The 115,343-nt window shown below is 60.8% G+C and carries 100 protein-coding genes, 1 tRNA gene, 3 pseudogenes and 1 other annotated feature (2 of these 105 only partly in view); of the genes and pseudogenes, 43 read left to right on the forward strand and 61 right to left on the reverse strand.

The window, feature by feature from the left end:
* On the forward strand, positions 1–981 hold the 3' end of the coding sequence (locus tag QWZ03_RS06335) for an acetyl/propionyl/methylcrotonyl-CoA carboxylase subunit alpha (protein ID WP_290331942.1). Its footprint begins 1,017 nt before the window's first position; the window shows 981 of its 1,998 coding nt (coding positions 1,018–1,998); the start codon falls outside the window, past its left edge; the stop codon is at positions 979–981.
* A 94-nt stretch (positions 982–1,075) separates the two neighbouring features.
* On the opposite strand, the gene fliD is transcribed toward QWZ03_RS06335, so the two are convergent.
* Positions 1,076–2,476, reverse strand: coding sequence for a flagellar filament capping protein FliD (fliD, locus tag QWZ03_RS06340; RefSeq protein WP_290331943.1), 1,401 nt, complete (start codon positions 2,474–2,476; stop codon positions 1,076–1,078).
* A 116-nt stretch (positions 2,477–2,592) separates the two neighbouring features.
* On the opposite strand from fliD, the gene QWZ03_RS06345 reads away from it, so the two are divergent.
* The gene (locus tag QWZ03_RS06345; RefSeq protein WP_290331944.1) at positions 2,593–3,357 is read left to right on the forward strand and encodes a class II glutamine amidotransferase; all 765 of its coding nucleotides are present in this window, start codon (positions 2,593–2,595) and stop codon (positions 3,355–3,357) included.
* A 486-nt stretch (positions 3,358–3,843) separates the two neighbouring features.
* Here QWZ03_RS06345 and QWZ03_RS06350 read toward each other — a convergent pair whose 3' ends face one another.
* From QWZ03_RS06350 to QWZ03_RS06375, 6 genes are all read right to left on the reverse strand, one after another.
* Positions 3,844–4,569 carry a FecR family protein gene (locus tag QWZ03_RS06350; RefSeq protein WP_290331945.1) on the reverse strand — a complete coding sequence of 242 codons (726 nt, stop codon included), beginning with the start codon at positions 4,567–4,569 and terminating at the stop codon, positions 3,844–3,846.
* Between the two features lie 4 nt (positions 4,570–4,573).
* Positions 4,574–11,119: a two-partner secretion domain-containing protein gene (locus QWZ03_RS06355; protein ID WP_290331946.1), complete on the reverse strand. Its 6,546-nt coding sequence runs from the start codon at positions 11,117–11,119 to the stop codon at positions 4,574–4,576.
* Between the two features lie 78 nt (positions 11,120–11,197).
* Entirely contained in the window at positions 11,198–12,778 is a 1,581-nt protein-coding gene (locus QWZ03_RS06360; protein WP_290331947.1) for a ShlB/FhaC/HecB family hemolysin secretion/activation protein, read from the reverse strand.
* Between the two features lie 390 nt (positions 12,779–13,168).
* Entirely contained in the window at positions 13,169–14,266 is a 1,098-nt protein-coding gene (locus tag QWZ03_RS06365; RefSeq protein WP_290331948.1) for a hypothetical protein, read from the reverse strand.
* A 31-nt stretch (positions 14,267–14,297) separates the two neighbouring features.
* On the reverse strand, positions 14,298–14,888 hold the full coding sequence (locus tag QWZ03_RS06370) for a malonic semialdehyde reductase (protein WP_290331949.1): 591 nt from the start codon (positions 14,886–14,888) through the stop codon (positions 14,298–14,300).
* A gap of 190 nt (positions 14,889–15,078) precedes the next feature.
* On the reverse strand, positions 15,079–15,768 hold the full coding sequence (locus QWZ03_RS06375) for a Bax inhibitor-1/YccA family protein (RefSeq protein ID WP_290331950.1): 690 nt from the start codon (positions 15,766–15,768) through the stop codon (positions 15,079–15,081).
* 219 nt (positions 15,769–15,987) lie between these two features.
* Between QWZ03_RS06375 and QWZ03_RS06380 the strand changes: the two genes are divergently transcribed.
* Together QWZ03_RS06380 and QWZ03_RS20975 are read left to right on the forward strand one after the other, a co-directional pair.
* Positions 15,988–16,077, forward strand: a tRNA-Ser gene (locus tag QWZ03_RS06380).
* 421 nt (positions 16,078–16,498) lie between these two features.
* Positions 16,499–16,828, forward strand: coding sequence for a barstar family protein (locus QWZ03_RS20975; protein WP_290331951.1), 330 nt, complete (start codon positions 16,499–16,501; stop codon positions 16,826–16,828).
* 113 nt (positions 16,829–16,941) lie between these two features.
* On the opposite strand, the gene QWZ03_RS06390 is transcribed toward QWZ03_RS20975, so the two are convergent.
* The 4 genes from QWZ03_RS06390 to QWZ03_RS06405 all read right to left on the reverse strand — a co-directional run bounded on the left by QWZ03_RS06390 (position 16,942) and on the right by QWZ03_RS06405 (position 22,785).
* Positions 16,942–18,261, reverse strand: a complete 1,320-nt coding sequence (locus QWZ03_RS06390; RefSeq protein ID WP_290331952.1) for a TniQ family protein — start codon at positions 18,259–18,261, stop codon at positions 16,942–16,944.
* Between the two features lie 2 nt (positions 18,262–18,263).
* Positions 18,264–19,436 (reverse strand): AAA family ATPase, encoded by a 1,173-nt coding sequence (locus QWZ03_RS06395; RefSeq protein ID WP_290331953.1) that lies wholly within the window; start codon positions 19,434–19,436, stop codon positions 18,264–18,266.
* Between the two features lie 2 nt (positions 19,437–19,438).
* On the reverse strand, positions 19,439–22,054 hold the full coding sequence (locus tag QWZ03_RS06400) for a TnsB C-terminal domain-containing protein (protein WP_290331954.1): 2,616 nt from the start codon (positions 22,052–22,054) through the stop codon (positions 19,439–19,441).
* 509 nt (positions 22,055–22,563) lie between these two features.
* Positions 22,564–22,785: a helix-turn-helix transcriptional regulator gene (locus QWZ03_RS06405; protein WP_290331955.1), complete on the reverse strand. Its 222-nt coding sequence runs from the start codon at positions 22,783–22,785 to the stop codon at positions 22,564–22,566.
* A gap of 175 nt (positions 22,786–22,960) precedes the next feature.
* Here QWZ03_RS06405 and QWZ03_RS06410 point away from each other — a divergent pair, with 175 nt between their 5' ends.
* Complete coding sequence (locus QWZ03_RS06410; protein WP_290331956.1) at positions 22,961–24,223, forward strand: helix-turn-helix domain-containing protein; 1,263 nt, start codon at positions 22,961–22,963, stop codon at positions 24,221–24,223.
* Positions 24,224–24,350: 127 nt separating this feature from the next.
* Here QWZ03_RS06410 and QWZ03_RS21060 read toward each other — a convergent pair.
* Positions 24,351–24,734 (reverse strand): annotated as a pseudogene (locus tag QWZ03_RS21060) (DUF7281 domain-containing protein); the annotation flags it as partial.
* A 20-nt stretch (positions 24,735–24,754) separates the two neighbouring features.
* Positions 24,755–24,978 (reverse strand): annotated as a pseudogene (locus tag QWZ03_RS06415) (IS3 family transposase); the annotation flags it as partial.
* Positions 24,782–24,898 (reverse strand) — a sequence feature (AL1L pseudoknot). Its footprint overlaps the pseudogene before it by 117 nt.
* 117 nt (positions 24,979–25,095) lie before the next feature.
* Between QWZ03_RS06415 and QWZ03_RS06420 the strand changes: the two are divergent.
* From QWZ03_RS06420 to QWZ03_RS06460, 9 genes and pseudogenes are all read left to right on the forward strand, one after another.
* Positions 25,096–25,614, forward strand: a complete 519-nt coding sequence (locus QWZ03_RS06420; protein ID WP_290331957.1) for a hemerythrin domain-containing protein — start codon at positions 25,096–25,098, stop codon at positions 25,612–25,614.
* The gene (locus QWZ03_RS06425; protein ID WP_290331958.1) at positions 25,611–26,807 is read left to right on the forward strand and encodes an NnrS family protein; all 1,197 of its coding nucleotides are present in this window, start codon (positions 25,611–25,613) and stop codon (positions 26,805–26,807) included. Before QWZ03_RS06420 ends, QWZ03_RS06425 begins: the two co-directional genes overlap by 4 nt.
* Positions 26,808–27,029: 222 nt before the next feature.
* Positions 27,030–29,195 (forward strand): annotated as a pseudogene (locus tag QWZ03_RS06430) (ribonucleoside triphosphate reductase).
* Positions 29,158–29,910: an anaerobic ribonucleoside-triphosphate reductase activating protein gene (locus tag QWZ03_RS06435; RefSeq protein WP_290331959.1), complete on the forward strand. Its 753-nt coding sequence runs from the start codon at positions 29,158–29,160 to the stop codon at positions 29,908–29,910. Before QWZ03_RS06430 ends, QWZ03_RS06435 begins: the two are co-directional and overlap by 38 nt.
* Before the next feature lie 104 nt (positions 29,911–30,014).
* Positions 30,015–30,692: a Crp/Fnr family transcriptional regulator gene (locus QWZ03_RS06440; RefSeq protein WP_290331960.1), complete on the forward strand. Its 678-nt coding sequence runs from the start codon at positions 30,015–30,017 to the stop codon at positions 30,690–30,692.
* Positions 30,693–30,853: 161 nt separating this feature from the next.
* Entirely contained in the window at positions 30,854–32,020 is a 1,167-nt protein-coding gene (locus QWZ03_RS06445; protein WP_308447529.1) for an NAD(P)H-dependent flavin oxidoreductase, read from the forward strand.
* Positions 32,021–32,105: 85 nt separating this feature from the next.
* Entirely contained in the window at positions 32,106–32,420 is a 315-nt protein-coding gene (locus tag QWZ03_RS06450; RefSeq protein ID WP_308447524.1) for a DUF2249 domain-containing protein, read from the forward strand.
* A 12-nt stretch (positions 32,421–32,432) separates the two neighbouring features.
* Positions 32,433–33,767 (forward strand): aldehyde dehydrogenase family protein, encoded by a 1,335-nt coding sequence (locus QWZ03_RS06455; protein ID WP_290331963.1) that lies wholly within the window; start codon positions 32,433–32,435, stop codon positions 33,765–33,767.
* Positions 33,768–33,967: 200 nt separating this feature from the next.
* A complete protein-coding gene (locus tag QWZ03_RS06460; RefSeq protein WP_290331964.1) occupies positions 33,968–35,353 on the forward strand; it encodes an FAD-binding oxidoreductase in 1,386 nt (461 codons plus the stop codon).
* Between the two features lie 28 nt (positions 35,354–35,381).
* Here QWZ03_RS06460 and QWZ03_RS06465 read toward each other — a convergent pair whose 3' ends face one another.
* From QWZ03_RS06465 to QWZ03_RS06510, 10 genes are all read right to left on the reverse strand, one after another.
* Entirely contained in the window at positions 35,382–36,746 is a 1,365-nt protein-coding gene (locus tag QWZ03_RS06465; RefSeq protein WP_290331965.1) for a 4Fe-4S binding protein, read from the reverse strand.
* Positions 36,736–37,533 carry an FTR1 family iron permease gene (locus QWZ03_RS06470; RefSeq protein WP_290331966.1) on the reverse strand — a complete coding sequence of 266 codons (798 nt, stop codon included), beginning with the start codon at positions 37,531–37,533 and terminating at the stop codon, positions 36,736–36,738. The genes QWZ03_RS06465 and QWZ03_RS06470 overlap by 11 nt, the downstream gene beginning before the upstream one ends.
* Before the next feature lie 6 nt (positions 37,534–37,539).
* On the reverse strand, positions 37,540–37,881 hold the full coding sequence (locus tag QWZ03_RS06475; protein WP_290332057.1) for a cupredoxin domain-containing protein: 342 nt from the start codon (positions 37,879–37,881) through the stop codon (positions 37,540–37,542).
* A 5-nt stretch (positions 37,882–37,886) separates the two neighbouring features.
* Positions 37,887–38,429, reverse strand: a complete 543-nt coding sequence (locus QWZ03_RS06480; RefSeq protein ID WP_290331967.1) for an iron transporter — start codon at positions 38,427–38,429, stop codon at positions 37,887–37,889.
* Positions 38,430–38,555: 126 nt separating this feature from the next.
* On the reverse strand, positions 38,556–38,990 hold the full coding sequence (locus QWZ03_RS06485; RefSeq protein ID WP_290331968.1) for a putative zinc-binding protein: 435 nt from the start codon (positions 38,988–38,990) through the stop codon (positions 38,556–38,558).
* 11 nt (positions 38,991–39,001) lie between these two features.
* On the reverse strand, positions 39,002–39,427 hold the full coding sequence (gene ubiT / locus QWZ03_RS06490; protein WP_290331969.1) for a ubiquinone anaerobic biosynthesis accessory factor UbiT: 426 nt from the start codon (positions 39,425–39,427) through the stop codon (positions 39,002–39,004).
* A complete protein-coding gene (locus QWZ03_RS06495) occupies positions 39,427–40,320 on the reverse strand; it encodes a U32 family peptidase (protein ID WP_308447076.1) in 894 nt (297 codons plus the stop codon). The genes ubiT and QWZ03_RS06495 overlap by 1 nt, the downstream gene beginning before the upstream one ends.
* Positions 40,311–41,327, reverse strand: coding sequence for a ubiquinone anaerobic biosynthesis protein UbiU (gene ubiU, locus QWZ03_RS06500; RefSeq protein ID WP_284198005.1), 1,017 nt, complete (start codon positions 41,325–41,327; stop codon positions 40,311–40,313). Before ubiU ends, QWZ03_RS06495 begins: the two co-directional genes overlap by 10 nt.
* A 45-nt stretch (positions 41,328–41,372) precedes the next feature.
* A complete protein-coding gene (locus QWZ03_RS06505) occupies positions 41,373–42,629 on the reverse strand; it encodes a hypothetical protein (RefSeq protein ID WP_290331970.1) in 1,257 nt (418 codons plus the stop codon).
* Positions 42,626–43,066: a hemerythrin domain-containing protein gene (locus tag QWZ03_RS06510; RefSeq protein WP_290331971.1), complete on the reverse strand. Its 441-nt coding sequence runs from the start codon at positions 43,064–43,066 to the stop codon at positions 42,626–42,628. Before QWZ03_RS06510 ends, QWZ03_RS06505 begins: the two co-directional genes overlap by 4 nt.
* 227 nt (positions 43,067–43,293) lie before the next feature.
* Here QWZ03_RS06510 and QWZ03_RS06515 point away from each other — a divergent pair, with 227 nt between their 5' ends.
* Positions 43,294–43,899: a YitT family protein gene (locus tag QWZ03_RS06515; RefSeq protein ID WP_290331972.1), complete on the forward strand. Its 606-nt coding sequence runs from the start codon at positions 43,294–43,296 to the stop codon at positions 43,897–43,899.
* Between the two features lie 67 nt (positions 43,900–43,966).
* Here the strand turns inward: QWZ03_RS06515 and QWZ03_RS06520 are convergent, their stop codons facing one another.
* Both QWZ03_RS06520 and QWZ03_RS06525 read right to left on the reverse strand, forming a co-directional pair.
* Positions 43,967–44,632 (reverse strand): response regulator, encoded by a 666-nt coding sequence (locus QWZ03_RS06520; protein ID WP_290331973.1) that lies wholly within the window; start codon positions 44,630–44,632, stop codon positions 43,967–43,969.
* A 21-nt stretch (positions 44,633–44,653) separates the two neighbouring features.
* Entirely contained in the window at positions 44,654–46,591 is a 1,938-nt protein-coding gene (locus QWZ03_RS06525) for a type IV pili methyl-accepting chemotaxis transducer N-terminal domain-containing protein (protein WP_290331974.1), read from the reverse strand.
* Positions 46,592–46,695: 104 nt separating this feature from the next.
* Here QWZ03_RS06525 and QWZ03_RS06530 point away from each other — a divergent pair, with 104 nt between their 5' ends.
* Positions 46,696–47,079: a SirB2 family protein gene (locus tag QWZ03_RS06530; protein WP_290331975.1), complete on the forward strand. Its 384-nt coding sequence runs from the start codon at positions 46,696–46,698 to the stop codon at positions 47,077–47,079.
* Positions 47,080–47,107: 28 nt separating this feature from the next.
* Here the strand turns inward: QWZ03_RS06530 and QWZ03_RS06535 are convergent, their stop codons facing one another.
* The 13 genes from QWZ03_RS06535 to QWZ03_RS06595 all read right to left on the reverse strand — a co-directional run bounded on the left by QWZ03_RS06535 (position 47,108) and on the right by QWZ03_RS06595 (position 62,102).
* Positions 47,108–47,365, reverse strand: coding sequence for a MoaD/ThiS family protein (locus QWZ03_RS06535; RefSeq protein ID WP_290331976.1), 258 nt, complete (start codon positions 47,363–47,365; stop codon positions 47,108–47,110).
* A 285-nt stretch (positions 47,366–47,650) separates the two neighbouring features.
* On the reverse strand, positions 47,651–48,850 hold the full coding sequence (locus tag QWZ03_RS06540) for a molybdopterin molybdotransferase MoeA (protein WP_290331977.1): 1,200 nt from the start codon (positions 48,848–48,850) through the stop codon (positions 47,651–47,653).
* Positions 48,843–49,343, reverse strand: a complete 501-nt coding sequence (gene mobB, locus QWZ03_RS06545; RefSeq protein ID WP_290331978.1) for a molybdopterin-guanine dinucleotide biosynthesis protein B — start codon at positions 49,341–49,343, stop codon at positions 48,843–48,845. The genes QWZ03_RS06540 and mobB overlap by 8 nt, the downstream gene beginning before the upstream one ends.
* Entirely contained in the window at positions 49,340–49,999 is a 660-nt protein-coding gene (locus QWZ03_RS06550) for a carbonic anhydrase (protein ID WP_284197995.1), read from the reverse strand. Before QWZ03_RS06550 ends, mobB begins: the two co-directional genes overlap by 4 nt.
* 1 nt (position 50,000) lies before the next feature.
* Complete coding sequence (gene moaA / locus QWZ03_RS06555) at positions 50,001–50,999, reverse strand: GTP 3',8-cyclase MoaA (protein ID WP_290331979.1); 999 nt, start codon at positions 50,997–50,999, stop codon at positions 50,001–50,003.
* Positions 51,000–51,203: 204 nt separating this feature from the next.
* Entirely contained in the window at positions 51,204–51,614 is a 411-nt protein-coding gene (locus QWZ03_RS06560) for a ribonucleotide reductase subunit alpha (RefSeq protein WP_290331980.1), read from the reverse strand.
* A 34-nt stretch (positions 51,615–51,648) separates the two neighbouring features.
* On the reverse strand, positions 51,649–52,395 hold the full coding sequence (locus QWZ03_RS06565; RefSeq protein WP_290331981.1) for a peptidylprolyl isomerase: 747 nt from the start codon (positions 52,393–52,395) through the stop codon (positions 51,649–51,651).
* A 68-nt stretch (positions 52,396–52,463) separates the two neighbouring features.
* Positions 52,464–53,147: a respiratory nitrate reductase subunit gamma gene (gene narI / locus QWZ03_RS06570; protein WP_290331983.1), complete on the reverse strand. Its 684-nt coding sequence runs from the start codon at positions 53,145–53,147 to the stop codon at positions 52,464–52,466.
* 19 nt (positions 53,148–53,166) lie between these two features.
* Complete coding sequence (gene narJ, locus QWZ03_RS06575) at positions 53,167–53,811, reverse strand: nitrate reductase molybdenum cofactor assembly chaperone (RefSeq protein ID WP_284197990.1); 645 nt, start codon at positions 53,809–53,811, stop codon at positions 53,167–53,169.
* Between the two features lie 73 nt (positions 53,812–53,884).
* Complete coding sequence (gene narH, locus QWZ03_RS06580; RefSeq protein WP_284197989.1) at positions 53,885–55,453, reverse strand: nitrate reductase subunit beta; 1,569 nt, start codon at positions 55,451–55,453, stop codon at positions 53,885–53,887.
* Positions 55,450–59,187 (reverse strand): nitrate reductase subunit alpha, encoded by a 3,738-nt coding sequence (locus QWZ03_RS06585; protein ID WP_290331984.1) that lies wholly within the window; start codon positions 59,185–59,187, stop codon positions 55,450–55,452. Before QWZ03_RS06585 ends, narH begins: the two co-directional genes overlap by 4 nt.
* A gap of 197 nt (positions 59,188–59,384) precedes the next feature.
* Positions 59,385–60,770, reverse strand: coding sequence for a NarK family nitrate/nitrite MFS transporter (locus QWZ03_RS06590; protein ID WP_290331985.1), 1,386 nt, complete (start codon positions 60,768–60,770; stop codon positions 59,385–59,387).
* A gap of 57 nt (positions 60,771–60,827) precedes the next feature.
* On the reverse strand, positions 60,828–62,102 hold the full coding sequence (locus QWZ03_RS06595; protein ID WP_290331986.1) for an MFS transporter: 1,275 nt from the start codon (positions 62,100–62,102) through the stop codon (positions 60,828–60,830).
* Positions 62,103–62,881: 779 nt separating this feature from the next.
* Here QWZ03_RS06595 and QWZ03_RS06600 point away from each other — a divergent pair.
* Positions 62,882–63,385: a hypothetical protein gene (locus QWZ03_RS06600; RefSeq protein WP_290331987.1), complete on the forward strand. Its 504-nt coding sequence runs from the start codon at positions 62,882–62,884 to the stop codon at positions 63,383–63,385.
* Between the two features lie 470 nt (positions 63,386–63,855).
* A complete protein-coding gene (locus QWZ03_RS06605) occupies positions 63,856–64,254 on the forward strand; it encodes a hypothetical protein (protein ID WP_290331988.1) in 399 nt (132 codons plus the stop codon).
* A 14-nt stretch (positions 64,255–64,268) separates the two neighbouring features.
* Here QWZ03_RS06605 and QWZ03_RS06610 read toward each other — a convergent pair whose 3' ends face one another.
* From QWZ03_RS06610 to QWZ03_RS06630, 5 genes are all read right to left on the reverse strand, one after another.
* Positions 64,269–64,814: a suppressor of fused domain protein gene (locus QWZ03_RS06610; protein ID WP_290331989.1), complete on the reverse strand. Its 546-nt coding sequence runs from the start codon at positions 64,812–64,814 to the stop codon at positions 64,269–64,271.
* A 534-nt stretch (positions 64,815–65,348) separates the two neighbouring features.
* A complete protein-coding gene (locus QWZ03_RS06615) occupies positions 65,349–65,705 on the reverse strand; it encodes an immunity protein Imm33 domain-containing protein (RefSeq protein ID WP_290331990.1) in 357 nt (118 codons plus the stop codon).
* 283 nt (positions 65,706–65,988) lie between these two features.
* Positions 65,989–66,192, reverse strand: coding sequence for a DUF3460 family protein (locus QWZ03_RS06620; RefSeq protein ID WP_308447075.1), 204 nt, complete (start codon positions 66,190–66,192; stop codon positions 65,989–65,991).
* Positions 66,193–66,342: 150 nt separating this feature from the next.
* On the reverse strand, positions 66,343–67,524 hold the full coding sequence (locus tag QWZ03_RS06625; protein ID WP_284197978.1) for an acetyl-CoA C-acetyltransferase: 1,182 nt from the start codon (positions 67,522–67,524) through the stop codon (positions 66,343–66,345).
* Between the two features lie 206 nt (positions 67,525–67,730).
* Positions 67,731–69,491, reverse strand: a complete 1,761-nt coding sequence (locus QWZ03_RS06630) for a PHA/PHB synthase family protein (RefSeq protein ID WP_290331991.1) — start codon at positions 69,489–69,491, stop codon at positions 67,731–67,733.
* Positions 69,492–69,837: 346 nt separating this feature from the next.
* Between QWZ03_RS06630 and QWZ03_RS06635 the strand changes: the two genes are divergently transcribed.
* The 3 genes from QWZ03_RS06635 (at position 69,838) to bfr (ending at position 71,828) form a co-directional block, all read left to right on the forward strand.
* Positions 69,838–70,884: a serine hydrolase gene (locus QWZ03_RS06635; RefSeq protein WP_284197976.1), complete on the forward strand. Its 1,047-nt coding sequence runs from the start codon at positions 69,838–69,840 to the stop codon at positions 70,882–70,884.
* A 147-nt stretch (positions 70,885–71,031) separates the two neighbouring features.
* Positions 71,032–71,244, forward strand: a complete 213-nt coding sequence (locus QWZ03_RS06640) for a bacterioferritin-associated ferredoxin (protein WP_284197975.1) — start codon at positions 71,032–71,034, stop codon at positions 71,242–71,244.
* A 104-nt stretch (positions 71,245–71,348) separates the two neighbouring features.
* A complete protein-coding gene (bfr, locus tag QWZ03_RS06645; RefSeq protein WP_290331992.1) occupies positions 71,349–71,828 on the forward strand; it encodes a bacterioferritin in 480 nt (159 codons plus the stop codon).
* Positions 71,829–71,969: 141 nt separating this feature from the next.
* Here the strand turns inward: bfr and QWZ03_RS06650 are convergent, their stop codons facing one another.
* The 3 genes from QWZ03_RS06650 to QWZ03_RS06660 form a co-directional block, all read right to left on the reverse strand.
* A complete protein-coding gene (locus QWZ03_RS06650; RefSeq protein ID WP_290331993.1) occupies positions 71,970–73,013 on the reverse strand; it encodes an ABC transporter ATP-binding protein in 1,044 nt (347 codons plus the stop codon).
* Positions 73,010–74,671 (reverse strand): ABC transporter permease, encoded by a 1,662-nt coding sequence (locus QWZ03_RS06655; RefSeq protein WP_290331994.1) that lies wholly within the window; start codon positions 74,669–74,671, stop codon positions 73,010–73,012. The genes QWZ03_RS06650 and QWZ03_RS06655 overlap by 4 nt, the downstream gene beginning before the upstream one ends.
* A 222-nt stretch (positions 74,672–74,893) precedes the next feature.
* Complete coding sequence (locus tag QWZ03_RS06660; protein ID WP_290331995.1) at positions 74,894–75,886, reverse strand: Fe(3+) ABC transporter substrate-binding protein; 993 nt, start codon at positions 75,884–75,886, stop codon at positions 74,894–74,896.
* Positions 75,887–76,192: 306 nt separating this feature from the next.
* On the opposite strand from QWZ03_RS06660, the gene QWZ03_RS06665 reads away from it, so the two are divergent.
* From QWZ03_RS06665 to ggt, 3 genes are all read left to right on the forward strand, one after another.
* The gene (locus QWZ03_RS06665; RefSeq protein ID WP_290331996.1) at positions 76,193–77,188 is read left to right on the forward strand and encodes a recombination-associated protein RdgC; all 996 of its coding nucleotides are present in this window, start codon (positions 76,193–76,195) and stop codon (positions 77,186–77,188) included.
* A 249-nt stretch (positions 77,189–77,437) separates the two neighbouring features.
* Positions 77,438–78,586 carry an adenylate/guanylate cyclase domain-containing protein gene (locus QWZ03_RS06670; RefSeq protein WP_290331997.1) on the forward strand — a complete coding sequence of 383 codons (1,149 nt, stop codon included), beginning with the start codon at positions 77,438–77,440 and terminating at the stop codon, positions 78,584–78,586.
* Between the two features lie 96 nt (positions 78,587–78,682).
* Positions 78,683–80,380 carry a gamma-glutamyltransferase gene (gene ggt / locus QWZ03_RS06675; protein WP_290331998.1) on the forward strand — a complete coding sequence of 566 codons (1,698 nt, stop codon included), beginning with the start codon at positions 78,683–78,685 and terminating at the stop codon, positions 80,378–80,380.
* Positions 80,381–80,408: 28 nt separating this feature from the next.
* On the opposite strand, the gene QWZ03_RS06680 is transcribed toward ggt, so the two are convergent.
* The gene (locus tag QWZ03_RS06680) at positions 80,409–80,588 is read right to left on the reverse strand and encodes a hypothetical protein (protein ID WP_284197967.1); all 180 of its coding nucleotides are present in this window, start codon (positions 80,586–80,588) and stop codon (positions 80,409–80,411) included.
* Positions 80,589–80,776: 188 nt separating this feature from the next.
* On the opposite strand from QWZ03_RS06680, the gene queF reads away from it, so the two are divergent.
* Together queF and QWZ03_RS06690 are read left to right on the forward strand one after the other, a co-directional pair.
* On the forward strand, positions 80,777–81,604 hold the full coding sequence (gene queF, locus QWZ03_RS06685) for an NADPH-dependent 7-cyano-7-deazaguanine reductase QueF (RefSeq protein WP_290332000.1): 828 nt from the start codon (positions 80,777–80,779) through the stop codon (positions 81,602–81,604).
* A 75-nt stretch (positions 81,605–81,679) separates the two neighbouring features.
* Entirely contained in the window at positions 81,680–82,510 is an 831-nt protein-coding gene (locus QWZ03_RS06690) for an HDOD domain-containing protein (RefSeq protein ID WP_290332001.1), read from the forward strand.
* Positions 82,511–82,525: 15 nt separating this feature from the next.
* Here QWZ03_RS06690 and QWZ03_RS06695 read toward each other — a convergent pair whose 3' ends face one another.
* The 3 genes from QWZ03_RS06695 to QWZ03_RS06705 form a co-directional block, all read right to left on the reverse strand.
* Positions 82,526–84,109, reverse strand: a complete 1,584-nt coding sequence (locus tag QWZ03_RS06695) for an ABC transporter substrate-binding protein (protein ID WP_290332002.1) — start codon at positions 84,107–84,109, stop codon at positions 82,526–82,528.
* A gap of 127 nt (positions 84,110–84,236) precedes the next feature.
* Positions 84,237–85,007, reverse strand: a complete 771-nt coding sequence (hisN, locus tag QWZ03_RS06700) for a histidinol-phosphatase (RefSeq protein WP_290332003.1) — start codon at positions 85,005–85,007, stop codon at positions 84,237–84,239.
* A 106-nt stretch (positions 85,008–85,113) separates the two neighbouring features.
* Complete coding sequence (locus QWZ03_RS06705; protein WP_290332004.1) at positions 85,114–86,034, reverse strand: hypothetical protein; 921 nt, start codon at positions 86,032–86,034, stop codon at positions 85,114–85,116.
* A gap of 150 nt (positions 86,035–86,184) precedes the next feature.
* Here QWZ03_RS06705 and QWZ03_RS06710 point away from each other — a divergent pair, with 150 nt between their 5' ends.
* Positions 86,185–87,384 (forward strand): PA0049 C-terminal domain-containing protein, encoded by a 1,200-nt coding sequence (locus QWZ03_RS06710; RefSeq protein ID WP_290332005.1) that lies wholly within the window; start codon positions 86,185–86,187, stop codon positions 87,382–87,384.
* A 13-nt stretch (positions 87,385–87,397) separates the two neighbouring features.
* On the opposite strand, the gene QWZ03_RS06715 is transcribed toward QWZ03_RS06710, so the two are convergent.
* Positions 87,398–87,826, reverse strand: a complete 429-nt coding sequence (locus tag QWZ03_RS06715; protein ID WP_290332006.1) for a hypothetical protein — start codon at positions 87,824–87,826, stop codon at positions 87,398–87,400.
* A 156-nt stretch (positions 87,827–87,982) separates the two neighbouring features.
* Positions 87,983–89,065: a M35 family metalloendopeptidase gene (locus QWZ03_RS06720; RefSeq protein ID WP_290332007.1), complete on the reverse strand. Its 1,083-nt coding sequence runs from the start codon at positions 89,063–89,065 to the stop codon at positions 87,983–87,985.
* A gap of 447 nt (positions 89,066–89,512) precedes the next feature.
* On the opposite strand from QWZ03_RS06720, the gene QWZ03_RS06725 reads away from it, so the two are divergent.
* On the forward strand, positions 89,513–91,009 hold the full coding sequence (locus QWZ03_RS06725; RefSeq protein ID WP_290332008.1) for a CoA-acylating methylmalonate-semialdehyde dehydrogenase: 1,497 nt from the start codon (positions 89,513–89,515) through the stop codon (positions 91,007–91,009).
* A 16-nt stretch (positions 91,010–91,025) separates the two neighbouring features.
* Positions 91,026–91,922, forward strand: a complete 897-nt coding sequence (gene mmsB, locus QWZ03_RS06730) for a 3-hydroxyisobutyrate dehydrogenase (protein ID WP_290332009.1) — start codon at positions 91,026–91,028, stop codon at positions 91,920–91,922.
* 126 nt (positions 91,923–92,048) lie between these two features.
* Here the strand turns inward: mmsB and QWZ03_RS06735 are convergent, their stop codons facing one another.
* Both QWZ03_RS06735 and QWZ03_RS06740 read right to left on the reverse strand, forming a co-directional pair.
* A complete protein-coding gene (locus QWZ03_RS06735) occupies positions 92,049–93,440 on the reverse strand; it encodes an RtcB family protein (protein WP_290332010.1) in 1,392 nt (463 codons plus the stop codon).
* Between the two features lie 222 nt (positions 93,441–93,662).
* The gene (locus QWZ03_RS06740) at positions 93,663–94,154 is read right to left on the reverse strand and encodes a porin (protein ID WP_290332011.1); all 492 of its coding nucleotides are present in this window, start codon (positions 94,152–94,154) and stop codon (positions 93,663–93,665) included.
* Between the two features lie 164 nt (positions 94,155–94,318).
* Here QWZ03_RS06740 and QWZ03_RS06745 point away from each other — a divergent pair, with 164 nt between their 5' ends.
* Positions 94,319–95,254: a LysR family transcriptional regulator gene (locus QWZ03_RS06745; protein ID WP_290332012.1), complete on the forward strand. Its 936-nt coding sequence runs from the start codon at positions 94,319–94,321 to the stop codon at positions 95,252–95,254.
* A 91-nt stretch (positions 95,255–95,345) separates the two neighbouring features.
* Here the strand turns inward: QWZ03_RS06745 and QWZ03_RS06750 are convergent, their stop codons facing one another.
* Entirely contained in the window at positions 95,346–96,215 is an 870-nt protein-coding gene (locus QWZ03_RS06750; protein ID WP_290332014.1) for a DUF4394 domain-containing protein, read from the reverse strand.
* Between the two features lie 321 nt (positions 96,216–96,536).
* On the opposite strand from QWZ03_RS06750, the gene QWZ03_RS06755 reads away from it, so the two are divergent.
* On the forward strand, positions 96,537–96,908 hold the full coding sequence (locus QWZ03_RS06755) for a nuclear transport factor 2 family protein (protein WP_284197951.1): 372 nt from the start codon (positions 96,537–96,539) through the stop codon (positions 96,906–96,908).
* 28 nt (positions 96,909–96,936) lie between these two features.
* On the forward strand, positions 96,937–97,320 hold the full coding sequence (locus tag QWZ03_RS06760) for a VOC family protein (RefSeq protein WP_290332015.1): 384 nt from the start codon (positions 96,937–96,939) through the stop codon (positions 97,318–97,320).
* 201 nt (positions 97,321–97,521) lie between these two features.
* Here QWZ03_RS06760 and QWZ03_RS06765 read toward each other — a convergent pair whose 3' ends face one another.
* The 6 genes from QWZ03_RS06765 to gcvA form a co-directional block, all read right to left on the reverse strand.
* Positions 97,522–98,190, reverse strand: coding sequence for a class I SAM-dependent methyltransferase (locus QWZ03_RS06765; RefSeq protein ID WP_290332016.1), 669 nt, complete (start codon positions 98,188–98,190; stop codon positions 97,522–97,524).
* A gap of 154 nt (positions 98,191–98,344) precedes the next feature.
* Positions 98,345–98,962, reverse strand: a complete 618-nt coding sequence (locus QWZ03_RS06770) for a YdeI/OmpD-associated family protein (RefSeq protein ID WP_290332017.1) — start codon at positions 98,960–98,962, stop codon at positions 98,345–98,347.
* A 14-nt stretch (positions 98,963–98,976) separates the two neighbouring features.
* On the reverse strand, positions 98,977–99,564 hold the full coding sequence (locus QWZ03_RS06775; RefSeq protein ID WP_290332018.1) for a DUF4166 domain-containing protein: 588 nt from the start codon (positions 99,562–99,564) through the stop codon (positions 98,977–98,979).
* 154 nt (positions 99,565–99,718) lie between these two features.
* The gene (locus QWZ03_RS06780) at positions 99,719–100,786 is read right to left on the reverse strand and encodes a type II asparaginase (protein ID WP_290332019.1); all 1,068 of its coding nucleotides are present in this window, start codon (positions 100,784–100,786) and stop codon (positions 99,719–99,721) included.
* Positions 100,787–100,929: 143 nt separating this feature from the next.
* The gene (locus tag QWZ03_RS06785) at positions 100,930–103,116 is read right to left on the reverse strand and encodes a patatin-like phospholipase family protein (RefSeq protein WP_290332020.1); all 2,187 of its coding nucleotides are present in this window, start codon (positions 103,114–103,116) and stop codon (positions 100,930–100,932) included.
* Positions 103,104–104,045: a transcriptional regulator GcvA gene (gene gcvA / locus QWZ03_RS06790; RefSeq protein WP_290332022.1), complete on the reverse strand. Its 942-nt coding sequence runs from the start codon at positions 104,043–104,045 to the stop codon at positions 103,104–103,106. The genes QWZ03_RS06785 and gcvA overlap by 13 nt, the downstream gene beginning before the upstream one ends.
* 113 nt (positions 104,046–104,158) lie before the next feature.
* Here gcvA and QWZ03_RS06795 point away from each other — a divergent pair, with 113 nt between their 5' ends.
* From QWZ03_RS06795 to QWZ03_RS06845, 11 genes are all read left to right on the forward strand, one after another.
* A complete protein-coding gene (locus tag QWZ03_RS06795) occupies positions 104,159–104,551 on the forward strand; it encodes a DUF2917 domain-containing protein (RefSeq protein WP_284197944.1) in 393 nt (130 codons plus the stop codon).
* A gap of 40 nt (positions 104,552–104,591) precedes the next feature.
* Positions 104,592–104,783: a hypothetical protein gene (locus tag QWZ03_RS06800; protein ID WP_284197943.1), complete on the forward strand. Its 192-nt coding sequence runs from the start codon at positions 104,592–104,594 to the stop codon at positions 104,781–104,783.
* Between the two features lie 100 nt (positions 104,784–104,883).
* Positions 104,884–105,267: a rhodanese-like domain-containing protein gene (locus QWZ03_RS06805; RefSeq protein WP_290332024.1), complete on the forward strand. Its 384-nt coding sequence runs from the start codon at positions 104,884–104,886 to the stop codon at positions 105,265–105,267.
* Between the two features lie 191 nt (positions 105,268–105,458).
* Positions 105,459–106,103: a glutathione S-transferase family protein gene (locus tag QWZ03_RS06810; RefSeq protein ID WP_290332025.1), complete on the forward strand. Its 645-nt coding sequence runs from the start codon at positions 105,459–105,461 to the stop codon at positions 106,101–106,103.
* Positions 106,104–106,274: 171 nt separating this feature from the next.
* Complete coding sequence (locus QWZ03_RS06815; protein ID WP_284197940.1) at positions 106,275–106,934, forward strand: glycerophosphodiester phosphodiesterase; 660 nt, start codon at positions 106,275–106,277, stop codon at positions 106,932–106,934.
* Positions 106,935–107,243: 309 nt separating this feature from the next.
* Positions 107,244–108,122, forward strand: coding sequence for a 4-hydroxy-tetrahydrodipicolinate synthase (dapA, locus tag QWZ03_RS06820; protein WP_290332026.1), 879 nt, complete (start codon positions 107,244–107,246; stop codon positions 108,120–108,122).
* 14 nt (positions 108,123–108,136) lie between these two features.
* Positions 108,137–109,312 (forward strand): NlpB/DapX family lipoprotein, encoded by a 1,176-nt coding sequence (gene bamC / locus QWZ03_RS06825; RefSeq protein WP_290332027.1) that lies wholly within the window; start codon positions 108,137–108,139, stop codon positions 109,310–109,312.
* Positions 109,313–109,783: 471 nt separating this feature from the next.
* On the forward strand, positions 109,784–111,829 hold the full coding sequence (locus tag QWZ03_RS06830) for a pectate lyase-like domain-containing protein (protein WP_290332028.1): 2,046 nt from the start codon (positions 109,784–109,786) through the stop codon (positions 111,827–111,829).
* A 99-nt stretch (positions 111,830–111,928) separates the two neighbouring features.
* Positions 111,929–113,398 (forward strand): glycoside hydrolase family 64 protein, encoded by a 1,470-nt coding sequence (locus tag QWZ03_RS06835; RefSeq protein ID WP_290332030.1) that lies wholly within the window; start codon positions 111,929–111,931, stop codon positions 113,396–113,398.
* A gap of 203 nt (positions 113,399–113,601) precedes the next feature.
* A complete protein-coding gene (locus tag QWZ03_RS06840; protein WP_290332031.1) occupies positions 113,602–114,372 on the forward strand; it encodes a M48 family metallopeptidase in 771 nt (256 codons plus the stop codon).
* A gap of 122 nt (positions 114,373–114,494) precedes the next feature.
* Positions 114,495–115,343: the 5' end (the start) of an ABC transporter ATP-binding protein gene (locus QWZ03_RS06845; RefSeq protein WP_290332032.1), read on the forward strand. It continues 933 nt past the right edge of the window; only the first 849 of its 1,782 coding nucleotides appear in the window; its start codon is at positions 114,495–114,497; its stop codon lies beyond the right edge, outside the window.

The following is a 115,343-nucleotide window of genomic DNA, read 5'->3' on the forward strand; positions in this document are numbered from 1 at the left end:
GTCTATGCCGAGGACCCTGCACGGGACTTCCTGCCGCAGATAGGCCGCCTGGCCCATATGCGCCAGCCACAGGAATCGGCCCATGTACGGGTCGATACCGGCGTCACCAGCGGCGATGAAATTTCGCCCTGGTACGACCCCATGATTGCCAAGCTGATTGTCTGGGATGAGAACCGCGACCGCGCACTGGATCGCCTGTCCAGCGCCTTGGCCGAGTATGAAGTCGTCGGGCTGGATACTAACCTCGACTTCCTGGGCCAATTGGCCAGCCACCCCGCCTTCCGCGCCGCCGAACTCGATACCGGCTTTATTGTCCGCTACCGCGACACCCTGATCCCGCCACCTGCCGCCGTCAGCAACGAGACCCTGGCCCTGGCCGCCCTGGCAGAGCTTGCCCTGCTGGAAGGCAAGAGCGAGGCTGCCCGCCAGCGTGTCAAGGATGCCGACTCACCCTGGTGGCAGGTAGACGGCTGGCGCCTGAACCAGGACAACCGCCACGCCCTGCATTTCCGTCACGGCGAAACAGAACATGCGGTGATGGCGCACTACCGCGATACCGGCTATCTGCTGGAGATTGGCGAGGCACAGATTGCTGCACACGGTACGCTGACCGAGGGCCAGCTCCACGCCACACTGGATGGCTATCGCCTGAGTGCCAGCGTGGTACGCGATGGCAACACGCTGACCCTGGTACGCAATGGCCACAACATCGCCCTGACCCCGTTCAACCCCCTGCTGGCTGGGCTGGAAGCCGTCGAAGCCGGCGGTGGCCTGACCGCCCCCATGCCCGGTACGGTGGTGGCCGTTCACGTCAAGGCTGGCGATCAGGTGGAGAAAGGCACGCCCTTGGTCATACTGGAAGCCATGAAGATGGAGCACACCATACTGGCCCCCCAGGCCGGCAGAGTGGCCGAGGTGTTCTTCCAGAAAGGCGAGCAGGTCAAGGAAGGCGCCGCATTGCTGGAAATTACCAGCGACTAGGCTCCTGTCGGGCTGGGTGGCCCTTATGACGAAAGCCCTGCTCTGGGTGCATCAGAGCAGGGCTTTATGGGCACCCTATGTCAGGCGGCTTGCATCAGAAGCTGGCGACAGACAGATACTGCGCCAAGCCATATAGATTACGGGTCGTCGGCGAATAGTTGAGCAAGGTCGCCTGATTGCCCAGCAGGTTCTGCAGCTGGGTCTGGCGTGCTCGCGCGACGAAAGGATTGCTATCTGTCGTATTCGCTGCGCGTAGCCCTTCTGTGCTGCGGCGCAACTGGCTGGTCACCGTGCTGTTCTCGGTCACCCCCTTCACCTCGCTGGCCACTTGCGACAGCAGGCTGGTCACACCATCGGCGTTGGCTTCAAAGGCGCGGTTGAACTTCTCCTCGTCCAGCTTGAATCGCCCTTCACCCGTACGTTCAACCCCTAGCTGCGACAGATTCAGCCGCTTCAGACCGCTACCGGATTCAGCGCTCCCCAGCGCCGTATCCAAGTCGTCAGCGATGCGGCGGGTCAAACCATCTGCCTGCAGATTGCCCGCCTGGCTATAAAAGCCATTCAGTGCGGCCACCAGCTTGCCGGCACTACGGCTGGCTTCGCTGGCATCACGGCTCAAGCTTATGCGCGCCGTTCCCGTGCCCTCTATATTCAAGGTCGCCCCACTCAGCGCCCGGCTAACCTGGTTGCTGGGACTGCTGATAGCCCGTCCATCCACCTTCAGTTCCGCATCCTGCGCCGCGCGAAGCTGGGTGAGATTGCGCCCCGCCCCTGCCTGCTCGACCGGATCAAACGCCAGCCGCGACAGCCCTTGGGTGCTATCCGTGCCATTCGCATCATTGTCGCGTACCCGGATACGGAAAGCCTGGTCCGTACCCGTATTCTGGCCGGTCAGCTCCAGCCTGGCGCTACTGTCTTCCTGCACCACCCTGGCGCTGATGCCCACACCGGCGCGATTGATGGCATTGGCTATACCATTGAGCGAACTGTCGAGCACGCCTATGGAGACCTGCGCCGTGGCCTGGTCGCCTTGGGTAAAGGTATTGGTGCTGCTGTTGAAGCGGCCAAAGTCAATATTGAGCGTACCCGTGCCCACCAGGGTGGAAGGATCAAACGCCTGGCTTTGCAGGCGCTGCGATTCAGCGGCCTGTGTCACCTCCACGGTCGCGGCACGCAAAGGGCCCGCTTTCTTATCCACATTGGCGCTGATCTGCCTGTTGTCGGAGCGCAGGCTTACACCAGCGACTTCATCATCGCTATCCAGCCCGCCTACGGCAGTCTTGAGGTTGGTCAGTGCCGATTGCAGGCGGCCATAGTCCGACAGTTTGACCTGGGTGGAACCGGGCAGGCGCAAGCCACCCACGCTGCTGCCAGCCCCATTGCCTGCAGCCGCGTTCAACCCCGTTGCTCGCCCAAGGCTTTGCAGACGCAGTGGATCGTTGGATACTAGGCCGTAAGCCCGGCTCAGGTTGCTGGCGATGTTGGTGAGATTCACGATAACCTCCACGCAGGCGCTATGGAAGCAGCACCTGCCCTCTTACTATACGCTTGATTTTACTAGTCTTAGGCACCGTTCTGCCAAGCGGTGCGGTATTACCCAAGGAGTCTCTGATGTGCCAGCTGATGGGCATGAACTGCAATGTGCCTACTGATATCTGCTTTTCATTTGAGGGTTTCCGCCGCCGTGGCGGTGAAACCGACCACCATGCCGACGGCTGGGGCATAGGCTTCTTCGAGGGTCGTGGCTGCCGCCTGTTCATAGACTGGCAGGCCTCCACCACCTCGCCCATTGCCGAGCTGGTGCGCAGCTACCCCATCAAGTCCACCAACGTGATATCGCATATCCGCAAGGCCACCGTGGGCAAGGTATCGCTGGCCAATACCCATCCCTTCCTGCGTGAATTGTGGGGGCAATACTGGCTATTCGCCCACAACGGCGACCTCAAGACCTTGCCCGCGCTCAGCGCCGAGCGCTTTCAGCCGGTGGGCGACACCGATAGCGAACATGCCTTCTGCTGGCTGCTCGAGCAGCTGTCTGCCCGATTCCCGGCCAAACCAGACGCAGCCACCTTGCAGGCCGCCCTGAGCCAGCTGGCCGCCGAGCTATCCCGCCACGGCACGCTCAATTTCCTGCTATCGAATGGCGAATGGCTGGCTGCCCACTGCGCCACCAATCTGCACTACATCGTCCGCAAGGCGCCATTCGGCCAGGCCCACCTGATAGACCAGGACATCAGCGTCGATTTCGATGCCCTGACCACCCCCAACGACCGCGTCGCCCTGATCGCCACCCAGCCGCTGACCGACAACGAGGCATGGACAAAAATGCAGACGGGTGAACTGGTCGTCTTTGTGGACGGCCAACCCACCCGCTAGGATGCTTCACGCTGCTTCATAAGCCGGGCCGAATGGCGCTTTACGACCTCTCCAATCATCCGGCCACACATTCTGGAGCAGATATGCAGATGAGGCTGCGTTGAACCCTTACGCCATCACCTCTAGCTTCTCAATATCCTTCCAATCCGCCGCACGGCCAAGCGCGTGCATGTACTTATCAAATGTGGTTACCACCTGATCAGAATTGGGTTGATCCAAGAGCCATACTGAATCACATTCGAAACACAGCGAAAAACGAAGCTCTGGCTTAGCTTTGAGTCGAACCCACCAAATGGCATCTTGCAGACAATAAGGACAGAGCTTCATGTTTAGATGGTTCTTAGCCTTCAAGAGCTTGAAACAACACGTTCCGCGCCATGTTATTTGGCATAGCCAAAATGGCAAGCACCCGGTTTTACCGGGTGCCAGCATCTCACTTATCCAAACGATACCGCTCGCCAGTTCCTCACTGGCACCCTACCAGACTCAGTCTATGGTGCACTCGAAGTCCTTTTGATCAGCCTGCTTCTCCAACACGGCCTCAGGCGGCTTGTTGGTGCCCTTGTCGGTGGCGATGGGCACGCCACTGCGCGGCGGCACGGTGATCGGTGGCGTGGTTAAGGTTCCCACATAACCGAACTCGCCGGTGCCGAACTCCTGTGATCCCCCCTGGTTCTGCACCACGATGCGGCCATCTGCCACGTCAACATACAGGCCATCCAACGGGATCTGCCCTTCGTTGCTGCGATACTCGTCGCACTGGCTTTCCTCCTTACGGCAGAACAGCACGCCATAGTTGGTGCCGCGTATGCCTATGGTCGCTGTCGGCGTTGCCATGCGGTAGTTCTCCAGACCATTACGCTTGCCTACCAACCCAGTCACCGCTCGCAAGCCCCCTTTGACCAGCCGGAAGAAGGCGTTGTCTTCCTGCGGCTTGGCCTGATCGAACTTGTAGTCATCGATCTTGAGCTGGGTATTGGGCCGCAGGGTCAACTCCCCGCCATCGCTGAACTTCAGCCTGGCATAGGTATTGGCCCCGGTGGAGAGCAGGTCACCCTTGTCCACGCTGGACTGCAAGCCCAGTATCTTGACGATACCATCCGCCTTGCGTGCACTCAGCACACCGGCCAGCTGCGTTACGGTACCCGCCTGGGCTGCGTAAGCAGGCACGGCGAGGGTGAACGAGACCAGAAGCGTCGCCAGCTTCAACATGGGGCTAGCACTTCTTGGTTTTCTTGTTCTTGTCATCGCCTTGTTCCTCATCAGTTTGCGTCTGGTCACCGCTCTGCTGCTCGTCTATCTTCTTCTGGGCATCGTCCTTGACGTCGCCCGCATTGTTCACCGTGGTATTGACCGAATTGATGGCATTGACCGTGTCATTCTGGGCGCTGTCATCCGTTGTTGGTGCCGAACTGCCCGGCACCAGGCCACCCGATGCATCGCGTACCACGGCATAGCCTACGCCGCTGTTGAACTTCAGCTGATCGGCAGGCACATCCACACCCATATCGATACGCCCACCCGCGTTGACTGTCAGCTGACCACCACGCACATTGATACGGCCTGGCGTGACCGAGCTGACTGCGCCAGTCGTCGCATTCACTGCCACCGCACCGGTCGGGCCGGCATCCAGCAGGCTCAGCGCGATATTGCCTTGTGCCGTGTACCCTATGCTGCCGCCGTTGGTGGAGGTGGTGGTGCCTGCTGCCATCAGCACATTGCCGGTCTGGGAATTCACCGTCACTGCCCCGTTGCCGCCCAGTACGATATTGGCGTTCTGGGCCACGCTGCCACCGGCATCCACCAGGCAACCGCCCGTGGTGCTCTGCAGGATGCCGTTGATGGTGATGTCATCGTTGCCCGTACCGGAGCCCGATTTGAGGGTAATTCCCGAACCGGCCGACACGCCACCAGCACCAATGGTGAGTGGGCTATGGGTAATCAGATCCACCGAGGTACCGGCCACGACCGGACCGGTGGTTGTCAGGCCGCCGTTCGATTCGATACGCACGCTGCCCGAACCTGCGGTAGCGCTCTGCACTTCCAGCGCAGTTGCATTCAGTACATCGATGGAGCTGCCAGCCTTGGCTTGCAGCACCTGCAGGCTGGTTTTAAGCGGCCCTATCATGCCACCCGCCGAGAAACTGGCAAGGCGGGCGCTGACGCTGTTGCCGCTGCCCGACCCCACGATATTGCCCGATGCCGTGGCAGTCAGGTCGCCGCTGGTCAACAGCCCCGCCAGGTCTATCACGCCCAGGCTGGCCAGCTTGATGCCCTTGCCTCCACCCGCTGTGCCTGCTGCCGTCAGGTTGCCGCCCGCCGTCAGTTCGATGGCGCCATCGGTGGTCGTCACCACGGCATTCAGGGCGTCTTTCTCGTTGATGAATACGCCGCCAGCACTGGTTACCTTCAGGTTGTTGGCTGCCACCCGCAGCGCCTCCGCGCTGGTTCCCACTCCGCCGGATGCCACTGACAGCTCGATATCGCCGCCTTTGACTTCGCCACTCAAGCCGCCAGCCAGGTTCAGTAGTACCGAACCGGAGCCCGCGTCGATCGAGGCCAGCAATCCGGTTGCATCAGCGGTCTTGAGCTGGATAGCGCCGCTACTGCTGCCCAGATTCGCACTCGCCAAACTGCCCAGACTATTGATGAAGACGCCGCCACTACCAGACTTGGCCGTGAGGTTACTGGTATTGACCGAGGCTGCGGCACCCGAACTACCTATGCCAGTAGCTGCGATCAACGTCAGCGTCGGCGCAGTGATGCTGACGCCGCTGGCGGTGGTAATGCTGCCGCCGCTGTCCAGTGTCAATGCGCCGCTGGAACTCAGATTGCCACCCAGATTGAAACTGCTGGCCGACTTGAGCGCCAGTTCCGCCGCCTCCAGGCTCACGCCAGCCGGCGTGTTCAGGTTGCCGCCACTGGCCAGCGAGAGCTTGGCCAGCGAACCGCTCAGGGCGCTGACAGTGAGGTCGCCGCTGGCCGTGGCCAGCGACAGGCTGCGATTGCTGCCCCCCACCGTCGCGCCAACGGTACTAGCACCGCCACTGGCAAAATCGATATCGCCATTGGTGGTGGTCAGTTGTGCCGTGGTGCCATCTGCTTCATTGGCAAAGATGCTGCCGCCACTGAGCAGGGTCAGGTTGTTGGATGCCAGTTGCAGGCGCTGCCCGGCATTGCCTATCGAACCCGCCGATTGGACATGCACATCGCTGCCCGCCAAGCTGCCGGTCATATCACCGGCCACGCTCAGGCGCACATTGCCCGAACCGGCATTCACCGCCGCATTCAGCGGCGAAGTACCCACGCTATTGATATAGATACCGGCGCCACTACCGCTGGTAGAGGCCAGCAGGTTGCTGGTGTTGACGTTGGCACTGCCGCCTTCGGTGCCTATGCCGCCTACGGCGCGCAAGGTCAGTGTCGGGGCCGAAATGGTGGCGCCCGCCGCGGTCGTGATCACGCCACCGCTATCGAGCGAGAGCGCCGTATTGGCAGTCAGGTTGCCGCCCAAGTTGAAGCTGTCTACCGATTTCAGGCTCAAATCCGCCGCAGACAGATTGACACCTGAACTGGTGATCAGGCTACCCGCCGATGCCAGCGTCAGCTTGTTGGCCACATCGCTGAGGCCCGCTACTGTCAGGTTGCCGCTGGTGGTTGTCAGCGACACATTACGGCCGGCACCGCCGGTCGATGCTGTCACACTGGCCGCCCCCCCGCTGGTGAAGCTGATATCGCCATTGTTGGTGGTCAGTACGGCCGAATCTACGCCATCGGCCTCGGCAATGTAGATGCCCGAGCCGCTACCCGTGGTGGTGGCCTTCAGCAGGCTGCTGGCATTCACCCTGACAGGCCCGCCGTCAGCGCCTATGCTGCCTGCCGCCATCAGCGTAATGCTGCCACCGCTGGCACTGGCCAGGTTCAGGGCGCCTGCGCTGTTGACCAGCACGTCTCCGGTGCCGGTCAGGCTGCTGAAGGACAAGTCGCCCGCACCGGTGATATTGATGCCGCCACCCGAGCTGGTTGCGCTTAGCGAGGCCGGCCCTTGCGCGTTGTAGACGATATCGCCAGCCGCATTCAGGGTTGCCTGGCCCGCATTGGAGGCCGCATAGATACCGGCACCCGCACCGGTGGTCACCAAGGTCAGATTGTTGGCTGTAATACCCAAGGGTGCACTGGACGACCCCAGGCTGCTGGCCGATGTCAGGGAGATCAGACCGCCGGTTATGGCAGACAGGCCGGTAATGCCGCCACCACTGTTCACAATGATATCGGTGGCCGTAAGGCCATTGAGGCTCACACCGGCGCCCGCCTTGATGTCGACCACATTGGCGCTGACCATCGCACCTGCGTTGAAGCTACCTGTTATATCCGTACCCAGGCGGCCTGACAGGGAGATACCTGTCGGCAGATTGACGTTATTACCGGTCAGCAGCAGGTTGTTGGTAAACAGACTGGCTGCCAGGCCAGTGCTGAGGGTGAGATCGCCAGTGGGCTGGAAGGGCGACAGCGTCAACGACGACAGTGGCGAGGCCGATGTACCCAGCGACTGGCCGCCAAAGACGATATTGTCCGCCGCCACGGTGGCACTGCCTATGCTCAGTGCCGGCGCCGAGCTCATATTGAAGGTGCCGGCCTTGACGTTCAGATTATTGACAAACACCGACGAGCCATTAAAGGCAACCGAGCCAGCAGACCCCGCTTCCAGCGTCAACCCGCTCAGGTTGTAACTGTAGTTGCTCAGCGACACACTACCGCCGCTGGACTTGAGAGCAAGCTCATTCCCAGTGATGCCGGCACTGGCGTTGATGTTGTTCAGTGCCGAAACAAACAGGTTGCCGATATTGAAGGACGAGGTTTCGCCACCTGCGAACAGGCTCAGGTTGCCGGAGCCTTGCATATCCAAGGCTATGGTACTGATGGTGTCCGATCCCGAGCCGATATAAACCGACATGCCACCGCCGCTGGTCAGCTTCAGCGGGGCGCTCTTGGAGCCCACTGCTCCCGTACCACCCATGCTTTGCAGATAGAGGTTGCTGGCGGACACCATGCCCGAGGCGCCAGCCTGCACTGCCGCGTTGCCGGACTTCAGGTTCACGCTCGTGGTGCCTGCTACCAAGGCATTAATGTCGATGCCGCCGCCACCATCCAGGCTCAAGCCACTGGCCGCAGTGACGTTGCTGTTAACTGTCAGCTTGCCATCACTAACCAGATCGACAAACCCGCCCCCATTCACTACACCATTGACTGTCAGCGGGCCTACGCTCTTAATAGTGATGTTGTTGGGGCCGGTAACGGCATTGGCGCCGAAGTTGGTCAGCGCCATCGCAGTATTGTTGTTTACATTCAACGAACTGGCGCCACTGCAGCTGCCTTGGCAAACCGCCGCGCTCAACTCGGCAATCTCGTTGACCGAGCCACTGCCATTGAGCAGGATATTGCCTGTCCCCGAGGCATTCTCCGAGGTCACGATCAGGTGCTTGGCTTTGACATGCGAGCCAGCCACCTGCGTAATGTCGCCGAACTTGGAGTTGAGCTTGACCGTGCCCCCCGCCCAGCCTATGCCGACACTACCCACCTTTAAACCCTGATTGATACCGGCAGTCTCGGTAACATCGAGGGTCAGGCCGTTATAGCTACCATCGTGGGCAGCATTGATCTCGGTCTGGGTGGTCTTGCCATCCAGGCCGCCTATGGTGACATTGCCCTTGGCAGCAATAATGAAAAGGGCATCGGTATCCACCCGCGTGTTGGCGCCGGAATTGAATCCTCCCGTACCCACATGCAGATTCACGGTCGGCGCCATTACGGTCGCCGTACCGGTCATGCTGGCCGTGCCATTCAGTGACTTGAGTTCTACCGTGCTATCGCTATCAAGCGAGCCATCCAGAGTGATATGACGGCTGGCGTCAATTTTCAGCAGGCCCACAGCGTCCACCAAGCCGCCAGAGCCCAGGTACACATCCCGCCCCATCAGGGTTACCGCGCCGCTGCTGGCAGTGATATTAGCGCCCGAAGCAATCGAGATGTCATTGGTCGCCTGCAACAGTACCGAGGTGGAACTATTGATGGTGCCGAGGTGGAAAATTCCGTTGCCCGCAATCAGGTCTACCGGGCCACCGTTGGTCGTGATGGTGGCACCCGAACCCACCAAGATATCGTGATCGGCATCCAGCACCACACTGCCCAGATCGCTGAGTATGCTAACGCCGCTTAACACCTCGATATCGTTGTTAGCTTGCAGCGTCAGGCCGAAATCACTCTCGACATCCTCGGCAACCGTGATGTTGTTGTTCGATTGCAGTGTAACCATCGCCGACGCACCCTGGATATTGATCAGGGAGGCGGAGATATAGGAGTGATCGGCGTGCTCGGCGTAGCTAAAGGTGTTGTCCAGCAAGGTACCGCCGCTGCTACCATCCACGCACACCGTCGGCAGACACACGCCAGGTGCGGAGCCTATCCACAGGTCGGTTGGATCCAGCAGCAGCTGCCCCACCTTGCCATGGGTCGATGAGAGATCCACCACCGAGCGCAGGTCGAGGTGGCCCTTGCTCGAAATCTCGGTAAAGCCACCGTCACCACCCAACTGCCCACCACGGGCGCTCAGGTTGCCTTGCACACGGGTCGCCAGGTCAGACCAGACTATCAGCCGGCCACCCATGCCATTGCCAGTGGCGTTGGCACTCACCGTCGCCCCTTCGGCGATAGCGGTAACCTGCGCATTCTGTACGTCGGGGTTCTTGCCCTGGAAGTCACCACCAATACGTATCTGGCCACCGCCGTCACGCCCATCGGCCACCAAGGTCGCACCGTTGAACACGCCCACGCGCTTGCCCAGCAAGGTCGCCTGCCCGCCCACACCCGCCGTGTTGGAGACATCCACCACACCACTTACCAGGGTATCGCCCGCACTGGTCTGTGCCAGCACTTGCCCCCCCTTGGCCTCGGTGCGGCTACCGGCAGCCAGGTTCAATGCGTCGGTGGCCTTGAAGACGATCTTGCCGCCCTCGCCCACTTCGGCACGGTTGGCGCTGACCACGCCCTGCTGCATGATGGCCGCAGCAAAGATGCCTATACGGCCTTGCTCGGCAATCAGTTGCCCCACATTGACCACTTGGCCGGCAGGTGCATGCACCTTCACGCGCAGGCTGGTATCAACACCATCGACCAACTCCACACTGCGGCCAGCCGAAAGCAATATCTCGCCCTTGGGCGAGACGATGACACCGCTGTTTTCGACATTGGGTGCAATCAGGTAGACAAAGCCGCCCGACGGCGTGGTGATATTGGCGGCATTGCTGATATTGCCTGTGGCCGCACCTTCAAACTTGAGCTTGCCGGCCCTGAAATCGTCGTCGCTAATATTGAGCGTCGAGGCCACCAGGCCCGCCGTATCAATCTGCGCCCCCTGGCCGAACACAATCCCGTTCGGGTTAATCAGGAACACCCGCCCATTCGATTGCAGCTGCCCCAGTATCTGCGAAGGATCCTGCCCGGTGATCCGGTTCAGCACCGCGCTATTGGCGTTCTGCTGCACGAAGCGGGTCAGTTCGTCCTGATTGATGGAGAACGACTGCCAGTTGATCACCGTACCCGGCGTATTGGTCACGATCAGGCTGTTGCCTTGCTGGTTGAACGTGGCACCACCGGACACCACCGTACCACCGGTAGGGTTGGCAGCGACCAGCGGCGCATAGCAGGCCAGCGTGGCAACAAACAGGGATTTCATGGCAAAACCGGGCTGCTGCGAGATACTCATGGTGACTCCTTCCGCTCGACGCGGAGGCGGTTTAACCGCCATATTTATCCAGTTACTGCGACACGCAAACGTGCCGGCTCAATATGAAACAATCGCCGAGACATGGGCCTTGGTATCGCCCTTCTTTTTAGGCTGTCCATCCTGCTGCCCTTCCTTCAGGGTCTGCGCGATATCCAGCTTGATTGATGCACGCTTCCCCCAGCCCAACCGTAAGCCTATACCCGCCCCCGCCAGCTCGGTGCTGTCGATCTCGCCCAGCGCCACGTCATTCCGGGTAATCCGCCCCCAGTCCAAAAACACCAGGCCACGCAAGGTCATGCTTTCCCAGCCCCAGCGCTTGGCAAAATCCGGTGTATAGGCCTCCAGGGTCAGGTTCACCCCCTCATCATTGGCGAATTCCCGCTCGTCATAGCCACGCACGCTATTGGCACCGCCCAGGCCAAACTGCTCGCCTGGCGCAAGCGCATCGGGCGTCAGCTGTGCATTCATGCCCACATGGGCCGTCCATTCGGCAGGCAGGCTGATATAGGCATTCCCGCCCAGGCGCGCAATCGTGTATTCGGTGGTAGCCGTCAGCCGGCCCGACTTGGATAGTCCGGCACCTGTCTGGCCCAATTCATCGCCACCCGGCAAGTTGCGTGACAGGCCAGCGCTCCAGTCATAGCTGGACTTGGCATTTTGCCATTGCCCCTGATAGGCAAGGCTAACCGGTTGCACCGTATAGCGGTTGGAACCCACGGTATTACCGCCACCGAAGGTAGAGCGGGTATTGAAGCGGCGCCAATCCAGGCCCCACTGCAGCTTGTGCTGCAACGCCCCTTCGGCCGGCAGGCCCTGGGTATAGCGGGCGCCAAACACGGTGCCCTTACCGGTGACATTGAACAACCCGGCCAAGGCCGCCGATTCCACATTGGAATAACCACCAAACAGGCTCAGGCTATCGCCCCAGCCATAGAACGGCACGCGGTAGCCTATGCCGAATATCTTGACCTTGTCCGCCTCGCTGGGCGAGGTGGTGAACTGCGTGGTCAGGACATGATCGAGATCGAACAGATTGGAGTGCTGGTAGCCCAGCGACAACCGCGCCTCCCCGGTCTCCTTGGAGCCGGTGTTGTCCGCCTGGGCAAACACCCGCCATGGCCGCTCATCGGCCACCTTGACGCTGGCATCCACCGTTTGCGGCGTCTCCCCCGCCTGCAGGGTTACGGTAAGGCGGCGGGCGGGGCTCTCGTTGGCAAGACGCAAGCTATCGGTCACTGAACCGGTATTGGGTACGTCGCCCTCGCGCAGTGCTGGCAGCGCCCGGCGGATATTGCCCTCGCCGTAGTACTGATTGCCCTCGATACGAACCTTGCCCAGCTTGGGCTCGACCACCTTGAACACAATGGTGCCCTGGTTCATTTCCTGTTCTGGCAGATAAACCTGCAAGGCCCCATACCCGGCCTTGCGGTACAAGGTCTCCAGCGCCTCCAGTGCGCGTTGCACATCGGCAAAATCGCGCCCCTGCCCGGCAAAGGGCGCCAGAGTGGCCTGGATACGCGCATCCGGCAGCACGGTATTCCCCTCCACCTTGTACTGGTTGATCGAGAACCTGAGCGTTTCTTCTGCGGCGGCTACCGTAGTGCATGCCAGCAGTAAAGCGGCTAAGTGCGATTTCATTCTGACCCCGGGCAAGATTGATGCGGTCTTACTTTAGACGGCATGAACCGCAAGCGCCAGCGCGATTCAGCGCTGGCGGCCTACCCGGCGGATAGCTGCAACACTATCGCGGCCGGTAATCGGTTCACGAGTAATTATTACGGCAAGTATGCTGGCATTACTGCACAGTTGCTGGATTGTGCCCTCGCCACCTGTCATCCCCCTCATACCAACAGGAAGCCCGCAACGGTACTACCGTCACCCCGCCACTACCTCATCATAGGAGGCGCTGAGAAAATCACAGCCTATCAAATACCGGCCGCATGTCGGCATGAAGGGTATCAGGCACCCTCCGCCGTATCGCAGCCACGGCCACAAACAGGCAAGTGATAGCTATAGTGGCCTGGCCTGCTAGAAACCGCCCACCATGGACATGGACTGCAGCAACTGCATGCCTTGCTCCGAGACATAGTGGCGGAAATTGAACTGCTTGAGCTGCCTGAGCACCGTGCTCGGATCAAACTTGCCCGACGATATCTGGTCGCGGATGCGCTTGAAGCGCCCGCACTCCAGCAGCAAAGCCTGCCGCCGTTTGATTACCAGCTGTGCGTGGTGCTTCTCGATGATGACCGAGAGCTGCAGCCAGATCAGCAAGCCGCCCGCCGCCCACCACCACTCGGCAAACAGGGCAATGATGCAAAGCAGGACCAGCAGCAGATACCACACCAGATCTGCATGGGGAAAATCCGGCGCCCAGTTCCCCAGCTTGGGCCAGTTGAGCTTGAGCTGGCTGATGATGCGCTCGCGGTCGTTGGCATCACGCTTGAGCCGCGCCCAAATGGCATCGAACTCCAGCGCGATATACCACTTGTCGAACAGCTTGGATTGCAACCAGCCCGCCGCGCGGTAGTTCTCAATCTTGCTATTGAGCAGTTGCCGATACGCATCACTGGCCAGCGGCGGCAGCAGCTCCCACTCCGGGTGGGCCAGTTGGCGGCGCACGATCAACGGAAAACCCAACACTTCCGTCAACTGCGCCCGCCGTACGCCGATTGCATTCCGATCAAGCCTATCATCCATCTTGTCAAGGTTGGCGTACTCCTCGACCAAGGTATCCAGCTTCTCCAGCGGCGGGGATACCAGCGGATTCTTGGCCAGGGTGCGGCGCTGATTCTCCACTTCCTCCAAAATACCCGGCACAAGGTACTGCGCCTCAATCGGCCAAGGCATGCGCAGGCAGTTCTCTACCTTGAAGAACACCTCTTCATAGTGAGACGCAAACGCCCGCTTGTACTCCTCTTGCGCTTGCGCATCCTTGTCGCGCTCGCCGGTATTCAGGGGGGGCGATGGTGGCCGCCGCTGCAAGTCCAGCCGCAGGTTGTTCACCATCTGGGCAAACTCCGGCGCCACGCCTACCCGTGCAAACATGGGCGCCAGTTCCTTATAGCGCTGGCGTAGCTCTTCCAGCTCTTTCCAGATATCCCACTGCGGTTTCTTGTTCTCGGCCATCTCGACGCGGCGTCCCTAGGCTGGCAGGCGGTTATGCAATGCGGCAGGCTTCCTCAAAGGCCAGGCGTGGGTTGCGCGGAAACAAGCCTTCCGGCACGCCATAACCCAGATTGATAAGGAAATTGGACTTTACCGTGGTACCCGCAAAGAACGCCTCATCCACCTTGGCATTATCAAAGCCAGACATAGGGCCGCAATCCAACCCCAGCGCCCGCGCCGCCAGCATCAAATAAGCGCCCTGCAATGTGCCGTTGCGAAAGGCCGTGGTCTGGATGACCGCATCATTGCCGGCAAACCAGCTACGGGCATCGGTATGCGGGAACAGCTTGGGCAATTGTTCGTAGAAGGCCAGATCGTGCCCCACAATCACACAGACTGGCGCCTTCAGCGTCTTTTCCAGATTGCCTTCGGACAAAGCAGGCCGCAGCTTCTGTTTAGCCTCGGCAGACTTCACAAAGACAAAGCGGGCCGGCGATGCATTGGCGCTGGTCGCCCCCCACTTGAGCAAGTCATACAACGCCATCAGCGTCGCATCGTCAACTTCGCGCTCGGCAAAAGCATTGTAGGTACGCGCTTCTCGGAACAGTTGGTCGAGAGCTTGAGGGTCGAGCGTGGCTTTCATGTAGGGCAATTCAAAAAGTGATACAGACCGGGCCTAGCATAGCCGTCCGGCAGGTGGAATGCCAGTTCCAGCCCTGGCCCGACACAAAAACAAACGCCCCGGCTAAGCCAGGGCGTTCTTGTTTGCACTGCTACGCATCAGGGATGCGGACAAGCCAAGCCCCGCCTCAGCAGGGCCTCGCCAGCACGACTTAGTCGCGCTCACCACCCAGTGCAGTCAGCAAGCTGAGCAAGTTCACAAAGATGTTGTACACATTCAGGTACAGCGACAGCGTGGCCGTGATGTAGTTGGTCTCGCCACCGTTCACGATGCGGCTCACATCAAACAGAATATAAGCCGAGAAGATCAGGATCACCGCAGCCGAAATCGCCAGCGACAGCGCCGGCAGCTGGAAATAGATATTGGCCAGCGAAGCCACTATCGCCAGTATCAGGCCCACGAACAGGAACTTGCCCATGAACGAGAAATCACGCTTGGTCACGGTCGCCAGTGTGGCCAACGAGAAGAAGATCACCCCCGTGCCACCCGCCGCCATGGCGATCAACTGGGCGCCATTGCTGAACTGCATGGCAAACTGCAGGTACTGCGACATCCACAGGCCCATGAAGCCGGTGTAGGCCAGCAGCAGCACTACGCCCATGGCGCTGTGCTTGGTCTTTTCGATAGCGAAGAAGGCGCCAAAGCTCACGCCCAGAAACAGTATCAAGCCCATCCAGCCGCGCAACATGAACTGCATCTCCATGCCCAACCAAGCGCCCAGCGCAGTCGGAATCATGGACAAGGCCAGTAAGGAATAAGTATTGCGCAGTACCTTGTTCTGGGCGGCGCTGTCTACGCCCTGCCCCAGACCACCGGCTGTCGTTTGCCATTGCGATTGCATGATGCTGACTCCTCAAACGGGATTGAAACCAAGATGTGACTCAGATTGCGCCGCAGCAGCAAAGTTTCAAGTCACGCAAACGCTACTGTAGCCAAAATCCCCCGCTTGCGGTAGCATCTGCGCCCGCTTTGTACAAAGATTGCAGGCCCGCCCTCAGCGGCCTTACCCGCGCTGCCGATAAGCTTGGCAGGCAACAGTCGAATCCAACAGCAAAGCAAAGGAAGCGTGGCCGAGTGGTTTAAGGCAGCGGTCTTGAAAACCGCCGTAGGTGTGAGCCTACCGTGAGTTCGAATCTCACCGCTTCCGCCAGAATTTCGCAAGCCCTTGATCTAGTTTGTGACGGGAACCATAAAGTTGCCGCTGCGGTAAGTATATGCTTCCACTTTGCCGTATTTTCTTACAAGTCCCGTAAGAAATGGCACTCCAGTCGCTCTTCCCTTCCGGCCCACGTCAGCTTGTAAGCTAGGCCACTCAATGGTTTCAGCGACTCTCCCCCTGAGCATCGCCCTTGCGGGTGTATGCCATTGAACTGGCAACTTTATGCTTCGTTTTTCGCATAACGGCAACTTTATGGTTCCCGCTTTTCGCGTGTGGAACCATAAAGTTGCCGCTTTTCGTGCGAAGTGGAAGCATATGGGAAGCATAAAGTTGCCATTCCACTAATAACTCAGCAGCCCGTCCGAAAGCCGCACCCAAGTTCCGTCACCTCGTGACTAAATCATCGCTAAACATGACTCGCGCTACGCTCATCGAAATTGACCTTCACTCAGTCGCCACCGCCAACGAGCTGCACCAGTTGCTCATGGAGTCCTTGGATTTCCCAGGTTGGTACGGCTGCAACTGGGATGCCTTGTGGGATGCAATAACTGGATTAGTAGAGATGCCTGAGGCCTTGCGCCTAGTCGGATGGGCCGCCTTTGAGACGCGAATGCCAGATGAGGCTAAGTTGATGCGCGAGTGCTTGGACGAAATGGCTGCGCAATTTCCATCATTAGCCCCAAAGGTTGATTATCTTTCTGCCGGTGACTGGCACTCAATCTATCCAAGCTCGTGCAGCTGAGCTAAGGAGGGCATCATGATGGCTTGGGGCCTTGAAGGCTAGATCACCGACACTGGAGCGTACATCCTCGACAAACGACTGCCAAATCCGGCAGCCCTCTCACCTATCGAAGATCACTGGTCGGCAATTTCGCTACGTACACGCCTATATGCGGCCCGCAACCGAGGGTTCTGCAGCGACAGCCGAAGGTGGCGTAGCCGCTCCGTCACACGGCGAATACTTGGCCGCTGACCGTCAGCTGCTATCCCCAGCGCAACCACTTGGACCGTCCGAACACGCTCCGACCACCGGCGATTCGATTGTGCATGCCGATGAGCCCGATGCTTCTCGCTTAACTTGGCCATGGTGGCACGATGCCGATAACGCAGTTGGGAAACGGTAACGCCGACCTTCGCAGCAGCAGCCGCTGCGGAAGGAGGCGAGTCGGTGCCAGCCATGAGCAGACCTAGTTCAGCCTCAGTATTGTGCTGCGCGATGGCCGACGCTGCTTCCCGGCGCTTGATAGCCACACTCGCGAGAACCGGCATGATCGGCGGCTGCTTGCCACCGCATTCGCCCAGCAACTCGCGAACGCTCAGGCCGGTGGCGTCACACAACTGCAGCAGCTGCGGAAACACCGGGCGCTGCTTCTTCGCCACCCAGGTGCTCACGCTGGTCTTCGTGAAACCCAGCCTCAGCGACAACGCTCGTTTCCCGCCTTCCGTCCAGGCATCGGCAAGCGCGGAAAGCCGACGGCACAAGTTTGCATGTGTCGCCCATGTCTCGGCATCGGTGGCATAGTCCAGCATGTTCTCGATCAGCATTGCGCGTAGCAATTGCCGCTCCGTTGGCACCTCGTCTGCGCCTTGGTGGACAAGCTCGCTGCCGAGGTAGCCGCGGCATTGCGTGCAGCGATGCTGGTCAGGGTAGTCCGGTACCGCATGCTGGGCACGTCCGCACCACGGACATGCGCTCGCCAGCCGCCTTCTGTGCCGAGGGCATGCTTGGTAACAGTCCAGTGACCAGGCCAGCAGGAAATGGCTGTCCTCACGTGCCTGCCGCTGCGACACCAGGCATTCTGGGCACCATTGCGCTCGCTCTGCCACCAGCCCGAAACCAACTGCAGGTACGACGCCCGCCCACGGCAGCATGGTCAAATGCGCTAGACCATCGCGCCCTGTTAAAGCCTGCAGGGCATGAACAAAGGCGCAGGCATATTTGCCCACGCCTGCCATCGTCCGCGCCTGGTCGGCGTAGAACCTGCCGCATGCAGGCCCGCCGCCGAGATCTGCCAGCGGCAAAATCTCGGTGCGGATCAACTGGCGCGGACTCATCGAATGCGCTCGCGCCAAGCGCACCAAGTAAGACAGCAGGCTTTCACCTGCGGCCGTACCCACAGCAATGGGCGCCAGCGAAAACAACCTGGTTGGTAAATCACCACTGGCGCCGCTCACGACTAGCCCTCGCCCGAGGCAGCATCTTTCCGGCCTACCGGATCGCGACGCGCGCTGCGTTCGCCGACACGCCGCTTCTGGCGGGGTTTGCAAAAGTGTCGACCGATATCAGACTTGCCGGCCTGCCCGAGGCCAGCCTTGTGCGCCAGAACCAGGTTCTTCAAGGCATCGAGCGATACTGCGGCTAGCTTGCGCTCACCGACCAGTGCCTCCTCAATGATGGTCTGCAGGCAGCGGTTCTCCATGGCGTAGTGCTCCATGTCCTCGATCGAGAGCTGGTCTTGACCAGCGTTTAGTGCCGCCTCGACCACGGCATCCAACCACACCTTGAGGATGCCAACGCAGCCGGCCGATTTGAGGTAGAAATATTCGAACTGCTCCGTCAGATCCGGAACCTGCGCGAATGGCATATGCGCGCCGAAGGTCTGCAACGCACTGCCGAACGCGGTGCAATCGTCTGCATCATCCAGCCGATAGCGCGGCAGATGGATGATCCGCGAGCGGCGTACCAGTTGCGCCGACTGGTCGCGAATCTCCAGCAGGTCGTAGGTACCGACCAGGATGATCGTCACCCCCGTCTCGATCGCGAGCGACTTGATGACCTCAAACCGCCGGCGTAGCTCCTTGGGGTTGCAGCCGACGACTATTTGGTTTGCCTCGTCAATGATGAGCACGTGGGCACTACGATGCTGCAGTGCGACTTCGATAGTGCGCTCATAGCCGCCGGTCGTCAGGCGGTTCTTTGCCATATGGAACGGCGCTTCGCTGAGGCGGCCAGGATCGCCGCCAAAGTCGAGCTTCAGCTGTGGATTCGTCTGGTCCAGCCGGCATAGCAAGCGGATATAGAAGTCGCGCCAGTCGAACCCTTGCGACCCCGTCGTCACCGCCGACAGTCGCACGACGGGAATCATGCCCGGCGAGTATCGGCGATTCGGCTCGAAGTGATTTGCCACCTCGCGTTCCAGTCGCGCAGCGAGCGTGGTTTTGCCGACACCCGTCGGGCCGGTGACGATGACAATGTCCGGTCCCGTTTCGCTGAGAATGGCGTCGAGCGTATCCTGCAGCGCCATATCCAGGCGTGCGTGCAGGATTGTCTTGTCGAGGAAGTAGGTGAGTTTTTGGCTGGGAGTGCCCGCCATCACAGAGGCGGGAACTTGGGTGTGGGTGTACGCCATGATTAGAAGTCTTCGCATTGATGGTAGGTTTCGCGGGGTGCGGGAGGCAGTGCGGAAAGGTCGGCAACGGGCATCTCAGATTCGAGCTCGTGCGCCAGATTCGCATCGCGTTCTTCGCGGAGCCGCCGTTCGTCGTCGTACAGGTTGCGGAAGAATGCCGCCCGTTGGTCAGCACGGATTTCCCGGTGCTTCCCGTCCTTCAGCATGAGCCCACGCAAAGCCGCGGAAGCAAGTCGCACTTCGCGTTCAGTACGATAGGCATAGAGCGGCGCATCATGAGCTCTACACTGCTGCCACTCGCCATCGACATAGGCATAGAGCACCGCCATGTTCAGCGGGTCATACCGGACGGCGACCTCGGTGTTCTCATGCCTCGGCGCGCGGAATGCCTCGCACCAGTAGTACTCGCCGTAGTGCTTCACTCCCTTGCCGGGATACACGTTGCGTTGTGGCCGGGACTTTGGCGCCGGCAGGCAACTGAGAATGAATGCGGCGTCATAGGGGATGCGAACATGCTCGCGAGCACCGAACTCCGCAACGCCGGCGTCGAACACCTCATTCGGCGTCGCCTGCAAGCCGCCATGCGGTGAGATGTGATAAACGTTCTCGAACCAATCATCCAGCGTGCGTTCGATCGCATCGAGCGTCCAGATAGCGAGCCGCCGCGGATCGTGCGTACGACTGCACTTGCGCACGCACTGCAGGATAAGCGTGTTGCCCTGCAAGACATGGATCAAACCTTTATTGGTCGCACCGAACAGACGCTCCATCACTGAGCCAAAATGCCCTTCAGCAGGCGGGCGCGTCTTCTTCTGCATCTCGAAAAAGGCCAGCAGGATCTCGAAATAGCTCCCCGAAAACTCCTTGCCGCCATCCGTGATGATTTTCGAGGGCAACCTGCCGTGACGGCGCACACACTCCCGTATGACCATCATGCAGCTTACGGCGCTAGGCGAGTCGAAGCTGAGGTAATAGGCAAGCACCTTGCGTGAATAGCCGTCAATCAATGCTGTCAGCCACACGCGCCCAATGACGGTGCCCAATGTCTCGTCGACCAGCTGGAGATCCAACGGCGTGTGGTCGATATGTGCAACGTCAAATGGGTAGGCACCATGAGGCAAGAACCCACGCTGCTCAGTCCACACCCAAGGCTTAGAGTCGTACGCCATACGGTGTCCGTCAAACCGAAGCGCATCCTCATGGACACCTACGTGATGCTTGCGCCATACGGCGACCGTCTTTGCACTAGGGACCGGTAACCCTTTGGCAAGGCATCGCCCCCGGATATCGCCGTAAATATCTACCTTGGTTCTGCGCGTACCCCGATCGCGCTCTTCGCGCTCAACGTCGGCGATGACTTCAAAAACCTGCTCAGGGAATCGCGGCGTGCGGTTGCCTCGCGACATGAAGTCCGGGATCAGGCCCAGCGCGCCAACACCAACTGCCACCTCCGCCTGGCGGAACTTCGCCGCGTAGCTGCGCATTGTGCGGGCACAACGTGATACCGCCACACCACGACGATATTCGTTGAACTGCCGGATCCAAATGTGGGCTTCAGCAGTGGCGCGAACACATGCGCGCCGTACGATGTTTTCCCGTATGTGGGCGGCAACGTTGTTCGTGAGAGCGGCTCCAACAAGCTTCCCATCGTGGGCAAGCTGTTCGATGCTTTCCACGTCGAGGCGCACGGGCTTGCCGCTTGCAGATACCAGCGTCACCTGCGCTCCCGCCACCACGGCCACCGTGTAGGCAGTACCCTCCCAAGACAAGGGTTCGCCGGCCTCAAGAGTAAAAGGCGATGTGCATGGCACAGTCAGCTTCGCTTGATTGCCATCGCTCTCCGCAAAAGTGGCCGCCAATTGATCGCGATAGACCCGGGCAAATTCGTCCATCAGCGGCCGAGCCGACAGATCGACGTAAACCTCGCCTGCGACGATCACCTTGTAGACCGCGTCCGCGGTCAAACCAGCATCCGCCGCGATCAATTCATGCAAGGGCATCCAAGCAGAGCTTTCAAACAGTCGCTGGACGATACTGCGCTCATCATCACTTGGCGGCGGACAATCCGCCCGCATGTAGTCGGCCAAGAAATCGAGATTCCGAAGCAAATTCCAGTCGAAGCAACCCGACGGACAAATCATGTAACCCAGACCGAACTGTGAGGCGAACGCCTCGCCGGGCGGGCTGATCCACTTGCCGTCGCGCTTCGCGTAGCGCTCTGGCTTCTCTATGTGCAGCTTTGCAAGCTCTTCATCGGTTTTACATTCAACCCAACCGACGAAGGCGTCAGAGACCAGAAAAAAGTCGGGCGTATGCGCATATGCGACTGAGCGGACGCCGTTGTGGTAGGCCAGCTTCAGTGGTTCGGGCTGATCGTAGAACTCGTGGACAGCCGCGTCGTACTCCCAGGTGTAGATGGCTGCTAGCTCGTTCGTATGACTCTCGGCCTGGATGATGCGGCCCATTTTCCGCGAGGGATATCGGCAGGTCATGCTGCCCCTCCCTGGCCTTACTCGCCGACTCGGCTCGCTGCCTCGAATACGCATGACGATTGCGCGCGCTTCCAAGGACAGCTGGTGGCGCTCCAGAAAGGCTGCCAGTTCCTGTTCATTCAGCATGGCGGCATCCTCTTTGCGAAGGACGCGGGCGGCGACTGGGCCGCCACGCTGGCACGCTGGGCGCGGTATGTTGCGGTATCGGCAACCGCCACTGGATAGTACGCCGACGCAGCACGCTGCTGGCATCGACTGAGGGGGTATCGTTTTTCATGGACGATCTCCTGCTTCGCCGGCATACCTTGGATGGGTAGCCGACGCTGGTTTGAGAAATCGCGGGACGAACGATGCCACACCGACGACAAAAAACTGCCGGCCGGAGTTGACATAGCATGCTGGGGAGACGAAACTGGAAGTGAGCAAAGGTCAGTCACCAATGCGTCGTACCAGAAAGCCCATGAGCCGCTAACTCTTGGGCTTTCGTCTTTTCAGCGTCACGCGTTTTGCATATTGGATGATCAAAAATTGCCTAGTGTGTCTGCGCCTCACCTCCCGTGATCAGTGTTGCCTTTAACATTGAATCCGGCTGGTCTTACCGCTTGATAGCCGGCTCACCTGCCCACCTATCTTCATTATTTCCCGCCTATGTCGGCACCCAATAGCTTTTCGGTTCTTGCAGCAGTACGCTCGGCAACCCAAGCCTGAACTACGACCGGGTCCCAACGTCTTGTTCTCCCTATCAGGTAGTGGGCCGGTGCCTGGCCATCGGCAATCAGCGTTTCGAGGGTTCGCTTCGAAACGTTGAGCAGCTCGGCCAGTTGCCGCGCCGTCAGGTGTGTGTGTGATTGCATCATGAGCCCAAGTTGTTGCAGGTCAGTGCAGTTTGACGGCGCGCCGTTGGCAACTCAATGCCAACTAAAAACATATATTGTTAAACTAGAGATAATTTTCTCTCTTATTTTCAATGCAATACGCTTAACATGGCCTTATACAGACCACCCCATTTGTAGAAAAATTACCGCCTGAGTCGTGCCAGAACCTCTTAAGTCACCCCTGCAAGATGCTCCCCTGCTGCGGGAAGCGAAGGCCATGGTGGTGGCAAGGCGGCCATGGCTCACCAAAGACCTGCTTTCCCTAGAAGCCGGCAAAGTGGTCATCACAGGGCTCTACCACCTCATGTGGTCGTCGACGCACGCCAATAGCGCGAAAAAACGGCTCGATAAAGCTGCAACGTATGACCCTAGGCAGGTCTGCCACCTTCCACACCGTCTTGGGAGTTCCGATTTTTCAACCGAAGTTGAGGTACTTGGCAGGGCGCTGCTCAGCCTCCCGGAAAGCCGCCGAAACTTAGGCATGTCAGCGAAGCAATTCCTGTCGCAGCATGAAAGAAACGACGTACACGGCAGTTGTTTCGTTCCTCTGCCTGGCATGGCACCACCCGACTTGGCCAAGTCGGCGTATGCGTACCTATTTGATAAAGCAGCTCCCGCAGCGCCGGTAGATGGTGATACGGTAGCCGCTCTTGCATGGCTGGGTTTATCGTTCTTGGGACTTGCCCGAATGACGCTGTGCCGGTTTTGCCCACGATGGGCATTTCCTGGAACTGGCGTCTGCCCCGCGCATAGTCAGGCTGTTGTTACCGACGGCACCGCTTCCGAGAAAGCCGCCCGCTTCCGATTTGCCCGCCAAGTTGGTGAGCATTACAACTACTATCAGCGCGATATCCCGAAATTTGTACCTATCAGCAACGAGAATGTATGCGCGTACATATCGCGCCTGCTGTGGTCCACCGTGCTACCAGACGAGGAAAGAACCGCTCGGGCAATCAAAGCGCAAATCCGGCGAAGTGTCCTTCTACAGGACTGGGTTGGTGGAGATTTCAGCAACTTGAAAAGCCAGCATTTATACATCCGCCTGCGTCAAACCATTGATCCTTTCGAGTACCGCCCGCGGGTCTGGCGTTGGAAGCTTCAACGGTTGAGATTATGGCTGACGTATGCCGATATGGTGCAGTGCCAACCGCGAAAGAAGTCTAGACGTACGCGCGACCGCATTCGGACTGCGAGTGAACTTGAGTCACTAGGCTATACCCAATCCGAGATTGCCAAGGAGCTTGGTATTACGCCGGCCGCAGTTTCACTCTGGCTAAAGAGATCGGGCCACAGCACCTTTGAGGCATTGCTTCGTTCGGTAAATGAGGAGCAGCTTCAGTACACCTTGCGTAGTGTCCAAGCGTTTGAAGCAAAGCTTCTGGCTGGCTACAGGCCAAACTTTTCTGGAGTACGTCGCTAATCGTTGCTCCTGCACAGCGCTTCCTGGGGGAGCGCATTTTTGCTACCCAGAACAAGCTACCAAAGCCGTTGGATATCAGGGTTGGTGAGCACTCGATGGTTGTAACGGAGCTTGCCAATTGGCTACTGAAGCGGTCATGCAACCTGAACTTCCCTAGCAACGCTCTCAGGATCTCATCACTTGGCGCCAACACCCCGGACAAGTTGGGCAATCTCGCGGCGATCGCCAGTCCGGCGGAATCGTAATCGGGCGCGGACCAAACAGGACGACCATAACCTTCAAGAAAGCGATGAGCAGCACTAGTCGTTGAATTTGAGGAACCGCCGCGCCACATGATCAGCGGGTTACTGGAGACACGACTGATATCAACCTGAAGGTCATCGATGCGCTCAAAGGTCTCCCAATTCTCAACGAGAACCACTTCGTCATGCTGAAGGTTATCGATAGCCTGCTGATATCCCCATTCCAGATTGGCGCCCAGAGGAAGGAGCAGGGAACCTCCACACACCATCAATGGCTTTTCTTGGATAGACGGGCTGCGTGACGACGATAGCCCGACCGTGCGACCTGCAAGACCTTGCAGATCGGCTCGACCCCAAAGGTCTCCCGGTGTACGTCGACAAAGTTCCTAAGGATTTGAGTCAGCAGTCGAGCCCCACCTAAACAAAAAACGCGCTGGCCAGCTTAAGAATCTCGTAGGCACGGCACAACTCCTTTACTTCGCGTTCCGACTCCTTGAGCAGCCGTAGCTCGGCTGGGTACCCTGCCCTGGCGGGCTGTTTGGCAATCTGCCGTTTCCTTGATCGCTATCAGCTCGCTCCTTCGTGATGACTGCCACAATGCAAGCATTCCATCTCACCAGCAGGCTTGCCATGCTAAATCTCGGAAACAGCGCCGCGCCTGGGTTTGACGACCCCATTGCTTTGCTGATTGCCTGCCACGACAAGGTGCGGCGGTTTGCAGCGCTCAGCCTGCGGCTGGATCAGCATTTGCAGCAAAAGGGGCAGGATAGCGAGGCGGCCAGTGCCGCCAGCAATATCCTGCGCTACTTCGACATAGCTGCGCCGTTGCACCATGCCGATGAAGAGGAGGACTTGTTCCCTGCCCTACGGCAACTGGACGATGCCGGGCTGAACACCGCCATGGCCAAGCTGGAGGCAGAACATGATGAACTGGCTGCATTATGGCGTGCGGTGCGCCCCTGGCTGGAGACTGTTGCCCAGCAAGGTCTGCCGGTTCGGCCGGTAGAGCTGGATGCTTTTGCGCAGCGCTACCCTGCGCATGCGCAGAGAGAAGAAGACGAGATTTACCCTGCCGCGCACCAGTTAAGCGCCCAGGTGCTGGCGCAAATGGGTGAACGGATGCGGGCACGCCGGGAGTATGCGGCATGAGCCTGACTGTATTTACTGTCTCGCCACAGCCGTCGTCCTGGCGCCGTCTGTTGCAGGTGCCGCATCGGCTCTATTTCAGCGCTGGCGTGCTGGCCATGCTGGGCCTGGCCGCCTGGTGGATGCTGCGCCTGCTCGTGCCTGGCAATGGGGGCTACCCTGCCATGCTGGTGCATGCACTGCTGATGCCCTTGGGTATTTTTCCGTTATTCATGCTGGGTTTTATCTTTACGGCCGGGCCGCGCTGGCTGAATGTCGAGCCGGTGGGCGGCCATGCGCCTGTTGCGATGGCTTATCTGCTTGGCCTGCTATTGGCGCTGCTGGGCTTCGCCCGAGGCGGGAGCTGGCCCGCCGTTGGCTTGCTGTTGATGCAACTGAGCTGGAGCATTGCCACCTTGCGCTGGTTGCAATGCATCAACAAGAGCACCGCACAGGACAAGCGCCATGCGGTACGGTTGTTTTGGGCCATGGCAGCCGGGGCAATGGCCTTGATGCTGGCATTGCTGTGGGTGCGCTCAGGCGAGGGGGTATTGTGGTGGTGGTGCCGGCAGCTGAGTCTCTGGGGCTTTCTGCTGCCGGTATTCTTGATTGTTTCGCACCGGATGATTCCCTTCTTCACCCAGTCGGTGCTGCCTGAGCGTACGCCGTGGCGCCCCAATTACCTATTGGATGGGTGGCTGCTGCTGTGCCTGGCGCTGGTGCCGGCCGGCCTGTTGGGCTGGCCACTGCTTGAGGCTGCACTGGCCCTGTGCCTGTCGGCCAGCCTGGCCTATACCAGTTGGCGCTGGGGTTTGTGGGCAAGCCTGGGCAATCGCCTGCTGGCCATGCTGCACCTTTCGTTTGCCTGGCTGGCGCCGGCCTTGCTGTTACAGGGCCTGGCCGCCTTAGGCGTGCCTGTGGGGGCGGCCCCCGCCCATGCGCTCGGCATGGGCTTTTGCTGCACCATGCTGGTGGGGTTTGTCACGCGTGTCAGCCTGGGTCATGGCGGCCAGCAGTTGCAGGCAGACAATCTCTATTGGGCCATCTACCTGGGTCTGCATGCAGTGGCTTTGCTGAGGGTGCTGGTGGCGGTGCTTGCCTGGCCTTCGGCCTGGTTGCACCTGGCCTCGGCAAGCTGGCTATTGCTGATGCTGGCATGGGCTTGTCGGGTATTGCCGATCTACTGGCGCGCCAGGGCTGACGGCAAGCCAGGCTGAGCGCTAAGAGCCTGTTCAAAGGATTGTTCCGTAGTTGCGCTGCGTCCACGGCGCTACTCGTTGCCGGCCCTATGGGGCCGGTTTTTTTGGCTGACGAGCCGGGGTCTTGATCCTGGTCAAGTGTTTCAAATAAGCCCGGCAACACCCTGCAAAAACACAATATCTAGTGCCAAACTGGCTGCATGACTACTAGATGGAGTGTTTATGTCGATCCTGCAGGTAATGAAGCGTGATGGCCGGCTTGTTGAGTTCGATGAGCGCAAGATTGCCGCTGCCATTGCGGCGGCGGGGCAGGCAACCGGCGAGTTCGACAAGTCGGTGGCAGATCTGCTTTGCCGGCATGTCTGTCAGAATCTGGCTGGGCAGCCCTGCCCTTCCATCGAGACCATACAGAATACGGTAGAAGAGGCGCTGGTGGCGTCTGGCTGCTGGCGCACTGCCCGTGCCTATATAGTCTACCGCGAACAGCATGCCCGCCTGCGCTCCTTGCAACATACCCTGGTGGATGTTGAAAGCGCCATGGAGGAGTATCTGGATCAGCGCGACTGGCGGGTCAATGCCAATGCCAACCAGGGCTATAGCCTGGGTGGGCTGATACTCAATGTTGCCGGCAAGGTGACGGCCAACTACTGGCTTAACCATGTCTATAGCCCCGAGGCGGGCCGCGCCCACCGCGAAGGGGATTTGCACATACACGATCTCGATATGCTGAGCGGCTACTGCGCAGGCTGGTCTTTGCGGCAGCTGCTTACCGAGGGTTTCAATGGTGTACCCGGCAAGGTAGAGGCCACACCCCCCAAGCATATGTCGGCCGCCATAGGCCAGATTGTCAATTTTCTGGGTACGCTGCAAAACGAATGGGCGGGGGCGCAGGCCTTCTCCAGTTTCGATACCTATATGGCGCCCTTTATCCGCCGCGACGCTATGCGCTACTGCGAGGTGAAACAGGCCATGCAGGAGCTGGTCTACAACCTCAATGTACCGAGTCGCTGGGGCACCCAGACACCATTTACCAACCTGACTTTCGACTGGACCTGCCCGGCCGACCTGCGCGAGCAGATACCGTATGTAGGCGGTGAGGAAATGCCGTTCAGCTACGGCGATCTGCAGGCTGAAATGGACATGATCAATCGGGCCTACATCGAGGTGATGATGGCCGGGGATGCCAAGGGACGTGCGTTTACCTTCCCCATACCCACCTACAACATCACTCCGGATTTCGATTGGGATCACCCCAATACCGCCTTGTTGTTCGAGATGACGGCCAAGTACGGCCTGCCCTACTTCCAGAACTTCCTGAACTCGGATCTGGAGCCGCACATGGTGCGATCCATGTGCTGCCGCCTGCAGCTGGATCTGCGGGAGCTATTGAAGCGCGGCAACGGCCTGTTCGGCTCGGCCGAGCAGACGGGATCGGTCGGCGTGGTCACCGTCAACTGCGCTCGATTGGGTTATCTGCATGCTGGCGACGAACGTGGCCTGCTGCTGGCGCTGGACAGGCTACTGGAACTGGGCCGCGATGTGCTGGAGGTAAAGCGCAAGGTGGTGCAGCGCTATATAGACCAGGGTCTGTATCCCTACACCAAGCGTTATCTGGGCACCCTGCGCAATCATTTCAGCACACTGGGGGTGAATGGCATCAATGAGATGATCCGTAACTTCAGCCGGGATGCTTACGACATCACTTCGCCGCAGGGCCATGGCATGGCGCTGCAATTGCTGGACCATGTACGCAGCCGCATGACAGAGTTTCAGGAAGAAACGGGCCATCTGTACAACCTGGAGGCCACGCCGGCCGAGGGCACCACCTACCGCTTTGCACGAGAGGATAGGAAGCGCTGGCCGCAGATACTGCAGGCGGGTACGGCGGAGCAGCCGTACTACACCAACTCAAGCCAACTTCCGGTCGGCTATACCGACGATCCGTTTACCGCACTGGCCATGCAGGAGGCCCTGCAAAGCCGCTACACCGGCGGCACGGTCCTGCATCTCTACATGAACGAGGCGGTATCGAGCGCAGAGGCTTGCAAGCGCCTGGTGCAGCGATCTCTGGGGCAGTTCCGCCTGCCCTATGTGACGATCACCCCAACCTTTTCCATCTGCCCCAAGCATGGCTACCTCAGCGGCCATCATGAGTTTTGCCCCAAGTGCGATGCAGCCCTGCTGGCACGCACAGAAGCCTGTTGTACCTGATCCATCACCCAAGGAGAACACATGAACAACGCAGTCGCAGAACGTACTCAAACCACCCTGGACGAACAACAGCGTACCCGCTGCGAAGTCTGGACCCGTGTAATGGGCTATCACCGTCCAGTCAGCTCGTTCAATACCGGCAAGCAAGGGGAGTTCCATGAACGCCGCTTCTTCACCGAACAACAGCCTGGATAGGGCCATCGGCCTGTTTCATCAGGTGGCTCCCGGGCCGGCTCTGGTCGGCCCGGAGGAGCCCGCCGTGGCGGGGCTGGTGCCCTTCTCCAGTGTGGATTGGCCGGGGCATCTCAGTGCCGTGGTATTTATCGGCGGCTGTCCCTGGCGATGTGGCTATTGCCATAACCCGCACCTGCAGAGCCGTCGTGCCCAATATCACTGGCCGGCACTCTGCAGCTGGCTGGAAACCCGCCGCGGCTTGCTGGATGCCGTGGTGTTTTCGGGGGGCGAGCCGCTATCGGAACGTATGCTGCCGCAGATGATCGCGGCAGTCAGAACCATGGGTTTCAAGGTGGCGTTGCATACGGCAGGTATTTACCCGAACCGGCTGGCGGAAATACTGCCTGATCTGAACTGGGTGGGGCTGGATATCAAGACCCACGCCAAGGGCCATGATGCGCTGACCGGGCGTGAGCGCAGCCACGCGCCGGCGGCCGCCAGCCTTGAGTTGATGCTGGAGTCGGGCGTCCCCTTCGAGTGCCGCACCACCTGGAGCCCGGCTTGGCTGAGTGAGGCCGAGCTGCTGGCCCTGGCGCAGGATCTGGCAGCGCGTGGCGTGGTGCAGTATGCCGTGCAGAACTACCGCGTCAAACCCGATATTGCGCCGACTGCCTGGCTGAGTACGGCTGCCAGGCAGCAACTGCAGAGCTGGTTCCGCTGCTTCGAATACCGCTGACGGGTGGCGACCCTGCCCAATCAGACTAGCTCTTCTGGCGGATTCCGACGGATACCCGGCGGGCTTAGCATGAGGGCATTCTCACCGGCTTGAACAGGTACATCATGGCCATCAAACTCGACATCGAAGCCCTGCTGGCGCATCTGCCCCTGTTTCGTAGCCTGGACAAGACCCAACTGGTGCTGATGGCCCAGGCCAGCCAGGAAGTACGGGTCGCCAAGCATGGCTTCGTGTTTCATCGCGGCGATGCAGCCAGCGGGCTGTATGTGGTTGCCGTGGGCGGGATCAAGCTGGCCATACCGTCAGCCAATGGTCAGGAGAAGGTCATTGAATTCTTCAGCCCTGGCCAAGCCTTTGGCGAGGCGGTCATGTTTCTGGACAAGCCCTATATGGTGCAGGCGCAGGCGCTGGAGGACACGCTGCTGCTGTGGATAGACAAGCAGGACATCTATGCTGCCATAGACCGAGACCCCTCCTTTGCCCGGCGCATGCTGGCCGGCCTGTCGCTACGCCTGCATGCGCTGGTGCAGGATATAGAAACCGTCAACCTGCAGAACGCCTCGCAGCGGGTCATCAGCTACTTGCTCAAGCAGCCGCGCGAGGCAGAGCATGTGCAGTTCCCATTCAACAAGAATGTGATTGCCTCCAAGCTGGGGCTCACCCCCGAGACCCTGTCACGCCTGCTGCACCAACTCAACAGCAAGGGCTATATCGCCGTCGATGGGCGGGATGTGCATATCCTGGATGTGCCGGGGATGGAAGCGCAGCTCTACGGGCGTTGATGGTCCGCCCAAGCGGGCCATTATTGCGCCACATTAAAAAGCAAGCGATTGATTGGTAACGATTTATTCGATTACACCACCCTATCCACTTGATCAAGCTCAAGGCGGCAGGTGCGCGCGCAGCTTAGGCTGGCGCCACTACTCAACCGGGGCAATCAATGATGTGGTTCAACTCATTCAAGCTGGCAGGCCGCGAACTGCTACCCATAGTGCAAGGCGGCATGGGCGTGGGCATCTCAGCTCATCGGCTGGCTGGTGCCGTGGCGGCGCAGAATGCGCTGGGCACCATAGCCAGCGTGGATCTACGTCATCACCATCCCGATCTCTTGGCGGCTACGCATCGCTGCCGCGATCACGCGCTTATTGATCAGGCCAACCTGACTGCACTGGACAGGGAGATACAAGCGGCACGCAGGCTGGCCCAAGGCAAGGGCGCCATTGCAGTCAATGTCATGAAGGCTGTACGCGAGCATCCGGCTTTGGTCAGGCAGGCTTGTGAAAGCGGCGCCGATGCAATCGTGATGGGCGCCGGCTTGCCGCTGGACCTACCCGAAATGACTGCCGACTATCCCAAGGTAGCCTTGATCCCCATCCTGTCGGACGCCCGTGGCGTGGGTATCGTGCTGAAAAAATGGCTGAAGAAAGGCCGGCGGGCTGATGCGGTGGTGATAGAACACCCTGGATACGCCGGTGGCCACCTGGGTGCGGCAAAGCTGGCCGAGCTGCGCGACGAGCGCTTTGATTTCGAGCGGGTGCTGGCTGAATGCCATGCCCTGTTTCAATCCCTGGCACTGGGCAAGGATGCCCCCAGGCTGATTGTGGCAGGTGGCGTGGATAGCCACGAGAAGGTACGGCGCTGGCTGTCGAGTGGTGCCGATGCGGTACAGCTGGGCACGGCCTTTGCCGTGAGCGAGGAAGGCGATGCCCATCTGAACTTCAAGCAGACACTGGCGGATGCCGATCCAGCTGAGCTGGTTGAATTTGTCAGCGTTGCCGGCCTGCCCGCCAGGGCCGTGGCCACACCCTGGCTCAAGCAGTATCTGCGCCGCGAAGCCAGCCTGCAGGCCAGCGCCCGCGCCGATGCACGTCGCTGTACCCAGCGCATGGATTGCCTGAGCCAATGTGGCTTGCGTGACGGCATCAGCCGCATAGGCCAGTTCTGCATCGACCTCAAGCTGGCGGCTGCGGTGCGTGGCGAGGTCGACAAGGGCCTGTTTTTCCGGGGAGCCAGCAAGCTGCCCTTTGGGCAGGCCATCCGGCCGGTCAGCGAGTTGATCGACTACCTGCTGCATGGGCGCTATCCGGCTGCCATCGGCCAGCCGGCCTGAATACGGTTTGCTTGTCCTTGCTCAAGGCGGCGGCCAGCGCCGCTCATTACCATCAGCGCATCCCAACCACTCGATGGAGACCATCATGTCCGGCATCGTCTGCGAGCAGACTTTTCTATTCGACGCACGTGGCGTCGCCAAGCGCTTCCGCCACGCCGCCATCTTTGGTGCACTGGAAGCCTTGCGCGAAGGCGAGACCATGCGCTTCGTCAACGACCACGATCCCCTGCCCTTGCTACAGCAAATAGGCCAACGCTACCGGGATCAGGTACGTGTGCATTATGTCGATCACGATGCAGCTCATGTCGTCATCGACTTTTCGGTTCATCCGGCCGAGCAGCAACGCTCGGAAGGTGGCTGTGGCAGTAATGGTGGCGGTTGCGGCTGCAGTGGGTCGTAGTGGAATGTGCCCATGACAGCACACCACTTTGTCTCGTGCGACCCGCGCACTGGCGAGATTTTTGGCGAGCGCCCGCATTGGTCCATGGGCCAGTTGCAGGACGCACTTGCGCTCGCCACGGCAGCCAGCCAGCGCTGGATGCATACCGACGCCACACAGCGCAGTGAGCGATTGCTGGCCTTGGCTGAGGCATTGGAACGCGCCCGGCCCTCGCTGGCGTGCAGTATCAGCCGGGAGATGGGCAAAGGTCTGCTGGAGGCCGAGGATGAAGTCCTGCGCGCTGCCAAGTGGTGCCGCTTTATGGCACAACAGGCAGCAGTGTGGCTGGCAAACGAGCACAACGACACCGGCCAGATACTGCGCAGACCACTGGGTGTGGTACTGGCAGTGACACCCTGGAACTACCCGGTGTGGCAGATGCTGCGCCCGTTGGCCGCTGCCCTGGCTGCTGGCAATGCTGTGCTGATCAAGCCGGCCTGCAATGTCGCACAGACCAGCGCGCTGGTTGAGACACTATGCCGTGACGTGCTACCGGTCGGCCTGATGCAATGTCTGTGGGTGGATGAACTGGGTACCCATGCGGCACTGGCCAGCCCAGCCGTGGCCATGCTGGTGTGTACCGGAAGCGAAAACACCGGGCGGCAGCTTGGCGCCCTGGCGGGCCACCATCTCAAGCCCGCCGTGCTGGAGCTGGGCGGCAACAATGCCTTTATCGTGCTGGATGATGCCGATATAGACGCCGCAGCCTGCGCCGCAGCCGAAAGCCGCTGTGTGAATGCCGGGCAAGCCTGCACGGCAGCCAAGCGCTTCATCGTCCAGCAAGCCGTGGCTGCAGCCTTTACGTCCGCCCTGGTCGAGGCCATGGCGTCGTATCGCTGCGGCGCCGCACTGGCCCCCTTGGCGCGTGCTGACTTACGCCACAAGCTGGGCCTGCAGGTCGATGCCAGCCTGGCAAACGGCGCTTGCTGCCTGTTAGGCGGGCAGGCAGCGAGTGGGCGTGGTTATTATTATCCTGCCACCGTGCTTGCCGATACCAGGCCCGGCATGCCGGCGTTTGACGAGGAGCTGTTTGGCCCGGTTGCCGCGATCAGCGTAGTGGAATCGGCTGCCGTAGCGGTGCAGCTGGCCAATGCCGCACGACAGCAACTGGCGGCCAGCATCTGGAGTGCCGATGCGCCTCGCGCACAATATCTGGCAGGCCAGCTTAAGGCTGGCATGGTTTGCTTCAACCGCCGTCCCAGCAGCCGGTTTGAGCTACCATTTAGCGGCAGCGAGGCATCGGGCTACGGCAGTACGCTGGGTCGCGATGGTCTGCTGACATTTACCCGTCCTGTAGGCTGGATGTGAGCCTGCTATGGACTTGCAGCATGCAGGGGAGAGACGAGGCAGGCGCCAGTGACACGCTGGCGCCGGACGTCTGTGCAACCTGAAACAGCAAACACGCCCCAGATTTATTCGCCCCCAACTCTCGCCGCCACGATGGAAATCCATCTTGCACGGTGCGTGGGGGCGCCTCGCTGACATGACCATTCTATTGAGATATCGCCATGAACCATCCCTTGCTGGTCGAGCTGGCAAGCCTGCTGCCACCGGCCAACCTGATACTGAATGCGGACCGGTTGGCGCCTCGCCTGCTTGATGCGCGCAAGCGCCTGCGCGGGCAGACATTGGGCATGGCCTTGCCCAGCAGTGTCGAAGAAGCCGCCATGATCATCACCCGATGCCGGGCGCACGGGGTATCCATCGTTCCACAAGGTGGGAATACCAGCTTGGTCGGTGGCGCCACACCCATGAGCGAAACCAGTCTGCTGTTGGGGTGCGATCGTCTGAAACGGATACGCCAGATAGACCCATGCGGTTACACCCTGACGGCAGAGGCCGGCTGTGTGCTGGACGATATCCGCGATGCAGCCCAGACCGAAGCGCGGCTCTTCCCGCTCTGGCTGGGCTCGTCGGGTAGCGCCTGCCTGGGCGGGCTGATCGGCACCAATGCCGGCGGCTTGCAGGTACAGCGCTATGGCAATACCCGCGAGTTGGTACTCGGCATAGAGGCCGTGTTGCCGGACGGACAGATTTTCCGTGGTCTGCATCCATTGCGTAAGCGGAATGCCGGTTACGATCTGAAACAGCTGTTTATCGGCGCCGAAGGCACACTGGGCTTTGTGACGGCGGCAACGCTCAGGCTATTTCCGCAAGAGCGTGGCCAGGCGGTCGCCATGGTGGCGCTGGACCATGCCGAGCAGGTTCTGGCCCTGTTCGATCAGACCAAAGCGGCCGTTGGTGAGGTGCTGACGGCCTTTGAGATGATGGACAGCGAGGCCATGATACTGATGGCCAGGCATTTCCCAACCCTGCAACAGCCGTTTGCCGCCCCACCACCCTACTCCGTGCTGATTGCGCTGAGTGGCAGCGAGAGCGATGGCGTACTGGCCGAGCGCCTGATGGAGCTGCTGCTTGCCAGCGGAGGCGAGAATGCCGTATTGGCCCAAGACGGCAGCCAGGCCAAGGCGCTCTGGGCGCTGCGTGAGCATATACCGGCGGCGCAGACCCGCCAGGGGCCGTCGATCAAGCACGATCTAGCATTGCCCATCAGCGCGATACCCGCCTTTATTGCCGAGGCCGCCAGCCTGCTGAAGCAGTGGCTGCCACAGGTGCGCCCGGTGGTGTTTGGCCATGTGGGCGATGGCAACCTGCACTACAACCTGGGCCTGCTGCCAGAGGCAGAGACAGGCCAGATCGAGGCGGAAGCCAATGGCCTGCTATTTGACCTAGTGGCGCACTATGGTGGTGATATCAGCGCCGAACACGGCATAGGCCGGCTGCGTATTGCTGCCGCCGATGCGCACCACGACCCGGTGGAACGGGCACTGATGCGCCAGGTCAAGGCCATGCTGGACCCGACTGGTCTGTTCAATCCCGGCGTATTGTTCTAGCGCCTGGCGGCAGGCCCTGCCTCACCTATCAGGATTGCAGGAACTGCCACCAGCACAGCACGATGGCTGCCCATGCAGGCATAACCAGCAGCATGGCCTGCCCACGGCGCACTTGCCCTGCGCCAGCAGCTTGCAACCAGAACAAGCGCATGCTCCACAGCAAGCCCAGACCCAGCAATGCCAGTTGTGCCACGCCCTTCCATGGCAGCATCAGCCCCATGCCACGCAGCAGTGACAAGCTGGTGGCTGATAGCCCCAGGATTAAGCCCGTGCCTGCCAGCGGCGTGAGGCAATAGGCCAGTTGCAGGCGTCTGCTGCGCCACTCTGGTTGCAGCGCCCGGGCTGACACACCCAGCCAGAACCAGAGCCAGCTCCCCAGCAGGCTGCCGACCAGTGCGATATAGCCAACTATCATGGCGCCATCCAGCCAGCAAAAACTGTCGTTTAGGCTGGGGTAATGCGTCAGCAGCCACCAGGGCACATCGTCATCCAGCAGGAACAGGCCGGCTTCATGCTCAATCAGCCAGCCCGCCACGGCCTGTTTGGCCGTGACAAAGGTGCTGCTGGCGCTCCACTGAAAGGCACCGATGGCTACCCCTATCATGCCGTACAGCAGCAGTAGCACCTCCCAGGGCTGCGCCTGATCGGGTCGCAAGCGGGATATCTCGCGGTTAAATGGCCGACAGGCCAGTTGTACGGCATCACGCTGGCCGGCGCAGCGGCCGCATTGGTGGCACAGGCTAGCCCCCTCCATGCGGCGTATGTCGATCAAGGGGGCGCAATTGATGGGAATGGTCTTGCGTGTAGTGCTGGACTCCCAGGCCTGCCTATCTACCGCGTAATGCAAGGGCGCCAATCGCGCCAGCAGGCCGAACACGCCGCTGACAGGGCACAGATAACGACACCATACCCGCTTGTTGCGGCCATAGAGATAACCGACCAGCATGGCGGCAAGGGTGGACCCGCCCAAAATCAGCAGCGCAGGCTGCGGGTATTGATACACGCTGATCAACTGGCCATAGACGGTAGTGGCGACAAAGCCGACCAGCGGCCAGCCCGGCCATTTCAGCCAGGCGGGAATACGCCGGCCTCGACCATGGCCACTGGCCCATTCAGTCAGCATGCCCTCGGGGCAGAACAAGCCACACCAGCTGCGACCCAGCAGCAGGACGGAGACAATAACCCCAGGCCACCAGACACCCCAGAAAACGAACTGGGCGATCCCTGCCATGCTGCTGAACAACTGCGACTCGGCCGCTGGTAGTGGCAGCATGGCCGGCACGATCAGCAGCACCGCGTAGACAAGCACGATGCCCCACTGGCCCGCCTGTATGAAACGGCGATGGGCGCGCAACCAGAGACCCAGGCGAGACAGGGTGGCATCAGCGGGCATGCCTGCCTCGCCCCAGCCAGGCCCATACCAGACCCCAATAACCCAGCAGGGCCAGCAACGGACTCAATGCCGGGTGCGCCCGGTAGCCGGTGAAACTGGCCAGCAGATTGCCGGCACGGCTGGCGTCATCCAGTAGCCAACTGCTGTCCCAGAGCTCGTCCACCAAGGTAGGTAGCCAGCCCAGCATGGTCATTTTCTCGGCAGCCGCCAGCAAGAGCGCGCCGCCCAGCAGTAGCAACAAGGTTTCGCTCAAGCGGAAGAAATGCCGCCAATGCAGCCAGCGGCCGCCCTGTTGCAGCAGCCAGTAGGTCAGCATGGCCAACATCACAGCCAGCAAGGCGGTCAGGCCTAGCTGGCCGGCGCTTTGTTGTCCCAGCCCCAGGCCGTACAGGAACACCACCGTCTCGGTACCCTCCCGGGCGATGGCCAATGCCGCCAGCAAGGCAATGCCTGGGCCGGCACGCTGTGCCACATCCTGTTGCAAAGCATGCTTCATCTGCCCGCCCTGCTGCCGCATCCACCCCACCATATGCACGATCAAGCCGCTGGCCAGCAGCATCATGGCCAATTGCATCTGCTCTATGGCGCCTTCTGGCAGGGCGCTGAACAAACCCAGCAATGCTGCCGCAAAGGCCAGCGCCATGAGCGTGCCGGCAGCAACGCCGGCCCAAAGCCAGCGCAATTTGTGCGTGGAATCCACCCCCTGGCGCAGCCAGGCGTGCAGTATGCCGATGACCAGCAGGGCTTCGGCGGATTCACGCCAGAGTATGAACAGGGCTTGCGTCATGGAGCATCAGTGGGCGGTGAGGACAAGGCGTCCGGTGTCAGGGTGAAATTCATCGATGAACTGATACTCGCCGGGCCTGAGCGGGTTGAGCACTACAAAGGAGCTTGCACCCGGCGCCAGCACCTTCTCCACCCGCAGTCGCAGATTCTCGAACTCGATCGGGCTTTGCCCGCCATTGCGCAGTACCAGCTTGATGCGCTGGCCTGCCGGCACTGTGAGCACCGCCGGGCTAAGCCGGCCATGTTCAGCTGTAATGGTGTGGGTGATCAGCTCACCTGCGATACTGGTGCTGGCGGTCAATAGCAGTACCAGCGCCGTGGCGAGATGGGTTGCTGCCTTGCCTGTCATAGCGCTCAATAGCCCCCCTTCTTGCCTATGCCTGCATACACAAATGGGTACTTCAGTGTGATGGGGGCAAACCAGGCAGCCACACCGGTTTCCTTATCCACATGGCGCCCAAAATGGGCGTGGCCGCTGCCGCCGGGTGGCAATATGCGCAGGGTGAGCATGTATTTACCCGGCCCCGCCAATTTGACATTGTCGCCATAATGCGGCCCGTCGCTAGCCACCATGGGGTGCATGTTGCCTTGGGCTACCGGCTTGCCGTCCGCCTTGCTCAGTTGGTACTGCACCTGCAGCCCAGGCACCCAGCTCCCCTCAGGAAAGCCATTGGCGTTATTGGCCAAGGCGCGTATATCGGCCTCCAGGTGAATATCAGACGCCGCTGCCGCCCGCATCATGCCGGCAGGCTCCATCTGCACAGGCTGCAGGTACACAGCGGCCACTTCGAGACCGCTATGCATCTGCGGTTTGCCTATAGGGTATTCCAGCGCCATGGCGCTGCCTTGCGCCAGTAGCAGGGAGAGTGCGAGCAAGGAGGTGGTGCGTAAGGACATTGGTTTCCCTTTAATGTTATTAATAATCGTTATCAACATTGTGCGTGGACAAAACGGTGCCGGCCTTGTCCTGCATCAAGGAAACAGCAGGCGGCGCCAGGGTGGGCCGCCTGCCAGGCAGACGATTCAGCCTACCTGGCCCGCCTGCATGGGGGCCTCGCTGGGCGCATCCAGCCCCATGGCCTCGGCCGCCTGCTCCCGCAGCGTACGCGCTGCGCCGCTCACCGCCAGCCACACCACCTGCCGCTCTTCCTCCTGGCAGTCGGTATGCAAACGCTTCTTCGCCCCCATCTGATTGAGTACCAGATGGGTATCAGGCGTGACGCCGACATTGCTCAGGCAGGCACTGACACAGGCGAGCGCACAACCATCGAGCGCCAGGACAGGGCGACCGCTGCGCGCCAGCTTGACCAGCACCGGCACCCCTCCCCCTACTCCGCTGATGCAGGACATCTCAGCCTCACCTTGCCTATCCAGCGCGATGGCCAGATCATTGGCAAGCTGGGCCACGCTGGAACAACCCGAACAGGCATATACCAAGGGGCGGGTACGTGGATTCATGGCAGACTCCTTCAATCAGAGAGGTAACGGTGGCGCAGCCAGGCAGGTCGCTCAGTCGCATCCAGCCAGTTCTTGACCATCAGGCCCAGCTCGGTATCGCCGCTGATCTTCAGGCGGCGCTGAAAGAACAAGGTGTCGGCATCCATCTCGCCCTGCAGCAGGCTGAAGAAATCGGCCGCGCTTGCGCTGAGTTCCAGATCCGCCTGGGCATCCCAACTCGGCCTGAAACTGCCATGACGGCAGCAGAACAGGCAGCGCAGGCCCAGATCTGTCACATCGATGGCGAAACGCTTGCCTTCCAGTTCGGCGGGGGGAAGCAGCCAGTTGAGATGGCGTGCCACCAGCAGGCCTGCAGTAAAGTGCAGTGACAAAAATGCGGGGGGTAAGCGCCGGCCTAGCGAGACCAACAGGGCCGGTGGTTTGGGTAGCTTGAGCATCAGGCCTCCTGCCCCAGCCAATCGATGCCGGCCTTGCCATGCCAGTAACCGTTGCAACGGCGCATGCCGGCGGGTAGCGGTATGGGCAGTGCTGCCCTGCCTTGCCGCCACTGATGCAGGGCAGCGACAGCATCCAGGGTGCCCCTGGATTGTGGGCTGACACGCAACACCTCGACCCCCATACCGTGCAGCTCACCAGCTTGCTCCAGCAGATCCAGACACTGTGCCGACTGGGTCTGGATACCGTTGATTGCCAGGAAGTCACCCGCTTCCTGGGTGCGTAGTGCCAGGCCATCGGGATAGTCGATGCAGCGAAAGCCACATTCGTCCTTGCGCAGATGAAAATGCCGGGCAGTAAAACAACGTGCAGAAAAAGCCAGCGGCATCCTGCCCCAGACCATGACCTCGGCCTGCAACCCTGCAGGGCGTTCTGTAAGCAGGGTTCGCAGATCGGCCTGGCTCAGTTCCAGCGGGGCGACGAAGCGCTTGGCGCCTTGCCCAGCCAGCCAAGCCAGGGTGGCACCATGGTAAGCATTGAGGTGCGGGCCAGCCACGAAAGGGCGGCCGGCAAGGCTGCGTATGGCGCCGACCTCGCCGACCTCGATCATGAATTCCGCCTGGTTGACCAGGCGCTTGATCTGAGCGACCTCGGTGCTGGTTTCCACCAGGGTGGGAGAGGAGAGGATGACAGCCTTGCCGGCAGCCCGCAGTTCGCCTGCCAGCGCCAACCAGTCGGCTGCGCGCAATTCGTGCCGCCGGCTGCAGACAGTTTCACCGAGGTAGACAATATCTACCGGGCTACGCCCAACCTGTTCATAGAAGTCGAGCGTGGTCTGCCTGGGCCAGTAATAGAGCAAGGGGCCCAACGAAATCTGGCTGGATATCATTTCCATGGTCGGTCGAATGCCCCTTGGGTAGTTTGCGATCCTTCTGCATGCCGCGACAGGCTGGCCTGCCAGTCTGGCCTGACCACATAGCGGGCGGGTGCCAGGTTGGCGGCATTGATGGCGGCCCGCAGCGTGGCGATGACCTGGGCCACATAAGCCGGACTGCGTTGGCGCCCCTCTACCTTGATGGCCTTGACCCCCATGGCTGCCAGGCGCGGCAGCAGGCCGAGCGCATTGAGACTGGTGGGCTCTTCCAGCGCATGGTCAAACCGGCCTTCAACCTCAAAACGGCCCTTGCACAGGGTCGGATAGGCAGCCGGTTCGCCAGGGGCGTAGCGATCAATCAGGATGCCATTCAGGCGGGCATCGAGCTGGCCGCCGATTTCGCTCCAGCGCACGGCATGGGCCGGCGAGCAAACGCCCTTGTTGTTGGGTGAATCGCCGGTGGCAAAACTCGACAGCAAGCAACGGCCCTCGGCCATCACGCATAGGCTGCCAAAGCCGAATACCTCGATTTCCACCTGGGTCTGGCGTGTCACCCGCTCGATTTCCTGCAGCGTGAGTACCCTAGGCAGTACCACCCGCTGGATATTGAACTGCTCGCGCATCAGCTCAATCGCATCTGCGTGGGTAGCCGAACCCTGTACCGACAGATGCAAGCGCATGCGCGGGTAACGCTCGTGGGCATACACCATCAGCCCTGGGTCGGCCAATATCACGGCATCGGCACCCAGATCGTGCGCTGCGTCCACGGCGTTGCGCCATTCCTGCGTCCGGCCAGGCTGGGGGAAAGTATTGATGGCAAACAGCACCTTGCGCCCTAGCGCATGGGCATGCTCGACACCCGTGCAGATATCTGTTTCGCTGAAGTTCAGGCCGGCAAAATTGCGGGCATTGGTGGCATTCTTGAGGCCGAGGTAGACCGCGTCTGCACCAGCCTCCAGTGCTGCTTTCAGCGCAGCCAGGCTACCGGCCGGCGCCACCAGTTCCATGGGGGGAGGTAGATTGTTCATGCGGCCAAGTCTAGGCAGCGCAGGCAAGCTGCGCCTTAACGCATATCAAGTCTTTGCCAGTTGCACATAGCGGGACAATACATAGAGCAGTAGCCCCCCAAGGCTGGCCTGTGATGCGGCAAACAACAGGCCGGCTGGCAGGGCAAGCCTGGCTGGGGCGATGGGCAGCATCAGCAGGCATAGCCAGGCAAACAGAACCAGCATCACCTGTATCCACTGCAAGGCAGGTGGCAGCAGCGTCTGCATGGCGGGTACCCGCACATGGGCAGGCAGTTGCCGACGCAGATGCAGCCACACAAGAAAGGGAATGATCTTGCCCAGCATGGCATTGATGGGTAGCACAGCCCCGCCCACCAGTATCAATACCCCTAGCCACCATGCTATCGGCCAATCCGCTGGCAACACCCCCTCCAGCAAGCCCAAAACGGCGGCCAGCCACCAGGATAAAGCGGCGACACACCATAGTGGCCAGGCAACATCGTGCTTGCGCTTGGCTTCAAGGGCCGCATAAAGCAGCAGGCAGGCCAGTAGGCATAAGGCCAGCCAGCACAGCGGGCGCCAGGGAGACGGCAGGCCTGCCAGCTCCAGCAAGCCCAGCGCCAGCGGTAGCCAGATCAGCCCAGGTAGCAAGCGGGACAGGCGCGCGTCCAGCTTGGGGGCTTGCCAGAACATGGGCAGCACGGTAGCAGCGACACCTGCCAGCAAAACCGCCAGCCAACCGCCCGCTCCCCAAGCCACATGCAGGTCCAGCACTGACCGCAGGGGCAGGCCCCAGCCATAGGCCAGCACCCCAGCCAGTGCCGCACCCAGCAGCACGGTTACCAGCAAGGCCCAGGCTATCCAGCGCAACACGCGTGTGCTGGCATTGGTAGGGATGACTTGCCAGCCAGCCACAACAAGTGCGATTACCACACTGCCCACACCGATGGTTGCAATAGTGCCACCAAGGATAAAACCCGTTGGATTGCTACCCAGAAACCCCCAGACCAAGCCGCCCGCCGTGCCCACGCAGCAAGGTGCTACCCAGGGTGCCAGCCAGCGGGTGGCTGGCACCGGCACGCCGGCCAGCACAGGGAAAAGCTGGAACAAGGCCCCCAGCATCACCGGCAATAGCATACCCAGGGCCAGCACATGCACCAGGCTCAAGCTAAGTGGCGCAAAACGGTGCGGCAAACCCTCGGCCGGCCCCAGCGCCAACAGCAGCCCCGCCACCATGCCAAGCCAGGGTGCCGGCAGCAAGCAGCCAAAAATCACGCCGGGTGATGGCGCCAGATGGAAGGCAAGGTTCCTGGGGGCATTCATGTCGTACAACTGGCGTGGGTATGCGCCAGCAGCGCGCCCAGATCCCCTATATGTGCGCGACACATGGGGTAGAGCACCCCTTCTTCCTTGGCATTGTGCTGCTGGATAAAGATGAACAAGGTGTCGAGTTCAGCCTGCAGGGCCGCATAGTCCTCTGCCAGCAGCAGGCTGCGGCAGTTCTCCAGTAGATCCCGCATGGCGTAGTGCTCGTCGCGCATGACCTCGGTGGGCCCATGCAGCAGGCCGGTGGCTGATTCAAAGGCCGGAAACAGTATGGTTTCCTCCAGCTCGAAATGCGCCAGCATGGCCTGCTCGGCCTCGTGAAAATAGCGCTGCCCGGTACATAGGTCGCGCTGCTGCACGGCAGCCTCCAGCCTGGCAAGCAGGTCGTCGCATTCGTGATGTTGATAGATCAGGCGGGTAATGGCATCAGACATGGCGGCAGCACCGATAGGAGAGTGTTGCCCATGCTAGGCGGCCACGGCACCTGCCGCCTTGACCTTGGGCAAGCAAGTGGGCATCGGGGCGGGCCAGCTTGATCTCCATCAAGGGTCTGCGTACTCCCCACGAGCGTGCCGGACGAGAGGGCCATAATGCAGTTCTCAACAGGCGCCAAGAGCCAGTTCAACGTCTTTGCACCGCACAACCCAAGCACCACTAAAACATGACTGACCCAGTAGAACGCCACTCCCTGCTTGAGGACGCACAAGCCCTGCTGATAGGCACCCTGTTGGTGGCCTTGTCGGTATTGCTGCTGCGCCAATCCGGCCTGTTGACGGGCGGTACGGCGGGGCTGGCATTCCTGGGCTACTACTTGAGCGGCCAGCCCTTCGGCCTGGTGTTCTTTGCGCTCAATCTGCCTTTTTACCTGTTTGCCTGGCGAGCCCTGGGCTGGGTATTTACCCTCAAGACCTTTGCCGCAGTCAGCCTGCTTTCGTTCTACAGCGAATGGCTGCCCAGCCTGATACATCTCGATCACTTGAACACCGCCTTTTCGGCGGTGCTGGCTGGTTTGTTGGCAGGTACGGGACTATTGATGCTGATACGGCACCGGGCCAGCCTTGGGGGACTGGGGGTGCTGGCACTTTACCTGCAGGAGCGACATGGCTGGCGTGCCGGCAAGCTACAGATGGCTGCCGACTGCCTGATATTGCTGGGCGCCCTGCTGGCATTGCCGGCGGCCGGGGTATTGCTGTCGATTCTGGGCGCCATGGCCATGAATATGGTGATTGCGATTAATCACCGTCCTGGGCGCTACATCGGCATGTAGGTGCTAGCTAAAGGTCTGCCGGCCGGGCACGCAAGGGGACAGAAATCGAGATTATTGCCAACGCCCCTCAAGGCGCCGCCATGTCGCTGATTCCATGCTCCACCGCATATACCGCCACCTGCACCCGGCTGGTCAGGTTGAGCTTCTTCAGTATGTTCTGCACATGGATCTTGACCGTACTTTCGGCCACATCAAGGTGGCGGGCGATCTGCTTGTTGCTTTCGCCACGCGCCAGGCACTGGACTATCTCACGCTCCCGGGTTGTCAGCTTATCCCGCTCGGCCGGCTGACTGCTTGCCACCGGCGCAGACTGTGCCCGAAATTGCGCCACCAGCTTGGCGGTCATGCTGTCGGCGATGACCGGCTCGCCACGATGGGCCTTGCGTATGGCTGTCGTCAGTGCTTCTGCCTCGATATTCTTGATCAGATACCCTCGCGCACCATCGCGCAAAGCCTGACCCAACTCATCGGCCTCTTCCGACACGGTCAGAATGATGATGGCTGCCGTCGGCACATCCTGCAACAGCAACTGCAGTGTCTCCAGCCCGGACAGCCCCGGCATGTTCAGGTCAAGCAAGATCACATCGGGGTGGAATTCCTTGGCACGCTTGATGCCTTCTATGCCGTCCGCGGCTTCGGCAACCACGTCCAGATCGGCTTCGCGCTGCAAGAGCTGGCGTACGCCGGAACGAAACAAGCTGTGGTCATCTACCAGTAAAATACGAATGGTCATGGTCTATCCAAGTGTATGAAATCAGGCTGCCTGGCGGGCAGTCTGCGGCAGAACCAGTTTGATGCTGACCCCTGCCCCAGGGCGAGCATCCAATACCAAGGAGGCATTCAGCCGCTTGGCGCGCTCTTGCATGATATGCAGACCCACATGGCGCTCGCCACGTTCCGCCACCTCGGCGGGCTCGTAGCCGCGCCCATTGTCGCGTATCACCATCTCGAAATCCCGCCGATTGTTGATTTCGACCGTCGCTTGGCTGGCCTGCGCGTGCTTGCGTATATTCGACAGCGCCTCCTGCAGGATGAACAGTACCTGCAACTGCTGTTCTGGCGGCAAGGGGGCGCCCTCCAACTCGTCCACCTGCAACAGCACCGCCATGCCGGTCTGCCTGCGGAAGCGGGCAATGGTGTCTTCCACGGCCGCCAGCAAGGCCCCCTGGCCCAGCTTGCTGCGAAAGTTCAGCAGCAGCTCGCGCACATCCTGATAGCTCTCATCAACGCCCGTCCTTAACAAAGGCACAATTTCACGTACTTCCTTGAGGTCTTCCCGGCCTAGCGCCGAGTCCAGCATCTGCAACTGCAGATTCAGGAAGTTCAGGCCCTGCGCAATACTGTCGTGCAGGCCCTGGGCGACCAGATTGCGCTCCTCCGCCACCGCCAGCTGGCGGGCCTTGGCGCTGAGACGGCGATTATCCAGCGCCACCCCCAGATGCTGCCCCAAGGTCTCCAGCAACTGCGCCTCGGCAGCCGGCACCTCATGGGTGCTGCGAAAATGCAGCGAGAAGGAGCCCAGCACCTCGTCACGGGTCACCACCCTGAACACGGCCAGACCCTGAAAACCCTCCTTGGCGCAATGAAAGGCCTCCGGCTGGGGCAGCTTGCGGAAGTCGCGTATCACGACCACTCCCTGCTTGGTGGCTTCGCCACAAAAGCAGGCATCCACCTTCATGCAGTGCTCGGTTTCTTCTAGCGACTCAGACAGGCCTTCGGAGACCACCAGATGCAGCTTCTCACCCAGGGGGTCGATCACGCGGATGCTGCCGCCATCGGCATTGAACTGCTGCATTACCCGCTGCAGAAAGCCATGGCACAGCGTGTCGATGTCTGTAGGCTGGTTCAGGAAGGCGGCCATATCATAGAGCGCGCCAAGTTCGCGATTCTGGTTGGCCAACTGCGCCGTCTTTTGCTGCACCCGGTCTTCCAGTTCGCGGTACAGGCCTTCTAGCTCATCTGCCATGCGGTTGAAGCCATAGGCCAGCACGCCAAACTCGTCTCGGCTTTCCACCGGCAGCCTTACCCCAAACTCCCGCGCCGTCATGCGGCGCAGGCCCTCTTGCAGATGCAGCACCGGCGAGATGATCCAAAGGTAGAGCAGATAAATCAGTGTCAGCGTGCCCACGCAGGCAATACCCAGCAAGACGGCCTGCGACATGCGCAGCAGTGTGGTCTTGCCGGCATTGTCGGTTTCTATCATCTGCACTAGGTGGTCGGCCTCTTGCACGAATACGGGCAAGGCGCGCAAATAGGCCGTGTGGTCGCGACCTTGCAGTGTGGACTCGGCAGCAGGCTGCAACTGAGTCATCCAGGTACGCTCCACCAGTTGCATTTGCGCGCGGATTGCCGCGTCATTCGGCAGAAATAGCGGACGGGACGGCACCCCCCGCTGCAGGCGGGAGAGCGTATCGCGCTGGGCCTGCAATTCGGCATGCCATTGTGCCGGCCTGGCTGCGCTGGCCTGCAACAGCTCGATACCTACCCGGTTGGCACGCATGCGCAAACTGCCGGCATCATTGATCGCAGCCCCCGCCCCCTCAAGCTGCCAGGAAAGCCACAAGGTCCAGCCTATCATGCTCAGTACCACCAGCAGCGCCAACAGGGCACTGGCCACGATACGCGTCGACAACCTGTCCCGCAGAGCGGGCTGATCTACCGAGTCGGCTATCTGTGCATCCGGTCTGTTCATCAACTTGATCCCGTTCAAGGCACGCTGAGCTGCCCTGCGCTATTCTGTTTCCCAGTCTGCCCCGGGCAGACTGACTATCCCAAGACACTGTATATCAGGGCACCATGAGCTACCTTACCCTGCGCCATCTCCATATTACGGCGGCCCTCCTTAGTGTGGGTCTGTTCATGCTGCGCGGCGGCCTGGCCCTGGCCGGGCACAATTGGCGCCAAGTGCCTACGTTGCGCTGGCTGCCCCATGTCAATGATACCGTGTTGCTGTCGGCCGCCATCAGCCTTGCCTGGCTGAGCGGCCAGTACCCGTTCCAGCAACACTGGCTGACGGCCAAAGTGATCGCCCTGCTGGCTTACATCGCCACCGGCAAGCTGGCGCTGCAGCCTGAGTTGAATACAAACCGCAGGGCGTGCTGGCTGCTGGCAGCGCTGGCCTGTGTGGCGTATATCCTGGCCGTTGCCCGCACACGCAGCCCGTGGCTGGGACTGGCCTGAGAACCCGTCATCTGAATATTTTGGCCGCTTATCCACCCGTCACCGGCGGAAAAATCGCCACTTCGGCTCCAGACGGTATGGGTGTGCCCTGGTTGGCAAGCTCCTGATTGACTGCCACCCGGAACACTTTATCGACCGCCAGCTCGACCGCCCAGGCGCCGCCACGGCTGCGCAGGTGTGCCAGCAGGCCAGCCACATCCCATGGCGTAGCCGACGCGTCCAGATACTCGCTCTCGCAGCCCAATACCTCGCGCAAACGGGCAAAGTACAGTAGTTGTATGGTCATGATGGGGTCATCAGGCGTAAGAGCCTGTTCAAAGTCTTTTCACCGCGTCGTTCGCAACCTTGCCGGATGAAGGGCAAGGCGCAAGCCGCGCAGCGGTACGGGTACCGTAAGCGGCTTGCAACGCTGCCATTCGCCGGCAAGGCTGCGAACCCGAAGGGCTGATCTGGAAAACGGCCATTCACTGCGTTGTGGCGCTTGGCAATAACTTGTTATTGCCTGCGCACCACGCCTTGTGCCTGGCCGTTTTCCAGACCAGCGACGCGGCGAAAAGACTTTGAACAGGCTCTAAGCCAATTCAAACAGGTGGTGACAACGCACGCGCATGCCCGCAGCCAGCCGGGTACGCTCAGGGATTTCCAGCAATACATCCGCCTCTGCCAGCGAAGCCAGCGCCGCCGACCCTTGTTGCTCATAGGCCTGCACACAACGCTGTCCTTCCTGCTCCAGCAGCCTGGCACGCAGGAATTGCCGGCGTAACGCCATGTTTTCCACTGACTCCGCCAGGGGCAGGTAGCAGGGCAAACGGCTACGCATGTTCTCGCCGCAGGCCCGCTGTATAAAAGGGCGGGCCAGCAGCAGAAAGGTGATGGCCGCCGCCACCGGGTTGCCTGGCAGCCCCAGAAACGGCTTACCCTGGACATGCCCGAAGGCAAATGGCTTGCCGGGCTTGATGGCGACCTGCCAATGACTGATGGCGCCCAATGCCTCCACTGCCGTACGCACATGGTCTGCCTCACCGACAGACGCACCGCCCGAACTGACTAGGATGTCGCACTGGCCGGCTGCAGCCTGCAGCCGCTCCCTGGTTACTTCCAGGTCATCAGGCACCCAGCCGAGATCAAGCACCTCGGCACCGGCTCTGGCGGCAAGCGCTAGCAGCTGCGGGCGGTTAGCATCGTATATCTGGCCTGGCGCCAAGGGCTGGCCCAGCGCCTGCAACTCGCTACCCGTAGACAGTACGCCGATCACCGGTCGGCGATACACCTCCAGCGCCGCATGTCCCTGCGTGGCCAGCAGCCCCACCTGCAATGGACGTAGGCGTTCGCCGCGATACAGCAGCACGCTACCGGCGCTCAGCTCACTGCCCCGCAGGCGCATGTGTGCGCCATAGCACAGCGGCGAGGCCAGGTGCACTTGGTCTCCTTCCACCTTCACCTGCTCCTGGGGCACCACCCCCTGGCAGCCCAAGGGCAATGGCGCCCCCGTAAGCACCCGCACCGACTCGCCGGCGGCGATCTGCAGCCGTTCGCCAGCTCCCGCCGCTGCATACCCCACCAGGCGGAACGGCCCCAGAGGTTGCTCGGGGCGCATGGCAATGGCGTAGCCATCCATGGCGCTATTGTCAAAGTCCGGCAATTCATGCGTGGCCTTGATGGTCTGAGTGCTGACGCGACCAGCCGCCAGATGCAGGGGCACCTGCTCCGTACCTGGGGTCGCTACCGGATGGCTGGCCAGGAAGTGTTGTATGTCCTCTAGGCTATGCATGTGATTGCAGGCTTTCCAGAATGAACGCCGCGATGAAGGCGGGCTGATTGAGATCGAGCACGGGCAAGGTAGTGTCTATGGCCTGATCACTGGCAACTGCCAATAGCTCAGGCAGCTCCGGGTAAAGGGGCGCCAGTCCCAGTGCCGGCCGGTACACTTCCAACCGCGGTATGGCAAACCGCTTGTATCCCTCGACCAGGGTCAGGTCAGCAGGGGCCAGCCGCGCCAGTTGCGCATCCAGGCCCGGCTCCGGCGCATCATGCAGCTCATGGAAAATGGCGAAGCGATAGGGCGTAGCCAGTAGCACCTCGGCAGCGCCGGCTGAACGGAATCGTGCGCTGTCCTTGCTGGGCGGCTCCAGTTGCACATCGTGGTGGCTGTGCTTGATGACATTGACGCGCAAGCCCTGTGCCGCGAAGCACGGCAGCAGGGCTTCGATCAGGCTGGTCTTGCCGCTGCCAGAGCGGCCTATCAGGCCAAATACCCGACTCATGCATCCTCCGGAACCAGTGGGCACACCAGCGGCAGAAAGGCATCGGCACGCGGTGAGTAGGCCAGCAACGCGCCTGCATCCAGATCGAAGTACCAGCCATGCAAGGTGATGTCGCCCTGGGCCAGCCGTTGCTGCACCCAAGGGAAGGATTCAAGATTCCGTAGCGAAACCAGGATGGCCGCCAATTCGCACGCCCGCTGCCGTTCGGCCGCTGTGGCCATGGGTAGCTGCTGCGCCACCCTGGCCCTGGCCGGCTCGGCAATACGCACCCAGCGGCCGATGAAGTCGGTCTCGCCATCAACCGGGAAACGCTGCTCCACCAGGGCGCGGATGCCGCCGCATTGGGCGTGGCCCAGGATGATGATGCGTGCCACCCGCAGTTGATCTACAGCGAACTGAATGGCGGCTGCCACCCCCTGGTGGCTCAGGCCATGGTTGCAGGGCGGCACCAGATTGGCGACATTGCGTACGGTAAAGATATCGCCGGGATCGCACCCTAGCAGCAAGGCAGGATCGACCCGGGAGTCGCAGCAGCCTATCAGCAGTGTATTGGGGTGCTGACCCTCGCGCAGATCGCGGTACAGGGCTGGCGTCTGTTCGAAGTAGTGCAGCTGAAAGCGCTGAAAACCATCAATGAAGCGTTCAAGGTCATGCATCTCAGCCCCCAGTCTGGGACATGAAACGAACAATTTTGGTGGGCTGGGTAGTGAACTCATGCCGCTCTGGCTTGGCCGCGATGGCTGCCACGATGGCGGCACTCAGCTCCGCATCACTGGCACCTGCACGCAACTGCTGCCCCAGCGCCACCTTGTCTTCCTGGCCCAGGCAAAGATACAGGGTGCCATCCACCCCAAGCCGGACGCGGTTACATGCGGCGCAAAAATGCTGCGACATGGGCGTGATGACACCCAGGCTCATCTCACCATCGGCAGTCGTCCAGTAACGCGCAGGCCCAGCCCCCTGGCCTTTTACCTCGGGTATCAAGCCAAAGCGCTCAGCCAGCCGCAGCCCCAACGCCGTCAGATCGACCACGCCAGTCTGCCTGCCGGTGTCGCCTATGGGCATGGCTTCGATCAGGCGCAGGATAAAACCGTGCTCAATGGAGAAATCCACCATGCGCTCCACTTCGGCTTCATTCACCCCCGCCTGCACCACCATATTGAGCTTGATCGGTGCAAAGCCGGCCGCCTTGGCCACAGACAGGCCCTGCAGCACATCAACCAGGCAGTCGCGCCCGGTTATCCTGGCAAAACAGCTTTCATCCAGGGTATCGAGGCTGATATTCAGGCGCCGCACACCTGCCGCACGCAAGGCGGTTGCATGCTGGGCCAGCTGGGTACCGTTGCTGGACAGTGATAGATCCTGCAGACCGGGCAGGCCGGCTATCTGCCCCGCCAGGGTGGCAATCCCGCGACGCAGCAAGGGCTCGCCACCGGTCAATCTCACCTTGCGTACGCCCAGTTGCACGAACAGGCCAACCAGTCGGCTCATTTCCTGGTGAGTCAGCCAGTTGGCAGGCTCCTCAAAGCCTTTAAAGCCCTTGGGCAGGCAGTAGGTACAGCGCAGATCGCACCGATCGGTCACCGATACACGCAGGTAGTCGATGCGGCGATGGTAGGGGTCGATCAATACGGGTGCGGCAGTGGGAGTAATCATGGCAACAGCCCGAGGGAGTCTGGCCACCATTGTGCGCAGCCTGCGGCGGCATCGCTATTCGCTGTAGGGACTAGTCATTCTGGCGAAGCGCTCCTGCACGGAAAAAACCCGGCAGCGCGGCCGGGTAGAGGTAGCCGCAGGCAGAACCGACCGGTGGCGCGCACACCAGCCGGCTGGCAAGCCAGCCTAGCCTTGAGGCGCCCATCAATACAGGCGTTGAGGTTCGCCTTGGCGGTCAAATGCCAGCAGCTGCTGCACCCTGCCTTGTTTGATCGCTTCTATCATGCGATTCAGATGGGGTTCGGCCTCAGCGCTGCCCGGCGCCTTGCCGCCACGACCAGCCAGGCTGGCAGCAAACAGCAGCTGCCACGATGGCCCCATCTGTTCAGACTCGGTACGCAACTGGACAAAGTCGCCGATTTCCTCAGGCAGCTTGTCGACACACATCAAGGGCGCCAGCGTACCGCCCTGCCCCGCGTCAAAGCGGGCGCGCTCCTCCAGACTGGCCTGCTCTGGCAACTCGGCCCTGGCAAAGACAAACAGCAAGCGTTGCGGTTGATCTTGCTGCTTGGCAGCAAGGAGAAAATCCGAAAACGAGTTGATGGGCAAGGACATATCGATTTCCTGGGTGGCGTGATCTTCACGGCGTTCATTGCACCAGCGGGCTGTCGGCGCCTTCCAGCGCAATGCCTTCTATCCGGGCGCGGCCGACCAGCAGTTGCAGGTATTGGCGCCAGGCGGCGTCCTGGCTGGCAGTATGCAGGGCGGCGGCAATCTGCTCGGCAACCTGCTCATAGGGCAGCAGACGGCCTTCTACCCGTCGCGCCACCCGCACGATATGCAAGCCAAAGCGGGTTTCCAGCAGGCGCGGCAGGATGCTGCCCGGCGACATGGCAAACACGACACGCTCGAATTCCGGCACCGTATCGCCACGGCTCAGTTGCCCGAGGTTGCCGCCTACCTCGCCTGAGGGGCAGTTGGACAAGGTACGGGCACGCTCGGCAAACAAAGCCGGTTCAGCCAGCAACTCAGCCAGTGTCTGCTCCCCCAGGCCGCGCAATGCCTCCAGCGGCACCCTGGGTGTGACTTGAAAGAGGATATGGTCGACCTCGACCAGCTCACCCACGGTAAAGCGCTGGGGGTATTGCTGGTAGTGACGGCGACAACTGGCCTCGTCCGGCGTAGGCACTTGCACCTCACTTGCCAACAGTGCATCGATGGCAGCCTCCTCATCGGCAGATGGCAAACCCAGCCGCCTGGCTTCATCCAGCAGCACCCGCCGCAGCACCAGTGCCGTCATGGCGCGCTGCATGGGGTTGGGGGCATCGCCGTGCAGCGGCAGTTCCTGTTCCATATCGGCGTCACTCAGTTCTACGCCATTCACCACAACAGCCATATTGGCCTCCTGGTACGGTAAGGCGCCCGGCCGGGCCGAGCGCAAGCTAAGAACCTGTTCTAAGGCGATCAGCGTGGGCGAACCAGCTGCCAAGCACGGCCCAGGTAGGTCACCGAGGCAAAGCCACTCCAGACATGCACCAGCCGGGTGAAGGGGAAGATGACAAACAAGGTCATGCCCATGAACAGATGCAGCTTGAACAAGAGATGGGCACCGACGATAAAGGCAGCGGCGTCGCCCTTGAAGGTCACAATGTGCTGCGCCCAGGCCATCAGCAAGACCATCTCATGGCCATCCATATGCTGGGCCGAGACGAAGATGGTGGACAAACCCAGCAGCAAGGTGACCAGTATCCAGAGCAGCAACACCTTGTCGCCAGGCTTGGTGACGGCACGGATGCGCGGATCGCTCAGGCGGCGATGCAACAGTATGAGCAGGCCCAACAGGCACAGGCCACCCATGACACCCCCGGCCGCCATGGCGAATGCCTGCTTGAAGCCATGCGTTACCCCCAGTGCGTCCCACACCGCTACCGGTGTCAGCAGGCCGACCAGATGGCCAAAGAACAGCCCAATGATGCCCAGGTGAAACAGGATATTGCCCAGTCGCAGATTGCCACGATGCAGCACTTGTGAGCTGTCGCTCTTCCAGGTGTATTGCTCTCGCTCGAAGCGGGCCAGGCTACCCAGGATAAAGATGGCGAAAGCAATGTAAGGGTAGATGCCGAATACGAATTGGTGCAGGTAGCTCATGATGGTGCTCCCGGTGGATTCAATGTGCGCTTGCCGCGCGCGGGTAGAACTGCACGGTGTGGGTGCCGCTCAACGTGGGCTTGAGTAGTGGCTCGACACCATCTACGCCCGGACCAAAGGTTTCCATGGCCTCGTCCATGTCCCGCACCGGCGGGTCGGTCTGCTCCAGCGGCACCACGGCCGTCAGGGTGCACAGCACCGCAAAGACAGCGGCATAGGGGCTTTCGTTGCGACCCAGGCGGCGGCCTATGGCGGCCAGCACATGTATCGCATCACCCAGCAGGGCTTCTGCCTGCGCTGGGCTCACCAGGCTCAGATACTCAAGAAACAGCGGCACATGGTCGGGCAGTTCAGCCGCATCGGGCTCAAAGCCGTGCTGCTGATACTCGTGCAGCAGATCGACCATGGCCTGACCACGATCGCGGCTTTCGCCATGCACATGCTCAAACAGGTGCAGTGAGTGAGCAGGGTTGCGGTCAAAGGTGGCGACATAGTTCTCCTGCAACGCGATCAGATCATGCTGCTTGAGGAAATCCGTCAGCTCGGCAAGTGCTTCCTGGGCATCGGGATACGCATCCAGTGCGTCGTCGATTTCCATCAGGGCGTCGATAAGGTCCGGCTCAGGGTAAGTAAGCAGGGCGGAAAGAATGCGGTATAGGCTCATGGTGTACTCCTGAAACGCGGGGGATGGTGTCGCAGCACAACGTCCCGGAAGGCTGCGACGCCTCCCCTGTCGTTTACTCCTCCGTTGTCACAGGCTTCTTGCGCGACTTGGGCATCTCGACAAAGATCACGCTACCCTGCGGCTTCTTGCCAAACAGCGAGCCTTCCGAGGTACCACCAGAGCAGCCATTGCCGAAAGTAAAGCCACAGCTACCTTTGTCGTTGAAGCTATCCTCGACCATTTCCTTGTGGCTGGTCGGAATCACGAAGCGATCCTCGTAGTTGGCGATGGCCATGATCTGATACATATCCTCCACCGTGGCCGCATCCAGCCCCACTTGCTGCAACAGGCTGACCTCCTGCTTGCCATGCACCACCTCGCCACGCTTGTAGGCACGCATGGCGATCATGCGGTCAAGCGCCGTCACAATGGGTTTTTCCTTGCCCGCCGTCAGCAGATTGGCCAGGTAACGCACCGGTATGCGCAAGCTCTTCACGTCAGGAATGATGCTGTCGCCCAGGGTCTTGTGCGGCATCCGGCCGGCCTCTGCCGCGCTTTGTATGGGCGACAGCGGTGGGATGTACCAGACCATGGGCAGCGTGCGGTACTCGGGATGCAGGGGAAAGGCCACTTTCCATTCGCAGGCCATCTTGTAAACCGGCGATTTGCGGGCCGCTTCCAACCAGCTTTCCGGTATACCCTGCTTGCGGGCTTCGGCAATCACGGCGGGCGAGTGGGGATCCAGGAAGACCTTGAGCTGCTCCTCGTACAGATCCTGCTCATTGGGGGTGGAGGCAGCCTGTTCAATCAGATCGGCGTCGTACAGCAGCACACCCAGATAGCGGATGCGGCCTACGCAGGTTTCCGAGCAGACTGTGGGCTGGCCAGCCTCGATCCGGGGGAAGCAGAAGGTACACTTCTCTGCCTTGCCACTCTGCCAGTTGTAATAGATCTTCTTGTACGGACAGCCCGAGATGCACATGCGCCAGCCGCGGCACTTGTCCTGATCCACCAGCACGATGCCATCATCCTCACGCTTGTAGATCGAGCCGGACGGACACGATGCCACACAGGTGGGATTCAGGCAGTGCTCGCACAAGCGCGGCAGGTACATCATGAAGGTGCTCTCGAAAGTCGAGTACATCTCCTTCTGCAGGCCTTCGAACAACTGGTCCCTGGAGCGCGAGCTGAATTCGCCGCCCAGGTCATCCTCCCAGTTCGGCCCCCACTGTATCTTGTCCATCTTCTTGCCGGTGATGACAGACACCGGCCTCGCGGTCGGAGGCGTCTGGCTCAGTGGGGCTTTTTGAAGGTGCTCGTAGTCATAGGTGAAGGGCTCGTAGTAGTCATCTATCGCCGGCAGATTGGGGTTGGCAAACAGATTGGCCAAGATCTTGAGCTTGCCGCCCTGGCGAGGTTCCAGCTTGCCTGCGGTATTGCGCTTCCAGCCGCCATTCCATTTGGCCTGGTTTTCCCATTCCTTGGGATAGCCGATGCCAGGCTTGGTTTCCACATTGTTGAACCAGGCGTATTCCACCCCGTCGCGACTGGTCCAGACGTTCTTGCAGGTGACGGAGCAGGTATGGCACCCGATACATTTATCGAGATTCAACACCATGCCGACTTGGGCGCGGATTTTCATTTGGCGACTCCTTCTTCGTCCTCGACGCGCGGCCCTTCCAGCCACTCCACTTTCTTCATCTTGCGCAGCACGACAAACTCATCGCGATTGCTACCTACCGTGCCGTAGTAGTTGAAGCCATAAGCCTGCTGGGCATAGCCACCTATCATGTGGGTGGGCTTGAGCACCGTACGAGTAACCGAGTTATGGATACCACCACGCTTGCCGCTGGTTTCCGCGCCGGGCACGTTCACGATCTTTTCCTGAGCGTGGTACATCAGGCACATGCCCTGCGGTACGCGCTGGCTCACCACCACGCGGGCGGTCAGGGTGCCGTTGACGTTGAAGACTTCCACCCAGTCGTTGTCGACGATGCCAGCCTGCTTGGCTTCGGCCTCCGATATCCAGACGTGCGGGCCGCCACGGCTTAGCGTCAGCATGCGCAGATTGTCCGAATAGGTGCTGTGTATGCCCCACTTCTGATGTGGCGTAATCCAGTTCAGCACCAGTTCATGCTCACCATTCGAATGGCGTCCCAGCATGGGCTTGACGGTCTTGGTGTCGATGGCCGGCTTGTATACGCACGAGCCCTCACCGAAATCCAGCATCCAGCGGTGATCCTGATAGAACTGCTGCCGGCCCGTCAGCGTGCGCCAGGGAATCAGCTCATGCACATTGGTGTAGCCTGCGTTGTAGCTGACCTCTTCGCTCTCCAGCCCCGACCAGGTCGGCGCCGAGATGATCTTGCGCGGCTGCGCCTGCACATCACGGAACCGGATCTTGTCGTGTTCGCGACCGACTGCCAGGTGGGTATGGTCTCGACCAGTGATCTTGCTCAGAGCGTCCCAGGCCTTGACCGATACATGACCATTGGTCTCAGGCGCAAAGGTCAGGATCATCTCGGCTGCATCGATCGCGCTATCCAGCCGTGGCCGCCCCTGGCTCACGCCCGGCTCGGTCACGGTCTTGGTCAGGCCGGCAATCTCATGCACTTCGTGCTTGGTATCCCAGTTGATGCCTTTGCCGCCATTGCCCAGCTTGTCGAGCAAGGGGCCGATGGAGGTGAACTTCTTGTAGATATCGGCGTAGTTGCGTTCCACCACGGTCATATTGGGCGCTGTCTTGCCCGGTATCAGGTCACACTCACCATGCTTCCAGTCCTTGGGCTCCAGCGGCTGGCCCAGTTCGCCCGGGGTGTCATGCATCAGCGGCGTCAGTACGATGTCCTTGCGCGTGCCGAGATACGGCCCGCCGATGTCACTGAACTTCTTGGCCAGCAGCTTGTAGATTTCCCAGTCGGTCTTGCTCTCCCATAGCGGCTGTACGGCCTCGCTGAGAGGGTGGATGAAGGGGTGCATGTCCGAGGTATTGAGGTCGTCCTTTTCATACCAGGTAGCGGTAGGCAGCACGATGTCGCCATACAGGCAGGTGGTACTCATGCGGAAGTCCAGCACGGTCAGCAGATCCAGCTTGCCCTCGGCAGCCTGCTCGTGGAACTTCACCTCGGACGGCCGGATGGCGTCGGCCTCGTCGGCGAACAGGGCGTTCTGGGTACCCAGCAGGTACTTGAGGAAATACTCATGGCCCTTGCCGCTGGAGCCAAGAATATTGGAGCGCCAGACAAACATATTGCGGGGGAAGTTAGCCGGATTGTCAGGGTCTTCACAACTCATGTGCAAACTGCCCGACTTGAGCTGTGCGGCGGCATAGGCCACCGGATCTTGGCCGGCTGCTTCGGCCGCAGCCACCACGTCCAGCGGATTGGTTTGCAGTTGCGGCGTCGAAGGCAACCAGCCCATGCGCTCGGACTTGGCGTTCAGGTCTATCATGCTCATGCGGCCATACTTGGCACGGTCTGCCGTGGGGGCGAGTATCTCGTCCACGTGCAGCTTTTCGTGGCGCCACTGGCTGGTGTGGGCATAGAAGAAGCTTGTGCCATTCATCTGCCGCGGTGGGCGCTGCCAGTCGCTGGCGAAAGCCAGCGGGGCCCAGCCAAACTGGGGCCGCAGTTTTTCCTGGCCCACATAGTGGGCCCAGCCACCACCGCTCTGGCCCACGCAGCCACACATCATCAGCATATTGATGATGCCGCGATAGGTCATGTCCATGTGGTACCAGTGGTTCAGCGCTGCGCCGACGATGACCATGCTCTTGCCATGGGTGTCGTGGGCATTCTGGGCGAATTCGCGTGCAACCTGGATCACCAGTTCGCGCCGCACTGTGGTGTGTTTCTCTTGCCAGGCCGGGGTATAGGGCACGTCATCATCAAAGCTGGCAGCGACATTGCCGCCACCCAGGCCACGGTCTACGCCGTAATTGGCCATTTGCAGGTCATACACAGTTGCCACAGACACGGTTGTGCCATCGGCCAGGGCGATACGCTTGATCGGTACGTTGCGCACCAGCAGCTCATCGTGCTCGCCGCCAAAATAGGGGAAGCCCACGCCTGCAACGTCATCGCGCTGATCAATCAGGCTGAGCAGCGGATCGACCTCGCGGCCGCTACCGCCATCCTTCTGTTCCAGATTCCAGCGGCCCACCTTTTCGCCATCATTGACCTTGCCCTCGCCCCAGCGGAAACCGATGGTGCCGTTAGGCACCACGACATCGCCGCTACGGGCATCAATCTGCAGCGTTTTCCACTCCGGATTGTTTGCCTCGCCATGATTGCCCGCCAGGTGGGCTGCACGCAGGAAGTGATCGGGCACCAGGCAACCGTTGCGCTCCTTCAGCATCACCAGCATGGGCATGTCGGTGTACTGTTTGGCATAGCTGCTGAAGTAGTCTGACTTGCCTGTCAGGTGAAACTCCTTGAGGATCACATGCCCCATGGCCATGGCCAGGGCGGCATCGGTACCCTGCTTGGGCGCCAGCCAGATGTCGCCAAATTTCACCATCTCGCCAAAGTCGCTCGACACGGCCACGGTCTTGGTGCCCTTGTAGCGAACCTCGGTGTAGAAATGAGCGTCCGGGGTACGTGTCATGGGCACATTGGAGCCCCAAACCATCAGGTAGGTCGAGTTGTACCAGTCGGCCGACTCAGGCACATCGGTCTGCTCACCCCAGATCTGTGGGCTGGCCGGTGGCAAATCACAGTACCAGTCGTAGAAACTCAGGCAGGCGCCGCCAAGCAGGCTCAGGTAGCGGGCACCGGCAGCGTAGGACACCATGGACATGGCCGGAATCGGCGAGAAGCCCACGATGCGATCAGGCCCGTATTTCTTGATGGTCAGTGCATTGGCGGCCGCAATGATCTCGGTGGCCGTATCCCAGTCGGCCCGTACAAAGCCCCCCTGCCCGCGCACACTCTTGTAGCGCTTGGCTTTCTCTGGGTTCTGACTGATGGATTCCCAGGCAGCGATCGGATCCATGGTCTTGCGGGCTTCGCGCCACATCTCGATCAGGCGGCCACGTATCATCGGGTACTTCACCCGCTGCGCCGAATATACATACCAGCTGTATGAGGCACCGCGAGGGCAGCCGCGGGGCTCATGATTCGGCAGGTCTGGGCGGGTACGCGGGTAATCAGTTTGCTGGGTTTCCCAGGTGATCAGACCGTTCTTGACGTATACCTTCCAGCTGCAGGAGCCGGTGCAGTTCACACCGTGGGTGGAGCGCACGATCTTGTCGTGCTGCCAACGGCTGCGGTAGCCGTCTTCCCATTTGCGATCCTCATCCACCACCGCGCCATGACCGTCCGAGAAAGTGGACTTCACGCGCGACATGAATTTCAGTCGATCCAGAAAGTGACTCATTATTGCTCTCCATGACGGTCACCCTGAAGGTGGCCCGGGCTGCGATTGGGATAGTGCCACTGTAGGTTTTTGCGCCTGCGCTTCCCATTCACCGGAGGGAGGGGGTAAGGCAGCGCAGTGGGACTAGTCCGCATAGGCCATATGGACTAGTCCCACATGGCCACAAATAAAAAAGCGCCCATAAGGGCGCTAGGGGATCAGCAAGGCATGAGCGCCTGCTTGCGTGCGTAATACCACCAGGTGATGGCCATGCAGCTCAGGTAGAAAGCGATAAAGCAGAATAGCGCGCCATCCACCCCGCCGGTCAGGTCTATCGACGTGCCGAAGCTCTTGGGAATGAAGAAGCCGCCATACGCCCCTATGGCGCCGGAAAAGCCCAGTACGGCAGCCGCCTCTTTGCTGGCATCCACTACCGCCTGTTTTTCGGCTTTCTCGCCACGCCCCTTGGCTTCGCGCTGACGCTCAGTCAGGAAGATCACCGGAATCATGCGGAAGGTAGAGCCGTTGCCTATGCCGGTAAGGGCAAACAACAGGATGAACATGGCCAGGAAGCCATAGAAGTCGCCCCCCTGCCCGCCTTGTGGCAGGTAATGCAGCACCCCGAAGACGGCCGCAATCATGCCGGCGAAGGTCCACAGTGTGACGCGCGCACCGCCCAGCTTGTCAGACACCCAACCACCCAGGGGCCGCGCCAAGGCGCCCACCAGAGGGCCGAGAAAGGCGTAGGCCGTGGGGTTGATGCCAGGAAACTGGGACTTGGTCAGCATGGCAAGGCCTGCAGAGAAGCCGATGAAGGAACCAAAGGTGCCCACATAGAGCCAGCACATCAGCCAGTTATGCTTGCGCTTGAAGATCACAGCCTGATCGGCAAACGACGCCTTGGCATCGGCAATGTCATTCATGCCAAACCAGGCGGCCAGGCTGGCAGCGATGATAAAAGGCACCCAGACAAAGCCGGCATTCTGCAACCAGATGCTTTTTTCCACGCCATCCTTCACATACTGCTGCGGCTCGCCACCCATCGCTCCCAGCAGGCCCATGGATATCACCACGGGCACCACAAACTGCACCAGCGAGACCCCAAGATTGCCGATCCCGGCATTCAAGCCGGTGGCCAGGCCTTTTTTAGCCTTGGGGAAAAAGAAACTGATGTTGGACATGCTGGAGCTGAAGTTGCCCCCGCCCAGGCCACACAGCAGCGCCAAGATAAGCAAGGTGGGGAAGCTGGTACTGGGGTCGCGCAACGCGAACCCCATGCCCAGTGCCGGTATCAGCAGGCTGGCGGTGGAGATGGCCGTCCATTTGCGCCCGCCAAAGATGGGCACCAGGAAGGAATAGAAAATCCGCAGGGTTGCTCCAGACAAGGCCGGCAGTGCCGTCAGCCAGAACATCTGGTTCTTGGATAGCTGAAAACCTGCCTTGTCGAGGTTGACCACCACCACACTCCAGAGCATCCAGACACTGAAGGCAAGCATCAGTGCCGGAATGGAGATCCATAAATTGCGATTGGCAATCCGCGCACCGGTTTGCTCCCAGAAGCTGGTATTTTCCGGTTCCCAGCGCTTTAGTACGTGACTGGACATGATAGATATCCTTGATGGAGGAAAAGAGTGAATCCGTAAGCGCTTGCTTTGGAACAGTTATGCCGCACGGGAAGCCAAGGCGCGCTGCCCCTCTGCGACGCTCTCCGGGCGGAAACTGAAGTGCATCCAGACCAGGCTGACGCAGACCGTGCCATACAGCAGCATGAAGGCACTGGAGCGGATGCCGGTCAGATCCAGTAAGGCGCCGAACATGATGGGCAGGATGAATCCGCCCAAGCCGCCAGCGAGACCGACCACGCCAGAAACCGCACCAATATTGGTGGGGAATTCGTCTGATATGAACTTGAATACCGAAGCCTTGCCTATCGCCATGGCGATACCGACCACAAACAGCAGGACGGTAAACAGCGTCGCATTCAGGCCAATATGGAAGGTGCGAGGGCCTTCGACGGTAAGGATGGTGAATTGGGTTTGCGGATAGCTGAGCAGAAAGAAGGCAATCCAGCACACCCACATCACCCACCAGGTGGTCTTGTAGGCACCGTATTTGTCCGACACCCACCCACCAATCGCCCGCAGCACCCCACCAGGCAGAGAAAAACAGGCAGCAAGCAATGCAGCCAGCTTGAGATCAAAGCCGTATTCGCCGATGTAGTACTTGGTCATCCATAGTGCCAAGCCCACGTAACCACCGAATACCACGGAGTAGTACTGGCAATAGCGCCAGACGCGGGGGTCGCGCAGCATCTTCAACTGCTCGCCAAAACTGCCACTTTGCTTGACCAGATGAGCGGGATTGCTGGCCGAGAGAAACCAGAACAGCACGGCTGTCACCAGCATGGCAACAGCGTAAACCTTGGGCACGATCACCCACGCGCCACCCGCCGAGGCAATCAGCGCAGGCGCCACGAATTTGGTCAGGGCCGAACCGGAGTTGCCCGCGCCGAACACGCCCATGGCAAAACCCTGGCGGCTCTTGGGAAACCAGCGCGCGACATAGGGCGTACCCACCGAGAACGAGCCGCCCGCCAGGCCCACAAACAGCGCCAGAACCAGGAATTGCCAGTAGGCAGTTGCATAGCTCATCAGCCAGATGGGAATGACTGTGGACAGCATCAGTATGAACAGCACGATGCGGCCGCCGTAGCGGTCAGTCCAGATGCCCAGCGGCACCCGCACCAATGAGCCCGTCAGCACGGGCATGGCGGCCAACAGGCCAAACTGTGTTTCAGATAAATCCAGCTGCTTCTTGATGGGTATGCCTAGCACGGCAAACATCATCCAGACCGCAAAGCAGATGGTGAAAGCAAACGTACTGGATAGCAGTACCGAGGTAGCCTGGCTGTTGCCGGCTGTAGTGTCCTTAGCCATGATGCTCTCTCACGATCGTCTATATCTCGTGAAAGCCAGCTTAGAGAGGCCAGGCGCTGTCCACCATTCGCCAATAGAACCAGATAGGCCTGGGCAGACTGACTAGTTCGCCTGGGTGATATCTCGTAGCAACCCAAGCAAGTCACGCCCCTGTATCGTGCTCGCTAGCCCGCATCTTTCACCAGTAGTGCCCAAGTCCAAAGCTAACCTAAATTTTTCGCAGGCCTCGTGGTGTGCTGATGCCGCTTGCCGAGATTCGGGCAAATCCGTGACCGCAAGACGCAGCCCCCTACCCCAGCGCTGACAGCGTGCCCAGGGCGCACCCAGGGTGGGCTCAGGATTAGTTGAATCGGGCAGCGACGAGCAGTTTGGCAACGTTATGCTTCCCGACCCCGGAGACTTTATGGTTCCCGTCACATAGTTGTGGCGGGAACCATGAACTTGCCACCGTGGCAGGTATACGCTTCCACTTTTCGCCAATTTCTTACAGCCATCGTAAGAATCGGCCTCTCTACACGCCCTCCGCGCCGACGTTCTTAAGCCGGGAATCCAGTCACCACAACGGTTCCAGCGCCCACCTCTCAAATCGCGCAACCTCGCAATCCCAGCCGTTTACGCAGCAGCTTTATGCTTCGTTTTTCGCAAAACGGCAACTTTATGGTTCCGTGATTTCGCGACTGGAACAATAAAGTTGCCGCTTTTCGTGCGGAGTGGAACCATATGGGAAGCATAAAGCTGCCACATTAGGCTCAACTATACGCAACGCAAAGACGACGCCGATGGCTACCTTCACACAACTGGATTGGACGCGCCCCGATGTGCACGCAATCGTCAATTCCCATGGACTCTTGGTAATCGACGCCACCAGCGCACCCGACCATCGAAGCTGGCTGTCAAACCATCGCTACGAAACGCTCGATCTCGACTTCAAGCAAGGCATATCACCCGTGGTCGAACACCTTGGGCATGTACTTCACTGGCAGAACCAGTTTGGTTACGCTTTGCAGCCTGACTCCCGAAACCTGGATGCACTTTGGGATGGGTTCGAGTTTGAGGTGCCAGTAGAAGGTGGGCTGGTATGCTGGCTTGCGGATTTCGAAACCGCATGGGTTGAGGACAAGCGATGGGCGCAAGGTTTTATGGTCATCATCACCGACTATTGCCTACAGCAGCTTGCATTAGGTAGACGCTTCTATGCCATCCTAACCGTATCAGGAGCTGAGTCACCGATTCTGGGCCAGCGGGTAGCAGACATTGCAGTGCCACATCCATACAGCATGTGACCAGTATCATCAATTACTTCTACACATCGTATGGAAACATGCATTGGCGTCGGGCACAATGAAAAACATATATCCACTTCAACAGGAACTTGAATGCTCATTCGAGCACTCAAGTTGCAGAATTAGGTTTGAAACGGAACGACTGCCAACACAAGTGGACACTACCATGCGCGTTGAGGTTTCGACTGACGGCGGTACTACATGGTCAGCACTACCAATGAGTTTAGGCTGGCTATCCTACCCTTTGCTTTGGACATCAGCAGAACCAGCGTGGCCGCCTGAAATTCCCATTTCTCTAGAGTGTATTTCGGACGCCATCTCATTTAACTACGTTGATGATGCAGACGAGATGAGATGGATGAGGAAGCCCTCAGAATGGCGTGCCAAGTATAGTAACGAATCTTGGGGTCACGAATCTTGGGGTCAGAATCTTGGGGTCAGGTCTTGTATTTTGCATCCTCCAAACAGCCTTGAAATGCAAAATACAAGACCTGACCCTATGCTTTCTTTCCGCGTCGTTTGCAGCAGTACCCCATATTGTCGAAGCGCTTGCGCTGGCGCCAGAAAAGGCCGGCAGCGACTATTTCCAGTTCCCTGCGTGGGTAGAGATTTGTCGCCGCAAGCAAGGTGCTGTGCTGCCGCCAAACTTGGAAGTGGCCTACCGTGCCGCGCTAGCTCGAATGCCATCGCTTGTCGCCCTTGGTGCAACTGCCGACTGGGACGAAGGCATGGTTCGTTGCGCACTTGCCGCAATTGCGGCGGCCAAGGGCCAACATCAGATAGCCGAAGCGGTGCTGGAACTATCGCCAGACATTGCGGGTGTGTTCCTGGAGCGCCTAGACGAGGGAGATTTTGAGGCCGAGCAGTAGCTCATTTAGGGCAGTTACACAACAAGCACCGGTTTTCTTCTTGGATCAAAGAAGTCAATATTAAAATCGTAAAAAAATCTCTCCGCCCCTATCTCTCTTATTAATGAAACCTCTTGTTTATGCACTGGATATATCTGCGAAATATTCACAATCCAATCATCAAGGTCCACTCTTAGATCAGACACCTCCAAACTACTACTTGCAAAAACCAAAAACGCCGACATATCAGATTCCTCAGAAATTTGCCGACCAAAATCCAGCACTTCTCCGTACGAAAATAAACACCGCCCCCATCCACAACGAACGAGTTCACCCATAGCTAAAGCCCAAGCAATATCGGTTGAATCCATGGAGATAACCAACTCTGGCTTACTATAGCGCCACTCTTTACAATCCGCCAATGACAGCCCGAAACTGAAAGCCGTCAGGCACCCTGCTTCGGGCACATCCACATACGAAGACACAATGATCTTAGGATCATTCTCCATCCGGAAGAAAGCGCCCTCTCGTCCTGCAATTGACTCAACATGATCGAAGTACTTATCAATCTTTTCTTTCATAGCGATGACTCCTATTTGGCCCATTTTACCTTATCCCGCTCGGCCTATAGAGCCATGGCATCAGGCCTCAATACTGTGCGGTTAGATTGTTCGCACGATCTCACCGCCACCCACCACGATAGCCACTGGATTGCACTGTAGTCATGGTTGAGCCCAAGTTGATTCATCCACGACAGCAAGCGCTGAGATCAATCTAACCGAACAGTGTTGCATCAGGTCTTGTATTTTGCATTTTCAAAACAGCCTTGTAATGCAAAATACAAGACCCTGTGATGCCTTGACCCTGTAATTCCCGGCAGCACTAGGCGGCCGTGCGCAACAATCTGTGATCAGGTTCCAGCTAGCGGTATGCTTCGCGCCGGTTGCCGATCCGCACTATCAGGAAGTGCAGGACGCCGCCCTCGAACTTGGCAGTTGTCCGGCGCTGCGCTTTGCGGCATGTGACGGGCTTTGCTTAGGCCGCCCGACTGCATTGTGTGGGTTACGGTTACCGGGACAACCTTGGCATGATATAGGACGTGCCAGCGGGCGCCACTATTCCACATTTTCAAGCAGCTGTTTGTCCTCCCAAACGTCTTCATAACTCTCAGTTATTAGAAATCGCCAACCCGGCGGCAACCCTAGATAACGCAACGCCAATGGCACCCAATCTTCTAAGTGTTTAACGTGTAATGGCAGAAAAAAATCGGGATCATCAGACCACTCTTCTCCTGCCCAAATATACCATCCACAGGCACCACCTTCCGGCCTTATTCGAAGACCATTAATTGGACGAAGCCCAGAAACCACATTACGAGCGACTCCCACCTTCAATTCAGCATCACAAGCCCAAAAGGGCGCTTCATATTTTTCACACAATACCCTCTGCGCATTTTTTTCCATATCGCTCATTGGTCTAAAATCCCAATCAAGTTCTCATACGCCTAGCAAAAGCAGCCAGCTGCCCCCTTGAATTACTGAACAACTGAGACAATGGGGTTGAACAGCCACGACAAAGCACTCCCTTTTCACATCTATCTTACCAGTACAATAATACTCAACAACTAGCAGATCCTTGTGGTCAGATACTTGCTTTGAGCTAATCGCACTGTACATCCATCCCCGCAAAGAACAGCAGCGATACAAATGAAAACGCCGGCACAAGGCCGGCGCTTCTTACACCTGCGGTGCCAACTCAGTCCGGCTGATACACATAGGCCTTCTGGTTCACCCGGCCTGCCTCGGCCTCGGCCTGAAAACCGCGATCTACCTGCTTGTCCCACAGCAGTGCGCGGCCTTCCACCTGGCCCTTGGCCACCTCAGGGTTCTTGTCGAGGAACTCACGCAGGAACTGGGTGGTTTCGGATACGTATGTGGTGTCTTTGAACAGCAATGCCATGATGGGTTACCTCTAGCCTAGATCCAGACAGTCATTATACCGCCAGATACCCTAAGCGCATGCAGGGACTTGAGCCCGCTGCAGGCATGGCCGAAAAAACAAACCCCTGCACTGAGGCAGGGGTTTGTTGTCGCAGCGCGGTGTGCAGTATCAGATGCGTTCCACACACAAGGCAACGCCCATGCCGCCGCCTATGCAGAGGGTAGCCAGGCCCCGCTTGGCATCGCGCCGCGCCAGTTCGTGCAGCAGGGTGACTAGCACGCGGGCGCCTGATGCGCCGATGGGGTGGCCCAGCGCGATTGCGCCGCCGTTCACGTTGACCTTGTTCCAGTCCCACTTCAGCTCGCGGGCAACCCCCAGAGCCTGAGCGGCGAAGGCTTCATTGGCTTCGATCAGGTCGACTTGGTCCAGCGTCCAGCCGGCACGGGCTAGTGCACGCTGGGTGGCGGGCACCGGGCCCATGCCCATGATGCTGGGCTCGACACCTGCCGAGGCATAGCCGGCCACACGCGCCAATGGCTTGAGGCCCAGCTCGGCAGCCTTGGCTGCACTCATCAGCATCAGGGCTGCGGCGCCGTCATTGATGCCCGAGGCATTGCCGGCCGTAACACTGCCCTCTTTGTTGAAGGCAGGGCGCAGCTTGGCCAGTGCATCCATGGTGGTGCCCAGCTTGATGTATTCGTCGCTGGCAAATGCAACCGGATCGCCCTTGCGTTGCGGCACCAATACGGGGGTGATTTCGTCGGCAAAGCGGCCTGCCTTCTGGGCGGCCTCGGCCTTGTTCTGCGAGGCCAGCGCCAGCTCGTCCTGCTCCTGGCGGCTGATGTTGTACTTGGTGGCGATGTTCTCGGCGGTGATGCCCATGGGGTACTGGTTGTATACATCGGTCAGACCGTCGTACATCATGCTGTCCACCAGGGTAGCGCTGCCCATGCGTATGCCATCGCGCGAGTTGGGCAGCAGATGCGGCGCCAGCGACATGTTCTCCTGGCCACCGGCGATGACGATATCGTTATCGCCCGACAGGATGGATTGCACTGCCAGATGGGTGGCCTTGAGGCCGGAGCCGCACACCTGGTTGATGGTCAGTGCTGGCACATGCACCGGAATGCCTGCCTTGATCAGTGCCTGGCGGGCTGGATTCTGGCCCAGGCCTGCGGTGAGCACATTGCCCAGTATCACTTCGCTGATCTGCTCGGGGGCCACGCCGGTCTTCTCCAGCAATGCCTTGATGACGGTAGCACCCAGATCGGGGGCAGACACCTTGGCCAGGCTGCCGCCGAATGAGGCTATGGCAGTACGTTGTGCGGCAACGATTACGACTTCAGTCATGATTTGCTCCTACTTGGGTGGGGAGGCCGCCCGCAGCATCAAGCTGGCGCGGCGTCTGCATTACGCCCCATATTGATGGGGCTGGATTCCAGTTGTGCTACTACTCAGTGCCCGCCGTGGCGGGATTTGTTCAAGCCCGCAGCCGGCTGGCAGACGGAAGGCCGGCACCGGCTGGCTGACGCCATGCCTGCCGGCCCTGTCTGCAGTCAGGCGCCGACCTTGGCCTTGACGTAAGCGCCCGGCGCCGGCTCGATGGCCTTGTAGCGGGTATTGCCCGGCTTTTTGGGCGCAGCTACCTGCTTGCCCGATTGCGGCGCCAGCCAGTTATCCCAATCCTGCCACCAGCTACCTGGGCGGCTCTCGGCACCGGCCAGCCAGCTGTCGGCGTCGGCCGGATGGTCGTCGTTTACCCAGTAATTGCGCTTGTTGGGGCCGACCGGGTTGATCGAGCCGGCAATATGGCCCGATGCGCCCAGCACATAGCGTACCTTGTCGCTGCCCAGCAGCTGGGTGCCCCGGTAAGCCGATTGCCACGGCACGATATGGTCTTCGCGGGCGGCAAAGATATAGATGGGCCAGTCGTATTTGGCTACATCCACCGGCACACCGCAGACCGACATGGCACCAGGCTTGGCCAGGTTGTTCTCCAAGTACATATTACGCAGGAAGAACGTGTGCATGGGCAGGGGCAGGTTGGCCGAATCGTTGTTCCAGTACAGCAGATCGAACGGTGGGGGTGTCTTGCCCTTGAGGTAGTTGTTGACCACGTAGTTCCAGATCAGGTCATTGGCGCGCAGCATGGAGAAGGCCCGGGCCAGCTCCTTGCCGCTGATCACGCCGCCCTCGGCCAGCTTGGCCTCGCGTTTTTTTACCAGCTCTTCGTCGACAAACTGCTTGATATCGCCCGGCTCGGTGTGGTCGATCAGCGAGGTCATGAAGGTCACACTCTCGAACCAATCCAGCTCGCGGGCTTTCATCACCGCCAGGGTGGTCGCCAGGATCACGCCGCCTATGCAGAAACCCAGCACATTGATCTTGTCCTGCTTGCTGATCTCGCGCACTACCTCGGCAGCCTTGATCACGCCGCTCTCGACATAGTCGTCCCAGGTCAGCTTGCCCAGCTCGGGGGTGATGCTGCGCCAGGACACCATGAATACCGTGTAGCCCTGTGCCACGAAATGGCGAACCATGGAGTTTTCGGGCTGCAGATCCATCAGGTAGTACTTGTTCACCGCTGGCGGCACAAACAGCACTGGCCGCTCGTATACCTGGGCGGTCGTCGGTGTGTATTGGATCAGCTGGAACAAGGGGCTCTCAAACACCACCGTACCGGGTGTGACCGCCAGGTTCTCGCCCACGGCGAACTGCGATTCGTCGGTCATCGAGATATGGCCCTTGGCCATGTCTTCAGACAACTTGCGCAGCCCTTCGGCCAGGCTCTCACCCTTGGTATCCAGCGCCAGTTTGATGACTTCGGGGTTGGTCAGGGCGAAGTTGGAGGGCGACATGGCGTCGATGAACTGCTGGGTATAGAAGCCCACCTTGACGCGGGTGGGGTCATCCATCGGCACACCATCGACCAGCTCGTTCAACCACTTGGCGCTGAGCAGGTATTGCTGCTTGATGTAATCGTAAAACGGGTATTGGGCCCATTCAGGGGCAGCGAAGCGGCGATCGCCCTTGCTGGCTGGCGGGTTAGGTTGTTTCTCGCGGGTACCCAGCAGACCCATCCAGAGATCCATCTGCTGCTGGTAGTAGCTGCTCTGCAGACCCACCAGCTGCTGGGTGTTGCCCATCAGACCCTGCATGAACTGCTCAAACGCCTTGGGCTGGCTGTCGCCGGCAGGGCGCATGCCGCCCACAAAGTTTTCCAGCAATTTACGGTTGGCGTCGGTCAACGATTGCAGAAAGGCCTGATAAGGCTGGGATTCGCTGCCTGCTTGGGGTTCGGTACTGGACTGGCTCAAGCGCTGTCTCCTGATCGGTTTGCCCGTATTTTTGTATGAGTGTGGGCAGGGTAGATGCTGCAACGCAGCAAATTTGTACGCGCCCGCATTTTAGGCATGCCCTACCAGCGGACACAAGCGCCAATACATGACAGGTCATCTTGTCTAGCGCTCGGTCAAAAATGCACTGTAAAAGCAATACCTTGGTAATATTCGCCACTTCCTGGGTCATCACAAGCGCTTAATTCTTAAGCAATTATTAAGAATTCACTTGACTTGCACGACCTTAACCCATGATTTTCATGGCTTTTCATTGATCGCTTATGTATTATCGATTTATCGTGTATCTACATTCCGGAGACGTTGCATGCAGTCCCGCCTCTCCGCGCTAATTGCCGGTATCGTCGTGATGTGCTTGGTGTCCTTCCCCGCCCCTGCCGAGGCGGCCAAGGCCAGCAAGAAGCAGGTCAGCAGCAAGACGATACGTAGCAAAGCCGCCAAGAAACCAGTCAAGAAGTTGCGCTATGTGCGCAAGGGCAAACCCAGCAAACTGGCTTTGAATAAGCCGCGCTTGCGTGGCGGCAAGATCACCCGCGTCTCTACCCGTGCAAGCACCCTGGACTTTGGCGCCCCCATAGGCAATCCGGGCGAATTGGCGCTGTACTCCAGCTCTGCCGTGGTGGTCAACGCCATTTCCGGCGAACGCATCTATGGCAAGAACAGCAACAGCCCTGCCCCCATCGCCTCCATCACCAAGCTGATGACGGCCATCGTGGCGTTGGACATGCATCTGCCGCTGAATGAATACATCACCATCACCGAAGAAGACGTCGACACCCTTAAGAACACCAGCTCGCGCCTGATGGTAGGCACCACACTCAGCCGTGGCGAGCTGATGCACCTGGCACTGATGTCGTCCGAAAACCGAGCCGCCCATGCACTGGCCCGCACCGCCCCAGGTGGTACCGCAGCCTTTATTGCCCGCATGAACCGAACGGCGCAATCGCTGGGTATGTATCGCACCACATTTGCCGACCCCACCGGGCTTACCAGCGCCAATGTCTCGTCAGCAGAAGACCTGATCAGGCTGGTGCAAGCGGCCCATCACTACCCCGAGATACGGGCTTATTCGACCAGCGAAGGCTACAACTTCGTCTCCAACGTCAATAATCGTCTGTACGAGTTCCGCAATACCAACCCCTTGGTTCGGAGCCAGAACTGGCAGATAGGCTTGTCCAAGACCGGCTATATCTCCGAGGCAGGCAAATGCCTGGTAATGCAGGCCACCATCAACGACACACCCGTCATCATTGTGCTGCTGGATTCAGACGGCAAACTGACCCGCATCGGTGACGCCAACCGTATCAAGAAATGGCTTGAAACCAGCCCTGTCGCCATGTTGCGGGCGGGTTAGCACAACGCCGCATGCATCTGCTCAACGCCCGCTGACGCGGGCGTTTTGCTTTGCAGTGCCCGGAGCATAACCCCAATGACAAGAAGTACTTGCATCCATCAATGAGAATCAATATTATTCGATAAACATTCTCATTGCATACACGCCATGTACGTCTGCATCTGCAACGCCGTCACCGACAAGCAAATTCGCCGTGCCATCAACGATGGCTGCGGCAGCATGCGCGAGTTGCGCATGGAACTGGGCGTGGCAGGCTGCTGTGGCAAATGCGCCCCTGATGCCCGCGCTCTGCTGCTCGACAGTAAGCGCGAACAGATGACTGCAGGCCAAGGAGCCACCATCACCCTGGTACCCGCCTAAACAGACTTGCGTTTCCTCTTGCCGCACCCGGTCTAACTGGCATACGCTAGCGAGATAGGGGCGGCTGTGCTGCTTTGCAAATTCGATTCTGCAAGGAGGGCATCATGAAGGGCGATAAAAAGGTCATCAGCTTCCTGAACGGGGCGCTGAAGAATGAGCTGACGGCGATCAACCAGTATTTCCTGCATGCGCGCATGTTCAAGAACTGGGGCTTCCAGGCACTCAATGAACATGAGTACCATGAGTCCATCGATGAGATGAAGCATGCCGATGCCCTGATAGAACGCATCTTGTTCCTGGAGGGCCTGCCCAATCTGCAGGAGCTGGGCAAGATCTATATCGGTGAAGATGTAAAGGAAGCCTTGCAGTGTGACCTGAAGCTGGAGATGGAAGCCATCCCCCTGCTGAAGGAAGCCATCGCCCACTGCGAGAAGGTGCACGACTACATCAGCCGGGAACTATTCGAGCACATCCTCGAAAGCGAGGAAGAGCATGTGGATTGGCTAGAAACCAACCTGGGCCTGATCGAGCAGATAGGCTATCAGAACTACCTGCAATCGCAGATGTCTGGCAGCGGTTCCTGATATCTCGCCAGCGCGCCATCAGTGCTCGCGCCTGACTAGAGCTTGAGTCGCTAAAGAAACAGCAGGTGCCACTGCACGAAAGCCGCTGATTACTTACATCAGCGGCTTTTTCGTTGCCGGCGGGCCTATGCGTCAAGCGACTCAGGTAAAGGCTATCACGTGGTCTATTTCCAGCCGTATGCCTATGGATTCACCAATGGCATGATCGTGATGGCTGGGCACCAGGCTAAGCACTGTCGCGCCAGAGGGCAGCGCCAGGGTGTAGAGGAACTGCGCACCCCGGAAAGCTTTCTTCACCACCCGCGCCTGCAGCGTGCTGGCATCGTCATGCAGCACATCATCAGGGCGCAGCAGTACCTGCACCTTGCTACCCGTCGCACAGTCCTGCATGGCCCGGCAGTTGCGCCTACCCAGCTCGAACACCAGCTCGCCCGGCCCCACCACCTCGGCAGGCAGGAAGGCCCCCTCCCCGACAAAGTCCGCCACGAAGCGGTCGGCCGGTTCATGGTAGAGCGCGTAGGCCGCATCCCACTGCCGCAGGCGGCCACCTTCCATCACCCCTATCTTGTCAGCCAGCGCAAATGCCTCGTGCTGGTCATGGGTTACCAGCAAGGCCGTCATGCCACGGCTCTTCAGTATGTCTCGCACCTCCTGCGACAAACGCTCCCGCAGCTCCACGTCCAGGTTGGAGAACGGCTCATCCAGCAATAGCAGGCGCGGTGCGGGCGCCAGGGCCCGGGCCAGCGCCACGCGTTGTTGCTGCCCGCCCGACAAGGCGTGGGTGTAGTGATCTGCATAGCCCGCCAGCCCCACCACCTCCAGCAGCTCATCGACACGCCGGCGGCGCGCTGCCGATGCCACGCCTGTCATGCCGAAACCGACGTTCCCCGCCACCGTCAAATGCGGAAACAGGGCGTAGTCCTGGAACACCATGCCCACCCCACGGCGCTGTGGCGGCCAGTGGTCGGCCACGGTGGCTACCGTGTCGCCATTGATGGCGATGCGGCCAGCCCGGATCGGCTCGAAACCGGCAATGGCGCGCAGTGCGGTGGTCTTACCGCAGCCGGAGGCCCCCAGCAGGCAGCCGATTTCACCCTCCAGCAGGGTAAAGGACAAGTCGTGCAGCACCCGCTTGTCGTCATAGGTCACACCCACGCCATCCAGCGTCAACAGGCTCTTGCTCACGCGTGTCTCTCCGTCTGCACCGCCAACAGGATGACGGGGATCAAACCCGCCAGCACGATGGCTACCGAGGGCAAGGCCGCCATCTCCCACTGTCCTTCACTGGTCATCTCGAACACCCGTACCGCCAAGGTATCCCAGCCAAAAGGCCGGGTCATCAGGGTGATGGGCATTTCCTTCATCACGTCCACAAACACCATAAGCGCCGCCGTCAGCAAGCCCCCCCGCAGCATGGGCAGGTGTATGCGCCACAATACCGCACGTCGCCCCAGGCCCATGGAGGCAGCCGCCTCCTCCTGGCTAGCCGTAATGCGCTGCATGGCCGATTGGGTAGGCTCGAACGCCACCGCCAGGAAACGTGCCGCATACGCCAGCAGCATCACCAGCAGCGTGCCTTTGATGACTTCGCTCACACCCGGCCAGCCCAAGGCATGGGCAGCGGTAATCAGATGATTGTCCAGCCAGGCCAGGGGAATGAACACGCCCACCGCCAGCACCGTGCCCGGTACCGCATAGCCCAGGGTGGCCAGGCGTGCCGCCAGGCGGCTGGCGATATCGCGCTTGCGCCGTACCGCGTAGGCCAGCACCAGCGCCAGCACGACTACCACGCCGGCAGCCCCCGCCGACAACACCAGTGAGCGACCGACAAAGCCCATATAGCGCAAATCGAGCTGCTCGGCCGCCACCGTCCACGCCCAGTAAAGCAGCTGCGCCATAGGCACCAGAAACGCCAGGCTCAGCACCAGCAGGCAAGCTCCCGCCACCAGCCAGCCTCGCCAGGGCGGTAGACGCTCCGGCCGGTTGGCAGCCCCTCGCCCCGTCGCGGTATAGCGCTTGTCACCACGGGCGCGCTGCTCCAGCAATGCCAGGGCCAGCACGGCCATCACCAGCAGCGATGCCAGTTGTGAGGCGGCGGTCAGGTTGAATAGGCCAAACCAGGCCTTGTAGATGGCCGTGGTAAAAGTGTCGTAATTGAACGTAGCAACCGTGCCAAAATCGGCCAGGCACTCCATCAGTGCCAGGCTGACCCCACCCACCAGCCATGGACGCGCCATGGGCAGCGCCACCCGCCAGAAACCCTGGCGACGGCTCAGTCCCAGCGACGCTGCAGCCTCCAGCGCCCGCCTGCCCTGTGTGAGAAAGGCATTACGCGCCAGCAGGTAGACATAGGGGTAGAGCACCAACGTCAAGGTCAGTATCACGCCCCCGCGTGAGCGTATGGACGGAAACCAGCTGCTGTCGCCCGCAACATCGCGTATCAGGCTTTGCAGCGGCCCGGTGAAGTCGTACAAGCCTATCTGCACAAAGGCCAGCACATAGGCCGGCATGGCCAGCGGCAAGGCCAACGCCCAGGCAAAATGCTTGCGGCCGGGGAAATCATAGATCGCCGTCACCCAGGCCAACGATACGCCCAACCCCAGCGTGCCCACTGCCACCCCGGCAATCAGCCAGGCGGTATTGATCAGCAACTGCGGCAGTACAAACTCCGCCATATGCCGCCACACCTCGCCCTCGGGCTGCCACAGGCTGGCCAGCACCACCCCCAGCGGCACCAGCGTGACTGCCGCCACCAACCAGGCAAGGGCATGCTCATCCAGCCGGCGCGGCAGGCGACGGGGGGTGGGCGGCAAGGGAGCGGTATGCGGGATATCGATGTCCATAAGACGGATAAAGCCAACGGCCGCTTGATTGCGGCCGTCGATGATTCATTCTACCCAAGGCAGCGTGCTGCTGCTAAGCGAAACCGCCATCAGGATTGATGCAGGTCAAAAGCGCCGGCCGGAAACGGTACTTTCCGGTCGGCGCTCCGATGCTTGCTGGGTGCAGGCAGTCCGTGTGCAAGAACCTGCGCAACAACGCCAGAGCGGTTTTGTCAGCCGTGCTTAGCGATAGCCTGCGCGGTCCATCAGCTTGACTGCAGCTGCCTGCAATTCACCGGCCTTGGCCACGTTGATGTAGTCATGCTTGAAATCACCCCAGGCAGCCACCTTGGCATCAGGCTTCACCTTGGTGTTGACGGGATACTCCATGTTCACGTCGGCATACAGGTTCTGCGCCTTCTCGCTGGACAGCCATTCGATCAGCTTGAGTGCACCCTTTTCGTTCTTGGCATGGCGGGTAACACCAGCGCCCGAGATGTTCACGTGTACGCCCGTGGTCTTCTGGTTAGGCCAGAACACGGCCAGCGGCAAGGTGGGTTCCTTTTCCATCAGGCGGCCGTAATAGTAGGTATTGGCAATACCTACTTCGCACTGTCCAGCCGCGACGGCCTTCAGCATCATGGTGTCATCCGAGAACGGATCGGTTGCCAGATTGGCAACCCAGCCACGCACGATCTGTTCGGTCTTAGCCTCGCCCAAGCGGGCAATCATGGTGGCCACCAGCGATTGGTTGTAGACCTTCTTGGAAGTACGCAGGCAGAGCTTGCCCTTCCACTTGGGGTCGGCCAGATCCTCGTAGCTTGCCAGTTGGGCAGGCTTGAGCTTTTGCGTGTTGTAGAACATGGTGCGAGCCCGTACCGACAAACCATACCAGCTGCCCTTGGGGTCGCGCAGGTGGGCAGGTACATTGGCCTCCAGCACAGTGGACTTCACCGGCTTGAGCAAACCCATCTGCTCGGCCTGCCACAGCACGCCAGCGTCCACCGTCAGCAGCACATCGGCTGGGGTATTGGCACCCTCAGCCTTGATACGCTCCATCAGCGGGCCTTCCTTGTCGGTCACGAATTTCACCTGCACACCGGTTTCCTTGGTGTAGGCATCAAACAGGGGCTTGATCAGCGATTCGATACGGGCCGAATAGACCGTCACTTCCTCGGCCATGGCGGGCATGGCAGCAACAAAGGCAGCGGCAAGCAACAAGGGGCGAAACTTCATGGGGCACTCCAGCTTTTGGATAGGTGGAAGAATCTGCCGGGCACCCTCAAGCCATTGTCAGGCGGTGTTTGCTCAAGACACTACCAGCCTACCCATGACACCACGGGCATGACTGATACGGGCCAAGCGCACCTATCCCGCCTACAAACCAGACTGTGAGGAAAGCACCCTGCAAACGCGATTCTCTCACGAATGAGAACGCTTATCAAAATTGCCAGGATGGACTGGCGGATAACGGCAGCAGTGATCGAAGCGGTTCTGGCATACAATCGCCCCCTTATCCCTGTCGTCCCGGAATACCGTCCTATGTGGTTCAAGAACCTGCAGCTCTATCGCATTACCGATCTCAGCAAACTGAATGCCGACCAGCTCGATACCGAGCTGAGAAAGCGCCCCTTCGTACCACTGGGCGCCACCGATCGCCTTGCTGCCGGCTGGATCCCTCCCGCCAGCCACGCACCCGACATCTTTGCCTACCCCAACTCCGGCGCGATGCTGATAGCCCTCAAGACCGAGGAAAAGCTGCTGCCGTCGAGTGTGGTCAAGGAAGTGGCCGATGAGCGCATCACCGAGATCGAAGCCAAGGATCTGCGCAAGATAGGCAAGAAGGAAGCCAAGGAGATACGTGAACGCGTGGCGGAAGAACTGCTGCCCCGTGCCTTCTCCCGCTCCAGAGTCCTGCGTGCGCTGATCGACTTTGAAGCTGGCTGGATATGGGTGGACAGCGCCACGCCGGCCAAGGCCGAACTGTTGATCCAGTTTCTGCGCGAAAGCCTGGGCACCCTGCCCACCAAGCTGCCGCAAACCCAGCTCGACCCGGTCACAGCCATGAGCACCTGGCTGGAGCATGACGCCCCCAGCAACTTCACCCTGGACGCCGATTGCGTACTCAAGGCACCGGGCGACGGCGGCGCGCAGGTGACTTGCCGCCGGCACGATCTGAACTCTGACGAAGTCAAACAGCATCTCAAGACCGGCAAGCTGGTCACGCAGCTGGCGCTGAGCTGGGACGAGCGCATCGCCTTTGTGCTGACCGACAAGCTGCATATCAAGCGGCTGACCTTCCTCGACCTGCTGGAAGACCAGATCAAGGAAGCCAATGCCGAAGATGCCGCCGCCATGTTCGACACCACCCTCACACTGTTGGCGCAGGAAGGCCGCGGCCTGATTGCCGCCGTGATCGAGGCGCTGGGTGACGAACTGGGCGAAATAGCAGCGCCCGCCGCACCGATTGCTGCCCCTGCTCCTGCCCCTGCCCCCCAGGCAGCGGCACCGGCAGGCAAGGTAGACGTACCCTGGTAAACCTAGGGGATCGCAGCGACTTCGCCTGAACACCGTTTCAGGCCCTTAGACCGGCAGGCCGCCCTCATGGCGAACCTGCCGGTTTTTTCATCCTGGACGCAGGTGCAATCAGCTGCAGGCCCGTGCCAGCGCCCCAAACCGCCCCTTATCTGGAGGAGCGGTATCGCCCATTGATCAATTGCTACAGCAAATGTCATCCGACAGGCCTACATTTGGGGGAAAGCCTATCAATCACCCATCCACCAACGCATGTCCGATCGCCTGAACAAAACCCTGATCTGCAGCGTGGTTTTTCTCGATATCGTCGAATACTCGAGACAGCCCGTCAGCACCCAGATGCGCCTGAAAGAGGCGTTCAACAGCCTGCTGTCCAAGGCGTTGCAGGATATCGCCGTCAGCGACCGCATCATCATCGATACCGGTGATGGCGCCGCCATCAGTTTCCTGGGCGACCCGGAAGACGCCCTGTTCGTGGCCATTAGCCTGCGCGACGCCGTGTTGCACAACAACGACCCGAACTTCCCTCGCTTTGCCATACGGATCGGCATCAACCTCGGCCCGGCCAAACTGGTCAAGGACATCAACGGCCAGCTCAATCTACTGGGCGACGGCATCAATGCCTCGCAGCGGGTCATGAGCTTTGCCGAACCCGGTTGCATACTGGTGTCGCGCTCCTACTACGAGGTGGTGTCCTGCCTGTCGGACGAGTATGCGCAGCTATTCCAATATGAAGGCTCACGCACCGACAAGCACGTACGGGAGCATGAGGTCTACCAGGTCGGTTTCGGTGAGCTGGCCAAGCGGGCGATGCGGCCCGGCGGCATCCGGCGTGCCAAGCCCGGCAGCCCTGCCCATAACAAGCGCATGCTCAATCTCCGGCAGGGCGGCATAGGCGCGCTGTTGGTCGTGGTCTTGATTGCGGGCAGCTGGTGGTTCATGCAGCGCCAGGATGCGCCGCCACAGCTTGCCTTGCCGGCTGCAGCACCAGCAGTGGCGCAGACGGAGGCCGCTCCCGTCGCAGCCCCGGCTGCGGCTGACCCCGCCAAGCGCGAAGCCATCGCTACCAAACCGGCCGCGACATCCGCACCGCCTGCCACCCCTGCGCCAGCCAGCACGCCTGCAGCTACCCAGACCAGCACGCCCACGCCTGCCCCTGCCCCTGCCTTGCCGCCGGCAACTGCCATCGCACCGCCAGCCGAAGCTGGCAAGGCCACGCAGAAAGCCCAGGAAAAACCCACCGTCAAGACGACGCCTGCCGGCAAACCCGCGGTCAGCAAGCCTAAGCGTCAGGCAGAGACCGATACCCCCAGCCAGCCAGCTCCCAGACCGCGTGAGAAGGCCAAACCCTGCCCAGTGGCGGAATGCACACCGGATGGCCGCCCCAAGCGCGACCGCTAGCCTTGCCGGGCACAAGCCAATCCAGGGGCGATGCAGGCCGCTGGTATATATAAGTAACTGATTCTACACTCCAGCATCAACCTGCTGGAGTTGTCCATGCTACGCCCCACCCTGCTTGCCATCGCCCTGCTCGGTCATGTCTGTGCGGCAGACCGGATTACCGATGCCCCCTTTGCGACGCGCTCGGAGGTCATCGCACCCAAGGCCATGGCCGCCACCAGCCAGCCACTGGCTACCCAGATTGCGCTGGACGTGATGAAGCAGGGCGGCAACGCCATCGACGCCGCCATTGCCGCCAATGCCGCGCTGGGACTGATGGAGCCAGTAGGCGCCGGCATCGGTGGCGATTTGTTCGCGCTGGTGTGGGACAGCAAGACCCGCAAGCTCTACGGCCTGAATGCCAGCGGCCGCTCGCCCCGCTCCCTGACGCTGGCCCAGCTCAAGGCCGAGCTGGACAAGCAGGGGCTCAAGACCATTCCGCCCTTGGGCCCCCTGCCGGTCAGCGTACCGGGCACGGTGGACGGCTGGTTCAGCCTGCACGCCCGGTTCGGCCAGCTTCCCATGCGCGATATCCTGGCACCCAGCGTGCGCTATGCCCGCGAGGGCTTCCCGGTCAGCGATGTCATCAGCTACTACTGGCAGCGCAATGTCCGTTCCCTGCTACCCTACCCCGGCATACGCGAGCAGTTCACCCGTGATGGCACAGGCCCGCAGAAAGGCCAGCTGTGGACCAACCCCAACCTGGCCCGAACCTACGAGATGCTGGGCAAGCAAGGTCGCGATGCGTTCTACAAGGGCGAGATCGCCCGCAAGATTGCCGCCTATATGGCGCGCAATGGCGGCTATCTCAGCTATGACGATCTCGCCAGCCACAAGGGTGAATGGGTGGAGCCGGTATCGGTCAACTACCGTGGCTATGATGTATGGGAGCTCCCGCCCAACACACAGGGTATCGCCGCCCTGCAGGCCCTCAACATCCTGGAAGGTTACGACCTCAAAGCAGCCGGTTTTGGCAGCACCCGCCATGTGCATTGGTTTGTCGAAGCCACCAAGCTGGCCTTTGCCGACCGTGCCCGCTTCTACGCCGATCCCGATTTCGTCCGGACACCGCTTGAGCAGCTGCTATCCAAACAATACGCGGCAGAACGGCGCAAGCTGATCACTGAAGAGCGCAGCCTGCAAAAGGTTGAGGCAGGCAATATCGCACTCAAGACCAGCGACACCATCTACCTGACCACCGCTGATGCGCAGGGCAATATGGTGTCCTTGATACAAAGCAACTACCGTGGCATGGGCAGCGGCATGGCGCCAGAAGACCTGGGCTTCATCCTGCAGGACCGTGGCCAGCTGTTCGCGCTGGATCCTGGCCATGCCAATGTCTATGCCCCCGGCAAGCGGCCCTTCCACACCATCATCCCGGCCTTTATCAGCAAGGATGGCCAACCCTGGGTCAGCTTTGGCCTGATGGGGGGTGATATGCAGCCGCAAGGCCATACCCAGATCGTCATGAACCTGATCGACTTTGGCATGAACCTGCAGGAAGCAGGCGACGCACCGCGTATCTATTGGGACACGCCGCAGCAACCCACCGGCGGCAGCATGACCGATGGCGGCGCAGTCAGCCTGGAGACTGGGTTTCCCTACAGCACCATCCAGCAGTTGCTGCAGAAGCGGCACAAGCTGGGCTACGACTTGGGCGGCTATGGTGGCTATCAAGCCATCATGCGGCTACCTAATGGGGCCTGGGCAGGCGCCAGCGAATCGCGCAAGGATGGCCAGGCCGCCGGATACTGAGTCGGGCAGGCTGCCTTTGAACAGGCTCTTACTCGCCACGCTCACGCAGAAAGCGCTGCACGGTCTCGCGCGCGGCGCGATTCATTTCGGCCTCGGACAAACGGGTACGGCTGGCGCTGTTACCCAGCCTGGTGTAGAGGCGGTATGCCAGCAAGACAGACAGGATCAATGCGAGCGCAAAAAGAGCGAGTACAAAAGGGCTGGGCATGGTGTAACTACATAAAGGTATAAAAACTATCGTCTATATATATTAATCGATACCTTGGGCGGCGGCATAGCCCGGCTGCGCCGGTAGTCGAGGTAAAATGGTGAATAGCCTGGCTTATCACCTCAGAGGCAGACGATGTAAGGCCAGAGCCAGGACGCGCCCCTCCTAGCAAAACCGGAAACCCATTCATGCACCCCGAACTCTCCCCGCTGGGCCGCACCAGTGCCTATGTCGAGCAATACGACCCCAGCCTGCTCTTCCCCATACCCCGCCAGGCCAAGCGCGACGAGATCGGCGTACCGAGCACCCTACCCTTCTTTGGCAGCGACTTCTGGAATGCTTACGAGCTCTCCTGGCTTAACCCGCGCGGCAAGCCGCAAGTCGCCCTGGCCAGCTTCATGGTGCCGGCGGACACGCCCAACATCATTGAATCCAAAAGCTTCAAGCTCTATCTCAACAGCTACAACCAGACCCGGCTTGATGGCGTGGATGCGCTGAGGACTCGGCTGCAGGCCGATCTATCGCAGGCTGCCGGCGGCAATGTGAATGTACGCATCGTCCTGCCAGAGGCCTTCGGCCGGGAGCGTATGGCGGAACTGGATGGCTATTGCATCGATAACCTCGATATCGAGGTAGACCACTACACGCCGCAACCGGGCTTGCTCCGCACCATGGAGACCGGCGAGGGCATCGTGGAAGAGACCCTGGTATCTAACCTGCTTAAATCCAACTGCCTGGTGACTGGCCAACCCGACTGGGCCAGCGTGCAGATACGCTATCGGGGCATGGCCATAGAACGCGGCAGCCTGTTGCAGTATCTGATTTCGTTCCGGCAGCACAATGAGTTCCATGAGCAATGCGTGGAACGCATCTTCATGGATATCAGCCGGGAATGCCGGCCCGAGGCCTTGTCGGTCTACGCCCGCTACACCCGCCGTGGCGGTCTGGACATCAATCCCTTCCGTACCAGCTATACCCAGGCAGCCCCAGCCAATCTGCGCACGGCGCGGCAGTAGCGCGTTGTGGCTGCGGGATTGCCGTGGCGGTCTAAACTGGGTAGTGCCGACCGCCCTATTGCCCAGGAATCCCCCATGCCTCAAGCCCTATCCGATGCCGAAGCCGCACAACTGCTGAAAAGCCTGACGCTGCCACCGCTACCGCAAAGCCTGGCCGAGTTCCGCCGGGCCAAGGCAGCAGGGGCCGACCTGGCCGACATGAGCGATTTGATCGGCCGCGATCTCAGCCTCGCCGCTGCAGTGCTCAAGATCGCCAACTCGCCCGCTTTTGCCAGCCGCCAGCTCAACAACCTGCAGGATGCGGTCATGGTCCTGGGAGCAGACAACCTGGACATGGTGGTGACCAGCGTTACCCTCAAGAATGCCATCCCGCTGGCCCCCATCCTGCGTGCATTCTGGGATGACGCCACCCAGATTGCCGCCATTGCCAGCCATCTGGCGCGCCGCTGGAATCTGATCAAGCCGGAGCAGGCCTACTTGTTCTGCCTGTTCCGCGATTGCGGCATTCCGGTGCTGACCCAGCGCTTTCCTGCCTATATCGCCACCCTGGCACGGGCGATGGAAGACCCGGCCAACTTTATCCGCATCGAGATGGACAGCCGCTCGACCTCACATGTGGTGGTGGGTTATCTGCTGGCGCGTTCCTGGTTCATGCCCTCGGCGATGAATGAGGCCATCCTGCATCACCATGATTTCGACCAGCTCGGCGATGACGAGCTGCTGGAACCGGAATCGGCCCGCCTGATTACACTGGCGCGCCTGGCCGAATACCTGCTGTTCAGCCGCCTGCGCCGCGATGCCGACCCACACTGGCCGCATATCCAGGCGGCCATCTTGGCTGAACTGGGCTTTGACATCAGCTTGATGAGTGAACTGACCGAGGTCGCGACCGACGCCCTCAAGTAGCCCACAGCACCGGCATCACGGCCAGCGCAAGCGCTCGAAACTGAAGGGTGCGGCTGGCGAGGGCATAACGCCTTTCAACCTGGCATCATGTGCCAGTGCCGCCTTGGGGTAGGCCAGTACGGCCCAGGGAACTGCCGTCAGGAAGTGCTGTGCCGCCGCCTCGTACAGCTTGGCACGCTTGGCCTGCTGCGGCGTGGCCCGGGCGGCATCGATCAGGCTATCGAACTGCTTGTCACACCAGCGCGCAGTACTGGTCTGAGCCGCATCGCAGGTCAATAGATTGCCATACAGCTCATCAGGGTCCAGGCTATTCATCCAGCCTGATATCACGATGGCGTGCTCACCCAGGCGGCCACGCCGCCCAAGCTCAGCCGCCTCCATGGCCACCAACCGGGTCTTGACGCCCAGCTTGGCCCAGTCGGCCTGCACCAGTTCGGCGGTCAGGCGCGGATTGACATTGGAAGCCCCACCACCCACCCGGGCCCAGATACTGGTTTCAAAGCCATGGGGGTAGCCCGCCTCGGCCAGCAGCTTGCGGGCCTGCTCCAGCCTGGGCGCTATCGGCGGCTGGCTCGGTGCGCCCCATAGGGTGTCTGGGGCGTAGGGCAGCATGCCCGTAGCGGCGCGCCCTTCATACACGGCCTGCACGATGGCCGCGCGGTCTATCGCCAGACTGAGTGCCTGCCGCACCCGCACATCATTGAACGGTTTCTTCTGGCTATTGAACGCCAGAAACGAAGTGATCTGCGGTTGATAATGCACCACCCTTACCTTAGGCGTATCGCTCAGCGCAGCCACATCCTGCGGGCGCAGGCTCTCGCTCAGGTGGCACTCGCCGGCGCGGAGCTTCTGCATGCGCACCGAGGCATCGGGGTTGATGCTGAAAATCAGCTTGTCCATGGCAGGCCGGCCCCTGAAATACGCCGGGTGAGCGACATAGCGTATGACGGCACCCTTCTCGTACTTGAGCAACTGATAGGGCCCGGTACCCACCGGCTCGCTGCTGAGCCTGGCCAGTTGCCCCGCCAGCGCCAGGCGATTGCCGTACTCGGCCGAGACAATGGACATCGGCCAGGATGCCATCAGCGCCGGGAAAGGCGCATAGGGCTTGGCCAGCACAAAGCGCACCGTGTAGGCGTCGATCTTCTCGCTGGCCCGTATCAACGCCCCCCAATCGCCAGACAGCGCGGCCGGGAATCCGCCTGGTGCCGTGGCGGCGCCCGGGTGGCTGGTCACGACCTGCCGGCGTACGCTCCACAACACATCGTCGGCATTGAAATCGCGGCTGGGCTTAAAGCCCGCGGTGGTGTGGAACTTCACGCCACGGCGCAGCTTGAAGGTCCAGCTACGGCCATCGGCCGACATGTTCCACTTTTCCGCCAGCTCCGGCACCAGCGCACCACTAGCCGGTGCATAACCCACCAAGCGGTTATACAAGGGGTAGGCGGCAGCGCGGTGGGTTGCGGCGGTATCCGACAAGGCCGAGTCAAATCCGTCGGGGTCGGCATCGGCACAGAACACCAACGGCTGGGCCGCCAGGAGGTTTACTGCCAGGCTACTGCAAAGCAGGGCCAAGCCAAGGCGCGAACGAAACAACATCAACTGAACCATCCCTTCAAGGCCGGCCATGCGGCGCATGCCGTGCCGGCCCTGTATTGATCTCTGTATGTGCTCTGATCCGCAGCGACTCCAGAGCCGCTGACCAGTCACTGCTGGCAGCTACCACTCAACGCAGATAGGCCAGCGCCTGCTCATGCAAGGCGGCGGTTGCCGCCACCAGTACGCTGCCGTCGGAGTCCTTGTTCAGCTCGCCGCCCAGCCAGTCTGTCATCGTGCCACCTGCACCCTGCACCACGGGCACCAGGGCGGCAAAGTCATGCAGTTTGAGGCCGCTCTCCACCACTAGGTCATAACCACCGCAGGCCAGCAGGGCGTACAGGTAGGCATCGCCGCCCCATACCGTAAAGCGGCAACGCGCCTGCAGATCGGCAAAGCGCTCGCCTGCGGCGGCCTGCAGATATTGCGGTCCGGTCGAGCCCAGCCGGGTAGCTGCCAGATCCGTGACATCCGAGGTCTGCACCACGCTGCCATTGAGGGTGGTAGGCAGGCCCGCCACCCCCACCCAACGCTCGTTCAACACCGGCTGATCGATAATGCCCAGCACCGGCTTGCCATGGTGGAGCAAACCAATCAGGGTGCAGAAGGTCGGCCGGCCCACGATAAAGCTCTTGGTGCCGTCAACCGGGTCCAGCACCCATACCCATTCGGCTCCATCCCGCTCACGCCCGAACTCCTCGCCGATGATGCCGTGTTCCGGCGCATGCTCGGCCAGCAAGGCACGCATGGCCTGCTCTGCGCCACGATCAGCCAAGGTCACCGGGCTGGCATCGAGCTTGTCGTCTACCGCCAGGCGGGTGCGGTAGTACGGCAGAATGACCGCACGGGCAGCATCGGCCAGGCGTTGGGCCAGCGGCAGGAAATCGGCGGGATGACTCATGGGCTTTCCTGGTGCGTAAACAAAGGAGGCAGCCATCTTAGAGCCTGTTCGATATCTTTTCACCTCGTCGCCGACTTGTCGCAGGCTATTTGAGCCTGTGCCAGCGTTATTTTCCCGGCTTGGATGGCTTGAGCTTGCCTGTCAGACGGTCCAGCACATCAGGTACCAATCGCTCGGCAAACCCGAACAGAAAGCTCCATACCGCCAGCTTGGCCAGTTCATGGCCACCTGTAGGCAAAGGGATGCTGGGCCAGTCGGCCGACTTGAACTGGGGGATCAGGCTGGCATTGAGTGCCGGGCTGAACAACTGGGTAAACAGGCCGCTGGCAAGCAGGCTGTAGCCCACCAGGGCAAACAAGCCCGCCAGCAGCATGCCTTGCACCACACTGTCCTGCCCTACGTCCAGCGCACAGAGATTACCCAGGGCGGTGCCCTGGCTGGCATCGCCGCCTTGCGAGGGGCCTGGCGATTGCGCGCGCCGTGCAATGCTGGCATAGCCGCCGCCGATACCCAGCCAGGCCACCATGCTCAGCAGTGCCAGCCCCTGCCAGCCGAACAGCATGCCACTCCAGCTCACTAGCACCGCGATTGCGGTCACCGCCCACAGGGTAGCGGCCAGCCTGCGGCGCAGCCGCCAAGCCTCCTGCTCGCGCAGCAGGTTCTTGCGGAAAGCCCATTGCCGTTCCGATTGGAGATTGAGCGCCCATGCCCGCAAGCGCGGCTCGTAGTCCGCGCGTGTCGGATCGGGCAAAGCTGCGGCAGTCTGGTGAAACAGCTGGCCCAGAATGCCGGCGCGTTGTTCCAACTGGTAGAGCGGCATCAGTTGCACCACCCACAACTCCAGCGTAAACAGTTGCTGCCAGTCCAGCGTATCGCTGTTATTAGCCAGGGCTGCGGCTTCGCCATAACGGGGTAGCTGAGCAGCCTCGACCGGCAAGGCCCGAAAATCTGCCACGACTTGATCGACGTAGGGGCCACCCACGGCTCTTACCTGTGCCAGGGGACGATAGGTGCGGCTACCCGCCATGGTTTGCTCCTCCTCGGTTAGGGCCTCATCCTCACCCAAGGTGGGGATGTGCCGTTTTTTGTCTGTACAGCATCAACAGCCATTGGCCGAATTGCAAGCAGCAGCCTTAATCGGCGAAAATTTTGCTTCATCCCCCCAACGGATTCCCCCATGCGCCCTGCCTTGTTGCTGCTTGCCTGCCTGACCTTTGCACAGGCCCAGACCGTAGAGGAAGCCCGGCTACAGCAGGTTGCTACCCGCCTGCCTGCGCTCAATACCGCCTTTGCTGGCCTGACCCGGGACTTTGCTCATGACTGGGCCAACAGCCGCGATGCACTCGAAGCCACCCGTGTTGCCCGCGAATATGGCCGCAAGCTCTGGCTTGGCGCCAAGGCCAGGCTGCATGAACAAGGCGATTTTGATGACAGGCCGCTTTATTGGGCCAGGCTGGCGCTGACCAGCATCATCCGGGACAACAAACCCGCCTTCCCCCTGTTTGAAGCGGACCGGACGACCGCCATCGCCGCGCTGGAGCAATCCAGCCGTGGCATGGATGAAATCCGCTACGACCCAGACCGCAAGATCAAGCGCATCCTGCTGACGGGTTTTGATCCCTTTGCACTGGAACGCAATCTGGACCAGAGCAATCCCTCCGGCGTGACCGCCTTGCTGCTGGATGGCGAGGAAATCGTCGTCAACGGTGAGCGCGCACGGGTGGAAGTCGCCGTCTTTCCGGTGCGCTATGCCGATTTCGATGCCGGCATGGTGGAAGACTTCCTCACCCCCTGGATGGCCGGTCCACGCGCCCTAGCCACCTGGCAAGCGGCGGCGGGCAAGCTGCCAGCATGGGTAGAGCCCCAGGTGGACATGGTGGTCACCGTCAGCATGGGGCGCGAACAGTTCGATCTGGAGCGTTACCCCGGCCTGCGCCGCTCGGCCAAGGCTACCGATAACCTGGCGGCCCTCAGTGGCGGCAGCCGTACGGCACCTGTCATACCCTTGCTGCACGGCCTGCCGCTGGTAGGGCCGGAGTTCGTCGAGTTCTCCCTGCCGGTGGCCGCCATGCAGACCGCCAACGGCCCCTACAAGGTGCAGGACAATCGCTGGGTGCGGGTGATGCCAGATACCCGCATGGCCGCCGGCGGCCTTGCCGCCCTCCATGGCAAGACGGCAGTTGAAGGGGGCGGCGGCGGCTACCTGAGCAATGAGATCTCCTATCGCTCGGTACGGCTACGCAACCAACTGGGGCTGACGCAATTGCCGGTTGGTCATATCCATACACCCTCCATCCAGGCTTTCGAGCCCGCCAAGACCGCCGACATCACCAAGCAGGTGCTGGAGATGCTGAAAGCCGCCATCAAAACACTGTAGCGGCCGGAGACGCTCAGGCCGGCAGCAACTTGAACGCCACGCCGGGGCAGTGCAGCGGCTGCGCATGCAGGTTACCGCCCGGTGCCGGGACAGCGCCCAGCACCACATCGTGCAGTTGGCCGGTGTAGCGCACCGTGTAGGGCCCAGGCTTGCCCAGGTCGTAGACCAACCCCAGATCCACCTCGACCTTCAGGGTCTGGCCGGCGATGAGCTTGCGATAGTCCACCGGCTGTGGCGTACCCCGCTTAAACATGGGCCCTTGGTATGCAAGCTCGCCAGCGGGCCCGCGCACGGTCAGGAAGCGGCCTTTCAGGCCTTCCAGCGGGGTGTTCCAGGCCAGCACCCAGACATCCTGCGGGCTGCGGTTATGCAGGCTGAAGCCCAGCATCACCGGCTGCCCCAGCTTGGCGTTGGGTGGCGCCAGCAGTTTGCACTCGAGCATGGGTACGGACGCCGCCTGCGCCAGAGGAATCAGAAGGAAAAAACCGGCCGCGCAAAGCGGCCGGATCAACAGGGGTATCTTCATGTCGGCTCGATGCCAGACAGGAGAAGAGGGAGCAGCTGGCCAGGGGAGCAAGCCACCTGCCCCATCGTCACCTTATGGCAGGTAAGGCGTGTTTTCGGTGAAGTACTCGTGGCTGTCGGCGTTATCCAGTGCCTTGGTCGGGCTCTTCTTGGCCAGGCTCTTGGCGGCCGTCTGGCCATAGGCATGGTCATCGGTGCCGGCTACGACATTGAAGTGCGACAGCTCATGCACAATGGTGCCGCCACGCGAGTCGGTACCGGTGTTGGCAGCCGCCCAATAGGCACCGCACAGGTAGATCTTGTACGGCTGGGTTGGATAGACGTAGGCGAAGGTGCCGCTCTCGGTACAGGAGCAGTCAAACACCAGGGGCTTGGTATCCAGCGCATCCTTGATCTTCACGAAGTGCGACTTGGCCGTGTTCCAGTTGGTGCTGGAATACTTGCCGAACCAGGTGACATAGCGGGAGGTGCCCGACGGTGTCCCGTTCAGGTAGCTGACCGAGGCATTGGCGTAGGAGATGGCTGCCGACACACCGCTATTGATCTGCGACTGACGAGTAGCCGAACAGTTGCTGGCATAGGACACGCTGGACGCAGTGATGCGATCAAGCAGGGCCGACAGCTTGCGGCCTTCCTCGGCCTGCCTCAGCAAGGGGCTGCTGCGGCCCTCTACCCACAGTGCCACATCATTCGAGCGCAGCATCTCCGACTCGACTGCTGCCTCGATACCTGCAGCCGCGGCGGTCTCGTTGATGCCCTTCAGCGGACGCTTGAGCATACGCTCGCTATCGGCAGCAAAGCGGATGCTGTAGCTGCCGCTTTGCGACATATCGTAGACGGAGGAAAGCTTGACGCGGCTGCTGATGGTCTGGCCGGGGCGAACCGTGATCAGGTCGGCTGCAGTGGGGGCACGGCGCTTGACCAGCGGGCCGAGATACTCGACCGGCTTGCCATCACGGCTGACTTCGAACATCGGGTCCTGTAGGCCGTTGCCTGCCACATACCACTTGTACAGGTAAACGGGCTGACGGCTCTCATTGGTGTAGCGTACATCGACTTCCACATCCTGCGTGGCCATGGCGGACACGCGGGTGGAGGCGACGCTGACGCGCAGATCCTGCGCCTGAACCAGTACCGGCGCTGCGAGTGCAGACATGACGGCCATTGAAACAATCCAGCGGTGTTGCATAGTTGCTCCTAGTTCTCACCTTGTTATGTTGGCTGCTTGTGGCAGCCGCTCCTGCCCCTGTGCTGCTTTTTTATTTCGGGGCTCCAATATGGTTAGACTAGGGAAAACCCACATACAACTTGTACGTTTGTCCAGTGGATCAAATGACACAGCCACCCGGCAAGCACGCCATTGGTCAGGCCAGGTGCCGAGATGTGCAGCAGACCGCAACCCGCAGGCGGCCGTCCAGTCCAAGCTAGCGGAGTGGCAAGCGACAGAAAAATGCATCACGACTGATTGACGTTTACGTCAATGTGAAGTTACAAAGCTAGCCAGCAATGCAGCACACCCTGCAAGGTGCTTCGCGCAAGCCCGGTTCCCGCGCATCCACCATACCCAGGCAAGGCTGCAACCATCCAAAACAAGGAGCGAGACATGACCGAGAATGTAAAACTGCTGATCAACGGCGAATTCACCGAATCGAGCGCCAGCCAGTGGCAAGAGGTACGTAACCCAGCCACCCAGGAGGTCTTGGCCCGCGTGCCCATGTGCGGCAGTGATGAAGTCGCCCAGGCGGTAGCCGCCGCCAAGGCAGCCTTCCCGGCCTGGCGCGCCACGCCGATTGCCGAGCGGGCTCGTGTGTTCCTGCGCCTGCAGGCCTTGATACGCGAGCACATGGATACACTGGCCGCCACCCTGACCCGTGAGCAAGGCAAGACCCTGGCCGATGCCAAGGGCGATGTATTCCGTGGCCTGGAAGTGGTGGAACACGCCTGCTCGGTCGGCAGCCTGCAGATGGGTGAATTCGCCGAGAACGTCGCCGGTGGCGTCGATACCTATGCCATCCGCCAGCCGCTGGGCGTCTGTGCCGGCATCACGCCATTCAACTTCCCCGCCATGATTCCGCTGTGGATGTTTCCCATGGCCTGCGTGACCGGCAATACCTTTGTGCTCAAGCCCAGCGAACAGGACCCCATGACCCCCATGCTGCTGGCGCAGCTAGCACAACAGGCCGGCTTGCCCAAAGGGGTGCTCAATGTGGTGCATGGCGGCGTCGATGCGGTCAACGCCCTGTGTGACCACCCTGATATCAAGGCCATCTCCTTTGTCGGCTCGGTAGGGGTTGGCACCCATGTCTACCGCCGGGGCAGCGAGCACGGCAAACGGGTACAGGCCATGCTGGGCGCCAAGAATCATGCGGTTTTCCTGCCCGACGCCAACAAGGAGCAAACCCTCAATGCCCTGGTGGGCGCCGCCTTTGGTGCAGCAGGCCAACGCTGCATGGCCATCTCGGTGGCGGTGCTGGTGGGCAAGGCGCGCGACTGGATACCCGAGATCGTGGCCCGTGCGCAAACGCTCAAGGTCAGTGCCGGCCACGAAGCCGGCGCCGACCTCGGCCCCCTGATCAACCGGCAGGCCCTGGCACGGGTAGAGAAACTGATAGGCCAAGGCGTCGAGGAAGGCGCCAAACTGGAGCTGGATGGCCGCAACCCGACCGTAGCGGGCTACCCCGATGGCAACTTCGTCGGCCCCACCATCTTTTCGGGCGTCAAGGCCGGCATGCAGGTGTATGAGCAGGAGATTTTTGGCCCGGTGCTGTGCATCGTCGAAGTGGACACGCTCGACGAGGCCATTTCCTTCGTCAATGCCAACCCCTATGGCAATGGTACGGCCCTGTTTACCCAGAGCGGCGCTGCCGCACGCCGCTTCCAGCACGACATCGACGTCGGCCAGGTGGGTATCAACGTGCCTATCCCGGTGCCGGTTCCCTTCTTCAGCTTTACCGGCTCGCGCGGCTCCAAGCTCGGTGATCTCGGCCCCTATGGTAAGGAAGTGATCCGCTTCTACACCCAGACCAAGACCGTGACCGCCCGCTGGTTCGACGACGAAGCGACCGCCGGCCCCGTCAACACCACCATCTCGCTGCGCTGATCGCCAAGGAAACCCGATGACCAACGCTTGCCATATCGCCTTTATCGGCCTGGGCCACATGGGTGGCCCCATGGCTGCCAACCTGCTCAAGGCCGGCCACACGCTCACCGCGTTCGACCTGGTACCAGCTGCCGTCGAGGCCGCCGTGGCACTGGGGGCGAAGGCCGCCCCCAATGCCCTGCACGCCGTCACAGAGGCCGACGTCGTCATTACCATGCTGCCCGCCAGCCAGCATGTAGAGGCCCTTTACCTGGGTGAAGGCCGACTGATACACGCCGTCAAGCCGGGCGCCCTGGTGCTGGAGTGCTCCACCATCTCGCCCGAGGTAGCGCGTGCGGTCCATGCCGCAGCCAAGACCCGTGGCGTGGCCATGCTCGACGCCCCAGTGTCGGGTGGCACAGCCGGCGCCACTGCCGGCACCCTCACCTTCATCATCGGTGGCGAGGCCGCCAACCTGGAGCGCGCCCGCCCCTTGCTGGAAGCCATGGGCAAGAACCTGTTCCATGCCGGTAGTGCAGGTGCGGGCCAGGTGGCCAAGATCGCCAACAACATGCTGCTGGCCATCCACATGATAGGCACGGCCGAAGCGCTCAATCTCGGCGTGGCCAACGGCCTGGACCCCAAGGTACTGAGCGATATCATGCGCGTCAGCTCCGGCGGCAACTGGAGCCTGGAAAAATACAACCCCTGGCCAGGGGTGATGGAGAACACGCCCGCCAGCCGTGGCTACGAAGGCGGCTTTGGCGTGGACCTGATGCTCAAGGATCTGGGCCTCGCCATGGAGGCTGCCCTGGCCAGCAAGTCCAGCACGCCGCTGGGCAGCCTGTCGCGCCAGCTCTATGCCCTACATAGCAGCCTGGGCCATGGCGGGCAGGATTTCTCCAGCATCCAGCAATTGCTCAAGCGCAGCTGAGCACACGCACCGCCAGGCCAAGAGGAGGGTACCGTCATCAGGCGGCCCCCTCCGCTTGCCCCCGGGGCTACGTCCGGCAGTAGCGGTTCCCAAGGGCGATCAACTGCGAGCCAGCCAGAGACGCCATCAAGCCTTGAAGGTCACCAGCGGCAACAACCTGGCCACCGGGGCCAGCAGGCCAGCCTCTTCCTGCGCAGTCAGAACCGGGCCTATGGGCTTATAGGCGTGCGGCGCTTCTTCAATCCGCCGCTCTTCCCGCAGCGTCACACAATGCCAGCTACCGTCCGCCTGAGCCTGACGCATGCGGCGCACCTCCTGCCGTCTCAGCTGACGTCCCGCACCATGGCTGCAAGACCACAGCCAGTCTGCATTGCCCAGGCCTCTTACCAGATAAGACGCATCGCCCATCGAGCCGGGTATCAGTGCCAGGTCGCCACTGCGTGCCGGCGTCGCCCCCTTACGGTGAATATTGAAGCCCTGCTCCTGCAGCACCACGTTATGGGGTACATCCACCACCAGGCGTGATGCCATTGTACCAGTCACCTCGGCCAGTTCCTTGCGGACCAGCTCGGCCAGCACCACCCGATTCAACCAGGCATAGCGGGCGGCCGTACCCATGGCTACCAGGTATTCCGCCGCCAGCGTGCCCGCCAGGCCATACAGGCCGCTCGCAGGGTGCTTCACCCCTTGCGGCCAGGCATCGCGTGCCTTATCCATCCAGCGCTGCCCCACATAGAAACCCAGGTCACGCGAGCCGCTATGTATCATCAGCACCACCTCCCCTTGCTTGAGGCCAGCCCGGTAGGCGGCATGCCGATCCAGCACGGCATCCACCCGCTGGAACTCCACAAAGTGGTTACCTGCGCCTGGCGTGCCCAGACAGGGGTCGCGCAGCAGCTCCCGACTACCCACCATGGCATCAGGCGCATAGCGACTATTGCCAGCAAAGTCCGCAAGGCCTATGCAGCCCGCCAATTCTGCGGCCAGCCTAGCAGTATCGACACCGGCCCATAAGCCCTCCCTGCCCAAGCTGTCTATCAACCCCAAGGGGCCAACATCAAACAGGTTACGGAAAGCCTGGCTGCGCAAAGGCACATCGCGGCCGTTGTCGAGCAGCACCCGGGTCAGCCTCGCCAGTAATACATCGCGATGCTGGGCAAAGCCCGCTTCATCCAGCCCGGTGGTAATCAATCGCATGCCACAGTTGATGTCCGTGCCTATGCTGGCCGGAATCACGAAATCCGGCCCTGTTGCCACCACAGAACCAACGGGCGCTATGGAGCCGGGGTGAAAATCCGGCGTGGCGCAGGCCTTGCAAACCGTATGGTGGCCATCTGCCGAGCGTACTGCAGCGAAATCCAGCAGTTGCCGAACGGCCTTTTCTTCCAGCGGAAAACTGGCGGGGAGTAAAACAGTGGCGGCGCTGTCGGCACGGGCGAGCTGGTAAACACCCCGGTCGAACTGCACCATCACACCCTGGCGCGCCAGGGCTTTTTGTAAACGAAGTAAGGTAGACATTGCTGCTTTCCAGAGACATGGCAATGCCCCACGGCCAATTGCGTGGGGGCATGTCCTTCTGCAGCAGCAAACTTGAAGGGATGCGCAGTCTAGCAATATCGCCGCTAGCCAGTAAAGCAGCCCAAAAAAAGAGCGCCCACCAGGGGCGCCGCAGTCAGGGAGATCAATCATGCGAGGAAGACACCGGAGCGGTTTGCGCTGCCGCTCCGGCTGCTGTAATGCCTAGAACTGGTACTGCACGCCAGCCGAGTAAGCATTGATACGCTGTTCACCGCCGGCCTTCAGGCGATCGTAGTCGGCGCGTACTGCCCAGTTCTTGTCCAGCTTGTAGCTGGCGCCCACCCCGTAGGTCAGGCCATCCTTGGCAGCGTTGCCCAGGGTATCGCCGGTGCGGGCATAACCGAGCTTGCCGTTGACTTCTATCTGCTCATTCACCGGCAGGATGCCGACGGCGCGGACATTGGCAGTCTGATCAGCCATGCCGGTACGTTCGTTCAGGCCGGTGTAGCCGCCCTCGACCGCAAAGTTGTCGCTGAGCCGATAACCGACACCAGCACCAAGACCGTTGGCGACCTGTTTGTTAGCGTGGGTTTCACGGGCATGGGTGGCTTGGCCGAATACGTACACGCCATTGGCGTCGGCCATGGCCGGCACAGCGCTCAGGCCGGCGATCAAGGCGCTCAGGGCGATGGTCTGTTTGGTCATGGTCTTCATGGTCCTACTCCTTCAGAGTTTGCAAAGTAAGCCGGCTTCCGGCCGGCGGTGGCCTTGTCGTTCTTGCCACGGTTTGCATTCTGCCGTTTGACCACACGGCGATAAATAAGCGATATTTCAATTCATAGTTTAATAAACCTGAACAATTCGAAGGAACTTTTGCCATGGATCGCTTTCGTGCCATGCAGACCTTTGTCCGCGTTGCCGAGACTGGCAGCTTTGTGCGCGCCGCCGAGGCCATGGGGCTGTCCAAGGCTTCCATCTCCCTGATTATTTCGGAACTGGAAACCGAGCTGGGCGCCCGCTTGATGCAACGCACCACCCGCAAACTCTCACTCACCGAGGCAGGCCAGGCCTACCTGGCGCGTTGCCAAGATATCCTGGAGGCGGTAAACGAAGCCGACGCCATGCTGACCGCCCGGCAGACTGAAGCGCGTGGGGTATTGCGTGCCTATGCACCACTCAGCTTTGCCCAGCACCATATCGTGCCGGTGCTGCCGGCCTATCGGGCGGCTTTTCCGGAGGTGCGCATTGATCTGGTACTCGGCGCCCGGCCGGTGGACATGGTGGAAGAAGGATTCGACCTGGCCCTGCTGTTCGAGCAGCAAGGCCTGGCCAGCAGCCTGGTGGCAAGACGCCTGGCCTACTCCGACCTGATACTGTGCGCAGCACCAGGCTATCTGGCCCAGCACCCTCCACTCGACACACCAGCAGACCTTGAAGGACAGCAACTGCTGGCCAGCGGCAACTGGCTGGATAGCCGGCTTTACCGTGGCACGGAAGAAACCCTGAACGTACGCTGGCCCACCCCCGCCCTATCGTGCAACACCCAGGATGTGCTGCGTGCCAGCGCGGTGGCCGGCATGGGGATCGCCATCCTGCCCTCCTATGTAGCCAGCGAATCGCTGCGCCTGGGCGAGCTGGTGCGGGTGTTGCCAGCGTGGCGTGCCGGCCGGCTGGATCTTTGCCTGGTTTTCCCCAGCCGCCGATTCTTATCTGCCAAGGTCAGAGGGGCCGCCGACTTCATCCTGGCCCGCTTTGCCGAGTTTGCCGGCTCAGCCGGGCAAGACCCATGGCTGGCCGCCGCGCACCCCGCTTGAGGGCAGCAAGGCCATGTCACAGCGGATAACTAAAGAGAAATACTTCCCTCACCAGGCTGCGTAGCGATACAAGCGAGATTGCAGGCAGCACCTACCAGCTAGGCGCAATCGCCAGGCCGATCACCGGCTCGCTGCTGGCGATCTCGCCTATCAGCCGCGCTGCGCCGGTATTGAGGTCTACCAGATACAGACTGGGCGCCCTGCTGCCGGCAGTGCGGAACGCGGCAAAGGCAGCGTTATCCTTCCAACTGATATCAAAGCCCACGCCCCCTTCGGGCTGTGCACCGAGCTTGCCCACGGTGTACAGCTTGCCGCTATTGGGGCCGACCGCTGGTTGCACCCCCTCGCGCGTACCTTGGGTCACCAGCGTGGCCGCCGCTGCGTCGATGGCAAAGTTGGTGGTGCCGGTTTTACTGACCTTGCTGTAGGTGTAGGCTGCCCCCGCGATCGCTGGCTTCTGCCCCATGGATGGGTCGCCGTCAACATAGGCCAGCTGTGCATCCTGCTGCACACCCTCAGCGCTAGCGTCACCATCAAGCTGTGCGCCAGTATCGGGATGCAGACGCAAATTCACCCCGTCGTAGTTGACCACGCGCAGCCTATCTACCACCGGGTTGAAGTCCAAGCCCCACTCCCCTGCCACCGGCAGCGTGACACCCATCGGCGCCACGGCTGTTGCCTGACCATTGCTTGGTTCAATCACATAGAGCCGGCCACCGCTGGTCAAGCCGTAGAGCTTTTCATTGGCGGAACGGAAATCGATGCCCAGTAGCCGTTCACCGGCAGTCAGGCCACTGATGGATAGTGTCTGCTCTATCTTGCCCGGCACACCCGCATTCATGCGCAGCAACTTGCCACCGGCAGTCAGCACCCAGGCGGTTTCCGATCTGGGTTGCTGGGACGGGGCGGTCGCGCAGGCCGCAAGCAGGCTGCATGCAAACAGCGGAACAAGGCGGCTCATTGTCTATCCTTTGTATCGACCAATGCCGGATCGGCAGTAGCCTTACGTTAGACAATCACACCGTACTTCGCCAGTTGCGGACAAACTGCCAGCGCACTGCCACCCGCAGGCGGAGCACAAGCGCCAGGGTGGGCGCCGGCAATGACCAATTGGTCGGCATGGCCCATTGCATCGGCAGCGCCAAGCTTATCGCGCCGCTCAGGTGTCATCGACGGCCATAGCGTCGTCCGGCTACGGGTACACCCCTTGCGCAGAGCACGATCGTTCTCCACAATACACAGAGAACGAACGTACTCCGCATGACCGGATCAAGGAGGAAGCATGGCAAGCAGCGAACAGATCGTGCAGCAGTACTGGCAAGCCGCGCACAGGCGCGATTGGGCCGGGTTTGCGGCACTGCTCGATGAAAACGTGGTCTACGAGGTGCCGCAGACCCGCGAGCGCATCCGGGGGCGAGATCACTATCTGGACTTCAACATCACCTACCCCGGTGATTGGCAGCTCAGGGTAGACAGTGTGATCGGCAATGCGCAGCAGGCGGTATCGCGCATCACCTTCTTTGTCGATGGCACCAGTTGCGAGGGCATCAGCTTCTTTACCCTGCAGCACGGTCGCATCACCCACATCCTCGACTACTGGCCCGAACCCTATGATCCACCTTACCGCCATACCGCGCACATCGAGCGTTACTAGCCTTATCTCCCGCAAACAGGATCAGACCATGCTGCACCATATCTCCTTCGGCGTCCGCGAACTGGAACGCTCGGCCATCTTCTACGATGGCACGCTGGCCACCCTGGGCTATATCCGCGTCTGGTCGGACGACGATGCCATAGGCTATGGCCTGCCAGGTGGCGAAGATCTGCTTTGCATCAAGCAAAGGGCCGCCACCCACCCGCCGGGCGCGGGTTTTCACCTGGCCCTGACGGCGTCCTCGCATGAAGCCATACAGGCCTTTCACACCGCAGCGTTGCAACTGGGTGGGCAGGACAATGGCGAGCCAGGGTTACGCCCCGATTATGGTGACCACTACTATGCCGCCTTTGTGCTGGACCCGGACGGCTACGCACTGGAGGCCGTATTGAACGCCCCCTGCTCCTGCTGACCCGGCTTAGAGCCTGTTCACGATCATTTCACCCCGTCGCCGGTCAGGCCCTTCGGGTTCCGGGCATCGCCGGTAGCGACCGCCGCGGCAGCGGCCGGCGTTACAAGCCGCTTGCGGTACCCGTACCGCGGCGCGGCTTGTACCTTGTCCGCTATCCGGCACTGCCCGGAACGCCGGGGCGAAATGAGCGTGAACAGGCTCTCAGGCCCGCAGATAGCGCAACATGCGGCCGCGATAGGCCTCGCCAGAGGCCTGCGCACCGTCCATCGAGATGTCACTGCAGTCATAGCCCCGCTCTGCCATCAACCGGTTGAAATGGCCATGGTTGCCGCGCTTGGGGTCCACGATCAGGACTTCCACTCCGTCATTGGAATGGCGGTCGATAAAGGCCGATAGCCAGGCAGGCTGGTCACGCTCGTACAGCACATCGCTGCCGATGATGAGATCGAACTGGCCCAGGCTGGCACCGCTGCCGTACCAATCGCCGGTGCGGTAGACCATGGGTGGCAGCGCATTCAGGCGCAGGTTTTCCAGCAGAAAGGTCTCGGTCAGCGGGTGCACGTCGCTGGCGATCACATCAGCACCTCGCCGATGCGATACCAGGCTGGCCAGCGCCAAACCACAGCCCAGCTCCAGTATGCGGCGGCCATCTACCTCGCGCAGGGCCATTGTGGCGGCCAGCATGCGTGCCGATGGCCAGACCATGCCGAACAAGGGCCAGCTTGCCGGCGATATGCCAGCCCGCTCCGCCTCACCCAGCGGGTCGGCATATTGCTGGCGATCCAGCAGCGAGCGTATCTCCAGGTCGGGCGTGCCATTGATGGAGACGGATTCGAACTTGACCTGGTAGCCCAGGTGGGCGGTAGGCATGGTGCTTCCTTGAAGGCGGTACGTGAATGTTCTGGACGAACAGGCACGACGCCAACCGGAATGCGTTGCGCGGGGCTCATGGCACACAGTATGGCCGCGAGCGAGCGCAGAGTCTGTTCCGGCAAGGGCTATGCGGGCTGAACAGGGCAAGGCCCTATGGTACTTGCTTTGCCTTGCCCCGTCCCGCTGGCGTACTGCGATCGAACTGCGCCAACGGCTGGCCGGCGGCAGAATCCGCTATCAGCTGCAGCAAACGCCTCTGCCGGGTGGGCTCCTGCTTGGCACTGATTACCCACCAACTGGCGCTACGCTGGTACCAGGGCGCCTGCAGCTGGAAGTAAGCCCAGGCCGCCGGATTGGCCTGCAGCTGCTGCAGGTAGCCATCGGTCAAGCTGGCATGCTCACGCTCATAGGAATACACCACAGATTTCTCAGCCTGCCTGGCCTCAAATGCTGCCAGGCCCGCTGCCTGCATGCGCCCCTCTGCCTGCAATACCGCCACGCGACCGATATTGACAGCGCTCCAGATACTGCTGCGTTTGCGTGGCGTAAAACGTATGGCATAGCTGGCCTCGTCCACACGCTTGCGTATCCCATCTATCCAGCCCACGCACAGCGCCTCATCCACCGATTCCGGCCAACTGATGCTGGGTAGGCCAGATTCCTTCTTGTAGAACCCCACCCATTGCACCGTCGCCGTGGCGTGGTGCTGCCGCAACCAGTCGCGAAAATCAGCCGGGGTTGGGAAGTAGCGCAGGTTTTCGATTTCCATGAGCAAGGACTCAATCAAACGGAGGCAGGTAGGGTATCGGCCGCCAGCGAACCCGAGTAAGTCAGTACGACACCCAGCAAAGGCACGGAGATAGCCACCGAGAACTGATAGCGCCCATCAACGATACGTTTGTGTGCGCGCGTGCGGGGCAGGCACCAGCGCGGCAAGGACAGGCGCCCCAAGTGGACCGCGCGGGTCTGCCAGTGCCATCCGCCCTCGATGACCTCTACCCCCAGTTCCAGCACTATGGCGCCACTTTGTTCTATCCAGTAACCGCTGGGCCAGTACCCTCTGGGCACAAACAGCGAGCGGAACCAGTGCTTGCCGTCAAAACAGCGATCCCAGTGCAGGCCATCCGCACCGGGCCGGATATGCACGGCCAGGGTATGAGGTGCCACTTCAGTCGGCACCCCCAGCTTGGTCGCCAGGCGTCGCCCCACCAGACCACCCAGTCCTTTACCGAAAACGATATCGACAGGCCCCCGGAGCAGGCCGCCCTGCAGGTGCAATGCCTGCAGCAAAGGATGCAGGCGGGCGAATTGCGGGCCCAGCCAGTCGTGCACCAGGTTGTGATCGCTGTTGACAGCTAGGGGAGCGGGCATGGCAAGGTCTGTGGGCATGGGCAGGCAGCATCAACGTGCACGGGGTAGGCCTGCCGCATCATACGCCACCATCGCAGAGGGCGGCATCAGGCGAGCCGGATGCCGGCGTCGCCTTGCATATTCACCCTGCTCTGCCGCCGCTACCGCAGGACGGTCAATACTCCCAGAACACCCGCTGCAGATTCTGGCTGTCACTGAACTGGCTCAAGGCTACGGCCGCCAGTATGCGGGCCTTCTGCGGATTCAGATCGTGCGCCACCACCCAGTCGTGCTTGTCGTCGGGCTGCTCGGCGTTGCGCAACACAAAGCCGGCCGGCACCCTGGCAGAGCGGATGATCTGCACGCCCTTGCCCCGCAGGCTTTGCAGGGTAGGCACTATCCTGTCGGCCACCGAGCCATTGCCCGTACCCGCATGGATGATGGCGCGGGCACCCGCTGCCGCAGCGGCCTCGTACAGGCTGGCAGGCACATTGCCATAGCCGTAGACAATTTCTACCGGCGCCAGTTGGTCCAGCTTGTCGATATCGAACTCGCTACTCATGGTGTGGCGTTTCACCGGTGCGCGGAACCAGTAGTTCCGGCCTTCCACCACCATGCCCAGCGGCCCCCACTGGCTGGCAAAGGCATTGGTCTTGATATTGATACCCTTGCCCACATCGCGGCCACTATCGATCTGGTCGTTCATGGTCACCAGCACGCCTTTGCCCCTGGCATCGCGGCTCGCCGCCACGACCACGGCGTTGTAGAGATTCAACGCACCATCGGCCGACATGGCCGTACCAGGCCGCATCGAACCGACCACCACGATGGGCTTGTCGGTATGGACCGTGAGATTGAGGAAATAGGCCGTCTCCTCCAGCGTATCGGTACCATGGGTGACGACGATGCCGTCCACATCCTGCTGCTTGGCCAAGGCCGAAATACGCTTGCCCAGCTGCAGCAAATGGCTATTGGTAAAGCTCTCCGAGGCGATCTGGAACACCTGCTCGCCGCGTATCCGGGCCACACGGGCCAGCTCCGGCACACTCAGCATCAACTTGTCCACCGGCACCTTGGCCGCCTGGTAGCTGGCACTGTTGGCGGTGCTGGCACCCGCACCGGCTATGGTGCCACCGGTCGCCAGTATCACCACATTGGCCTTGTCCGCCGCCCAGGCAGCCGCATTGAACGTGGAGGCCGCCACACCCACCAGCAACCATCTTTTCCACAGGGTCAGTTCCATCGCTTGTCTCCATCTTGTTGTAAGGATGAAGACAAGCTACCGCCTCAGCACCCGCGGGCAGAATTGGGGGATATCACATTGGGACAGCCCCCATTGGGGTTAGCACCTAGCCCCGATCCACCCTGCTCTCGCTACGGGCAGCGTCAGAACCCGCCGTTGATGCTCAGGTAAACCTTGCCATGCTTGTTGTCGCCATAGCTCACGGCAAAATAGGCCGGCCCCAGCCGAGTATCGCTACCCACAAACACGGTTCCCGAATACAGCAGCCTGTTGCTGTCTAGCGTGTTATCCAATGGCTGCCATATACGTGCTGCCTCCAGAGAGAAGCCCCAGAACCCGGCGGTGCCCAGCAAGGGCGTCAGACGGGTCACATCCTGCGACAAGCGGAACTGGCTGCGGAAGATACGTTCGGCACGCAACTCATCGATGCCATAGCTGGACAGCTTGAACAGCCCCCCGGCTCGAGGCAGTGCGTTGATTTCCGCCTCGCGGCTGTAGTCGTACTGGGTGTCCAGATAGGCAGCCCAGTTACCCCAGCGCTGGGCATGCTTGAGCGTCCACTGCGCCTTGTGATAGTTGGCTTCGCCGCCCAGCTTGGTCAGGTTGCTATACAGATGCAGGCCGGCAAAGCTACCCTCGCGCGGAAAGCGGGCGCTGTCCAGTTGGTCATAGACCAGGCTGTAGTGCACGCCCCCTTCGTTGCCACGGCCCTCGCCCAGTGCAGGATCACCGGTCGCGCGCGACAGTCGCTTGCGGCTGTATTCCAGCCCCAGCCGCATTTCGCCCCAGCGTCCCCACAGGCTGCCCAGGTCCAGCTTGATGCCGCGTTCGGCCAGCCGGTACTCGGCCAGACGCTCGCCCTCGAAGTAAATGGGGAAGCTATCGTTGCTGAAGCGGCCTTGCAGCTCGGTGAAGAAAGTGCCGTCACGGTTCAGCGGTTGGTAGAACTGGGTCGTCAATCCGCGTGATTGCCCCAGGAACAAGCGTGTCTTCCACTCCGCTCCGCGAGCATTGATCCAGCTACGGCGATACTGGGCACTGAGCTGGAAGGCCGCGTCATCATCGAAATCCGTGCGCAGGCCCAGGCCAAGATCCAGGTAGCCCGGCCCCCAGGGCTTTTCCTTGGGTAGCAGTTGCACGGTTTCGCCATCGCCGTCCCGTACCATGCGATAGTCTATCTGCTCGAAATCACCGCTGGCGTAGACCTTGCCCAGCTTGTCATGGAAAGCCGGTACATCCAGCGGCTCGCCGGTTTTGACCTCCAGCGCATCCTTGAGCACATTGGGGTTCACGAAACGCGTGCTGTCCACCACCACCGCACGTACCGGCCCTGGCTGGTAAACACGCCCCGCCAATTGCTGGCGCCACTGCTGCCAGCCTGCTTCATTCACCCTGTAGGCAAGCAAGCTCGGCAGCGCCAGCCTGGCCGCCTCCTCACCAGCGGCCACCGCATCCAGCGCATCGGCAAATGCGGTGGGCGAAAGATTGCCCAGCTGCGGCGTGATCAGGATATCGCGCGTCCCCAGCTGCTTCAGTTGCTCATCCACGTTGCGCTGCATCAACGCCCGCACGGTCTGGTCCGAAATAGCCAATACATCGGTAGTCTGCTTGCGTGTCAGCAGCGGTGAGCTGACGTCCACCGCGATGACCACATCGCCGCAAAGGCCACGGGCCACATCCACCGGCAGGTTGCGGGCAATGCCGCCATCCACCAGTACCCGGGTATCACGCTCCACCGGCGGAAACACCCCCGGCACCGCCATGCTGGCACGCATGGCAGCCGCCAGGTCCCCCCGCGACAGCACCACCATATCGCCAGTCTCCAGATCAGCCGCCACCGCCCGATAGGGCACCGGCAGGCCGTCGAAACTGGGCAGGGTAGCGTTGTTCACCAACTGGCGTATCAGCAGATCCACCTTCTGGGTATTGATGGCGCCCTTGGGAAACAACAACTGGCCGGTATCCGACACACCCAGGCCCAGGTTCATCATATTGAACCAGTCGTCCTGCTTGTCGCGATAGCTGCGTTGCTGGCGCTGGGGCCGGTCGTCCAGCACATCATCCCAGTCTATCTGGCGCACGGTGGCATCCACATCTGCCGCCGAGCGCCCGCTGGCGTAGATACCGCCGACCAGCGCCCCCATGCTGGTACCCACCACGCAGTCCACTGGCACCCTGGCCTCCTCCAGCACCTTGAGCACGCCCACATGAGCCAGCCCACGGGCACCGCCGCCGCCCAGCACCAGCGCGACACGCGGTCGCTCTGCCGCCTGGGCCAGGCCTACTGCCAACAGGGTCGATATCAAGGCGTTGCAAGCTAGTCTGCGCATGGTCGTGGTTGGGTATCAGGTTCAGCGGATTGCAATGAAATAAGAATCTCGGCCTTGAGCCAATCTATAAACGTCTGCAGCACCGGGCGATGCGGTGGCGGCGCGGCAGTCACCAGCCAGTACGACCACTGGAACGGCAAAGTCGCCTCGAACAGGCGTACCAGCTTACCGCTGGCCAGGTCATCCTGCACCAGCGAGCGGCGCGCCAGGGCAATGCCCTGCCCCTCGGTCGTCGCCTGTACCAGCAGGCCGGAATCGCTGAACACCAGGCCCTGGGTAGGCTCAGGCAGATCCAAGCCAACCAGGTCAAACCAGGGCTTCCAGGGTTCGCCATCGCCCCGCAGCAGAGGCCGCCCTGCTAGTTCAGCCGGCGTGCGCGGCAGGCCGCCAGGCAGCTTAGGGCTGGCCACCACCATGAAGAATTCATCGAGAAAACGCTCGGCATACACACCGCGCCAGTTACCCGGCCCCAGGCGTATGCCCAGGTCTATGCCCCCAGTCGTCAGTGACTCCAGGGCCTTGGATGACTGAACCCATAGCTCCACCTCAGGGTAGGCCTCGATAAACCGGCCCAGCCGTGGCGTCAGCCAGCGCGCTGTAAACGAGGGCAAAGCCGACACGGTCAGCCGTGGCCGCTCCCGTTCGCGCCGTATCGACTCCAGCTCGCCTCCCACATCGACCAACAGGCGGTTCAGCGTAACGGCCAGGCGCGTGCCCTCGGTGGTCAGCGCCAGGCCACGCCCCTGGCGGACAAACAGGGGAAAACCCAGTTGCGCCTCCAGCGACTTGATCTGGTGGCTCACTGCGCCGGGCGTCACAAACAGCTCCTCGGCAGCACGCGCCACGCTGCCGGTACGGGCAGCCGCCTCGAAGGCCCGCAGTGCAGGCAGCGAGGGTAAGCGTCCTGGCGTTTTAAATAGTGAATCCAATTCAACTATCCAATGAGAAATGGTCGATTGTGCCTGCGCCCTGCCGCGACCAGAATTCACCTCAAGCAAGGCCAATCTCGGCCCACAACGCAAGCAAGGAAAGGAGCACGGCAATGTTGTACGAGTTTATAGAATACGAACATCGCTTGGCACAAAAACAAGTACTGACACTGCAGAGTGTCGAAGGTGCCGTGATCGTCTGCGAGCAAGGTGGCTTGTGGCTGACCGAGGAAAACGGTGGCGACATCGTGCTGCAACCTGGCCAAAGCTATCGCCTGCGCGGCGGTGGGCAACTGGTGATCGAGGCCTTGCATACCGCTCGGCTGCAAATCCTGCCAGCCGTACACCAGCACGCCAGAACGGTAGTACAACTAGCTTATGGCGTGGTCAACGACTTGCTCCATGTCATTCGTCGCCCGCTGGCGCAAGTAGTCGGCCACGGTGTACATCGGTCGCAAACCGATGGTCACGCGACACCCGCAAGTGCAGGATGCAAGTGCGCCTGAGGTTCAAGGTGCCGCATGCAGACCCGAAAGGAGCGTCATCATGGATCATCACTATGAAGAGCAGCACTTCGATGAAGCGCACCACGTAGACGACGTACTGGAACCCGTCATCCTGTTCATAATCGGCACCCTACTGGTGGGCGCCCTGCTGGTGGAAATGTTTGTAGGCGCGCGCAGCGAGACCACGGCCAGCGCCCCCGACACCCGCCCCGCCATCAGCAAACAGACCTGACAGGTAGTGCCCGAGCTACCCGCTGGCGGTGTTCCACTGCCAGCGGACTTCCTACAGCCCTACCTATTCAAGGTACAGGGATATCCGGATAACTACACCCATGGACCAGATCAACTACTACGCCAGCCAACTGGCGTATGAGATGGACGCGGCCGAGCTACGCGGCCTGCTACCCGCCGATCAGCATCTTGCCCTGATCGATGCCCGCCACCCCGAGGCCTACACCCTGGCCCATCTGCCTGGCGCCATCAGCCTGCCGGCGCGCCAGCTCACCCCCTTGAGCGCCGGCCACCTCGAGCGGGAGCGCCTCTACATCTGCTACGGCGACGGTGCCGGCTGCCAGGCGGCCCAGCGCGCTGCGCTCAAGCTGGTCCAGTTGGGTTATACGGTGAAAACCCTGGCCGGGGGTATGGACTGGTGGCAACGCCAGGGCTATCCCCTGGAAGGCTTGATCGCCGAGCCCCGCCTGGCCATGGCACACTGAATCCTTATTTTGATGCCTACCCCGTAGGAGGTTGCTGGAAAACTCGACTTCGAAGCAAGACCAGGCGCGAGTAAAAGCGCACAGCGCAGCACAGGCTTGATAGGTCAGGCAAGCTTCCCCTCGGGCAGCGCCATATCGCGACGAAAGCAAGGTTTCCGGACCTTCCCTGTCAACCCGCACAGAGAGTCGCCATGATCCAACTGCATTACGCCCCCAGCACCGCCAGCATGATCCCGCATATCCTGCTTGAAGAACTGGGCTTGCCATTCGAACTGATCACAGTGGACAAGGACGGCGGCGAGCTGGATAGCCCCGCCTACCGACAGCTCAATCCGAATGGCCTGATCCCCGTGCTGGTAGACGGTGAGCTGGTGCTGTACGAGACGGCTGCCATCTGCCTGCACCTGACCGATCAGCAGGCAGCCGCCGGCTTGGCGCCACGGCCCGGCACACCAGAGCGTGCCCATTGCTACAAATGGTTGAGCTGGCTTTCCACCACCCTGCAAACCGCCTTGATCGTCTATTTCTACCCAGAACGCTGGGCCAGCACCCCGGCGGCAATCGCCGATGTGCAGGCTCATGCCCAGGCGCGTGTGCTCACCCTCCTGGAACAGCTGGATGCCCAGCTCGCCAAACCGGGCCAGGACTGGCTATTGGGCCCGGATTACAGCGTGGTCGACCTCTACGCTACCGTGCTATGCCGCTGGACCCGTAACTTCAGCGGCAGGAAAGCGCGCGACTACCCTCATATCGGCCCCTGGCTGCAGCGTGTGCTGGCCCGACCTGCCGTGCAGCGTGTCATGGCCAAGGAAGGCCTGCAGCAGCCCTGGGTGTAGCCCGCCCCTCGGGGGGCCGCGCCAGGAGATCCAGCCATCCTCCGCGCACGGGCGTGGCAGGCCATATCCAGGCTGCCATGCCCGCCGCGTCACACTCTGCCGACAAGCAGCCATGCCAAGTCGACGCAGTTTGCTTAAACTGGTGCCATTCGCCAGCACGAGACCTACGCCATGCATCTGCTCGCCCACCGTGGCTACCACGCCCACAGCCCCGAGAACACGCTGGACGCCTTTGCCGCTGCATTGCGCCTGGGCTTTGAAGGCATAGAGACCGATGTCCGCGTCAGTGCCGACCACGAGGCCGTGCTGTTTCACAACCGGGTTGCGGCCAATGGCGAGCCGGTTGCCGCCCTGACCCGCAAGCAGCTATCCGATGTCTGCGGCTATACCGTACCCACCCTGACAGAAGCGCTCCACGCCTTCCCCCATACTTACTGGAACATCGAGATCAAGACGCCAGCAGCCGCCAGCCTGGCGATTCCCCTGCTCAGCCACTATGAGGACAGCCATCGGCTGCTGGTGACCTCGTTCCGCCACGAGGTAGTCCAGTCCGCCGCCGAGCAACTGAGCGTGGAGTGCGGTTATCTCAATGCCCACCGTCCCGCTGCCATCAACAGCCTGCTCCATGCCGCCCTGCCCCGCCCCAATCTGCGCACCCTGGTGTGGGACTGCGAGATTGTCGATCCCGACATCCTGCTGCAGGCAAATGCGCTGGGTTTTCGCAATATCGTCTACGGCGCAAAGACGGCCTACGAGCACCAGTTGATGCGTGAATTTGGCGTACACGCCATCATTACCGACTACCCCGAGCATGTAGGCCTGCTTGCCTGATGCGCTGCGCGATCACCAGCCGGATTCGGTTGCCCAGCGCGCTTGGGCAGACAGTGCGACCTGACCGCTTATCGGCTGGCGAACCCATGCTACAACCGCCCCCAGCCCGATCTGCAGTCGCTGCATGATGGCCTCTGGCAAGACGGCCATTGGGCTGGGCGGGTTAGTCCCGAAGGCCGGTCCATGCGGCTCGGCCATGGGCAGACAGGCAAGGAACTCAAATAGCCTGCCGCAGTCCCTACATCGCCCCCGGTTATTCAGGTTAGAATCGCCGCTTTCTTATCTTCCGCCCATCACGGATTCTTCATCATGCTGAATGGCAGTCTGGTCGCAATCGTGACCCCGATGTTCGAGGACGGCAGCCTCGATTTCGCCAGCCTTGAAAAGCTGGTCGAGTTCCATATCGCCGCTGGCACCGCCGGCATCGTCGCCGTCGGCACCACGGGTGAGTCCGCCACGGTAGACGTGGAAGAACATATCGCCGTGATCAAGGCCGTTGTCGCCGTTGCCAGTGGCCGCATCAAGGTTATCGCTGGTACGGGTGCCAATTCGACCCGCGAGGCCATCGAGCTGTCCCGTCGCGCCCAGGAAGCCGGTGCGGACATGACCCTGTCGGTCGTGCCCTACTACAACAAGCCCACCCAGGAGGGCATGTTCCAGCATTACAAGGCCATCGCCGAGGCCGTCGCCATTCCCATGATCCTGTACAACGTGCCTGGCCGCACCGTTGCAGACATGAGCAACGACACCATACTGCGCCTGGCCGCCATCCCGAATATCGTCGGCGTGAAGGAAGCCACCGGCGATATCGCCCGAGCCGCCGATCTGGCCATGCGCGCGCCCAAAGGCTTTGCCCTGTATTCGGGCGACGATGCCACCGCCCTGGCCTTTATGCTGATGGGTGGCCATGGCGTGATTTCCGTCACGGCCAATGTCGCACCCCAGCTCATGAGCGAGATGTGCGCTGCCGCCCTGCGTGGTGACCTGGTTGCCGCCCGTGCCGCCAACGACAAGCTGCAAGGTCTGCACAAGCATCTGTTCATCGAAGCCAACCCCATTCCGGCCAAGTGGGCCTTGAACCAGATGGGCATGATGCCAGCCGGCATACGCCTGCCCCTGACTCCACTGACTTCCGCCAGTGTTGCCCCCGTGCGTGCTGCCATGCAGCAGGCCGGTATCGAAATCTAAGGGTTATCAACGTCATGATTCGTTCTACTCGTACCGTGGCCGCCATTACGGTTGCCCTGCTGGCTGCCGGCTGTGCCAACACTACTTTCCGCGTGCCCTTCTTTGGCAGCGACGAAGAAAAGACCCCCGAATACGCCCAGGCGCGCAAGTCGATACAGCGCAAGGATCTGGAAGTACCGCCCGACCTTGCCACGCCCGGCGTCAACAACACCTATGACATTCCCGGCCTCAGCGGCGTCACGCTATCCGCAGCCGGCCAGAAGGCCCTGGAATCCGGTGCCGTGCTGCCCAAGTTCGACAAGGTGAGGATGGAATCGGCCAGCGGTCAGCGCTGGCTGGTCGTCAGCGCCCCGGCCGAAACTGTCTGGCCGCAGGCCCGCCAGTTCTGGCTGGACCAAGGCTTCAAGCTGACCATAGACAACCCCTTGGCCGGCATACTGGAAACCAACTGGGCAGAAGAACGCCCCGAGCTGCCCGTCGGCACCATCCGTGCTGCCCTGCAGCGTGGCTTGGGTACGCTGTACTCCAGTGGCATGGTGGATCAGTACCGTATGCGCATCGAGCGGGGTACCGAGGCCGGCACCACCGAGATCTACATCAGCCATCGCGGCATGGAAGAGAACTTCATCGGCGCCAACCGCGAAGACACCCGCTGGACCAAGCGCCCCGCTGAACCTGCCCGCGAAGCCGAGCAGCTGAAGAAGCTGCTGGTACGCCTGGGCGTGACGGCCGATACCGCCAACCAGGTGGTCAACAGCACCACCACGGCAGATAGCAGCAGCACTACTGCAGCCACCAGCAGCGGCGAGCGCGCCAGCATGATTACTATGGCCGATGGCAAACAGGCCATCCAGCTGGCCGAAGGCTTCGACCGTGCCTGGCGCCGTGTGGGCCTGGCACTGGAACGTGCCGGCTACAGCATCAGCGACCGCGACCGCTCGCTGGGTGTGTACTACATCCGTCCGGGTGTGATGCAGACCGCCAAGGAAGGTAGCAGCTTCTGGGATACCCTGGCCTTCTGGAAGAGCGAAGAGAAGAAGGTGGATGCACCGCTGAGCTACGAATACGTGGTCATCGTATCGGGCAAGGACAGCCGCACTGTCGTGCGCGTGGGCGGCAAGGATGGCAATGCCCTGCCAGACACTACCGTTGGCAATGTGCTCAACCCTTTGATAGGCGAGTTGCGCTAAACCGTGCAGGGCCGCCTGCACCGCCGTACCCGCCCCAAGGTCTTGCATAGACCCTTTTGATATCGGGTAGCAGCAGTCAGTCTCGAAACGCGCCACCTCTTGCTGAGGTGGCGCGTTTTTTATTACCCCCGGGCGCCTACCCACCCTGCCCCATCCCGCTTATTGGCCTGGCCCCCACCTTGCCAAGGTTGGGTGCGACGTCGATTTCATCGCGGCTGCGCCGTAGTGTGTCCGCCTGCAACAGGGCGATGAACTGTGCGCAACACCCCTACCCAACGGGCTTGCGCCGTTTGTAGGCGATCATTTACTTACTACAAACTTACTTATTGCTTACCAATTTCTTACCGATGCTTGCATTTAGCTTACAGCACTCCTATGCTGACGCCACTGGTCTGTAAGTGGACACATAAACGACGGACATCGCTGTCCAGGGCCAGGCAAACCAATAGACAATGTGACAAAGGAGACAACATGCATAGCTTACAAGGACTTCTTGCGCTCAGCGCAAATGTCATTGTCATTTCCATGGCTTCAAACCCGGCTATCGCAGCCGATTACACCCAAGGCATCGCCGAATCCGGCAGCACGGCCACCATCTGGTTCAAGTCCAGCGTCAATACCACTTGGGCGGATGTGCACTATCGCATCAATGCGGGACCGCAACAGAACGTACGCCTCAACTATGTGGGCGCCAACAGCCGCTATGAACTGCCGCTCAGCAATATCAGCGCCGGTAGCCAGCTCAGCTATTGGTTTACCTACAACAACGGCATGCCCGCATACGATACCCCCAGCACCACCCACACCTTCGCAGGTGGTGACGATGGCGATGGTGACACCGGCACAGCCATAGACCTTGGCCCCAACGTCAAGGTTTTCGACCCCACCATGCCCGCCACCGCCATCCAGTCAGCCGTGGATGCCGCCTTCAATGCGCAGCTGCGCAGCCCTACTGCGCAGTTCGGTTCGCAACGCCATGTCTTCCTGTTCAAGCCAGGCCGCTACAACGTCTGGGTAAACACCGGCTTCTATACCGCCTTGGCAGGCCTGGGCCGCAACCCTGGCGATGTCACCCTGGCCGGCGCAGTGAATGCCGACAGCGGCTGGAACCACGGTGACGAGAACAATGCCACCCAGAACTTCTGGCGCTCGGTCGAGAACCTGTCCATCGCCCCTAATGGCGGCACCAACCGCTGGGCGGTGTCGCAAGCCGCGCCCATGCGCCGTGTCCATATCCGGGGTAACCTGGTCATGAGCCCCTCCAATAGCGGCTGGTCCAGCGGTGGCTATATCGCCGACAGCAAGATCGATGGTGTGGTGGCGACCGGCTCGCAGCAGCAGTGGTACACCCGCGACAGCAATGTGGGCAACTGGTATGACGGTGTGTGGAACACCGTGTTCTCGGGCGTCACCGGCGCCCCCGCCCAATCCTTCCCCTCACCGCCCTATACCACGCTCGCCACCACGCCCATCTCCCGGGACAAGCCCTACCTCTATCTCGATGACGCAGGCCGCTACAGCGTGTTCGTCCCCACCCACAGGATCAATGCGGTGGGTGCCAGCTGGTCAGGCGGCAGCACACCGGGCTACTCCCTGCCGCTCAGCCAGTTTCATATCGCACGCCCGGGCGACAGCGCAGCCGCCATCAACGCCGCGCTCGCCAGCGGCAAGCACCTGTTCTTTACGCCGGGCGTGTATCAGCTCAACGACACATTGCGCGTCACGCGGGCCAATACCATCGTACTGGGAATCGGCTTCCCCACGCTGATCCCCCAAGGCGGCGTCAATGCCATGAGCGTGGCTGATGTGGATGGTGTGCGCCTGGCCGGCCTGGTGTTCGATGCCGGGACGGTCAACAGCGCTGCCCTGCTTACCGTCGGCACGCAAGGCGCTCAGGCCAACCATGCGGCCAATCCCATCAGCGTGCAGGATATCTTCTTCCGCATAGGCGGGGCACTGCCGGGCAAGGCCACCACCAGTCTTATCGTCAACGCCAACGATACCCTGCTCGATCATATCTGGGCCTGGCGTGCCGACCACGGCAGCAGCCCAACCGGCTGGGACATCAACACCGGCGATACCGGCCTGGTTGTGAATGGCCACAATGTGCTGGCCACTGGCCTCTTCGTCGAGCACTACAAGAAGTACGAGGTGATCTGGAATGGCGAGAACGGCAGGACCATCTTCTTCCAGAACGAAATGCCCTACGATGTTCCAAGCCAAGCCGCCTGGACCAGTGGCCGGGGCAACGGCTGGGCAGCCTACAAGGTGGCCGATGGCGTAAAGAAGCACGAGGGCTGGGGCATGGGCAGCTATTGCTTCTTCAATATCGGCGGGCAGAACACGCATATCAACGCGGCCCGGGGCTTCGAGGTGCCGGTCACGCCCGGTGTACGCCTGCACAATGTGTTCACCGTCTCGCTGGGCGGCAACGGCACGATCTCGAGGGTGGTCAATGACAGCGGTGCGGTCACCGGCAGTTCCACCACCCCCAGCAATGTCCTGAACTACCCCTGATACACATCGGCTGCGTACATCGGTGCGCGCCCCCACACGCGGCGATCCCCCACGGGGGCTCGCCGTGTTCCCCGCAGATTTCGCTGATAAGGAACCGCCATGTTCATGTCGTTCAAACCGCACGCGCTATGTCTCGCCCTCTCCTTGCTCGCCGCCTCGCCTTGCCTGATGGCCGAGGATTTCTCCAATGGCGTCAGCCACACCAGCGGCAGCAATGCCACCCTCTGGTTTGATTCCAATGTGAACACCAGTTGGGTCGATGCCCACTACCGCATCAATGGTGGTGGCCAGCTCAATGTCCGCATGCACTACAACCCGGCCAGCGGTCGCTATGAGACACCCATCCCGGCAGGCATAGGTAGCGTGGTGACCAGTTGGTTTACCTATAACAATGGCCAGCCCGCCTATGACAGCCAGCCCGTCACAATCACGCTGGGCAGCCCGACGCCGCCCGGCTCCACGATAGATTTCCCGGCCCAGGGCACCACCTTCAACCTGGTCAATGGCACCAAGGGCGCCTATGCCGACAACGCCGTGTACTGGACCATGGTAGGCATGGATCCCACAAAGCAGGATGCCTACGTGCATGTGGACTGTGCCGGCAACCTGGTGCCCATGCAGCCGGGCGACAACCAAGCCAGCGGCACCGGCTACGCCAACTACTCCATCCCCCTGTCGCAGTGCAAGCGCGTCACGGTGCGGCAGATCAAGTCGGCACGGCTCTATCTCAGCGTGGGCAGCCCGCTCTTCCTGCGCGCCAACGGCAACCCGGTCAACGGCTACGCCGGACCGAACATCGACAATCCGTCCGACCCCAATATCCCGGTCATCTTCGACTTTGTCGAAATGCACCTCGACAACCAGGCCTTCTTCGGCAACACCACCCGGGTTGACATGTTCGGCTTCCCCGTCCGCATGCGGCTGCAATCCAAGAGCGGCTTTGACCAGACGGTGGGCGAGACCGAATCACGCGCTGCGCTGTTCAATGCCTACAGAGCACAGACTTCGGCGCCGTTCCAGCAACTGGCACGCTCGCCCTACCGCATCGTCGCACCCACCCACGGTGGCTTTCAGGCCGGCGGTCCGTACAGCCAGCATCTCGATGGCTATATCAACGCCATCTGGTCCCAGTACAGCTGGCAGACCCTGACAATAGACACCGCCCTCGGCACCTTCACCGGCCGTGTCGTGGGCAACCAGTTCCGCTTCAGCGACGCCCAAGGCACCTACTACGTCAACGGCAAGCCAAGCACCGCCCAGACACTGGCCTGCAATGGCGTGTTTGCCGACGCCACCCACGCCGCACCGGGCGTGGCTACTGCCAAGCAGCTGCAAATCCAGGCCCAGTTGTGCGCAGCACTGAACCGCACCGTGGCGCACGATGCCAAGCTGTGGTCCAGGGCGGACAGCTTCTACCAGCAACAGGCCACCAACGAGTACTCCCGTTTCTGGCACGCCCACAGCATCAACGGGCTGTCCTACGGCTTCTCCTACGACGACGTGCGCGAGTTCAGCTCTTCGCTGACTGCCGCCAATCCCAGCATCGCCACCATTACCGTAGGCTGGTAAGCCATGCCGCCGCCGGCTCCACAGCGAGCCGGTGGCGCTACTCCTGGCCGCTTGTGCAGGTAGAGTCCAACCCATCCCGACCCACCGCAGGCAGCCGTCCAATCACGCCATTGTCATTTATTCCATTGCCATCGCTGTGGCAGCCGCTACACTGCCGCGCTGGTCGCCCAGGCGATCCTTTTATATATGCAAGGGAGTAGGAAATGAAAAAGCACCTGATTGCCGCCATGTTTGCCGCCACCACGCTGGGCACCGCAGCCCAGGCCGGCGGCCTGGACAGCCTGCTGGGCGATAAGAACAAGATGGGCGCCGTCTCTGATCTGGTCAGCGCCGCCACCATCAGCGACAGCGACCTGAAGAATGTAACGCAGCAATACGTAGCCAGCTCCGACAAAAAGGAAAAGGTCGCTCCCGCCAAGGACAAGTACGCCAAGCGCCTGGCCAAGCTGGTGGCCAAGCACCAGAACGAAGACGGCATGAAGCTGAACTTCAAGGTCTACCTCTCGCCCAACGTCAATGCCTTCGCCACCGCCGACGGTAGCGTGCGCGTCTATTCCGGCCTGATGGACCTGATGACCGACGACGAGCTGCGCGCCGTGATCGGCCACGAAATCGGCCACGTCAAGCTGACCCATAGCCTCAACGCCATGCGTACCGCCTATCTGGCCTCCGCCGGCCGCAACCTGGCTGCCTCGCAGGGCGGTGGCATCAAGCAGATGGCCGAGTCCGACCTGGGCGCGCTGTCCGAAGCCTTGCTCAACAACAGCTTCTCGCGCAGCCAAGAGACCGATGCCGATGACTACGGCTTCGCCTTCATGCAAAAGCACAAGTACCCGCCCGCCGCCATGGAAAGCGCCTTCCGCAAGCTGGCCGGCGACGGCGGCAAGCAGACCGGCCTTGATGCCATGCTGTCCACCCATCCCGATCCGGAAAAGCGCGCCAATCGCGTGAAGGACAAGATGGCCGGCAAGTAAGCCACCATGTTGTAGCACCGCAGGGGCGCAGATTGCGCCCCTGTTGCATGGCAGCGCGACTGCACCTGTCGACACGAGCAAAACTGCGCTATCGTTCGCGCCTCTCTACCGTGCGCCTGGCCATGCATCCCCTCAAAAAGCTCCTGGGCTATGCCCGCAACTACCGCAGCGACTTCCGTCTCGCCGCGCTGTACTCGGTCATCAACAAATTCTTCGACGTCCTGCCCGAGGTACTGATCGGCGTAGCCGTCGACATCGTGGTCAATGGCGAGAAGAGTTTTCTGGCCAAGCAGGTACTGGGCAGCTTTGGCATCACCGACACCTGGCACCAGCTGCTGCTGCTGGGGGTGGTCAATGTCCTAATCTGGGGCGGCGAATCGTTCTTCGAATACCTCTACTCCATCAAATGGCGCAAGCTGGCCCAGGATCTGCAGCATGACTTGCGGCTGGACGCCTACCAGCATGTACAGAAGCTGGAGATGGCCTATTTCGAGAACCAGCGCACCGGCAACCTGATGTCCATCCTGAACGAGGACATCAACCAGATGGAGCGCTTCCTCAATGGCGGCGCCAACCAGATCATCCAGGTGGTGTGCTCGTCCATCATGGTCAGTGCCGTGTTCTTTGCCCTGCAGCCTACCCTGGCCATCATCTCGCTGCTGCCGGTACCCGCCATCCTGTTGGGGGCATTCTGGTTCCAGAAACGGCTGGCGCCGCGCTATGCCGAAGTCAGGGTGGCCGCAGGCGATGTCAGCGCCCGACTCAACAACAACCTGCTGGGCCTGGCCACCATCAAGGCCTTCGCCAGCGAGAACTTCGAAGCCAAGCATATCGAGGAGGCCAGCAATGGCTACCGCGAGGCCAACAGCCGCGCCATCGCCGTCAGCTCGGCCATCACCCCCGTCATACGCATGGCCATCCTGGCAGGCTTTACCGCCACCCTGGTCTACGGCGGCTGGCTTACCCTGCAA

This window comes from Chitinimonas viridis (genome assembly GCF_030409555.1).
GTDB lineage: Bacteria > Pseudomonadota > Gammaproteobacteria > Burkholderiales > Chitinimonadaceae > Chitinimonas > Chitinimonas viridis.

Coding starts and splice junctions, on each gene's coding strand:
- QWZ03_RS06835 (WP_290332030.1), top strand. CDS start 111,929: ATGTTCATGTCGTTCAAACCGCACGCGCTATGTCTCGCCCTCTCCTTG.
- mobB (WP_290331978.1), bottom strand. CDS start 49,343: ATGAGTCGGGTATTTGGCCTGATAGGCCGCTCTGGCAGCGGCAAGACC.
- QWZ03_RS06440 (WP_290331960.1), top strand. CDS start 30,015: ATGGCCATCAAACTCGACATCGAAGCCCTGCTGGCGCATCTGCCCCTG.
- ggt (WP_290331998.1), top strand. CDS start 78,683: ATGCTACGCCCCACCCTGCTTGCCATCGCCCTGCTCGGTCATGTCTGT.
- QWZ03_RS06560 (WP_290331980.1), bottom strand. CDS start 51,614: ATGTCCTTGCCCATCAACTCGTTTTCGGATTTTCTCCTTGCTGCCAAG.
- QWZ03_RS06800 (WP_284197943.1), top strand. CDS start 104,592: ATGGATCATCACTATGAAGAGCAGCACTTCGATGAAGCGCACCACGTA.
- QWZ03_RS06590 (WP_290331985.1), bottom strand. CDS start 60,770: ATGTCCAGTCACGTACTAAAGCGCTGGGAACCGGAAAATACCAGCTTC.
- QWZ03_RS06610 (WP_290331989.1), bottom strand. CDS start 64,814: ATGAAAGAAAAGATTGATAAGTACTTCGATCATGTTGAGTCAATTGCA.
- QWZ03_RS06435 (WP_290331959.1), top strand. CDS start 29,158: ATGAACGCCGCTTCTTCACCGAACAACAGCCTGGATAGGGCCATCGGC.
- QWZ03_RS06520 (WP_290331973.1), bottom strand. CDS start 44,632: ATGACCATTCGTATTTTACTGGTAGATGACCACAGCTTGTTTCGTTCC.
- QWZ03_RS06680 (WP_284197967.1), bottom strand. CDS start 80,588: ATGCCCAGCCCTTTTGTACTCGCTCTTTTTGCGCTCGCATTGATCCTG.
- QWZ03_RS06810 (WP_290332025.1), top strand. CDS start 105,459: ATGATCCAACTGCATTACGCCCCCAGCACCGCCAGCATGATCCCGCAT.
- hisN (WP_290332003.1), bottom strand. CDS start 85,007: ATGAGTCATCCCGCCGATTTCCTGCCGCTGGCCCAACGCCTGGCCGAT.
- QWZ03_RS06360 (WP_290331947.1), bottom strand. CDS start 12,778: ATGAAATCGCACTTAGCCGCTTTACTGCTGGCATGCACTACGGTAGCC.
- QWZ03_RS06670 (WP_290331997.1), top strand. CDS start 77,438: ATGTCCGATCGCCTGAACAAAACCCTGATCTGCAGCGTGGTTTTTCTC.
- QWZ03_RS06345 (WP_290331944.1), top strand. CDS start 2,593: ATGTGCCAGCTGATGGGCATGAACTGCAATGTGCCTACTGATATCTGC.
- QWZ03_RS06780 (WP_290332019.1), bottom strand. CDS start 100,786: ATGGAACTGACCCTGTGGAAAAGATGGTTGCTGGTGGGTGTGGCGGCC.
- QWZ03_RS06395 (WP_290331953.1), bottom strand. CDS start 19,436: ATGGCGTACACCCACACCCAAGTTCCCGCCTCTGTGATGGCGGGCACT.
- QWZ03_RS06720 (WP_290332007.1), bottom strand. CDS start 89,065: ATGTCTGCACTCGCAGCGCCGGTACTGGTTCAGGCGCAGGATCTGCGC.
- QWZ03_RS06400 (WP_290331954.1), bottom strand. CDS start 22,054: ATGCTGAATGAACAGGAACTGGCAGCCTTTCTGGAGCGCCACCAGCTG.
- QWZ03_RS06805 (WP_290332024.1), top strand. CDS start 104,884: ATGGACCAGATCAACTACTACGCCAGCCAACTGGCGTATGAGATGGAC.
- narJ (WP_284197990.1), bottom strand. CDS start 53,811: ATGAGCCTATACCGCATTCTTTCCGCCCTGCTTACTTACCCTGAGCCG.
- QWZ03_RS06815 (WP_284197940.1), top strand. CDS start 106,275: ATGCATCTGCTCGCCCACCGTGGCTACCACGCCCACAGCCCCGAGAAC.
- QWZ03_RS06795 (WP_284197944.1), top strand. CDS start 104,159: ATGTTGTACGAGTTTATAGAATACGAACATCGCTTGGCACAAAAACAA.
- bamC (WP_290332027.1), top strand. CDS start 108,137: ATGATTCGTTCTACTCGTACCGTGGCCGCCATTACGGTTGCCCTGCTG.
- QWZ03_RS06620 (WP_308447075.1), bottom strand. CDS start 66,192: ATGGCATTGCTGTTCAAAGACACCACATACGTATCCGAAACCACCCAG.
- QWZ03_RS06505 (WP_290331970.1), bottom strand. CDS start 42,629: ATGAATGCCCCCAGGAACCTTGCCTTCCATCTGGCGCCATCACCCGGC.
- QWZ03_RS06460 (WP_290331964.1), top strand. CDS start 33,968: ATGAACCATCCCTTGCTGGTCGAGCTGGCAAGCCTGCTGCCACCGGCC.
- QWZ03_RS06745 (WP_290332012.1), top strand. CDS start 94,319: ATGGATCGCTTTCGTGCCATGCAGACCTTTGTCCGCGTTGCCGAGACT.
- mmsB (WP_290332009.1), top strand. CDS start 91,026: ATGACCAACGCTTGCCATATCGCCTTTATCGGCCTGGGCCACATGGGT.
- QWZ03_RS06770 (WP_290332017.1), bottom strand. CDS start 98,962: ATGGAAATCGAAAACCTGCGCTACTTCCCAACCCCGGCTGATTTTCGC.
- queF (WP_290332000.1), top strand. CDS start 80,777: ATGCACCCCGAACTCTCCCCGCTGGGCCGCACCAGTGCCTATGTCGAG.
- QWZ03_RS06665 (WP_290331996.1), top strand. CDS start 76,193: ATGTGGTTCAAGAACCTGCAGCTCTATCGCATTACCGATCTCAGCAAA.
- QWZ03_RS20975 (WP_290331951.1), top strand. CDS start 16,499: ATGACTCGCGCTACGCTCATCGAAATTGACCTTCACTCAGTCGCCACC.
- QWZ03_RS06595 (WP_290331986.1), bottom strand. CDS start 62,102: ATGGCTAAGGACACTACAGCCGGCAACAGCCAGGCTACCTCGGTACTG.
- QWZ03_RS06480 (WP_290331967.1), bottom strand. CDS start 38,429: ATGTCCTTACGCACCACCTCCTTGCTCGCACTCTCCCTGCTACTGGCG.
- QWZ03_RS06725 (WP_290332008.1), top strand. CDS start 89,513: ATGACCGAGAATGTAAAACTGCTGATCAACGGCGAATTCACCGAATCG.
- QWZ03_RS06485 (WP_290331968.1), bottom strand. CDS start 38,990: ATGAATCCACGTACCCGCCCCTTGGTATATGCCTGTTCGGGTTGTTCC.
- QWZ03_RS06375 (WP_290331950.1), bottom strand. CDS start 15,768: ATGCAATCGCAATGGCAAACGACAGCCGGTGGTCTGGGGCAGGGCGTA.
- QWZ03_RS06765 (WP_290332016.1), bottom strand. CDS start 98,190: ATGCCTACCGCCCACCTGGGCTACCAGGTCAAGTTCGAATCCGTCTCC.
- QWZ03_RS06420 (WP_290331957.1), top strand. CDS start 25,096: ATGCTAAATCTCGGAAACAGCGCCGCGCCTGGGTTTGACGACCCCATT.
- QWZ03_RS06710 (WP_290332005.1), top strand. CDS start 86,185: ATGCGCCCTGCCTTGTTGCTGCTTGCCTGCCTGACCTTTGCACAGGCC.
- QWZ03_RS06785 (WP_290332020.1), bottom strand. CDS start 103,116: ATGCGCAGACTAGCTTGCAACGCCTTGATATCGACCCTGTTGGCAGTA.
- QWZ03_RS06585 (WP_290331984.1), bottom strand. CDS start 59,187: ATGAGTCACTTTCTGGATCGACTGAAATTCATGTCGCGCGTGAAGTCC.
- QWZ03_RS06350 (WP_290331945.1), bottom strand. CDS start 4,569: ATGTTGAAGCTGGCGACGCTTCTGGTCTCGTTCACCCTCGCCGTGCCT.
- QWZ03_RS06470 (WP_290331966.1), bottom strand. CDS start 37,533: ATGACGCAAGCCCTGTTCATACTCTGGCGTGAATCCGCCGAAGCCCTG.
- QWZ03_RS06715 (WP_290332006.1), bottom strand. CDS start 87,826: ATGCTCGAGTGCAAACTGCTGGCGCCACCCAACGCCAAGCTGGGGCAG.
- QWZ03_RS06695 (WP_290332002.1), bottom strand. CDS start 84,109: ATGTTGTTTCGTTCGCGCCTTGGCTTGGCCCTGCTTTGCAGTAGCCTG.
- QWZ03_RS06830 (WP_290332028.1), top strand. CDS start 109,784: ATGCATAGCTTACAAGGACTTCTTGCGCTCAGCGCAAATGTCATTGTC.
- QWZ03_RS06365 (WP_290331948.1), bottom strand. CDS start 14,266: ATGGCCGAGAACAAGAAACCGCAGTGGGATATCTGGAAAGAGCTGGAA.
- QWZ03_RS06465 (WP_290331965.1), bottom strand. CDS start 36,746: ATGCCCGCTGATGCCACCCTGTCTCGCCTGGGTCTCTGGTTGCGCGCC.
- ubiT (WP_290331969.1), bottom strand. CDS start 39,427: ATGCTCAAGCTACCCAAACCACCGGCCCTGTTGGTCTCGCTAGGCCGG.
- QWZ03_RS06705 (WP_290332004.1), bottom strand. CDS start 86,034: ATGGCGGGTAGCCGCACCTATCGTCCCCTGGCACAGGTAAGAGCCGTG.
- QWZ03_RS06405 (WP_290331955.1), bottom strand. CDS start 22,785: ATGATGCAATCACACACACACCTGACGGCGCGGCAACTGGCCGAGCTG.
- ubiU (WP_284198005.1), bottom strand. CDS start 41,327: ATGAACAATCTACCTCCCCCCATGGAACTGGTGGCGCCGGCCGGTAGC.
- QWZ03_RS06760 (WP_290332015.1), top strand. CDS start 96,937: ATGCTGCACCATATCTCCTTCGGCGTCCGCGAACTGGAACGCTCGGCC.
- narI (WP_290331983.1), bottom strand. CDS start 53,147: ATGAGCTACCTGCACCAATTCGTATTCGGCATCTACCCTTACATTGCT.
- QWZ03_RS06735 (WP_290332010.1), bottom strand. CDS start 93,440: ATGTCTACCTTACTTCGTTTACAAAAAGCCCTGGCGCGCCAGGGTGTG.
- QWZ03_RS06660 (WP_290331995.1), bottom strand. CDS start 75,886: ATGAAGTTTCGCCCCTTGTTGCTTGCCGCTGCCTTTGTTGCTGCCATG.
- bfr (WP_290331992.1), top strand. CDS start 71,349: ATGAAGGGCGATAAAAAGGTCATCAGCTTCCTGAACGGGGCGCTGAAG.
- QWZ03_RS06455 (WP_290331963.1), top strand. CDS start 32,433: ATGACAGCACACCACTTTGTCTCGTGCGACCCGCGCACTGGCGAGATT.
- QWZ03_RS06640 (WP_284197975.1), top strand. CDS start 71,032: ATGTACGTCTGCATCTGCAACGCCGTCACCGACAAGCAAATTCGCCGT.
- QWZ03_RS06625 (WP_284197978.1), bottom strand. CDS start 67,524: ATGACTGAAGTCGTAATCGTTGCCGCACAACGTACTGCCATAGCCTCA.
- QWZ03_RS06445 (WP_308447529.1), top strand. CDS start 30,854: ATGTGGTTCAACTCATTCAAGCTGGCAGGCCGCGAACTGCTACCCATA.
- QWZ03_RS06600 (WP_290331987.1), top strand. CDS start 62,882: ATGGCTACCTTCACACAACTGGATTGGACGCGCCCCGATGTGCACGCA.
- QWZ03_RS06540 (WP_290331977.1), bottom strand. CDS start 48,850: ATGCATAGCCTAGAGGACATACAACACTTCCTGGCCAGCCATCCGGTA.
- QWZ03_RS06750 (WP_290332014.1), bottom strand. CDS start 96,215: ATGAGCCGCCTTGTTCCGCTGTTTGCATGCAGCCTGCTTGCGGCCTGC.
- QWZ03_RS06775 (WP_290332018.1), bottom strand. CDS start 99,564: ATGCCCGCTCCCCTAGCTGTCAACAGCGATCACAACCTGGTGCACGAC.
- QWZ03_RS06510 (WP_290331971.1), bottom strand. CDS start 43,066: ATGTCTGATGCCATTACCCGCCTGATCTATCAACATCACGAATGCGAC.
- QWZ03_RS06690 (WP_290332001.1), top strand. CDS start 81,680: ATGCCTCAAGCCCTATCCGATGCCGAAGCCGCACAACTGCTGAAAAGC.
- QWZ03_RS06550 (WP_284197995.1), bottom strand. CDS start 49,999: ATGCATGACCTTGAACGCTTCATTGATGGTTTTCAGCGCTTTCAGCTG.
- QWZ03_RS06635 (WP_284197976.1), top strand. CDS start 69,838: ATGCAGTCCCGCCTCTCCGCGCTAATTGCCGGTATCGTCGTGATGTGC.
- QWZ03_RS06495 (WP_308447076.1), bottom strand. CDS start 40,320: ATGGAAATGATATCCAGCCAGATTTCGTTGGGCCCCTTGCTCTATTAC.
- QWZ03_RS06450 (WP_308447524.1), top strand. CDS start 32,106: ATGTCCGGCATCGTCTGCGAGCAGACTTTTCTATTCGACGCACGTGGC.
- narH (WP_284197989.1), bottom strand. CDS start 55,453: ATGAAAATCCGCGCCCAAGTCGGCATGGTGTTGAATCTCGATAAATGT.
- QWZ03_RS06615 (WP_290331990.1), bottom strand. CDS start 65,705: ATGAGCGATATGGAAAAAAATGCGCAGAGGGTATTGTGTGAAAAATAT.
- QWZ03_RS06425 (WP_290331958.1), top strand. CDS start 25,611: ATGAGCCTGACTGTATTTACTGTCTCGCCACAGCCGTCGTCCTGGCGC.
- dapA (WP_290332026.1), top strand. CDS start 107,244: ATGCTGAATGGCAGTCTGGTCGCAATCGTGACCCCGATGTTCGAGGAC.
- QWZ03_RS06525 (WP_290331974.1), bottom strand. CDS start 46,591: ATGAACAGACCGGATGCACAGATAGCCGACTCGGTAGATCAGCCCGCT.
- QWZ03_RS06370 (WP_290331949.1), bottom strand. CDS start 14,888: ATGAAAGCCACGCTCGACCCTCAAGCTCTCGACCAACTGTTCCGAGAA.
- QWZ03_RS06515 (WP_290331972.1), top strand. CDS start 43,294: ATGACTGACCCAGTAGAACGCCACTCCCTGCTTGAGGACGCACAAGCC.
- moaA (WP_290331979.1), bottom strand. CDS start 50,999: ATGATTACTCCCACTGCCGCACCCGTATTGATCGACCCCTACCATCGC.
- QWZ03_RS06530 (WP_290331975.1), top strand. CDS start 46,696: ATGAGCTACCTTACCCTGCGCCATCTCCATATTACGGCGGCCCTCCTT.
- QWZ03_RS06755 (WP_284197951.1), top strand. CDS start 96,537: ATGGCAAGCAGCGAACAGATCGTGCAGCAGTACTGGCAAGCCGCGCAC.
- QWZ03_RS06355 (WP_290331946.1), bottom strand. CDS start 11,119: ATGAGTATCTCGCAGCAGCCCGGTTTTGCCATGAAATCCCTGTTTGTT.
- QWZ03_RS06535 (WP_290331976.1), bottom strand. CDS start 47,365: ATGACCATACAACTACTGTACTTTGCCCGTTTGCGCGAGGTATTGGGC.
- QWZ03_RS06840 (WP_290332031.1), top strand. CDS start 113,602: ATGAAAAAGCACCTGATTGCCGCCATGTTTGCCGCCACCACGCTGGGC.
- QWZ03_RS06655 (WP_290331994.1), bottom strand. CDS start 74,671: ATGGACATCGATATCCCGCATACCGCTCCCTTGCCGCCCACCCCCCGT.
- QWZ03_RS06740 (WP_290332011.1), bottom strand. CDS start 94,154: ATGAAGACCATGACCAAACAGACCATCGCCCTGAGCGCCTTGATCGCC.
- QWZ03_RS06565 (WP_290331981.1), bottom strand. CDS start 52,395: ATGGCTGTTGTGGTGAATGGCGTAGAACTGAGTGACGCCGATATGGAA.
- QWZ03_RS06475 (WP_290332057.1), bottom strand. CDS start 37,881: ATGACAGGCAAGGCAGCAACCCATCTCGCCACGGCGCTGGTACTGCTA.